Origin of the sequence: Sorangium sp. So ce295 (assembly GCF_051527405.1) — a bacterium.
Taxonomy (GTDB): Bacteria; Myxococcota_A; Polyangia; order Polyangiales; family Polyangiaceae; genus Sorangium; species Sorangium cellulosum_B.
In genome coordinates this window covers 7,850,367-7,965,709 of the sequence record NZ_CP150324.1, presented here as the reverse complement: position 1 = coordinate 7,965,709, position 115,343 = coordinate 7,850,367, and the positions used below count along the sequence as shown (strand labels likewise).

Annotated in this window: 89 protein-coding genes (1 of these 89 only partly in view); 50 read left to right on the top strand and 39 right to left on the bottom strand. The window is 71.6% G+C overall.

Annotated features, from left to right (window positions below; all coding sequences use genetic code 11):
* Positions 1-690 precede the first annotated feature (690 nt).
* Positions 691-2,229, bottom strand: a complete 1,539-nt coding sequence (gene cysS, locus WMF11_RS30115) for a cysteine--tRNA ligase (RefSeq protein WP_437973149.1) — start codon at positions 2,227-2,229, stop codon at positions 691-693.
* A 177-nt stretch (positions 2,230-2,406) separates the two neighbouring features.
* Here cysS and WMF11_RS30110 point away from each other — a divergent pair, with 177 nt between their 5' ends.
* Complete coding sequence (locus WMF11_RS30110; protein WP_437542110.1) at positions 2,407-3,477, top strand: class I SAM-dependent methyltransferase; 1,071 nt, start codon at positions 2,407-2,409, stop codon at positions 3,475-3,477.
* 45 nt (positions 3,478-3,522) lie between these two features.
* Here the strand turns inward: WMF11_RS30110 and WMF11_RS30105 are convergent, their stop codons facing one another.
* Positions 3,523-5,082: a serine/threonine-protein kinase gene (locus WMF11_RS30105; protein ID WP_437973148.1), complete on the bottom strand. Its 1,560-nt coding sequence runs from the start codon at positions 5,080-5,082 to the stop codon at positions 3,523-3,525.
* A 205-nt stretch (positions 5,083-5,287) separates the two neighbouring features.
* Between WMF11_RS30105 and WMF11_RS30100 the strand changes: the two genes are divergently transcribed.
* Positions 5,288-9,178: a serine/threonine-protein kinase gene (locus WMF11_RS30100; RefSeq protein ID WP_437973147.1), complete on the top strand. Its 3,891-nt coding sequence runs from the start codon at positions 5,288-5,290 to the stop codon at positions 9,176-9,178.
* A gap of 351 nt (positions 9,179-9,529) precedes the next feature.
* The gene (locus tag WMF11_RS30095) at positions 9,530-10,297 is read left to right on the top strand and encodes a hypothetical protein (protein WP_437973146.1); all 768 of its coding nucleotides are present in this window, start codon (positions 9,530-9,532) and stop codon (positions 10,295-10,297) included.
* 55 nt (positions 10,298-10,352) lie between these two features.
* Here WMF11_RS30095 and WMF11_RS30090 read toward each other — a convergent pair whose 3' ends face one another.
* The 5 genes from WMF11_RS30090 to WMF11_RS30070 all read right to left on the bottom strand — a co-directional run bounded on the left by WMF11_RS30090 (position 10,353) and on the right by WMF11_RS30070 (position 16,209).
* On the bottom strand, positions 10,353-12,434 hold the full coding sequence (locus WMF11_RS30090; protein WP_437973145.1) for a protein kinase domain-containing protein: 2,082 nt from the start codon (positions 12,432-12,434) through the stop codon (positions 10,353-10,355).
* A gap of 111 nt (positions 12,435-12,545) precedes the next feature.
* Entirely contained in the window at positions 12,546-13,184 is a 639-nt protein-coding gene (locus WMF11_RS30085) for a hypothetical protein (RefSeq protein WP_437542096.1), read from the bottom strand.
* Between the two features lie 26 nt (positions 13,185-13,210).
* Positions 13,211-13,732, bottom strand: a complete 522-nt coding sequence (locus WMF11_RS30080) for a hypothetical protein (RefSeq protein WP_437542095.1) — start codon at positions 13,730-13,732, stop codon at positions 13,211-13,213.
* Positions 13,733-13,815: 83 nt separating this feature from the next.
* The gene (locus tag WMF11_RS30075) at positions 13,816-14,910 is read right to left on the bottom strand and encodes a fibrinogen-like YCDxxxxGGGW domain-containing protein (RefSeq protein ID WP_437973144.1); all 1,095 of its coding nucleotides are present in this window, start codon (positions 14,908-14,910) and stop codon (positions 13,816-13,818) included.
* Between the two features lie 120 nt (positions 14,911-15,030).
* Positions 15,031-16,209, bottom strand: a complete 1,179-nt coding sequence (locus tag WMF11_RS30070) for a PAS domain-containing protein (protein WP_437902681.1) — start codon at positions 16,207-16,209, stop codon at positions 15,031-15,033.
* Between the two features lie 356 nt (positions 16,210-16,565).
* Between WMF11_RS30070 and WMF11_RS30065 the strand changes: the two genes are divergently transcribed.
* From WMF11_RS30065 to WMF11_RS30030, 8 genes are all read left to right on the top strand, one after another.
* Positions 16,566-17,465 carry a 1,4-dihydroxy-2-naphthoyl-CoA synthase gene (locus WMF11_RS30065; RefSeq protein ID WP_437542090.1) on the top strand — a complete coding sequence of 300 codons (900 nt, stop codon included), beginning with the start codon at positions 16,566-16,568 and terminating at the stop codon, positions 17,463-17,465.
* Between the two features lie 266 nt (positions 17,466-17,731).
* Complete coding sequence (locus tag WMF11_RS30060) at positions 17,732-19,618, top strand: glycoside hydrolase family 9 protein (RefSeq protein ID WP_437973143.1); 1,887 nt, start codon at positions 17,732-17,734, stop codon at positions 19,616-19,618.
* Positions 19,619-19,885: 267 nt separating this feature from the next.
* Complete coding sequence (locus WMF11_RS30055; RefSeq protein ID WP_437973142.1) at positions 19,886-21,823, top strand: DEAD/DEAH box helicase; 1,938 nt, start codon at positions 19,886-19,888, stop codon at positions 21,821-21,823.
* Between the two features lie 102 nt (positions 21,824-21,925).
* Positions 21,926-22,327: a DUF4398 domain-containing protein gene (locus tag WMF11_RS30050; protein ID WP_437902678.1), complete on the top strand. Its 402-nt coding sequence runs from the start codon at positions 21,926-21,928 to the stop codon at positions 22,325-22,327.
* Between the two features lie 17 nt (positions 22,328-22,344).
* The gene (locus WMF11_RS30045) at positions 22,345-23,316 is read left to right on the top strand and encodes an OmpA family protein (protein ID WP_437902677.1); all 972 of its coding nucleotides are present in this window, start codon (positions 22,345-22,347) and stop codon (positions 23,314-23,316) included.
* A gap of 53 nt (positions 23,317-23,369) precedes the next feature.
* Positions 23,370-24,212, top strand: a complete 843-nt coding sequence (locus WMF11_RS30040) for a CPBP family glutamic-type intramembrane protease (protein ID WP_437973141.1) — start codon at positions 23,370-23,372, stop codon at positions 24,210-24,212.
* Between the two features lie 157 nt (positions 24,213-24,369).
* Positions 24,370-25,704 carry a B12-binding domain-containing radical SAM protein gene (locus WMF11_RS30035; RefSeq protein WP_437973140.1) on the top strand — a complete coding sequence of 445 codons (1,335 nt, stop codon included), beginning with the start codon at positions 24,370-24,372 and terminating at the stop codon, positions 25,702-25,704.
* Positions 25,691-26,413 (top strand): hypothetical protein, encoded by a 723-nt coding sequence (locus tag WMF11_RS30030; protein WP_437973139.1) that lies wholly within the window; start codon positions 25,691-25,693, stop codon positions 26,411-26,413. The genes WMF11_RS30035 and WMF11_RS30030 overlap by 14 nt, the downstream gene beginning before the upstream one ends.
* 54 nt (positions 26,414-26,467) lie before the next feature.
* Here the strand turns inward: WMF11_RS30030 and WMF11_RS30025 are convergent, their stop codons facing one another.
* Positions 26,468-27,229 (bottom strand): SDR family oxidoreductase, encoded by a 762-nt coding sequence (locus tag WMF11_RS30025; protein ID WP_437973138.1) that lies wholly within the window; start codon positions 27,227-27,229, stop codon positions 26,468-26,470.
* Positions 27,230-27,498: 269 nt separating this feature from the next.
* On the opposite strand from WMF11_RS30025, the gene WMF11_RS30020 reads away from it, so the two are divergent.
* Complete coding sequence (locus WMF11_RS30020; protein ID WP_437542073.1) at positions 27,499-27,696, top strand: hypothetical protein; 198 nt, start codon at positions 27,499-27,501, stop codon at positions 27,694-27,696.
* Positions 27,697-27,759: 63 nt separating this feature from the next.
* On the opposite strand, the gene WMF11_RS30015 is transcribed toward WMF11_RS30020, so the two are convergent.
* Entirely contained in the window at positions 27,760-29,016 is a 1,257-nt protein-coding gene (locus tag WMF11_RS30015; protein ID WP_437973137.1) for an SLC13 family permease, read from the bottom strand.
* Between the two features lie 54 nt (positions 29,017-29,070).
* Between WMF11_RS30015 and WMF11_RS30010 the strand changes: the two genes are divergently transcribed.
* Together WMF11_RS30010 and holA are read left to right on the top strand one after the other, a co-directional pair.
* Positions 29,071-29,595: a hypothetical protein gene (locus WMF11_RS30010; protein WP_437973136.1), complete on the top strand. Its 525-nt coding sequence runs from the start codon at positions 29,071-29,073 to the stop codon at positions 29,593-29,595.
* A gap of 109 nt (positions 29,596-29,704) precedes the next feature.
* Positions 29,705-30,763, top strand: coding sequence for a DNA polymerase III subunit delta (gene holA / locus WMF11_RS30005; RefSeq protein ID WP_437973135.1), 1,059 nt, complete (start codon positions 29,705-29,707; stop codon positions 30,761-30,763).
* Between the two features lie 42 nt (positions 30,764-30,805).
* On the opposite strand, the gene WMF11_RS30000 is transcribed toward holA, so the two are convergent.
* Entirely contained in the window at positions 30,806-31,789 is a 984-nt protein-coding gene (locus tag WMF11_RS30000) for a hypothetical protein (RefSeq protein WP_437973134.1), read from the bottom strand.
* A 1-nt stretch (position 31,790) separates the two neighbouring features.
* Entirely contained in the window at positions 31,791-33,590 is a 1,800-nt protein-coding gene (locus WMF11_RS29995; protein ID WP_437973133.1) for a MutS-related protein, read from the bottom strand.
* A 121-nt stretch (positions 33,591-33,711) separates the two neighbouring features.
* Between WMF11_RS29995 and WMF11_RS29990 the strand changes: the two genes are divergently transcribed.
* Positions 33,712-35,103: a cytochrome P450 gene (locus WMF11_RS29990; protein WP_437973132.1), complete on the top strand. Its 1,392-nt coding sequence runs from the start codon at positions 33,712-33,714 to the stop codon at positions 35,101-35,103.
* A 268-nt stretch (positions 35,104-35,371) separates the two neighbouring features.
* Here the strand turns inward: WMF11_RS29990 and WMF11_RS29985 are convergent, their stop codons facing one another.
* Positions 35,372-35,725: a hypothetical protein gene (locus WMF11_RS29985; protein ID WP_437973131.1), complete on the bottom strand. Its 354-nt coding sequence runs from the start codon at positions 35,723-35,725 to the stop codon at positions 35,372-35,374.
* Between WMF11_RS29985 and WMF11_RS29980 the strand changes: the two genes are divergently transcribed.
* The 3 genes from WMF11_RS29980 to WMF11_RS29970 all read left to right on the top strand — a co-directional run bounded on the left by WMF11_RS29980 (position 35,724) and on the right by WMF11_RS29970 (position 39,425).
* On the top strand, positions 35,724-36,614 hold the full coding sequence (locus WMF11_RS29980) for a formylglycine-generating enzyme family protein (RefSeq protein WP_437973130.1): 891 nt from the start codon (positions 35,724-35,726) through the stop codon (positions 36,612-36,614). The two genes, WMF11_RS29985 and WMF11_RS29980, sit on opposite strands and share 2 nt — an antisense overlap.
* Before the next feature lie 97 nt (positions 36,615-36,711).
* Positions 36,712-37,788 carry a hypothetical protein gene (locus WMF11_RS29975; protein ID WP_437973129.1) on the top strand — a complete coding sequence of 359 codons (1,077 nt, stop codon included), beginning with the start codon at positions 36,712-36,714 and terminating at the stop codon, positions 37,786-37,788.
* 131 nt (positions 37,789-37,919) lie between these two features.
* Positions 37,920-39,425 (top strand): serine/threonine protein kinase, encoded by a 1,506-nt coding sequence (locus tag WMF11_RS29970; protein ID WP_437979358.1) that lies wholly within the window; start codon positions 37,920-37,922, stop codon positions 39,423-39,425.
* A 164-nt stretch (positions 39,426-39,589) separates the two neighbouring features.
* Here WMF11_RS29970 and WMF11_RS29965 read toward each other — a convergent pair whose 3' ends face one another.
* The gene (locus tag WMF11_RS29965) at positions 39,590-40,273 is read right to left on the bottom strand and encodes an HAD family hydrolase (RefSeq protein ID WP_437708210.1); all 684 of its coding nucleotides are present in this window, start codon (positions 40,271-40,273) and stop codon (positions 39,590-39,592) included.
* 956 nt (positions 40,274-41,229) lie between these two features.
* Here WMF11_RS29965 and WMF11_RS29960 point away from each other — a divergent pair.
* The 6 genes from WMF11_RS29960 to WMF11_RS29935 all read left to right on the top strand — a co-directional run bounded on the left by WMF11_RS29960 (position 41,230) and on the right by WMF11_RS29935 (position 47,161).
* Positions 41,230-42,270, top strand: a complete 1,041-nt coding sequence (locus WMF11_RS29960; protein ID WP_437973128.1) for a hypothetical protein — start codon at positions 41,230-41,232, stop codon at positions 42,268-42,270.
* Positions 42,271-42,724: 454 nt separating this feature from the next.
* A complete protein-coding gene (locus WMF11_RS29955) occupies positions 42,725-43,510 on the top strand; it encodes a hypothetical protein (protein ID WP_437902660.1) in 786 nt (261 codons plus the stop codon).
* Between the two features lie 11 nt (positions 43,511-43,521).
* Positions 43,522-44,388, top strand: coding sequence for a hypothetical protein (locus WMF11_RS29950; RefSeq protein WP_437902659.1), 867 nt, complete (start codon positions 43,522-43,524; stop codon positions 44,386-44,388).
* A gap of 55 nt (positions 44,389-44,443) precedes the next feature.
* Positions 44,444-45,238 carry a hypothetical protein gene (locus WMF11_RS29945; RefSeq protein WP_437973127.1) on the top strand — a complete coding sequence of 265 codons (795 nt, stop codon included), beginning with the start codon at positions 44,444-44,446 and terminating at the stop codon, positions 45,236-45,238.
* Positions 45,239-45,320: 82 nt separating this feature from the next.
* A complete protein-coding gene (locus WMF11_RS29940) occupies positions 45,321-46,115 on the top strand; it encodes a hypothetical protein (protein ID WP_437973126.1) in 795 nt (264 codons plus the stop codon).
* A 260-nt stretch (positions 46,116-46,375) separates the two neighbouring features.
* The gene (locus tag WMF11_RS29935; RefSeq protein ID WP_437902656.1) at positions 46,376-47,161 is read left to right on the top strand and encodes a helix-turn-helix domain-containing protein; all 786 of its coding nucleotides are present in this window, start codon (positions 46,376-46,378) and stop codon (positions 47,159-47,161) included.
* On the opposite strand, the gene WMF11_RS29930 is transcribed toward WMF11_RS29935, so the two are convergent.
* Positions 47,127-47,867 carry a methyltransferase domain-containing protein gene (locus WMF11_RS29930; protein WP_437979357.1) on the bottom strand — a complete coding sequence of 247 codons (741 nt, stop codon included), beginning with the start codon at positions 47,865-47,867 and terminating at the stop codon, positions 47,127-47,129. The two genes, WMF11_RS29935 and WMF11_RS29930, sit on opposite strands and share 35 nt — an antisense overlap.
* A 231-nt stretch (positions 47,868-48,098) precedes the next feature.
* Here WMF11_RS29930 and WMF11_RS29925 point away from each other — a divergent pair, with 231 nt between their 5' ends.
* Positions 48,099-49,409, top strand: a complete 1,311-nt coding sequence (locus tag WMF11_RS29925) for an efflux RND transporter periplasmic adaptor subunit (protein WP_437902654.1) — start codon at positions 48,099-48,101, stop codon at positions 49,407-49,409.
* Positions 49,406-52,594, top strand: a complete 3,189-nt coding sequence (locus WMF11_RS29920) for an efflux RND transporter permease subunit (protein WP_437973125.1) — start codon at positions 49,406-49,408, stop codon at positions 52,592-52,594. Before WMF11_RS29925 ends, WMF11_RS29920 begins: the two co-directional genes overlap by 4 nt.
* On the opposite strand, the gene WMF11_RS29915 is transcribed toward WMF11_RS29920, so the two are convergent.
* On the bottom strand, positions 52,571-53,938 hold the full coding sequence (locus WMF11_RS29915) for a Vgb family protein (RefSeq protein ID WP_437973124.1): 1,368 nt from the start codon (positions 53,936-53,938) through the stop codon (positions 52,571-52,573). The two genes, WMF11_RS29920 and WMF11_RS29915, sit on opposite strands and share 24 nt — an antisense overlap.
* Before the next feature lie 243 nt (positions 53,939-54,181).
* Between WMF11_RS29915 and WMF11_RS29910 the strand changes: the two genes are divergently transcribed.
* From WMF11_RS29910 to ribA, 4 genes are all read left to right on the top strand, one after another.
* The gene (locus WMF11_RS29910; protein WP_272094219.1) at positions 54,182-54,415 is read left to right on the top strand and encodes a hypothetical protein; all 234 of its coding nucleotides are present in this window, start codon (positions 54,182-54,184) and stop codon (positions 54,413-54,415) included.
* Positions 54,416-54,420: 5 nt separating this feature from the next.
* Positions 54,421-54,810, top strand: a complete 390-nt coding sequence (locus WMF11_RS29905; RefSeq protein WP_437973123.1) for a type II toxin-antitoxin system VapC family toxin — start codon at positions 54,421-54,423, stop codon at positions 54,808-54,810.
* 136 nt (positions 54,811-54,946) lie between these two features.
* Positions 54,947-56,749, top strand: coding sequence for an acyl-CoA dehydrogenase (locus WMF11_RS29900; protein WP_437973122.1), 1,803 nt, complete (start codon positions 54,947-54,949; stop codon positions 56,747-56,749).
* 363 nt (positions 56,750-57,112) lie between these two features.
* Positions 57,113-57,790 carry a GTP cyclohydrolase II gene (gene ribA / locus WMF11_RS29895; RefSeq protein ID WP_437521655.1) on the top strand — a complete coding sequence of 226 codons (678 nt, stop codon included), beginning with the start codon at positions 57,113-57,115 and terminating at the stop codon, positions 57,788-57,790.
* 15 nt (positions 57,791-57,805) lie between these two features.
* On the opposite strand, the gene WMF11_RS29890 is transcribed toward ribA, so the two are convergent.
* The 4 genes from WMF11_RS29890 to glmU all read right to left on the bottom strand — a co-directional run bounded on the left by WMF11_RS29890 (position 57,806) and on the right by glmU (position 60,930).
* Positions 57,806-58,609 (bottom strand): family 1 encapsulin nanocompartment shell protein, encoded by an 804-nt coding sequence (locus WMF11_RS29890; protein ID WP_437973121.1) that lies wholly within the window; start codon positions 58,607-58,609, stop codon positions 57,806-57,808.
* Positions 58,610-58,611: 2 nt separating this feature from the next.
* Positions 58,612-58,995 carry an encapsulin-associated ferritin-like protein gene (locus WMF11_RS29885; RefSeq protein WP_437542025.1) on the bottom strand — a complete coding sequence of 128 codons (384 nt, stop codon included), beginning with the start codon at positions 58,993-58,995 and terminating at the stop codon, positions 58,612-58,614.
* 18 nt (positions 58,996-59,013) lie between these two features.
* The gene (locus tag WMF11_RS29880; RefSeq protein WP_437791338.1) at positions 59,014-59,193 is read right to left on the bottom strand and encodes an FmdB family zinc ribbon protein; all 180 of its coding nucleotides are present in this window, start codon (positions 59,191-59,193) and stop codon (positions 59,014-59,016) included.
* A gap of 375 nt (positions 59,194-59,568) precedes the next feature.
* Positions 59,569-60,930 (bottom strand): bifunctional UDP-N-acetylglucosamine diphosphorylase/glucosamine-1-phosphate N-acetyltransferase GlmU, encoded by a 1,362-nt coding sequence (gene glmU / locus WMF11_RS29875; protein ID WP_437973120.1) that lies wholly within the window; start codon positions 60,928-60,930, stop codon positions 59,569-59,571.
* Positions 60,931-61,166: 236 nt separating this feature from the next.
* Between glmU and WMF11_RS29870 the strand changes: the two genes are divergently transcribed.
* Positions 61,167-65,021, top strand: a complete 3,855-nt coding sequence (locus WMF11_RS29870; protein WP_437973119.1) for a hypothetical protein — start codon at positions 61,167-61,169, stop codon at positions 65,019-65,021.
* Positions 65,022-65,026: 5 nt separating this feature from the next.
* Complete coding sequence (locus WMF11_RS29865) at positions 65,027-66,523, top strand: OmpP1/FadL family transporter (RefSeq protein ID WP_437973118.1); 1,497 nt, start codon at positions 65,027-65,029, stop codon at positions 66,521-66,523.
* Here WMF11_RS29865 and WMF11_RS29860 read toward each other — a convergent pair.
* From WMF11_RS29860 to WMF11_RS29850, 3 genes are all read right to left on the bottom strand, one after another.
* Positions 66,489-66,989, bottom strand: coding sequence for a host attachment protein (locus WMF11_RS29860; RefSeq protein ID WP_437542017.1), 501 nt, complete (start codon positions 66,987-66,989; stop codon positions 66,489-66,491). The genes WMF11_RS29865 and WMF11_RS29860 overlap by 35 nt on opposite strands.
* Before the next feature lie 289 nt (positions 66,990-67,278).
* Complete coding sequence (pip, locus tag WMF11_RS29855; protein WP_437902645.1) at positions 67,279-68,241, bottom strand: prolyl aminopeptidase; 963 nt, start codon at positions 68,239-68,241, stop codon at positions 67,279-67,281.
* 173 nt (positions 68,242-68,414) lie between these two features.
* Positions 68,415-70,259: an AMP-dependent synthetase/ligase gene (locus WMF11_RS29850; RefSeq protein WP_437973117.1), complete on the bottom strand. Its 1,845-nt coding sequence runs from the start codon at positions 70,257-70,259 to the stop codon at positions 68,415-68,417.
* 260 nt (positions 70,260-70,519) lie between these two features.
* Here WMF11_RS29850 and miaB point away from each other — a divergent pair, with 260 nt between their 5' ends.
* The 4 genes from miaB to WMF11_RS29830 all read left to right on the top strand — a co-directional run bounded on the left by miaB (position 70,520) and on the right by WMF11_RS29830 (position 74,324).
* Positions 70,520-72,001 carry a tRNA (N6-isopentenyl adenosine(37)-C2)-methylthiotransferase MiaB gene (gene miaB, locus WMF11_RS29845; RefSeq protein WP_437973116.1) on the top strand — a complete coding sequence of 494 codons (1,482 nt, stop codon included), beginning with the start codon at positions 70,520-70,522 and terminating at the stop codon, positions 71,999-72,001.
* A gap of 1 nt (position 72,002) precedes the next feature.
* Positions 72,003-72,587 (top strand): gamma carbonic anhydrase family protein, encoded by a 585-nt coding sequence (locus WMF11_RS29840; RefSeq protein WP_437791322.1) that lies wholly within the window; start codon positions 72,003-72,005, stop codon positions 72,585-72,587.
* On the top strand, positions 72,584-72,784 hold the full coding sequence (thiS, locus tag WMF11_RS29835; protein ID WP_437850249.1) for a sulfur carrier protein ThiS: 201 nt from the start codon (positions 72,584-72,586) through the stop codon (positions 72,782-72,784). The genes WMF11_RS29840 and thiS overlap by 4 nt, the downstream gene beginning before the upstream one ends.
* A gap of 100 nt (positions 72,785-72,884) precedes the next feature.
* The gene (locus tag WMF11_RS29830) at positions 72,885-74,324 is read left to right on the top strand and encodes a VanW family protein (protein ID WP_437973115.1); all 1,440 of its coding nucleotides are present in this window, start codon (positions 72,885-72,887) and stop codon (positions 74,322-74,324) included.
* Between the two features lie 8 nt (positions 74,325-74,332).
* Here WMF11_RS29830 and phhA read toward each other — a convergent pair whose 3' ends face one another.
* The 3 genes from phhA to WMF11_RS29815 all read right to left on the bottom strand — a co-directional run bounded on the left by phhA (position 74,333) and on the right by WMF11_RS29815 (position 77,829).
* Entirely contained in the window at positions 74,333-75,199 is an 867-nt protein-coding gene (gene phhA / locus WMF11_RS29825; protein ID WP_437542005.1) for a phenylalanine 4-monooxygenase, read from the bottom strand.
* A gap of 478 nt (positions 75,200-75,677) precedes the next feature.
* Positions 75,678-76,640: an MBL fold metallo-hydrolase gene (locus WMF11_RS29820; protein WP_437973114.1), complete on the bottom strand. Its 963-nt coding sequence runs from the start codon at positions 76,638-76,640 to the stop codon at positions 75,678-75,680.
* A 217-nt stretch (positions 76,641-76,857) separates the two neighbouring features.
* Positions 76,858-77,829 carry an aldo/keto reductase gene (locus tag WMF11_RS29815; protein WP_437708164.1) on the bottom strand — a complete coding sequence of 324 codons (972 nt, stop codon included), beginning with the start codon at positions 77,827-77,829 and terminating at the stop codon, positions 76,858-76,860.
* A gap of 267 nt (positions 77,830-78,096) precedes the next feature.
* Here WMF11_RS29815 and WMF11_RS29810 point away from each other — a divergent pair, with 267 nt between their 5' ends.
* On the top strand, positions 78,097-78,666 hold the full coding sequence (locus tag WMF11_RS29810; RefSeq protein ID WP_437902641.1) for a hypothetical protein: 570 nt from the start codon (positions 78,097-78,099) through the stop codon (positions 78,664-78,666).
* Positions 78,667-78,740: 74 nt separating this feature from the next.
* Here the strand turns inward: WMF11_RS29810 and WMF11_RS29805 are convergent, their stop codons facing one another.
* A complete protein-coding gene (locus tag WMF11_RS29805; RefSeq protein ID WP_437973113.1) occupies positions 78,741-79,721 on the bottom strand; it encodes a LysR family transcriptional regulator in 981 nt (326 codons plus the stop codon).
* Positions 79,722-79,973: 252 nt separating this feature from the next.
* On the opposite strand from WMF11_RS29805, the gene WMF11_RS29800 reads away from it, so the two are divergent.
* Positions 79,974-80,522 carry an ester cyclase gene (locus tag WMF11_RS29800; RefSeq protein WP_437902639.1) on the top strand — a complete coding sequence of 183 codons (549 nt, stop codon included), beginning with the start codon at positions 79,974-79,976 and terminating at the stop codon, positions 80,520-80,522.
* 93 nt (positions 80,523-80,615) lie between these two features.
* Here the strand turns inward: WMF11_RS29800 and WMF11_RS29795 are convergent, their stop codons facing one another.
* Positions 80,616-81,911, bottom strand: a complete 1,296-nt coding sequence (locus tag WMF11_RS29795) for a hypothetical protein (RefSeq protein WP_437973112.1) — start codon at positions 81,909-81,911, stop codon at positions 80,616-80,618.
* Between the two features lie 256 nt (positions 81,912-82,167).
* Here WMF11_RS29795 and WMF11_RS29790 point away from each other — a divergent pair, with 256 nt between their 5' ends.
* Positions 82,168-82,839, top strand: a complete 672-nt coding sequence (locus WMF11_RS29790) for a hypothetical protein (protein WP_437973111.1) — start codon at positions 82,168-82,170, stop codon at positions 82,837-82,839.
* A gap of 166 nt (positions 82,840-83,005) precedes the next feature.
* Here the strand turns inward: WMF11_RS29790 and WMF11_RS29785 are convergent, their stop codons facing one another.
* Positions 83,006-83,749, bottom strand: a complete 744-nt coding sequence (locus tag WMF11_RS29785; protein WP_437902636.1) for a formylglycine-generating enzyme family protein — start codon at positions 83,747-83,749, stop codon at positions 83,006-83,008.
* Between the two features lie 127 nt (positions 83,750-83,876).
* Between WMF11_RS29785 and WMF11_RS29780 the strand changes: the two genes are divergently transcribed.
* The 3 genes from WMF11_RS29780 to WMF11_RS29770 all read left to right on the top strand — a co-directional run bounded on the left by WMF11_RS29780 (position 83,877) and on the right by WMF11_RS29770 (position 87,419).
* The gene (locus WMF11_RS29780; protein ID WP_437973110.1) at positions 83,877-84,659 is read left to right on the top strand and encodes a hypothetical protein; all 783 of its coding nucleotides are present in this window, start codon (positions 83,877-83,879) and stop codon (positions 84,657-84,659) included.
* Between the two features lie 168 nt (positions 84,660-84,827).
* Positions 84,828-85,664 (top strand): hypothetical protein, encoded by an 837-nt coding sequence (locus tag WMF11_RS29775; protein ID WP_437973109.1) that lies wholly within the window; start codon positions 84,828-84,830, stop codon positions 85,662-85,664.
* A 660-nt stretch (positions 85,665-86,324) separates the two neighbouring features.
* Entirely contained in the window at positions 86,325-87,419 is a 1,095-nt protein-coding gene (locus WMF11_RS29770) for an NFACT RNA binding domain-containing protein (protein WP_437973108.1), read from the top strand.
* Positions 87,420-87,504: 85 nt separating this feature from the next.
* On the opposite strand, the gene WMF11_RS29765 is transcribed toward WMF11_RS29770, so the two are convergent.
* From WMF11_RS29765 to WMF11_RS29755, 3 genes are all read right to left on the bottom strand, one after another.
* Positions 87,505-87,963 carry a tellurite resistance TerB family protein gene (locus tag WMF11_RS29765; protein ID WP_437541982.1) on the bottom strand — a complete coding sequence of 153 codons (459 nt, stop codon included), beginning with the start codon at positions 87,961-87,963 and terminating at the stop codon, positions 87,505-87,507.
* A 25-nt stretch (positions 87,964-87,988) separates the two neighbouring features.
* Entirely contained in the window at positions 87,989-88,768 is a 780-nt protein-coding gene (locus WMF11_RS29760) for a sensor histidine kinase (protein WP_437902632.1), read from the bottom strand.
* Between the two features lie 477 nt (positions 88,769-89,245).
* A complete protein-coding gene (locus WMF11_RS29755) occupies positions 89,246-90,502 on the bottom strand; it encodes a lamin tail domain-containing protein (RefSeq protein ID WP_437973107.1) in 1,257 nt (418 codons plus the stop codon).
* A gap of 482 nt (positions 90,503-90,984) precedes the next feature.
* Here WMF11_RS29755 and WMF11_RS29750 point away from each other — a divergent pair, with 482 nt between their 5' ends.
* Positions 90,985-91,887 carry a hypothetical protein gene (locus WMF11_RS29750; RefSeq protein ID WP_437973106.1) on the top strand — a complete coding sequence of 301 codons (903 nt, stop codon included), beginning with the start codon at positions 90,985-90,987 and terminating at the stop codon, positions 91,885-91,887.
* A 37-nt stretch (positions 91,888-91,924) separates the two neighbouring features.
* On the opposite strand, the gene WMF11_RS29745 is transcribed toward WMF11_RS29750, so the two are convergent.
* The 3 genes from WMF11_RS29745 to WMF11_RS29735 form a co-directional block, all read right to left on the bottom strand.
* Positions 91,925-93,070 carry a translation initiation factor IF-2 gene (locus WMF11_RS29745; protein ID WP_437973105.1) on the bottom strand — a complete coding sequence of 382 codons (1,146 nt, stop codon included), beginning with the start codon at positions 93,068-93,070 and terminating at the stop codon, positions 91,925-91,927.
* A 260-nt stretch (positions 93,071-93,330) separates the two neighbouring features.
* Positions 93,331-93,834, bottom strand: coding sequence for a DUF1801 domain-containing protein (locus tag WMF11_RS29740; RefSeq protein WP_437973104.1), 504 nt, complete (start codon positions 93,832-93,834; stop codon positions 93,331-93,333).
* 221 nt (positions 93,835-94,055) lie between these two features.
* Positions 94,056-95,003 carry a cytochrome P450 gene (locus WMF11_RS29735; RefSeq protein ID WP_437973103.1) on the bottom strand — a complete coding sequence of 316 codons (948 nt, stop codon included), beginning with the start codon at positions 95,001-95,003 and terminating at the stop codon, positions 94,056-94,058.
* Between the two features lie 416 nt (positions 95,004-95,419).
* Here WMF11_RS29735 and WMF11_RS29730 point away from each other — a divergent pair, with 416 nt between their 5' ends.
* From WMF11_RS29730 to WMF11_RS29720, 3 genes are all read left to right on the top strand, one after another.
* Positions 95,420-95,794: a molecular chaperone DnaJ gene (locus tag WMF11_RS29730; RefSeq protein WP_437973102.1), complete on the top strand. Its 375-nt coding sequence runs from the start codon at positions 95,420-95,422 to the stop codon at positions 95,792-95,794.
* A 261-nt stretch (positions 95,795-96,055) separates the two neighbouring features.
* Positions 96,056-96,460 carry a hypothetical protein gene (locus tag WMF11_RS29725; RefSeq protein WP_437902624.1) on the top strand — a complete coding sequence of 135 codons (405 nt, stop codon included), beginning with the start codon at positions 96,056-96,058 and terminating at the stop codon, positions 96,458-96,460.
* A 206-nt stretch (positions 96,461-96,666) separates the two neighbouring features.
* A complete protein-coding gene (locus tag WMF11_RS29720) occupies positions 96,667-99,015 on the top strand; it encodes a hypothetical protein (RefSeq protein WP_437973101.1) in 2,349 nt (782 codons plus the stop codon).
* Between the two features lie 178 nt (positions 99,016-99,193).
* Here WMF11_RS29720 and WMF11_RS29715 read toward each other — a convergent pair whose 3' ends face one another.
* Positions 99,194-100,231, bottom strand: a complete 1,038-nt coding sequence (locus tag WMF11_RS29715) for a PA0069 family radical SAM protein (protein ID WP_437293181.1) — start codon at positions 100,229-100,231, stop codon at positions 99,194-99,196.
* Between the two features lie 238 nt (positions 100,232-100,469).
* Here WMF11_RS29715 and WMF11_RS29710 point away from each other — a divergent pair, with 238 nt between their 5' ends.
* Positions 100,470-100,892: a cupin domain-containing protein gene (locus tag WMF11_RS29710; protein WP_437973100.1), complete on the top strand. Its 423-nt coding sequence runs from the start codon at positions 100,470-100,472 to the stop codon at positions 100,890-100,892.
* Positions 100,893-100,923: 31 nt separating this feature from the next.
* Here the strand turns inward: WMF11_RS29710 and WMF11_RS29705 are convergent, their stop codons facing one another.
* The gene (locus tag WMF11_RS29705) at positions 100,924-101,370 is read right to left on the bottom strand and encodes a CoA-binding protein (RefSeq protein WP_437973099.1); all 447 of its coding nucleotides are present in this window, start codon (positions 101,368-101,370) and stop codon (positions 100,924-100,926) included.
* An 83-nt stretch (positions 101,371-101,453) separates the two neighbouring features.
* Here WMF11_RS29705 and WMF11_RS29700 point away from each other — a divergent pair, with 83 nt between their 5' ends.
* Both WMF11_RS29700 and WMF11_RS29695 read left to right on the top strand, forming a co-directional pair.
* Positions 101,454-102,644: a mechanosensitive ion channel family protein gene (locus WMF11_RS29700; protein WP_437973098.1), complete on the top strand. Its 1,191-nt coding sequence runs from the start codon at positions 101,454-101,456 to the stop codon at positions 102,642-102,644.
* A 111-nt stretch (positions 102,645-102,755) separates the two neighbouring features.
* The gene (locus WMF11_RS29695; RefSeq protein WP_437973097.1) at positions 102,756-103,718 is read left to right on the top strand and encodes an L-lactate dehydrogenase; all 963 of its coding nucleotides are present in this window, start codon (positions 102,756-102,758) and stop codon (positions 103,716-103,718) included.
* A 74-nt stretch (positions 103,719-103,792) separates the two neighbouring features.
* Here WMF11_RS29695 and WMF11_RS29690 read toward each other — a convergent pair whose 3' ends face one another.
* The 3 genes from WMF11_RS29690 to WMF11_RS29680 form a co-directional block, all read right to left on the bottom strand.
* Positions 103,793-105,319 (bottom strand): hypothetical protein, encoded by a 1,527-nt coding sequence (locus WMF11_RS29690; protein ID WP_437973096.1) that lies wholly within the window; start codon positions 105,317-105,319, stop codon positions 103,793-103,795.
* 402 nt (positions 105,320-105,721) lie between these two features.
* The gene (locus WMF11_RS29685) at positions 105,722-106,924 is read right to left on the bottom strand and encodes an FIST signal transduction protein (protein ID WP_437541949.1); all 1,203 of its coding nucleotides are present in this window, start codon (positions 106,922-106,924) and stop codon (positions 105,722-105,724) included.
* A 324-nt stretch (positions 106,925-107,248) separates the two neighbouring features.
* Positions 107,249-112,903 (bottom strand): DNA repair ATPase, encoded by a 5,655-nt coding sequence (locus WMF11_RS29680; protein WP_437973095.1) that lies wholly within the window; start codon positions 112,901-112,903, stop codon positions 107,249-107,251.
* Between the two features lie 461 nt (positions 112,904-113,364).
* On the opposite strand from WMF11_RS29680, the gene WMF11_RS29675 reads away from it, so the two are divergent.
* Positions 113,365-115,343, top strand: the 5' portion of a protein-coding gene (locus WMF11_RS29675; RefSeq protein ID WP_437973094.1) for a DUF4215 domain-containing protein. 961 nt of this gene lie beyond the right edge of the window; 1,979 of the gene's 2,940 nt are visible here — the first part of the coding sequence; the start codon lies at positions 113,365-113,367; its stop codon lies beyond the right edge, outside the window.

Sequence of the window (115,343 nt, the reverse complement as noted above, 5' to 3'; positions counted from 1 at the left end):
CGCCTTGTTGCGTCGCACCCAGCGTGCCTGGGCGTGTCGGCGGGCTCCGACACTGGCACATCTGGCACACCCATTTTGCGACCCCAGGCGGGTGCTCGAGATCAAACAAGCACGCTTCCGACGCGTCCGAAGGGTGCGCCGTGGCGAGCGGCAAAGGGGGACAACAAGGTTCCTTCTCGCTGCCGCACGCCCGTCGCACGTCGTCCCGACCGCAGCCCGGCCGTCTCGCGGTCATCCATTGCGTCGCTTCTATATGCCGCGCCGCGCCGCCTCCTCCGCGCATCGCGCAGCCGCCCCAATGCATCGCGCCGCGCCGCCGTCGCGCGATGCCGACATCTCTCTATAAGGAGGTAGCCGCGGCCTACGAAAAGGCGGGCCGTGGCCTATAAGGAGGCGGGCCGAGGACATCCCGTGTTGTGATGGCAGGAGCGCGCCGTCCTTTGGCGCCGCGGCGGTGTCCGTGACCGAATCCCGGGCTGCACCCGTCTCCAGCCCGCGCCGCTCCCAGCCCCGGCAAGTTTCCGCCGCGCGATCCTCTCCGCTCTTTCTCCGACCTCTGATACACCCGTTAGCGGAGCTCTCCCGCACAGGAGACGTGCCCAGATCGGCGTTTTCGGCGCGGAGGCGTACTCTGGTACGCCGAGCACCGAAAACGTCGAGATGGGCCCGTATACGAAGCGGGAGAGCTCCTCAGGAGGAAGACCAGCGGGGTCCGCGGGGGGTGTCTTCGAGCACGACACCTGCCTCGGTCAGCAGGTTGCGGATGGCGTCCGCCTTGGCGAAGTCCTTCGCCTTCCGGGCCTCCTGGCGCATCGCGATCAGCCGGTCGATCGCGGCGTCACCCCCGCGCCCAGCAGCGCCCTCGGCAGGGGCGAGCGCATAGTCCGGGACGAGCTCCGGATAGAGCGCCGGCTCGGCGATCTCCACCCCGAAGACCGCGAGGTGACGCACGATCGCCCGGTAGACCGCGAGCATCGAGGGGCGATCCTCACACTGCTCGATCCCCGCCGAATAGAGCGCGCTCACGTAATCGAAAAATGCAGCCACGGCGTTCGGCGTGTTCAGATCGTCGTCCATCGCCTCGATGAAGCGCGCGATGAACCGCTCGGTGAGCTCACCGAACTGGCCGTGAACGTAGTGGTGGCGCATCCTCGGGAATCGCTCTTCCTCGGGTCGCTGCGATGCGTACGCGCCCGGGGCGAGGGGAGCCTCCGTCGCGCCGCTCAGCTTCTCGGCGAGGACCGTCGCGAGCTTCTTGATGCGCGCATAGCCCTGAGCGGACTGCTGCAGGAGCTCCCAGCCGAACGGGAGCTTGCAACGGTAATGCTGCGTCACGAAGAACCACCGCGCCTCGTCGTGCCCGTGCCTCGACAGGAGCTCCTCGATGGAGATGACGTTCCCGAGGCTCTTCGACATCTTCATGTCCTTGAGATCGAGGTGCTCCGGGTGCAGCCAGTAGCGCACCCAGGGCCGCCCGCAGAGCGGCTCGCTCTGCGCGATCTCGTTCTCGTGGTGAGGGAACATGTTGTCGATGCCGCCCCCGTGGACGTCGAAATGGTCGCCCAGGAGCGCCGTGCTCATCGCCGAGCACTCGATGTGCCAGCCGGGGCGCCCGGTCGGCCACCCCTCCTCGCCGGTGCGCCAGCTCGGCTGGCCCGCGCCTGTCGGCTTCCAGAGGCTGAAGTCCGCCGGGTGCCTCTTCCGGGCGAAGTCCTCCTCGACGCGGCCGCTCGCCCCGACCTCCTGCTCGTCGACCTTGCGCCCCGAGAGCTCACCGTAGGACGCCCACGTGCCGACCTCGTAGAAGACCTCGCCGTTCACCGTGTAGGCGTGGCCCTTCTCGATCAGGCGCTTCGCCATGTCGACCTGCTCGTCGACGAAGTCGGTGGCGCGCGTGTAGACGGCGTAGTCCTTGATGTGGAGCTTGCGGCAGTCGCGCCGGAACGCCGCGATGTTCCGCTCGGCGACGTCGACGGCGCCCTCGCGCTCGCTCGCGCGCTGCATGATGCGATCGTCGATGTCCGTGTAGTTGATGATGCTCAGCACATGATAGCCGCGGTACTCGAGGTAGCGGCGGAAGACGTCCCAGAAGCAGTAGGTGCGCGCATGGCCGATGTGCATCGGGGCGTAGACCGTGAGACCGCACGTGTAGATGCGCACGACCTTCGGCCTGGCGGAGACGAAAGGCTCCTTCTTCCTCGTGAGCGTGTTATGAACCTTGAGCGGCATCGGCCACCTGCGTGAGTGTGCGAGCACCCCCCGGGACCGCGTACGCTACCCTGGCCCCGCCGCCCGGTCAACGCGGAACCTCGCCGGTTTTCCCTGTGGTTTCGCGGTGTCTTGCCTCGTCTTGCCACGTCTGCCCACGTCTTGCGCCCGTCCTCCCTCCGGTCTACGCAGCAGCGCATGCACATCACTTCAAGGACCTTGCTGTTCGTCCTCGCTGGCGCGCTCTCCGCCTGCGCGGGGAGCCCGCCGCCCGTCGAGAGCGCCCCGCCGCCACCGCCGCCGGCCCCCGCGCCGGCGCCGCCGGCCGCCGCGCCGGCCGCGCAGCCCGAGGCGGCGACGCCGCCCAAGGCGGACCCGGAAGCCGAGAAGAAGCAGGCGGAGCTCGCCAAGCTCGCCGAGGACACGAAGGCCATGGAGGCCAAAGCCGCGACGGAGGCGGCGCGGTTCGACGACGCGCTCAAGGCCGAGGTCAAGGCGCTCATCGCGGCCAATTACCCGAGCGCGGGCGCCGCGCTGCGGGCGGCGCTCAAGGGGAAGCACCGCGCCCCGGGCAACGCCGAGCGCGACGCCGCCCGGCACCCGGTCGAGAACCTGGAGTTCTTCGGCCTCAAGCAGACGAGCACGGTCATCGAGCTCGGGGCCGGCGAGGGCTGGTACACCGAGCTGCTCGCGCCGGTGCTCGCGAAGAAGGGCAAGCTCATCATCACGGCGTTCGATCCGAACGGCCCCGCGGACTCGCGCAACACGCTCTATGGCAAGCGCGTGAAGCACATGATCGAGAAGTCGCCCGAGCTGTTCGGCAAGGTCGATGTCGTCGTGATCGATCGCGACAACCCGAAGCTCGGGATCGAGGGCAAGGCCGACCTCGTCATCGCCATTCGCGAGGCGCACGGCTGGCACCGGAACGGCAAGTTCGACGCCTACGTCGCCGAGGCGTTCAAGGCGCTCAAGCCGGGCGGCGTCTTCGGCCTCGTGGCGCACCGGGCGAAGCCCGACGCCAACCCCGATGAGAGCGCGAAGCAGGGATACCTCCCGGAAGCGTGGGTGATCCAGAAGGTCGAGTCGGCGGGCTTCAAGCTCGGCGGCAAGTCCGAGGTCAACGCGAATCCGAAGGACACGAAAGACTACCCGGAAGGGGTCTGGACCTTGCCGCCGAACTTCCGGCTCGGCGACAAGGACCGCGCGCGCTACGCCGCGATCGGCGAGAGCGACCGCATGACCCTCAAGTTCGTCAAGCCCGCCCGCTGACCCATCCTGCGCCCGGCGCTCGCGGCGATCGCGAGCGCCGGGGCGCTACGCGGGCGCCGCGGCGCGGCCCGGCGGCCGCACGAACACGCGGCGCATCGGGATCGTGGCGCCGGCGGCCCCCGAGACCCGGTGGGACAAGAAGGCGACGCCGTCGAGCATCGCCGGCGACGCGTACACCCCCGGCTCCGCCGCCTCCGGGAGGCACGAGGAGAGCTCGAGGAGGTTCCCGCCCACCAGGACGCCGTCCTCGGTGAGCACCACGTCGCCGGCGTGGAGGCAGAAGCGGACGCTGATCCTGGGATCGCGCTGGCCCGGCCCGGCGAGCCGCGTGTGCAGCGCGACGGCGGCCGCGATCGCGCGGTGGCGCGCCTCCTCGGTGCCGTGCTCGCCGCGCTGAAAGGGCGCCGCGAGCAGCGCGCTGGTGCTCGTGATCGCGAGCGGCGAGAACCCCGAGGGCGCGAGCGTTGCCACGGCGTCCGGGACCACGGCCTCGAACTCGGCCAGGAAGGCGTCGGTGGGGGCCTCGAGCGCGCGGCTCTCGGCGAGGACCTCGACGAGCAGCCCGATGGCGAGGCGCCGGATGTGCCCCGCCTCCACCGCGCCGGTCCGCGCGATCCGCGCCGTCGCGGCCCGCACGTCGCCCAGGAACGCGGCGACGTCCGGGTGGCGGCCGGCGGGATCCTTGCTCATGGCCCGCACGACGATATCGTCGAACGCCGGGTCGACCGGCGCGTGCAGGCTCGGGCGGGGCGGCGCCTGGTGCAGGTGCAGGTGGCGCAGCACCGGGTACGTGGTCGCCAGGAACGGCATGGATCCCGCGATCATCGTGTAGAGCAGCGCGCCGAGCGCGTAGACGTCGGTCCGCATGTCGACAGGCCGGTTGAGGAGCTGCTCGGGCGACATGAACGCCGGAGTCCCCACGATGTGCCGTGACGACGTGAGCGAGAGATCCGTCGCGCCGAGCAGCTTCGCGATGCCGAAGTCGAGCAGCACCACCCTGAGCTCCCCGCCCTGCTCGCACAGGATCACGTTGGAAGGCTTCACGTCGCGGTGGATGATCCCGAGCGCGTGGACCGCGGCGAGCGCGCCGCAGAGCGGATCGAGGATCGCGAGCGCCTCGTCCGCCGGGAGCCGGCCGCGCGCGAACAGGTGCTGCTCGAGGCTCTTGCCCTGAAGGAGCTCCATCGCGTAGTAGGGCCGCCCGTCGTCGAGCCGCCCCACGTCGAGGATCTCCACGACGTTCGGGTGCCGGATCCGCCCGATCGCGTCCACCTCCCGCTGGAAGCGGAGCACCACGTCGGCGCGCGAGATCAGGTCGGCGTGCATGATCTTGACCGCCGCCGGCGCCTTGCTCGTCGCGTGCACCGCGCGGTGCACGACGCCGAACCCACCCTCGGCGATGACGCCGTCGAGGAGGTACTCGCCTGCCCGCAGCGCCGCGGCCCGCGGGGCGCCAGGACCCGCGCCCTCGCGATCGCGCGTGTCGGGCGTGTGTTGTTTCCATGTCCGCGACGTGACGAGCTGCGGCTCGCCCGCCGCGGGGGCGTCGGCCGGCGGCGCGGGCGCGGCAGGGAAAGGCTCATCGTTCTGGCCAGGGTTCTTCATGGGATATGCGACAGCCGCTTACTTCCTCAATGACAACTGCTGAGCCCGCGCAGTACAGTACGCGTAAGCCGGTATCGAATGCGACCCCGGCTGCCGGCAAGCAACCCGAATCATGCACCGTTGCTCTGTATGTCACGGGCGGCTCGCCGCTGGCGCTCCGTGTGTCAGAGATGGCTTTATCCCGCCGCCTGGTGAGCCTGACACCGTGGAGCGCGCGGCGCCCGTGATCGAGGGCTTCTCGCCGCTCGGTCCGCTCGGACATGGCGGCTTCTCCGACGTCTGGGGCGCGCAACAGGACTGCGATGGAGCGCCTGTCGCCATCAAGGTAGGGAGGCACGCGGCGTGGAACCTGCGCGAGCGGTTCCGGCGGGAGGCCGCGCTGCTCGAGCGCGTCGGCGTGCCGCACGCTCCGCGGCTCGTCGCCTGCGGCGAGCTCCCCGGGGGGCGGCCCTATCTCGTGATGGAGAGGCTCTTCGGCCAGACCCTCGCCGAGGAGCTGGCCGCGCTGCGCGCGCCGCTCGATCCGGAGCTCGCCGCCGGGCGCGCGGACGCGATCCTCGCCGTGATCGATGCGGCGCACGCGCGCGGCGTCATCCATCGCGATGTCAAGCCGGAGAACCTCTTCCTCCTCGGCTCGAGCGGGCGCGCGGTGCTGCTCGATTTCGGTCTGGCGCGGCTCGCCGAAGGCGGCGAGCCGCCGGCGGCGTCCGCCGGCGTGACGCGCGCCGGCGACATCGTGGGGACGCCGGAGTACATGGCTCCGGAGCAGCTCCGGGGCGACGCCGCGCGGATCGACGCGCGCGCGGACATCTATGCGTTCGGCGTGATCCTGTTCGAGCTGCTCACCCTGCGCCCGCCGTTCGTCGGCGGCGAGACGGCCGTCGAGCACGGCCACCTGGCGCTGCGCCCCCCGCGCCCGAGCGATTTCGCGGACGTCCCCGAGGGGCTGGAGGCGCTGACGCTCGCCTGCCTCGCCAAGGACCCGAGCCGCCGCCCGGACAGCGCCGCCGCGCTCCGGCTGACCCTGCACGCCTTGCGCGTGCGGCCTCGAGCCGACTCGATCCCGCCTCCCTCCGCGCCGCGATCGCAGCGGCAGGACGACGGCGCCGCGGCGGCCGTCGCCGAGGGGCGGCAGCCGGTCGCGCTGCTCTTCGCGGAGGGCGGCGCCGGGCCGGTGATCGCGGCGATCGGCGGCCGCCGGGGGTTCGTCGCGCGGCAGCGGGGGCAGCGCTGCCTCGCCGTGTTCTCTGCGAGAGACGTCGACGATCCGGCCCGCGCAGCGCTGGCCGCGGCGCGCGATCTCGCGCTGAGCGGCGGCGTGCGCGTGGCGCTGCACCTCGCCAGCGTGCGCCTGCGCAGGATCGCTGGCGGGTTGCACGCCGCCTACGGGGCGCCGATCGAGCGCCCCGAGGCGTGGTTGCCGGCCGAGCCCTGGGGCGGGCTCGCGATGACCGAGGAGTTCGAGCGCGCGTTGCCCGACGACGAGCTCGCCCCCACGCCGCCGGGCGACCCGGAGAGCCTGCGCGAGCCGGCGCTGCTCGGCCGCGACGACGTGCTCTCGGCGCTCGCTGCCAGCGCGACCGACGCCTTCGACGGGACGTGTCCGGGCCTGTTCACGCTCATCGGCGACGCCGGTCTGGGCAAGACGCGCCTCGCGGCCGAGGCGGCCAGCATCGCGGGCGTGCCGGTCCCGGACGTGCGCGTGGTGGCCGCGCGCGCGCTCCACCCCATCCACGGCGGCGCCGCGCAGGCCGTGCGCGCGCTCCTCTGCGTCGCGCTCGACGCGCCGAGGGAGAGCCCCGGAGACCCGCGGCAGTTCTGCGTGGAGCGGCTCGGCGAGACGCTCGGCGGCGCGACGTGGGAGGCCGTCGCCGCGGCGCTCGGCTGGCCCGGGCCCCGCGGGGGGCGCCTGTCCGGGGAGGCCCGCAACGGCCTGATGCTGGCGCTCGCCGAGGCGCTCCGCCGCGGGGCGCGCCGCGGCCCCCTCGCCGTGATCCTCGACGACGCCGACCAGGCGGACGACGTGCTGCTCGACGCGCTCGAGTACGCAACGCTCGACGGCGAGGGCACCCCCCTCTGGGTGGTCGTGACCGCGCGCCCCCGCTTCGAGCAGGCCCGTCCCAGCTGGGGTCAGCGCAACCAGCGCCACACCCGCGTGACGCTCGCGCCCCTCGCGGAGGAGGCGGCGATGGATCTCGCCTCGCGCCTGCTCTTGCCGGCCGAGTACCCGCCGGCGGAGATCCTCCGCCGGCTGGCCGACTGGGCGGGCGGCAACCCGGATTGCCTGCGGCAGATCGTCCGGTCGCTCAAGCGGGCGGGCGTCGTGCGCCGGCGCGCCGGCGGCGGCTCGTACGTGGCGACCGCGGAGGTCGAGGCGCTGCCGCCCGCGCCGGCGTGGCAATGGCTCGCGGCGCAGAGGCTCGACGATCTGCCGCCGGAGCTCGCGACCTGCGCCCGGGTCTGCTCGGCGCTCGGCATGTCGTTCGATCGCGCCGAGCTCGAGGCGGTGCTGGACGGCCTGGATCGCGCGGGCGGCGCCGGAGCGATGGTCGACGCGGGCTTCGGGCTCGCGGCCCTGGTCGAGCGGCGGATCCTGCTGCGCGACGGAGAGGGCCCCGGCGGCGGCGGCGTGGACGACCGGCACGCGTTCCAGAACGCGGTCCTCCAGGAGGCGGTCTACGAGATGCTCGACCCGGCGCACCGCGCCGCGATCCACCGGAGCGCCCTCGCGTACTGGCGAGCGCAGGTGGCGGCCGGCTCGACCGGGGGCCTCCGCGCGCTCGCGCGCCACGCGGCCGTGTGCGGCGAGCGCGCCGAGGCGGCCGACGCCTACCTCGCGCTCGGCGATCTCGCGTCCGCGCGGCACGACGCCGTCGAGGCGGACCGGCGCTACGACGCCGCGCTCCAGATCGCCGAGCAGGGCGACGCGCCCCGGCGCGCGCGCGCGCTCGCGGGCCGCGGCAGGAGCCGGTACCGGATGTGCCGCGTCCGGGAGGCGCGCAGCGATTTCGGCGAGGCGCTCGCGCTGGCCGAGGCGCTCGGCGACGCGCGGGCGAGGGCGGGCCTCCTGCTCGAGGACGCGACCGTGCTCGACTGGGCCTTCGAGTTCGAGGCCTCGGCGCGCCGCGTGGAGGAGGCGCGGCCGCTGGTCGACACGCACGCGCGCGCGCAGGGCTCTCCCGAGCTCGCGCTGCGCCTCCGGGTCGCCGAGGCGCGCACCTCGTGGCGGCGGGGGAGGACCGAGGAGGCCATCGCGGAGCTCACCGCGTGCGCCGATCGCGCCGCGGCGTCGGGAGACTACGACGCGCGCGTCCCTGCCCTGATCATGCTGTCGTTCCAGCTCGCGAGCGCGGGTCGCCGCGACGAGGCCGAGCGCGCCTTCGAGGATCTGATCGCCCTGGTCACGGCGGCCGGCGATCGGTTTCACCTCTGCGGGGCGTACATCAACCGCATCGCGCTGTGGGCCTGGCGGTGGTCGCTGCCGGGCGCGGTCGGCGACCTGCGTCGCGCCGTCGATCTCGCGCGCGAGATCGGCAATCCGTGGCTGGAGAAGATGGCGTCGTACAACGTCGCCGTGCTGCTCCACTGGAGCGACAGGCAGCGCGAGGCGCTCGCGCTCCTGCGGCGCGCCCGGTGGCTGGAAGAGCAGGCCTCCGAGCGCCCGATGCCCCAGACGGCGATGCTGCTCGCGCAGATCCACCTCGCGCTCGACGAGTACGAGCAGGCCAGCCAGCTCGTCCAGTGGATCCAGCGATCCTGCGCCCTCGAGCCGGGCGACCTCACGGAGTTCAGCTTGCTCGAGCTCGTGCTCTCCGAGGTCGGGCTCCGGCCGGCGCCTCCGTCGTCTCTCGCGTGGGGCGAAGCGATCCGACTGGTGAAAGAACAGTCGATCGCCGAGCAGACGCTGATGTTCCTTTACTGGCGTGCTCGCATGGCGCTCCGTCGCGGACACGTGCGTGAGGCGGAGGAGGCGCTCGCGAGCGCGCGGGAGCACCGCGGGGAGAGCCCCCTCTGGCTATCCCGCTTCGCCGAGCTGGAGCGCAACCTGGAGGAGACATCGCGGACGCCGGACGTTCGTCCAGCCGTATCGCAGTGACTTGATCCTGACTCGATAAGGCCCGTTCCGTTCGATATTCCGGCAAGTCCGTATACGGGCAACAAACCTCCATGTGCTAGTTTTCGGTATTGCGCGTCTTTCTGGAAAATGAAAGACTGCTAATTTAAGGAAGAGCTAGAACGCTGGTCGGTGTCGGAGGCCGGCCCCGTGCGTGACAGCGCGCCTTTCTCGGAGGAGAGCTGAATGTCATCGATCCGTTTCATTGCGGCTGGTCTGCTTGGCGCCGGTGTGTTCACGGCGGGATGCGCCGCCCCGTCGGACACCGATCCCGACGCTCCATCGGACACCGACTCCGTCGAAACGGCGGAGCTGCCAATACGGCGCACTGCGGTGCCCATCGGGTGCAACGGCCTGCTCCCCAGCGACTTCTGGGCGCCGGCGAACCGCACGGCGTTCCGCGCGCTCGGCCAGCGCGCGCTCGCCGGCGCCAACAACGTCGTGGCCCCGACGGCGCTGCTCGGCACCTCCGGCGGAACGAGCGTGCTCGACTACACCGTGCGCTGCGCGCTGTCCTCTGATCAGGTCGTCTACGGTCCGGACGGCCGTGAGTTCCACGGCTCCTTCGGGTTCGCGCCGGAATGGACCGAGCGTGCTCTGACCCCCTCGGAGCAGCGCTGGGTCTCGGCGTGCATCTTCCAGCACCTGAACGGCACCGGCGAGCATGTGGATATCTTGCTGCAGGGCAACCATCCGGCCCTCGATGGCCCCTTGAACGAGGAGCCCTACACGGAGTTCGTCGTCCGCGACGCCACGATGTACGGGAACGCGTTCCTCTCCGGGACCATCGCCGGGTATGCCTGCATCGATCCCGATCTCACGGGGGAGCTCTCGGCGCTCTCGCTGAGCTGCCCGCTCGATCTCGGCCTCCTCTCGCTGGAGCGGCTCTGCGGCCACGTGCCGACGTGCGGTATCGCCTTCCTGGGGCTCTGCGACCTGACCTGCCTGGAGGACGTCTCCGGCAACCAGACGTGCCACACGCTGCCGCTGCTCGGGCCGCCCCTGGGCTCGCTGCTCGGTCCGAGCTACTCGGAGACGATCCGGAGCGAGGTGCGCGACAGCGATCTCCTGCCGCTCTACAACGGCTGCGGCCTGCTCTGAGGCGCGCCCGCGCGGCGGGGAGCCCGGCCGAGAGGAGGCGCGCCGCGCGCGCCGGTCACGTCCCGAGGCGCGTCTTCAGCTGCTGAATCGCGTCGGCGATCGCCTTGTCGTCGCGGAAGCAGCACGGATCGGTCCGCCTGCACCGCGCGCCGTGCAGCACCTGGAGCTCGAAGAGCATGCGCTCGTCCCCCTCGGCCGCGGCGCGGCCGAAGAGCGCCCGCTTGCCGCCGCAGCTGGCCTTGCGGAACGCGAAGAGGACGCGGAGCGCGGGGGTCGCGCGCGCCATCACGTCGGGCCGGGCCAGGATCTCGCTGGCGCGCCGGGCCGCCTTGGTGCCGCCGCGCGCGCGCACCAGGTCGAGCAGCACGTCCAGGCCGCCGCTGCCGAGCCGGTTCGTGAGCAGGTCGAAGACCTCGTCCGCCGCCGGGTTGTCTTCCTCGAACCCGATGCCCGCCACGGTGGAGAGCACCTCTTCGCGCAGGCCCCTGCTCAGGGCGAGCTCCGGATCGGCCTCGGCGAGGGCCAGCAGCGACCGCGCCCCGAGCACCCAGTTCCTGGTCGCCACCGCCCGGCTGAGCTGCGAGCGCGGGCTCGGGGCGCCGCGGGCGTCGTCCTCGGGCGCCGCGCTCGCCGACGCGGGAGGGGGCGGCGCTGCCGGCGCCGGGGGCTCGACGGAGGCGACCGCGGGCGCCTCCGTGGTCGCCGCGGGCCGCCGGACGACGAGCCAGAGCGCGACGCCGATCGCGAGCGCCGCCAGGGCCGAGAGCGCCGCCGCGACGGGCACCCAGCGCGCCGAGGCCGTGGGCCCGCGGTGCGCGCGCGCGAGCAAGGTCGCCCGGGGCCCCGGCCAGGCCGACGGCGCCTGCTCCCTGGGCGCTGCCTTCGCGGCCTGCTCGGCGGCCCCGCCCGCCGTGACCTGGCCCGCCGTGACCTGGCCCGCCGCGGCCCCGCCCGCCGCGGAGCTCGCGCCAGGCGCGAAGCTCATGCCTGCTCCCGCCACGGCGGCCCCGCTCGCCGCGCTGTTCCCGCCCGGCGGGGCCTGCCCAGCCGCGGCGAGCCCGCCCCCTGCCGGCGGCGGCGCCGCCGAACGAGCGAGCGCCGCGAGCCCCTCGTCGAGCGCCGCGATCGCGTCGGCCGCCGTCTGGAAGCGGAACGACGGATCGTGCTCCATGAGCCGCATCACGGCCTGCTGGACCTCGTACGGCACCTCGAGATCCGGAGCGCGCACGTGGAGGGCAGGCGGCCCTCCCGGCCCCTGCTGCTTGAGCCGCTCCACCACGTTCTTCGTGTCGAAGGGGTGCTGTCCGGTGAGCATCTCGTAGAGCACGAGCCCGAGCGCGTACAGATCCGCGCGCGCGTCCACCGCGTCCATCCCGCGCAGCGCCTCCGGCGCGAGGTACGCGAGCGTGCCGAAGACCTCGCCGGCGCTGGTCAGGGCGGGGCTCGGCGTCGCCGTCTTGCGGCTCTGGCTGGACAGGAGATCGACGTTCACCTTCGCGAGCCCGAAATCGATGAGCCTGACCTGATCGTGCGCGTCGAGCAGGACGTTCTGGGGCTTCACATCGCGGTGGACGATGCCCTTCTCGTGCGCCGCCGCGAGCGCCGACGCGATCTGACGCGCGATGCGGAGCGCCCGCGCGGGCGGGAGCCGTCCCCCCGAGATCGCCTCCTTGAGCGGCGTGCCCTCGACGTACTCGAGGACGAGGAAGAACGACGCGTCGTCCAGCTGACCGAAATCGATGGCGGCGACGACGTTCGGGTGCCGGATGTGCGCTCCCGCGACGGCCTCGCGCTCGAACCGCGCCACGAGCTCCGGCATCCGCCGGGCGAGGGGCCGGAGCAGCTTGATCGCGACCTGCTTGCGGAGGTGCACCTGCTCGCCGCGGTAGACGGCGCCCATCCCGCCCTCCCCGATGAGCTCGTGGACGCGGTAGCGCCCCGAGATCAGGCTCCCGATCAGCGGGTCGCCGCCCGAGCTCCCGGCAGCCGCCGCCTCGATCGCCTCGATGTCCTCGGTGAGCGCCGAGCTCGAGAGCTCCTCCATGGGCTGCGCGGCCGGCGCGCCGAGCCTCGGGACCGTGAGGTCCTCGACCAAGGCCGAGCCGAGCGTCTCTTCGGATCGCGGCGTCTCCGGCATGCGGCGCAGGATATCAGGTCGGCCGGCGTCGCGGGGAAGCGGTGAGGAGGCGCTCTACGCGCGGGAGGGGCGCGGGGGCGCGCGACGCGGGCGTCCGCGAGCGCGCGAAATTCACAGGAGGAACGAGACGCCCACCGAGAACGCCGGGTATCCGAGCCGCATCGTGAGCGTCACGTTCTCCGTGAAGTGGAAGCGCCCGCCGACGAACAGGGCCGGTGAGACCCCGAAGACCCCGTTGCGGCCCACGTCGCCGAGATACAGCGACAGCCCCGGCTCGCCGAAGACCGACCACTTCCGGTGAAGCCAGAAGTTCCACTGCATCACGACCGAGCCGAACACGTAGTCCGAGGGCCCCCCGTACCGGTCGACCTCGGTGCAGACACGCGTGCCCGCGGGCCCGTTCTCGAAGCGGGTGCACTCGCCGCGGTAGTCCCCGTCCCCTCCGTAGTGGATGCCGTCAAGGCCAAAGCCGATCCCGACCGAGTCGTTGATCCGCTTGATGAAGCCGTCGGGCGCGATGTCGATGGTGACGCGCATCCCGGCGCCAAGGCCGTTCCCGGCGCCGGGGCCGCCGAGCGGCTCGAACGGCGTGAGGAGGAGGTGCGGCTCCAGCTCGACCTTGTAGTCGGGGCGATCGCCGGGGCGCTTGATCGTCATCTGCGCCTCGCCGACCTCGGTCCACCCGATCGTCAGCGCCGCGAACGAGAGCGCGGCGGCCATGAGGCGCGGCGCGCGAAGCTGCGATGTCATCGCTCTCTGCATCGGTCTCGGTCTCCTCAGCATCCGCCGCACGAGCGCGAGCCGTTCGGGCACATGACCGCAGCCTCGCCGCCGGGGCAGGTGACGCGGCACTCGCCGCCCACGTTGTCGCAGAACACCTCGCATGAGCCCCGGCACTCGACCTCGCAGGTCGCCACGTTCCGGCAGGTCACGACGCTGCCCGAGCCGACGCTGACGCCGCACCGGCTCGTGTCGTGGCACTCGTACCGGCAGTCGCGATCGCAGATGGCCCCGCACGCCGTCGTGTTATGGCACCGCAGATCGCAGTCGTCTCCGCAGGAAGCCGAGCACTCGTCGACGTCGAAGCACTCGAACGAGCACCCGTGCTCGCAGACGGCGCCGCAGCGATTCATCTGGAAGCAGCGCTGGTCGCAATCGTCACCGTCGCAGCCGAGGTAACACTCGTCACCCTGGGAGCACTCGCACGCGTCGCCCTCCACGCAGCCGCCGTTGTTCCAGCAGCTCGCCAGGCAGAGGCTCGCGAAGAGCGTCAAAAAAGTCAGTGCATAGAAGCGCATGGCCGGGGCAGCATACCCGAGCCTCTCGGAAATTGTCACCAAATCCGCGAAGGTACGCGCGGTGCTACGCCTGAGGGCCCGGCTCACCACCGTGTCCAGCGAGAGATTCGCCGCACCCGGGTATACCGCGTATTGTCGTTCGCGAGCCGGGCCTGATCCGCGATGTGCGTGCCGAGGTGGGGACCCCAGCCGCCGTCGTCGAACGGCGCGTCCCCGTCCGCGCCGAGGTTGTATTCCCAGCACTGCGCGTAGTGCTGCGTGACGTTCAGGGCTGCGATGGCGCAGTTGTTATCGGGGGCAGTGTCACCGTCGTGATCGCCCGACGACCACCCCGAGAGGAAATGGGAGAAGAAGACGTCGGCGTCCCCGGAGACGTGCAGGGGGCGGAGGAGCTTCATGGTCGTCGTGTCGATGCCCTCGGCGGTCGCCCGCATGACCTCCGCGACGGTGCCCTTGATATCCGCGATCTCGTCGCGGTACTCCCGGCCGACGAGGTAGAGGGAGCCCCTGTAGAAGTTCCGCTCGAGCGCCGGCTCGCCCTTGGTCCCGAGCCGCTCGGCGTACGGGATGTCCCAGAACGACAGCGTCGTTCCCTCCGCCGAACCGACGCTGTTGTAGACGAGCGCCCACCCTCCTCCGTCCGTCTCCAGATCGCACACCACGGGGAACTCGGGATCTCCGCCGGCTCCGTCCAGATCGAGGGTGTACACGCCGCTCGGCAGGCCGCGGGGGACGTCCGCGCACCGGCGGTAGGCGCACCCCTTGTTGCTCGCGCCGTCGCAGTCCTCGTCCTCGGCGGTGTCGCAGCGCTCGGCGGCGGGCAGCACCTCTCCGGCGCACGGGCCGAACCCGTTCCCTTCCTCGTCGCAGATCTTCACGCCGGCGCGGCAGGCTCCGCGGTTCAACGTGGCGGGCAGACCACCGTAACAGGCCTCCTGGCGACCGGGCTCGCACCCGCTCCCGCCGCTCGACGCAGAGCCGCCGCCGACGCTCGAGGCAGAGCCGCCCTCGCCGGCGCTCCCGGCCGAGCCGCCGGCGCTCGACGCCGAGGCGCTCCCGCCGCCTCCGGCGTCGTCGTCTCCGAACCTCCGCACCCTGGTCGAGCAGGCCGACACGGCGGTGAGCAGCGCGATGGCCGCGCAGCAGGCTCCTGCGACCGAACCTTGGCCGAGCGACATGCGACCTCCGGGGACACGAACACACGCCACGCGGCCTTATACACCAGGCCCCCCGGCGCGCGCATCCGCCCCGCGCGCTCGGCCGCTCCGCCGCTGCGCGCCGGCACGTTTCCGACGCTTTTATTGGGCGAGTGCCCGTGGCGCGCCCTGGTCGCTTTGCAGCGCAAAGGCGATGGCGCTCTGGAGCGTGCTCTTGGTCAGGAGGCCCGCCAGATCGAGCGAGAGCCCGACGAGCGTCTGCGCCACCGCTGGCCGGATGCCGGTCAGGATCGTCCGTGCGCCGAGCAGCTGCAGCGCCTTCGCGGTGTCGACGAGGCCGGCGGCGACCCGCGTGTCGATCTCCTTGAGCCCTGTCACGTCGAGGATGACCGCCTGAGCCTGGGTGGACTGGACTCCAGCGAGCGCGGCCGACATCACCTGATCGATCCGCTCCGAGTCCATCTGGCCCACGAGGGGCATGACCATGATGCGATCGGTGATCGGGATGAGCGGCGTCGACATCGCCTGCATCGTGTCGCGGAGCCGCGCGAGCGTCCGCTCCAGCTTGTCGAGCAGGTCCCTGTACGGCGTGACGTCGTGGGCGGTGCCATAGACGAGGCGGCGCGACGGCTCCTCCGCCGCGTCCAGGTGAGCGGTCCACGCGAGCCACCTGTACGAGCCGTCCTTGCACGCGTACCGGTTGTCGAACTTGATGGTCGTGTGGCCCTGGAAGAGCGCGGCGGCCTCGGCGAGCGTGGCCTCGCGGTCGTCGGGGTGGACGAACTCGATGAACGGCTTCGCGATCATCTCCGAGGGGGACCAGCCGAGGGTGCGCTCCCAGGCCGGGTTGGCGTGGCGGAAGTACCCCTCTGCGTCCAGGGTCACGAGCAGGCCCACGGACACCCGGAACAGCTTCTCGTAGACCGTGGTCAGCTCCGCCGCCTGCGTGAGCTGCGCGGTCCGCTCCCGGTCGCTCGTCAGGTCGAGCGCCGTGGCGACCATGAGCCGTTCCGAGGGCGCTTCGTCCATGTCCACCCGGGCGGTCCAGCCGAGCCACCGGTACGAGCCGTCCTTGCACACATAACGGTTGTCGAACCGGCCGTTCGCGCGACCCTGGAAGAGGGCGGTGGCCTCGGCGAGCGTGGCCTCGCGGTCGTCGGGGTGGACGAGCTCGATGTAGGGCCTGGCCCTGAGCTCGTCGAGGGACCAGCCGAGGGCATGCTCCCAGGAAGAGCTCAGATCACGGAAGTAGCCACGCGCGTCCGCGGTGGCGAGGAGTCCTGACGAGATCTGGAAAAGTCGTTCATAGCTCAAGCCCATGTCGTCCCCCTCGCGGGCAGGCAGAGCGCGCCCGCCTTCGAGGCCGCCCGCCATCAGCGATTCTCCTGTCCGAACGCCGGCGAGCGCCTCGCGCGCCGCCTGGCCAGAGCGCGCGCGCGCAATCCCCAGGCGGCGCGACGTCGACCTCCCCGCGCGTCGAAGCCTGCTTGTCCACGAGATCGGCTTATGTGTCAAGGGTATCGGGAGGCTGGGTAGCGGGCGTGCTGGGCCGGCTGCGCCAGAGGGACGCCCGGGGCCGGCGAACACGCGCGCGCCCGGAGGTCGCCACTGTCATGTCGCCGAGGTTGCCAGCCCACGATGAGGCGAGTACGGTCCGCGCCCCAAAGGAGTGGGCCATGACCGTCTCTGCGATTTTCAACCCGGCGCGCTGGCGTGAGGTCGATGGGTTCTCGTTCGAGGATCTCACCTATCACCGCGCCGTGGACCAGGGCACCGTCCGCATCGCGTTCAACCGCCCCGAGGTCCGCAACGCGTTTCGTCCCCGCACCGTCGATGAGCTGTACACCGCGCTCGAGGACGCGCGCACGACCTCGGACGTGGGTTGTGTGCTGATCACCGGCAACGGGCCTTCGCCGAAGGACGGCGGCTGGGCGTTCTGCTCGGGCGGCGATCAGCGCATCCGCGGGAAGGACGGGTACAAATACGAGGGGGAGAGCGCGGGGCAGGCCGACCCGGCGCGGCTCGGCCGGCTCCACATCCTGGAGGTGCAGCGGCTCATCCGGTTCATGCCCAAGGTCGTCATCGCGGTGGTGCCCGGCTGGGCGGCGGGCGGCGGCCACAGCCTCCACGTGGTGTGCGACATGACGCTGGCGAGCCGCGAGCACGCGATGTTCAAGCAGACGGACCCGGACGTCGCGAGCTTCGACAGCGGGTATGGCTCGGCGCTGCTCGCGCGGCAGGTCGGGCAGAAGAAGGCGCGGGAGATCTTCTTCCTCGGGCTCGATTACACGGCGGAGCAGGCGGCGGCGATGGGGATGGTCAACGCCGTCGTCCCTCACGCGGATCTCGAGGAGGAGGCGCTGCGGTGGGGCGCCATCATCAACTCGAAGAGCCCGACCGCGATGCGGATGCTGAAGTACGGCTTCAACCTGCCTGACGAGGGGCTCGTCGGACAGCAGCTCTTCGCCGGCGAGGCGACGCGGCTCGCCTACGGCACCGAGGAGGCGAAGGAGGGTCGAGACGCCTTCCTGGAGAAGCGCCGCCCGGACTTCACCCGTTATCCCTGGCACTACTGACGACCACGCGTCGCCCGCTCCCACGCCCGGAGCCCACAATCGCGCTTGACACCGACATCGACTTCATCGATGGTGACGGCGCTGTAAGATTCCGTGTGCGCCGTCTGGCCGCGCGGCTTCAACTTTACCTGGAGATACGCATCATGCTTTGTCTTTTGGCTGCAAAGTCGGCTCGTCGGGAGCGTTCCTGGCTGTGTTTGGGTGGGTCTCTTCTTCTGGCGCTCGCGGGCGGCCTCACGGTTGTTGGCTGCGGCGACGATAGCCCCTTGGACGGCGCGGGCGGCGCGGGGGCTTCCGGCGGCGCGGGTGGCGCTGGCGGCGCGGGGGCTTCTGGCGGCGCCGGCGGCACGGGGGGCACGGGGGGCACGGGGGGCACGGGGGGCACGGGGGGCGAGGCGCCGATCGAGACGGTGCCGCCGTCGGGCACCGAGCTGATCCGCGTGAACCAGGTCGGGTACCTGCCGGCCGCCGCCAAGGTCGCCACGGTCGTCGCCGAGGCCGACAAGCCGCATGCGTGGGAGCTCGTGGACGCCGGCGGCACGGTGGTCGCCAGCGGGGCGACCCGCGTCGTGGGCGATGACGCGAGCTCCGGCGAGCACGTGCACACCATCGACTTCAGCGGCTTCACCACCCCCGGCGAGGGGTACACCCTCCGTGTCGGGGAGGTGTCGAGCCACCCGTTCGACGTGGGCTCGACCATCTACTCTCAGATGAAGTACGACGCGCTCGCGTACTTCTATCACAACCGCTCCGGCATCGAGATCCTGGAGCAGTACGTTGGCCCGGACCACGCGCGCCCGGCGGGGCACCTGCCGGACGAGGCCCCTTGCGGCGCGGATATCGGCTGCACGTACACGCTCGATGTCACCGGCGGGTGGTACGACGCCGGCGATCACGGCAAGTACGTTGTCAACGGCGGTATCTCCGCCTGGACGTTGCTGAACCAGTACGAGCGCTTCGTCGCGCTCGGGTCCACGGCGGACGACTTCGGCGACGGCAAGCTGAAGATCCCCGAGAACGCGAACCAGATCCCCGACCTCCTCGACGAGGCCCGGTGGGAGATCGAGTTCATGCTCGCGATGCAGGTGCCGGAGGGCCAGGCGAGCGCGGGCATGGTGCACCACAAGATCCACGACCTGGAGTGGACCGGCCTGCCGCTGCCGCCGCACGAGGATCCGCAGCCGCGCTTCCTGCGCCCGGTCAGCACGGCGGCGACGCTCAACCTGGCCGCCACCGCGGCCCAGGCCGCGCGCATCTGGCGCGAGCTCGATCCCACGTTCTCGGCCCAGTGCCTCGAGGCCGCGACGCGGGCGTGGACCGCGGCGAAGGCGAACCCGAAGGTGGTGCCGGACGAGAGCGGCGTCGTGGGCGGCGGCGGCTACGGGGACGCCGAGCTGAGCGACGAGTTCTACTGGGCGGCCGCCGAGCTCTTCCTCACCACGGAGGGCGCCAGGTATCAGGCTGAGCTCGCGGCGTCGCCCTACAACGAGGAGCTCGGCGGCGTGGACGGCACGTTCAGCGCCATGACGTGGGGGCAGGTCGACGGGCTGGGCGCCATCTCGCTCGCCGTTGTCGAGGCCCAGCACGCCGCGGCGGAGCGTGAGGCGGCCCGGACGAAGCTCGTCGCCATCGCCGACAAGTACCTCGAGGTCATCGGGGCGGAGGGCTACCGGGTGCCCTTCAAGGCGAACGCGAAAGGGTATCCCTGGGGCTCCAACTCGTTCGTGCTCAACAACATGCTGGTCCTGGCGCTCGCCCACGACTTCACCGGCGAGCAAAAGTACTTCGACGGCGTGGCGTCGGGCGCGGATTACCTCCTCGGGCGCAACCCGATGGACAAGTCCTATGTCTCCGGTTACGGCGAGAACCCGCTCGAGAACCCGCATCATCGCTTCTGGGCGCACCAGGTGGACGCGTCGTTCCCGTCCGCCCCGCCCGGCGCGGTCTCCGGTGGGCCGAACTCCGGGCTGGAGGATGAGGTGGCGCAAGCGGCGCTCGACGAGACGGCCGAGCGCGCGAAGTGCGCCCCGCAGAAGTGCTACCTCGACGACATCGGGGCGTGGTCGGTCAACGAGATCACCATCAACTGGAACAGCCCGTTCGCGTGGACGGTGGCCTGGCTCGACGAGAAGGCCAAGGCGAGCGCCCAGTGATCCGGAGCGCGGCGGGTGAGGCACGCTGACTGAAACTCGGGGCTTCTGAGCCGCCAAGGACGCCAAGGATGCCAAGAAAATCTCAATAATATTGGCGTCTTCTGGCGCTCTCTGGCGTCTTCTGGCGCCCTGGCGGTTCCATCATCCCGGCAGGGCGGGGGAGCTCCCCCGCCCCCGGAGCGCAGCGCAGCCGCGCCGCGCTGCGCCACGCTCGGTACGCGATTGGCCGCGACAACCGTCCAGGTTCTGCTAGGTTGCGCGGCTTTCATGAATCCAGCCTCATCGCTCGACGCCTTGCCCGCGCCGCTCGCGGGCGCCCTCGCCCGCCGCGGCTTCACCTCACTCACCCCCGTCCAACAGGCTGTCCTCGCCCCTGAGCTCGCCGGGCGGGACCTTCGTGTCTCGTCGCAGACCGGCTCCGGAAAGACCGTGGCCATCGGCCTCGCGCTCGCCCCCCGCCTCGAGCGCGCCCTCGCCGACCGCGCCGCCGCGGCCGCGCCCGACGGCGCGCCGCGCACCGTCGCGGCTCCGGCCGCGGTGATCATCGCGCCGACGCGCGAGCTCGCCGCGCAGATCGCCGGCGAGCTCAGCTGGCTGCTCGCGCCCCTCGGCGCGCGCGTCGCGTGCGTCACCGGCGGCACCAGCTTCGGCGCCGAGGCGCGCTCGCTGCGGCGCGACCCCCTTGTCATCGCCGGGACGCCCGGCCGCCTGCTCGATCACCTGGAGCGCGGGACCCTCGACCCCCGCGGCGTCCTCTCCCTCGTGCTCGACGAGGCGGACCAGATGCTCGACCTCGGCTTCCGCGACGACCTCGAGGCGATCGTCGGCAAGATGCCCGAGGATCGCCAGACCCACCTCGTGTCGGCCACCTTCTCCCGCGAGGTCCGCGCGCTCGCCGATCGCTTCCAGCGGGACGCGGTGAGCGTCGAGGGCACGCGCCCCGGCGCCGCGAACGGCGACATCGCCCACGTCGCCCACCTCGTGCTGCCGGCGGAGCGCGACGCGGCGGTCGTGAACCTGCTGCTCCTCGCGCCCGGCGAGCGCACGCTCGTCTTCGTGCGCACCCGCGAGGGCGCCGCCGAGCTCGCCGACAAGCTCACCGCGCTTGGCTTGCCCGCGCGCGCCCTGAGCGGCGACCTCGAGCAGCGCGAGCGGACCCGCACGCTCGACGCGTTTCGCTCGGGCGCCGTCACGACCCTCGTCGCGACCGACGTGGCCGCGCGCGGCATCGACGTCCCCGAGGTCGGGCGCGTCATCCACGCCGATCCCCCGGGCGATCCCGAGATCTTCACGCACCGGAGCGGCCGCACCGGCCGGGCGGGCCGCAAGGGGACGAGCGTGCTGCTCGTCGCGCCGTTCGCGCGAGAGCACGCGCTGAGGCTGCTCCGGCGCGCGCGCGTCGAGGCCACGTTCCGGCCGGCGCCGTCGCCGGACGACGTGCTCCGCGCCGCCGACGAGCGGCTCGCCGCCGAGCTCGCCCCGGCGCGCCGGGAGGGCGCGGCCTCGGTCGACGCGGTCGCGGTCGACGCGGCCTCGGTCGACGCGGCTGCGGGCGACGCGGTCGACGCGGCCGCGGTCGACGCGAACGTGCGCGCCCCGCGCGAGGCGTCCGGCCCCGCGCCCGAGGCGCGGCACAGGGAGCTCGCCGCCCGCCTGCTCGCGGACATGGACGCGACCGAGCTCGTCGCGGCCCTCCTCGCGCGGGCGAAGCACACCGGCCCCTGCGCTCCGCAGCCCGTCACCGCCGTCGCGCCGCCCCGCTCCGAGCCGCATCCGTCGCGCGCCAGGCCGCCGGCGCCGCCCTGGTCCGGGGCGCCGTCGCGCGCCCGGCCGCCGGCGCCGCCCTGGTCCGGGGCGCCGTCGCGCGCCCGGCCTTCCGCGCCGCCCTGGTCCGAGGCGCCGTCGCGCGCTCGCCCCGCCGCTCGTCAAGGCAACGGGGAGCAGCCCCCGCGCCTCCCCTTCGTGCCCTTCCAGGTCAACTGGGGGGAGCGCCACGGCGCCGACCCCCGGCGCCTGCTCGCGCTCGTGTGCCGCCGCGGCGGCGTGTCGAGCCAGCAGATCGGCGCGATCCGCATCGGCTCCACCGCGTCCGTCGTCGAGGTGGCCTCCCCGGCCGCGCCCGAGTTCGCGCGCGCGGTCAACCAGCCCGACGCGCGTGACGCGCGGATCCGCATCGTCCGCGCGAGCTCGATGCGCGTCGAGTAGCGCCTGTCCCGGCGCGGCGGACCGAGGCAGACGGCCGAGATCGCTCGCAATGACAGGGGTTTCCTGATTTCTCGGAGACCTCGGGTGTTGTACAACGGCCGGGTGAACCGAAGCCCGATCAACAAGCCACCCCTACGCCGCCTCGCGAGCCCGGCCGCGGTGCTCGCTGCAGTGCTCGGTCTTGCGCTCGCCGCGTGCGGCGGCACCGTGCCTCCGCCGAACGACCAGCTCGCCTCGTCCCAGGCCGCCATCCGCGCGGCCGACGAGATGGGCGCCGGGTCCGACCCGCAGGCCACCCTCCACCTGAAGCTCGCGCGCGAGCAGCTCGAGAAGGCCAAGCAGCAGATGCAGGCCGAGGACAACGAGTCCGCCACGCGCCTCCTCCAGCGCGCCGAGGCCGACGCCGAGCTCGCGCTGGCGCTCGCGAAGGCGCGCTCCACGCAGGCCGAGGCGCAGGAGGCGCTGAAGCAGGTCGAGAAAATGAAGCAGACGGGGGTCAAGTGAAGCGAGAGGTGATGCTGATGGCTTCCCTGGTGAAGAACCCGTCCTGGCCTGCCCGGTCTCTCGCCCTGTGCGCCGCGCTCTACGCGGCGTCGGGGTGCGGCGCGGCGGTCCCGCCGAAGGAGCTCGTCGACGCCCGCGCGAGCTACAGGCGCGCCGCGGAAGGCGCCGCCTCGCGCCTCGCGCCCGCCCAGCTCGACACGGCGAAGCAGGCGCTCTCCCGCGCCGAGGGGGCGTTCGGCGAGGAGCCCGAGGCCCCGCAGACGCGCGATCTCGCGTACATCGCCGACCGCAAGGCCCAGGAGGCCGAGGCGGCGGCGGCGATGCTGCAGGCGCAGCGCGACAAGGCCGCGGCCGAGGACGCCTTCAAGGACCTCTCGCAGCAGCAGCTCGCCAGCGCGAGGGAGGCGCTGCACAGCGGCCAGCAGCAGATCGAGCGCGAGCGGCACGCGCGCGCCCAGGCCGAGACCGCGCAGCAGCAGGCCGAGAGCGCGCGGCTGCAGGCCGAGAGCGCGCGCACCGCGGCCGAGAAGGCCCGCCAGGAGGCCGAGGCGGCGCGGCGGGAGGCCGAGCGCGTCGCGAACGCGGCGCTCGCGAGCCTCAAGGAGATCGCCGCGGTGAAGGAGGAGAAGCGCGGCGTGGTCATCACGCTCTCCGGCGCGGTGCTCTTCGCCTCGGGCAAGTCCGAGCTCCTGCCGATCGCCAAGGAGAAGCTCAGCCAGGTCGCGGCCACGCTGAAGGACCAGGGGTCGCCGCCCATCAGGATCGAGGGGCATACCGACTCGACCGGCTCCGCCCAGGCGAACCGCAAGCTCTCGCTGGAGCGCGCCGACTCCGTGAAGGCCCACCTCATCACGGCGGGGCTGCCCGGGGACAAGATCGCGACCGTCGGCCACGGGCCGGACCGCCCCGTGGCGGAGAACACGAGCACCGAGGGCCGGGCCAACAACCGGCGCGTCGAGATCATCGTCAATCCCACCACCCAGCAGTAGAAGCGCCCTGCCCCACGTTGTGTCGGGGGCGCCGGCGGTGATAAGCACGGCGCGTGATCGGACGCTTTTTCCGCCGGATCTGGCAGGAGTACGTCATCGACCTGCGCGATCGGCTCGACGCCGAGGCGGCGCAGCACCGGGCCACCACGCCCGCGGGGGAGGTCACCCGCCGGATGGTGTGCGTGTTCCTCACCGTCATCGGCGTGCTCATCTTCGTCCGGTTCGCGGGCAACGAGAACGACACGCGCTGGATGGTCGATGGCCTGCGCGCCGTGGGCCTCGACGGCGCCGCGGCGAGGCTCCACGACGCGCTGAACACGTCGCCGGATCGCCGCTTTCACCAGCGGATCGTCTGGGCGCTCGGCCGCCTCGTCGGTTATCTGATACCGACCCTCGTCGTCGCGAAGCTCGTGCTGCGGGCGCCGATCCGGAGCTTCGGCCTGCGCGTCCGCGGGACGGCGCGGCACCTGCCGGTCTATGGCTTCCTCTTCGCCGTCATGGCGCCGTTCCTCTTCGCCGCGTCGCTCTCGCCGGCCTTCCAGGCGAAGTATCCCTATTACAAGCTCGCGCCGGGCGAGGGCCCGTGGCCCTGGCTCTGGGCGTGGGAGGCGCTCTATGCAGCGCAATTCGTCGCGCTCGAGTTCTTCTACCGCGGCTTCTTCCTCCACGGGATCCGCCGCGCGCTCGGCTACTCGTCGATCTTCGCCATGATGGTGCCTTACGCGATGATCCATTTCGGCAAGCCGCTGCCCGAGGCGCTCGGCTCGGTGCTCGCCGGGTTCATCCTCGGCACGGTGAGCCTGAAGAGCGACTCCATCTGGGGCGGCTGCGCCATCCACATCGTGGTCGCGACGTCGATGGACCTGCTCTCCCTGTGGCATCAAGGGCGCCTGTGACGACGCGCGGCCGCCGCCTCGCCGCGTAGCGCAGGCGTCTCGCGGCTGGCTGCGCTGCGTGCTCCTCGCACGAACTTCATTTTCCGCCGGGAAGGACCGCGATATGCCTCCTGGGACGGCGATGGGGCGAAGGTCGCGACGCGCGCTTCTTCTCGCGATGAGCGGCGTCCGGGTCAAGGACGAGGAGCTCGCGCGCCTGGGGCTGACGCTGCCGGGCTTCGTCGAGCGCAGCGAGGTCATCGCGTCGCTGCCGAGCCTGGGGCTGCTCACGATCGCCGCGCACACGCCCGAGGGCTGGGAGGTGGAGTACCGCGAGCTCGACGCCATCGCCGACGCGGACGTCGCGCGCATCGTGGACGGCCGGTACGATGTCGTCGCCATCTCGTCGCTCGCGGCGCGCGCGCTCGACGCCTACGCGCTCGCCGACCGGCTGCGCGCCGAGGGCGTCACCGTGGTCCTCGGCGGCCTGCACGCCTCGGCGCTCCCCGACGAGGCGGCGCAGCACGCCGATTCGGTCGTCCAGGGCGAGGGGGAGCTGCTCTGGCCGGCGCTGCTCCACGAGCTCGACGAGGGCCGGCTGCGCCCGCTGTACAGCGCCCGGAGCGGCGCGTGGCCCGCGTTTCCGATCGAGGGCGCCCGGGTGCCGCGTTATGATCTGCTCGACGTCGCCCGGTACAATCGGTTCACGCTCCAGACCACGCGCGGCTGCCCGCTCGCCTGCACTTTCTGCGCCGCCTCGCGGCTCATCAGCCCCTACAAGCGCAAGCCCATCCCGCTCATCCGCCGCGAGCTCGACGCCATCATCGAGGTGTGGCCGCAGCCGTTCCTTGAGCTCGCCGACGACAACACGTTCGTGCAGAAGCCCTGGGCGCGGGAGCTCGCGCGGCTCTTCGTCGAGCTCAACGCGCGGCGAGCGCGCCCGATCGCGTGGTTCACCGAGACGGACATCTCGGTCGCCGACGATCCGGAGCTCCTCGATCTGCTCGCCGAGTCCAACTGCGCCGAGCTGCTCATCGGCCTCGAGTCGGTCAATCCGACCGCGCTCCGGGCCGCGGAGCCGCGGGGGTTCAAGGCCGCGGAGCGGGCCCGCTACGTCGAGTCGGTCGGCCGCATCCAGGAGCGTGGGATCCCGGTGAATGGCTGCTTCGTGCTCGGCTTCGACGAGGACGATGAGGGCGTCTTCGAGCGCACGCTCGCGTTCGCCCGGGAGTGCGATCTCGCCGAGGTGCAGATCACGGTGCTCACGCCGTTCCCGGGCACCGCGCTCCACCGCGCGCTCGAGGCGCAGGGGCGGCTGCTCCGCCCCGTGTTCTGGGACGCGTGTACGCTGTTCGACGTGACCTTCAGACCAGCGCGCATGAGCGTGGAGGCGCTTGAGCGAGGGTTCCGCTGGCTGATGAGCGAGCTTTACAGTCCAGGGGAGACCGCGCGCCGGCGCAGCCGGTTTCGCCGCGCCACACGCGCCCGCAGGGGACGGCATGCGCGATCCTGATCGACCGTCGTTCGCCCGCGCCGCGGGGCGGCTGCTCACCTTCCGGCTCTCGCCCGACGACCTCGCGCGCCTCGACGGGCGGCACCTCGCGCTCGGCCTGGCCTGCACCTGGCTCGTCGGCGTCGGGCGGTTCTGGGACGATCCGGTCGCCAGCGCCTGGCGCAAGACGGGCCTTGGCTCGGTCGTCTATGCCATCGTCCTGAGCGCGTTTCTCTGGGTCGTCGTGGCGCCGCTCCGGCGCCCGGGTGAGCTGCGGCTCTCGTACGTGAAGCTCCTGACCGTCATCACGATGACGGCGCCCCCGGCGGCGCTCTATGCGATCCCGGTCGAGCGCTTCACCTCGATGCCCGTGGCCATCCAGATCAACCTCGGGTTTCTCTCGGTCGTCGCTGGCTGGCGCGTCGCGCTGCTCGTTCACACTCTCCGGCGCGGCGTGGGGTTGCGCTGGCCCGCGGTGATCACCGCGACGCTCCTGCCCCTCGCGCTGATCGTGACAGGACTCACGTATTTCAACCTGGCCACCGGCGTGATCGAGATCATGGGAGGGCTGCGCGATCGCGCCAAGAGCCCGGACGACGGCGTCAACGGCGTGCTCCTGGCGCTCGCGCTGCTCTCGCACCTCGCGGTGAGCCCGCTCCTTGTCGTCTACGGGGTGCTCGTCGTGAAGGCGCGGTGGTGGCGCGGCGGAGCGGGCCGCCGGAATCGCTGACCCGATCCACGAGACAGGGGACGCGCGGGTCCTGCTCTCCCTCCCTGGGGGCGATCAGGCCAGGGTCCTGCCGCCGTTCACGGACAGCTTCTGGCCCGTGATGAACTCGGCGGCGTCGGACGCGAGGAAGGCGACGGCCTCGGCGATGTCGTCCGGCGTGCCCATGCGCCGGAGCGGGTTGCTCGCCCGGTAGGCCTCGATGGCCTCGGCGCTCGCGCCCTCCTGGATGTGGCGCTCGACGACGACCCAGCCGGGGGACACCTGGTTGACGGTGATCCCGTGCGGGCCGAGCTCCATCGCCCACGAGCGCGTGAGGCCGAGCTGCGCGCCCTTCGCCGAGACGTAGCTGGAGAACTCGGGGACGCCCTGCTCGAAGACCTCGGACCCGACGTTGATGATCCGCCCCGACCGGCGCTCCTTCATCCCAGGGACCACCGCCTTCGCGAGGAGGACCGGGCTCTTCACGAAGAACTCGAGCTGGTCGAGGCAGTGCTTCCAGGTCAGGTCCTCCAGCTTGACGAACGGCTGCGGGCCCGTCGCGTTGAGCACGAGCACCTCGATGGGGCCGAGGCGGGCCTGCACCTCGCCCACGAGGCGGGCGACCTCCTGCTCGTCGCGCACGTCGGCCCGGAACGCCTCGGCCTCGCCGCCGCCCTGGCGGATGTCCTCGACCACGCGCGCCGCCTGCTCGCCGCTGCCGAAGTAGTTGACCGCCACCCGCGCGCCCGAGGCCGCGAGCTTGCGGGCGATGGCCGCCCCGAGGCCGCGGGAAGCGCCGGTGACCAGGGCGACTCGTTTGGATAGTTGGTGCGCCATTCAGGCTTCTCCGGGAGATGGATGACCGCGGTTCGCTCGCCGCCGCGAAGGAGATCGGCCGCACAGGCGTGCCTCCAGGGGCCTCCCTGCCGCGCGGCAGAGGGTCGACAGCGGGTCGAGATAGGCCACCCCCAGCTGTAAACGAGCAGGATCCAGCAATACAAGATTTTTCCGCGCTGGAACTTGAACATGGGTCTTTCCAGCAGCACAGTTGAAGTTTTTCAATTCAATCCGCTGCTGGGCCCACCGGGGATGGTACGCTGGGCCACATGAACAAGCGTGCGATCCGGCAAGCCTTGCGGCTCCTGGTGATGCTCGCCATGGGGCCTGTGTTCTGTGCGGCCGTCGGGATCACGGTGATCCACGCGTGGCTGGACGTGCGGCGCAGGCCGCCGGGGCGGCGTCCTTTCGCGCGCGGCGGGGTGCGGCATCGCCGCCTGCGCCTGCGCGAGCAGGCGCCGCTGTGATCGGCGCGGCACCTGCTCTGCGTGGCGGCGCGGCGCGGCGGGGTCGCGCCGTGGCCGCGCGGCTCAGCGTACGAGGAGGAGCCAGGCCAGCGCCGCGGCGGTCGAGGCGAGCGTCACCGGGACGCCCACCTTGGCGTAAGCGCGGAAGCCGATCTCGCGCTCGGCGCCCACCGTCTCGACCACGATGATGTTGGCCACCGAGCCCAGCAGCGTGAGGTTGCCCGCGAGCGTGGACACCAGCGCCGTCGTGATCCACGCGAGGTGCGGATCGGGCTGGCTGCGGATGTACGAGTCCGCCAGGAGGATGAAGGGGACGTTCGAGACGATCTGGCACCCGACGAGCATCGCGATGCTCAGCCCGAGCAGGCCCATCGTCGGCCCGGCGGGGAGGAAGGGGCTGGCCGCGCGCAGCGCCTGCTCGGGCATGCCGGTCTTCTGGAGCCCCGCCACGACGATGAAGAGGGCCCCGAAGAAGACGAGCACGGTCCACGACACCCGCTCGAACAGGCCGTTCGCGTCGCGCCGGTGGAGCAGGATGACCGCGGTCGCGCCGCCGATCGCCGTCCACGCGAGGTTCGCGCCGAGCACGAACATCACGGACACGACCGCGATGCAGGCGAGCGGCGCCAGGGCGCTCGGCCGGGCGCCTCCCGCCGGCGCGGGCGCGGGCTCGGGCGCGGGCGCGGGCGCGGGCGTCCGCACCGAGATGCGGCGCCGGAGCAGCAGGTGCAGCGTCACGGCCGTGACGGCGAGCCCGATCAGCGCGGCGGGGCCCGCCTCCAGCAGGTACGTGCGGTACGAGATGCCGGAGAGGTGGCCCACGAGCATGTTCTGCGGGTTGCCGGCGAGCGTGAGCGCGCTGCCGGCGTTGGCGCCCATCGCGAGCGCGAGGAGGTACGGCGCCCGCTCGAGCCCCGCGCGCCGGGCGGTCCGGTCGACGAGCGGCGCCAGCATCACGCAGACCGAGTCGTTCAGCAGCACCGCGGAGGCGAGCCCGGAGCCCACCGTGACGAGGTAGAGCAGGCGGACCGGCGACAGGTCCCGCTGCGCGACCCACGCGGCGGCGCGCTCGAACACCCCCCCGGCGTCGAGCGACGCCGAGAGCAGCATCATGCCGAGCAGGAGGCCGATGGTGTTCGGCTCGATCGCCGCGAACGCCTCGTGCGGATCCAGGCCGGCGCCCGGCTGGATCGCGCTCAGGAAGACCATGGCGCACGCGCCCGCGAGCGCGCCGGCCGGGCGTCCGATGGGCAGGATCGACAGGCGCCGCGCCGCGATGAGCATGTACGTGAAGGCGAATACGAGCAGGACGGACCACACGGCGCGGATCTAGAGTGGTCGGGGGGGATCCTGTCAAACTGGGAATGCCAAGGCATGGGCAGGCAGCTCTCGACCCCCACCGCGATCCTCCTCGGCAGCGCCATGATCGCCGCCGCCGTCTACCTCGGCCTCCGCCATGGCCCGGCCGGCGTCCCCGCGGACCCGCGCCCCGCCGAGGGAGCGCCCTCGCCGTCTGCCGATGGGGCGTCTGCCGCGGGGCCGGCGGCTCGGGCGCCTGGAGCGGGCGCACCGGCGCGCCCGGTCCAGGCGCCCGCGCCGAGCGTGGCGCGCGACGAGGTCGCGACGCAGGCCGCGCGGGCGCTCGAGGCGCACCGGCCGGCCCTGATCGAGCGCTGCTACAAGCCGGCGATCGCGGCGCAGCCGGCGCCGCGCGGGGTGAAGTACGTCTTCAATCTCACGTTCGACGCGCAGGGCCGGCAGCTCGCCCGCGGCATCATCGAGGACCGCGAGGCGTCACGCCCCGAGGTCACCGCCTGCCTGGTCGACGCGCTGCCGCCGGTCGCCGTCGCGCCGCCAGGGGCGAACGTGCGCGTCGATGTCCCGTTCTCGCTGCCGTGATCGAGGGGAGGTCCGGGGGCGCGGGCCCGCAGGCGCCGGGGGCGAGCGCGGCGCCCTTGACGCACCTGCCTGAACGCCCGATGCCGGAGCGGTGACGCCCGACCAAGCCTTGAAGGAAGCGACAACCGGCGCCCTCCGCCCGGTCTACCTCGTGCTGGGGGAGGAGCGCTGGCTGGTCGATCGCGTGGTGAGCGCGATCCGGGAAGCGGCGGCCAAGGGGGGCGTCGCCGGCTTCAACGAGGACAAGTTCACCGCGGGCGACGCGCCTGTCGAGTCGATCCTCGGCGCCGCCCGCATGCTGCCGATGATGGGCCCGCGCCGCTTCGTGCTCGTCCGCGGCGTCGATCGCTGGGAGAAGAAGGACGACGGCGACGACGGCGAGGGGGACGACGACCGCGGCGCGAGCGGCGCGAGCGGTAAACGGGGCGTGTCGAAGCAGCTCAGCCCGCTCGACGCGCTCGCGGAGTACGCCAAGGCGCCGTCGCCGAGCGCGGTCCTCGTGCTCGTCGCGACGAAGCTCCATGGCCAGCGCCGCCTCGTCACCGCCGCCAAGAAGGGCGATTTCCTTGTCGCGTGCGAGCCCCTGAACCGCCGCGCCTTGCCCGGCTTCATCGCGACCATCGCCCGCGAGAAGGGCAACCCGATCGCGCCCGACGTGGCCGATCAGCTCGCCGAGCTCGCCGGGCCCGAGCTCGGCTACGTGGTCGACGCGCTCGAGCGCCTCTCGCTGTACGTCGGGCCCAAGCAGCCGATCACCGAGGACGCGATCGCCCAGATCGTCATCCGCATCCGGCAGAGCACCGTCTGGGAGCTGATCGACGCGCTCGGGAAGCGGCGCCTCGACCGCGCGCTCGCGGCGCTCGCCGACGCCTACGATCCGCGAGACGGCGGGCTGCGGCTGCTCGGGGCGGTTTCCTGGTCGGTGCGGCAGATGGTGAAGTTCGAGTCGGCGCTCGCCGGGGGCGCGAGCCAGTCCGAGGCCGCTCAGCGCGCGGGCGTGGCCCCCTTCAAGGCGAACGACGTGGCGCAGTCGGTCCGCCAGCTCCCGAAGGGCGCGCTCGCCGGCTGGATGCGCGTGCTCGCGGAGACGGATCTCGCGCTGAAGAGCAGCCGCCGCCCAGCGCAGGCCGTGCTGGAGACGATGCTGATGGAGATGTGCGCGCGCTGAGCGGAGCTCGGTGACCGTCCCGCACTCCCGGGATTGAAGCCTTCACTCCTCGACGCTGCGCCGCACCGCGAAGGCGAGGCCACAGCCCTCGATCTGCTCGCGATGGAGGACGCCCGTCGGCGAGAGCCCTTGCTGGTCGACCCGCCGGCCTACGCGCAAGAGGACCTTCTTCGCCGCGAGATCCACGAGCGAGACGCGCGCCGAGCTCGCGGACGTCGTGCTCTCGACCGGGCTCTCGGCCACGATGATCAGCACCTCCGCGCCGGCCGCCTTCTTCGCCAGCTCGATCGGGGAGTGATCCAGCTCCTTGCGGTGCCTCTTCACCGCCGCGACGTCGCGGGCCGCGCGCACCGAGCCCTCGAACACGGGGCCGAGCACCGCGAGGCCGAGCCGCGCCTCGGCGAGCCGGCGGACGTTCGCTGTCTCCTCGTCGACCCTGGTCCCGCCGAAATATACGCCTCGCACCTTCGTGAGCAGATCGCGCTCCTCGGACGTGGGCGGAGGCGTGAGGAGGCACAGGAGGAACGCATCCTTGTCGGATCCGCGCGCGGCGTCGTCGATCCTGCGAGCGTCGCGCAGCTCGGCGCGAGGAGCGCGCACGTACACCGCGGGCCGGCGGAGCAGGGCGTCGAGGGCCCCTGGGGCGCGGAGCGAAGGGTCCACGACGTCGGCGGGGTCCCCGTCGCCCGCGGCCTCGCCGATCCAGCGATCCGTCGCCTCGACGAAGCCCTCGTAGTCTGCCGGGAACTCCGCGCGGCGCTCGTCGAGCACGGTCAGAAGGGCGCGCCGTTCGGCCTCGATGGCGCGGCGATCCTGGACGTACATCGCGATCGCGAGGAGCACGACGGCCGCCGCCGTCAGCAGCGTGAGCAGCCGCGCGCGCCCGAGCCGCTTGTCGCTCGCGAACGTCCCCTTGATCCCGGCTCGAGCCGCGTGATGGCGCGCCCGCGTCCGGTGGTTGGCGGCCCGCTCCACGCGCGCGCGGAGGGCGGGGTTCATCCGCTCCGTCGTGAGGAACGTCGCCATGTCAGCTCTCCCGACCCACGACGGAGGGACCCGCGAACGCGGAGTCCCGACCCATGACGACGGACAGCGCTCGGGACGCGAGCTGGTTGCGATCGATGTTGCGATCGATGAGGCCCTCGAGCTCGCCGCGGGTCACGCCGAGCCGGGCCGCGGCCTGGGCCGCGAGCGAGGTCGCGGCCACGCCGTCGACGAACTGGTACGTGGGCTTCTGCGCCGCGTCGAGCTCGACCTGGACGAACCGGAGGTTCCTTATCGCCTTCTCCCGCTCGAGCCGCGCCGCGAACGTCAGGAAATGCGTGGTGATGAACGCCTGCGGGCGGAGCTTCTCGAGCAGCGTGACGACGAGCTCGAAGATCTCCTCTCCCTCGGACGGGTTCGTCCCCGAGCAGAGCTCGTCGAGGATCACCATCGCTCCCGGGCCGAGCTCCTCGAAGAGCGCCCGGATCCGGAGGAGCTCCATGCCGAGCCGCCCCTCGCTCTGGTCGAACTTCGTCTCCTGGATGAGCGACACCACGAGCCCCGGGACGCGGGCGACGCTCGCCCTGCGCGCCGGCACGAACATGCCCGCCTGCGCGAGGAGCTGCGTCAGCGCCACCGACTGGAGAAGGCGCGTCTTTCCGCCCGAGTTCGGCCCCGTGACCAGGAGCGTCGTGTCGGCCCGATCGGTCACGACGTCGCACGGCACCGCCTTCCCTCCGCCGGCGACGAGGAGCGGATTGAAGAGGCCGAGGAGCACGCGCTCGCCCTCCGCGGCGGACCGGAGCTCCGGCAGGCAGACCTCGAGCCCCGCCGCCTCGGCGAGATCCCGGAAGCCGAGCGCTCCCAGGTAGACCTCCATCTCTCCGACGAGCGGGACCAGCTTGACGACCTGATCCTCGACGCCCTCGAACACCGCGTCGACGAGCCTCGCCATGACCTCTCCGTCGCCGAAGCTGTACCCGCGGAAGAACATCTCGAGCTTCGCGAGCCAGCGCCGCACCGGCGACAGCACGAACGGGTTCTCCTGCCGCTCCCGGACGGTCACGACGTCGAAGCCTCGGATGCGGCCGTCTGCGCCGACGCGGATGTCCAGGCGGAGCGTCGCGAGGTGCTCGTCGTAATCGAGGAGATCGGCCATCGATCGATATCCCTCGGTCGCCTGCACCGCCTGGCCGAAATCGCGCAGCCGGGAGAGGCCCGATCGCGCGCCCTCGAACGACGCGCTCATCAGGTCGAAGACCTCTTTGACGATCGCGAGCACGTCGAGCTGCCGCCGCGTCGGATCGAACTTCTTCCCTGCCACCGCGCCCTCGAGCGCGCCCCGCATCCGGCACGAGGCCGTGTAGAGCCTCTCGAGCTGCCCGCGAAACGTGGGTGAGCCCGAGAGCTCGTGGAGGATCCCCCTCCGGAGCTCGGTCACGCGCGCGTCGCTCGGGGGCCGAGAGAGGACGCGGAGGATGAACCCCCGGTTGACGACGGCCTCGTGCCCCCCGACGCGGACGCGGAAGCACCGGGCCACGAGCTCCTCCAGGAACAGGTCGGGCGCGAAGCTCTTCGGATCCCACGTGGAGGGCGCGATGGGCGCCCGATCGAGCGCCTGGCTGAAGAGCCCACCGGAGACGCCGCTCGTGAACGCGAACGAGAGCGACTGTCGCAGCTCGTCGAGATCGGTCCGCGCGGGCGGGTCCACGAAGAGAAGGCTGGGGATCCTGTCCGTGGACGGGAGGGCGGGTGTGTGGGGCGCGTCGGGCGCGTAGGGCCTACCGGGCTCGGGCGGGCGGGCAATGCTCTCGGTGGGGACCTGCGCGCGGATCGGGTGCATGAGCAAACGACCCGCGCCCGCGGGAAAAGTTCCCCGTCTCCCGCGAAAACCCGCACCTCCCCCCGTGCCGCCGTGGGACCGCCTTCGCGACCGCGCTGATGTACCCTCGGGCGAGCCGCCCATGACGACCGCAGCCCCGTCGCCGCCTGCTCGCCCTGCTTCCGAGATCCCTGTTGCTCCCTCGATCCCGCTGCTCGGCAGTTTGCCGTGGATGGCGGTCGACGCCGCGGGCTTCCTGGAGCGCGTCGCCATCGAGAAGGGGCCGATCGCCCGGATCCCGTTCGGGGCCGCGGGCATGGTGATGCTCACCCACCCGGACGACGCCCGCTACGTGCTCCACGAAGCGGCCAGGAAGTACTTGCGTGGCGAGAAGTCGAGGGAGACCGTACAGCCCGTCTTCGGCAACGGACTGGCGATCAGCGATCCGCCGTTCTGGCTACGGCAGCGGCGCATCATGCAGCCGAGCTTCTCCCGCGCGCGGATCGCCAGGATGACGGCGGCGATGAACGCGGTGGCCGAGCGCCACCTCGCGCGCCTCACCGATGGCCAGGAGCTCCACGCCCACGATCTCATGCTCGGCATCACGCGCGACGTCATCGTGGAGACGATGTTCTCGCAGCAGCTCCCGTCGGACATCGCCACGCTCGACAGCGCGCTCGCGGAGATCGACCGCTACATCAAGATCCGGATGCTGCTCCCCTTCAGGGTGCCGCTGTCCTGGCCGCTGCCCTTCAACGTGCGCATCCGGGAGGCGACAGCGGCGTTCGACCGGGTGGTGTACGGGATCATCGACCGGCGCGAGCAGGGCGGAGAGCGGCCTGGGGACCTGCTCGACGCGCTCCTCGACGCGCGCGACGAGGAGACCGGCGAGCGCATGTCGCGGAAGGAGCTGCGCGACGAGGTGCTGCACATCTTCTTCGCCGGGCACGAGACCACGGCGAACACGCTGACGTGGGCGACGGTCCTGTTCACCTTGCACCCGCACGAATGGGAGCGGGTGCGCGGCGAGGTGGACAGCGTGCTCGGAGGTCGCGCGCCCGAGGCGGAGGACGTGCCCAGGCTGACGCAAACGGCCATGGTCCTGCGCGAGACGCTGCGGCTCTACCCGCCGGCCTGGATGATCGTCCGCGAGGCGGTCGAGGACGACGAGATCCGCGGTTATGCCATCCCGCGCGGCACATCGGTCCTCATCTCCCCCTTCGCGATGCACCGCCACCCGTCGTTCTGGCCCGAGCCGCGCCGCTTCGATCCGGAACGCTTCGCGGGCGACCCGGCGACGACGGGCGCCGGCAAGAACTGGGCATACATGCCTTTCGGGGGCGGGCCGCACGTATGCATTGGCAACCACTTCGGGCTGACGGAGATGGCGATCGTGCTGGCGCGGCTCGCGCAGCGGGGGAGGCTCGTCGCGCTGCGGCCAACGGAAGCGCGACCGCGCGGCACGACCGCGCTCGGGCCGTCGGGCCGGGTGCCGGCGCGCTTCGAGGCGCGGAGCCCCACGGGCGCGCGCTGACCGGCTCACCTCGTCTTCACACGCTCTTCACACGCACGGACGCAGGCGCGCAGCGCAGAGATCGCGGGGCACGTCGCGCCGGCGCGTCCCGAGGGCGCCTTCCGGACAGGACACAACACCTCGTGACGCCAGCGGCGAGCACCCGAGTGGACAGCACCCGTGGAGCGGCTGTAAGAATCGAGATGCTCGGAAGACGCGCGGGATGGTGGTGGGGAGCATCGGTCTTTGTCGGGAGCGGATGCGGCACGCTCGTCGGGCTTGACGACGATTATATCCCAGACGACCGCAGCGCCGCGGCGACCGGGAGCACGGGTGGCGCAGGTGCCGGCGACAGCACGGCCACGCAAAGCAGCGACGACACAGGCACGAACGGCGCCGCGAGCACGGGCGGCGGCGCGACCTCGACCAACGCCGCGGGCGGCGGCGCCCCGGGCGGCGATCCCCCCTCGACGAGCTCGACCGCCGCCACGTCGACCAGCTCGGCCTCCGCCGCCACGTCGACCAGCTCCACCACCGCTGGCGGTGGAGGGTGCTCGACGGGCGAGCGTCGCTGCGACGACAGGACGCCGCAGCGGTGCAATGGAGGCGAGTGGGAGAGCTCGGCGCCATGCGCAGGCTCCATGCCCTTGTGTGCCGTCGGGACATGCACCGACCGCCTGAGCTGCGGCGGGCTGCCCGAGACCTGCGGACCGGAAGGCAACGAGCGCTGCTGCGCGACGATGGCGGTCCCGGGAGGGACCTTCGATCGTGGCAACGACACCGCGTTTCCGGCGACGGTGAGCGGCTTCGAGCTGGACCGGTTCGAGGTGACCGTGGGGCGATTCCGGAGGTTCGTCGACGCCTATCCGGAGAGCCGACCGACGGCGGGCGCGGGCGCGCACCCGCAGATCCCGGGGAGCGGGTGGAATTCTGCCTGGGACGAGGCCAACCTGCCGCCGGACCCGGCGCTGTTCAGGTCGTCGATCCGATGCAACTCCAGCTACAGCACGTGGACCGATACGCCCGACGACAACGAGCAGCTGCCGATGAACTGCATCACCTGGTATGTGGCCTTCGCCTTCTGCGCGTGGGACGGGGGCAGGCTGCCGACCGAAGCGGAGTGGAACTACGCGGCAGCCGGCGGGAGCGAGCAGCGCGTCTTTCCATGGTCCACCCCGCCGTCCTCGACGACGCTCGATGTGGATCACGCCGCGCACGATTGCCTGCCCGGGGGGCCCACGCTGTGCATGTACGCCCATATGAAGCCGGTCGGGTCGAAATCGCCCCTGGGTGACGGGAGGTGGGGACACGCGGATCTGGCAGGCAACATGTCGGAATGGACGCTGGACTCGTATTTGAGTTATCCTGCTCCATGCGCCGATTGCGCTCAGCTGACGGCCCATGGGGAGCGGATCATCCGGGGCGGAGGCTGGAACGACGGGTCGTCCAGGCTGAGCACGCCATCCCGCGGTCATTACCCTGCGAACGACAACGGCCGCGCGATCGGCATCCGCTGCGTGAGGGCGCCGTAGGCGCCAGTCGCCCGGGCCTCCGGTGATCTGCGCGCGCGCCTGCCGGACGGTCGGCCATTCGCTCCGAGGTCCCTTCTCCTGCCTGGTGAGACAGAACATGACGCTTTGGTTCCGCCGGTCCACGCAAGTCCTCATGGCCCTCGGCTCGCTCTCGCTCGCCGCGCCCGCTGGAGCGCAGGACGCCGCGGCCGCAGAGGAGCTCTTCAATCGAGGGCTCGCCGACATGGGGGCAGGGAAATACGAGGCCGGCTGCACGGCGCTCGCCGAGAGCGAGCAGCTCGATCCCCAGCCGGGCACGCTGTTCACGCTCGCCATGTGCGAGTCGCGGTGGGGCCGCGTCGCGACGGCGGTGACGCAGCTCGGGAATTACCTTGCCTGGGTGGAGCGGATGTCGCCGGCGCAAAGGGCCCGTCAAGGACATCGACCGAAGGTGGCGAGAGACGAGCGCGAGCGGCTCGCGTCGCGCGTGCCGAGGCTCTCGCTCGCCCTGCCCGAAGGAGCGCCGCCAGGCACTGTCGTGCTGCGCGACGGCAGCCCGCTCGGGCCGGCCTCGCTGGGCGTCGCGCTGCCGGTGGATCCGGGGGAACATCGCATGTCGACCCGGGCGCCCGGAGGGCCCGTGTGGGAACAACGCGTCACGATCGCCGAGGGCGAGACGAAGACGCTGACGCTGGAGATCAAGCTCGCGCCGGCGCCCGACGCCCCCGCGCAGCCGCCGGCGCTGGCGACGTCCCCGGCCACGACCCGGAACCAGGCGCCGACCGCGCAGACCGCCCCGGCGGCGGCGACAGCCGCGAAGGGCTGGCGGACGGCGACTTACGTGACAGGCGGGCTTGGCGTGGCAGGGCTCGTGGCCGGCGGGGTGATGGGCGCGCTCGTGATCGGCAAGAGGTCGGTCGTCAGCGAGCACTGCGGCAGCGCTATCCAGGCCAGCAATCCGAAGAGCTGCGACGCGACAGGGCTCGACGCCGCGCAGAGCGGGAACACGATGGCTCTGGTGAGCACCGTCAGCTTCGGTGTGGGGCTCACGGCGCTCGGCGCGGCGGCGGTGCTCGGCTTGACAGCCCCCGGCCGGGCCGCGCCCGCGAGCCCCTCTGGCACGATGTCGATCCGCGGAACCGTGCTTCAGGTGGGGCCGTCGGGAACGGTCCTCGGCGCGCAAGGGCGTTTTTGACGCGCTCCGGATCGTCGCGATCCGTCGTGCTCCGTCGTGGTCTGTCGTAAACACGTGTCTCGACGAACCTTTTCACCGAGGCGCCTTGACCGGGAGAGCACCCTAAACGACGCTTGGCGATCGTGTCGACCATGCTGGCCGAGGGGATCGTCTTCGCCCGCCGCTACCGCGTCGTGCGCCTCATCGCCACCGGCGCGATGGGGGCCATCCACGAGGTGACGCACATCGCGACCGAGCGCCGGCGGGCGCTGAAGGTCATGCACGCGCACCTCTTCCAGAGCGAGGAGATGCGCGAGCGCTTCAAGCTCGAGGCGTGCATCACGGCGACGATCGAGTGCGAGCACATCGTCGACGTCTTCGACGCGGGCGTCGACGAGGCGACGGGCATGCCCTTCCTGGTCATGGAGCTGCTCCGCGGCGAGGAGCTCGGCGAGCGCCTCAAGCGCACGAGCCGCCTCCCGCCGGCCGACGTCGTGACCTACCTCCACCAGGCTGCGCTGGCCCTCGACCGGACCCACGCGGCGAACGTCGTGCACCGCGACCTCAAGCCCGCGAACCTCTTCCTGTCGCAGCGCGAGGACGGCTCGATCCGCGTGAAGGTCCTCGACTTCGGCGTCGCGAAGCTCGTCGCCGAGGGCGCCACCGCGGCCGGCGCCACGCGCAGCCTCGGCACGCCGCTCTACATGGCTCCCGAGCAGTTCCAGGTCGGCAAGAGGCTCACCAGCGCGGCCGACATCCATGCGCTGGGCATGATGGCGTACACGCTGCTGGTGGGATTCCCGTACTGGGATCCCGAGGCGAACGAGGCCAGCGACGTGTTCGCGTTCGCGATGCTGGCGGTCCGCGGCCCGCAGGAGCCGCCGGTGCAGCGCGCGCGCTCGCTGGGGGTGACGTTGCCGCCCGGCTTCGACGCGTGGTTCGCGCGGGCCACGGCGCTCGAGCCCGCGGCGCGTTTCCGCCGGGCCACGGACGCGGTGAGCGCGCTCGGCGAGGTGTTCGGCGTGCCGCTGTGCGGCGCCCGCGTGGCGGCTGGCGCGAGCTCGCCTCCCTCGTCGCGCGCGGGCCAGGGCTCGCCTCCCTCGCCCGAGGCGCCGTCAGCCATCCCGGGAACGGGGGCCGCACCCGGGATGACCGAGGCCCCGGAGCACGGCGCTGACCCGGATCGCGGGCGATTCGCCGCGACATCGACCGGAGCTGCCGTCACCTCGCTGCCGCCGAAGGCGCGCCGCAAGCCGCTCGCCGCCGGGATTGCGCTGGGGGTCGGGACGCTCGCAGGCGCGGCGCTCTGGCTCTCGCAGCCCGCGTCGAACGCGGACGGGCCAGCCGCGGCGGGCATCGCCGCCGCGATCTCGACGGCCTCCGAGCCGAGCACAGCAGCCGCCGCGCCGCTCGCGACAGCGCACGAGGCGCGCGCGGCGATCCCTGAACCGAGCTCGCCGCCGCCCACGCTGGCTCCGGCGCCGCCGCCGGCGGTGACGCCATCCGCCGATGCGCCCGGCGAGGCCGCTCCCGTCTCGAGCGCATCGGCGCCGGCGTCGCCGGGCAAGCCGCCGACGAACGCGTCCAAGTCGGTCCCTGGGAGCAGGGAGTCTGGCCCGCGCCCGTCGACGCCGGAGGACCTGTTCAGCCGCTACTGAGCCTCGCGCTCGCCGCGCTATGCGTCAGAGAACCTGTCGCCTTCTCTGATCCTCTTCCGGAGGATCAGAGCACCGCTGGCGTGATCTCGCAGAGATACGCTGTCGCATCGGCGCCGCAGCGGTCAGGCGGCCGCTCGTCTCGCTTCGTCGAGAGAGCTCGGATCTCAACCGAGCAGCGCCTCGAGCGCGCCCCTCGCCCGGAGGTCGGTGAAGCTGTGGGTCGGGGCGCATGCGGCGAGCTCTGCGAGGGCGTAGGTGCCGGTGGCGACGGCGATCGACTCGGCGCCTATCGCGCGGGCCGCCGCGATGTCCTTCGGGGTGTCGCCGATGACGACGACCCGGCACGCCTCGAGCGGCGCCTCGAGCATCGCCGCCCCGCGCGCCGCGCCGATGCGCAGGAGCTCGTCGCGGCGCTCGTGATCGCAGCCGAAGCCGCCGAACGCGAACCGCTCGTAGATGCCGACCCGCGTGAGCTTCGCCTGCGCCCCGGCGCGCACGTTCCCCGTGCCGAGGCCGATGGCGCACTTCGCACGCCGGGCGGCGGCGTCGAGCGCCTCGATGACGCCGGCGTGGACCCGGGTGTCGCCGGCGAGCGACATCTCCTGCGCGAGGATCTCGACGTAGATCGCGAGGAGCGCGTCGATGGCGTCCTCCGTGGCCTCGCGCCCGACCGTCTCGAGCCCTGTCCGGATGATGGCCCGGTCGGTCATGCCGGCGAACGAGAACGCCTCGCACGCGTCGCGCCGGTCGGCGTACCGGGCGAACGCGTGCTCCATGGCGCGCCGGCCTGCGCCGCCGGTGGAGAGCAGGGTGCCGTCGATGTCCCAGAGGAGCACGGTGGGGCGCATGTCCCCATGGTATAGACCGGCGCCGCCCCAGGGCGAGCGCGGAAGGGCGGCGGGCGCGACGGCCTCGACGCGGCCTCGCCAGGCAGCTGGGCCGGGGGGCGCCGGCGTCATCGTGCGTCGAGCTTGAAGCCAGCGATCCGGCGCGGGTCGACCTTGGGGCCAGCGATCCAGCGCTCGTCCAGCGCCACGGCGCCGGAACCTGGCGGCGTCGGCCGGAGACCGGGCGTCCAGCCAGCGGCGCGCCGGTCCGCCCGATCGCGGTGCGGCTGTGGCGCCGGCGCGGGGCTTCCGGCCGCTGGTTGAAGGCTCGCTGCGTCGCCCGTCCCGCGCCAGCTCAACCAGGTTGGGAATTTCTGGAGCGTCGACTCACCCAGGTTGGGGCGTCTGGCGTCGTCCGAGGTTGGGGCGCCGTCTGCTCACCCAGGTTGAGGCACCAGCTCAGGTTGGCACCGTCTGCTCACCCAGGTTGAGGAGCAGCGTCGCGTCGGCTGACCCAGGTCGAGATTTTTTGGAGCGTTGGCTCATCAGGAATGAGAAAATTCTCTCGCTGTATGCAATGTGCTCGACCTGGTGTCTATCCTACATAGTGAGTGGTTCGAGCGCAGCTTCGTCGTGATCTCAGGCGTCAGCTGACCCGGGTTGAAAACAGAGTCAGAATTTTCGCGCAAAAGCTCACATGACGTGAGAATTTTTGTCATCTAAACGCAATGCTCGTCGTTGGTCCTGGCGCCTTCTTGTCGTGTCGTTCGTCCTCACATCTTCTGTTGGAGCCGAGCGTTTCGAGCGCAACCGCGCGGTGATCTCTGGTAGGATAGGCGCTGGAAATCGAGAGAGCGCGTTGCCCGAGCTCCCGTGTCAGGCCCTCGACCCTGAGCCCGAGCGCACCGCGCGTGCGACGTCCTCGCGAGCTGCGCAGGGCGCCTTCGCCGCGCGGAGGGCTCCCGGAAGACAACACCATGCGACGCCCGCCGCTCAGCCCGATCACCGCGGTCCTGCTGCTGCTCACTTGCTCAGCACCGGCGGCGGCAGCGCCGCTCCCGCGGCGACCGCCGCCGACCGGGCCCGAGCGAGAGATGCTCGACGAGGCGAAGCGGCTCCTGGATGAGGGGCGGCTCGCGGACGCGCGCGACATCCACCTGACGCTGTGGGGGCTCACGAAGAGCGCCTCCGACGCGTTCCGCGTGGGGATGCTGTCGTTCAGGCTGCACGACTTCGAGAGGGCGGCGGAGTTCCTCTCCATCTACTTCGACATGGTCGGCACCCCCGACGCCCCGAAGATCTGGGTGCCACCGGGCTTCAAGGAGAGCTACGAGCTGGCACGGGCCGACTTCGCGGAAGCGCGGCGGCATGTCGGCGTGCTCGATGTGCGCGCGAGCGAGCCCGGCGCCGCCGTGCTCGTGGACGGGCGGCAGGTCGGCCTGTCCCCGCTCCCGCGCCCCGTGTACGTCGCTCCCGGTCAGCACCGTGTCAGCGGACATCTCGCCGGGGAGCTGCGCGAGGTCGTGGCCGCGGTCGACGCGGGCGGTGAGAGGACCGTCTGGCTGACGTTCCCGCGCGCCCGAGCCGAAGCGCCAGCGCGTTTCCCGGCGAGCAAGGTCGCCTCGCCGCTCGTCGCGGCGCCCCCTTCTTCCACGCCCAACCCCGCGCTGCGGTGGTGGACCGTGGGCGCGTTCGCGGCCACGTCGGCCGTCCTCGCCACCGTCGGGGCCCTCTCGGTCCTGGAGGCCAACGACGCTGCCGAGGAGCGGGACGCCGCCATGGGCCGAGCGCAGTGGGAGGTCTTCCATTGCCGGCCGGGGCTCCCTGCCTGCGACGCGTATGCCGACGCCGATGGGCGCACGAAGACGTTCACGGCCCTGTCCGTGGGCGCCTTCGTCGGTGCGGGTCTTTCGGCCGGCGGCGCCGTGGCCGCCGGGTTCCTGCTCGCGCCAGAGGCAAAGGTCCGCGTTGGGGTCGTAGGGACCGCCCCAGGTGTGGGGCTCTCGTTCGCGTGGTAGCGCCCGAGCTCCGCAGAGACGTGCTCCCGGGCAGAGAGCCGACTTCATCTTTCTGAATGGTAGTTCATCTTTGGTGGAGAATTTGCGGACGTCGATCGCAATGCGAACAACGCGCGTCGTTCGACGCGTGGCGGGGATCTCCGCGATCCTCCGGACGAGGAGGCCTGATATCATGGCTCCAATGTGGCAGCGCGGGCTGCGCGCTTCCGGCGCTGTGTTCCTGGGGGGCTTGCTCTGGGCTGCCTGCAGCGGTGACCCCTATGTCGATGTGGAACAGGAGCCTCTGTGCGATTCAACCGCAGACTGCCAGCCCAAGCTGAACGGAACGCAGTGCATCGATGGGCGCTGCCGGTGTCCGGATCCGGGGGAGGCGCGCTGCTGCGAGCCCGGCGCCAGGGAGGAAGAGGGCGATTCCTGCAAGCGGGAGTGTCGGCCCATCAGCGAGTGTAACGCCATGCTGTGCAAGACAGCCGAGGATTGCCCGAAGCCTGCTGACCCCCGCTGCGGCGAGGCCGTGTGCGAAGCGGAGGTCTGCAGGCTGGCCCTGCGAGAGCGATTCCCGAACCAGCGGGCTGGCGATTGCGTGACCCTGCGCTGCGACGAGGCTGGTCGGGTGGTCGCCGTGGCCGACGACGGCGACGTCTTCAACGACGGCAACGAGTGCACGATCGACGCATGCGTGCAAGGGGTCAGCGTGCACCGCCCGAGGGCAGCGGGGGACGCCGAAGAGGGCTCCGGGTACTGCGATGGCGAAGGGCATCTGGTCGGATGCCTTCGCGACGAGGATTGTGGGAGCCCATCGTACGCCTGCTCGCCATCGGGCACGTGCGTCCTCGAGTGGTGCGACAACGGCATCTTTGATGATGCCTCGGGCGAGACGGCGCGGGACTGCGGCGGCCGGTGCCAGCCGTGCAGGGCAGGACAGCCGTGCACGGCCGACAGCGACTGCATCGAGGGCGCGTGCGGCTCGGGCATGCTGTGCGAGGAGACGAGCTGCCGTGATGGCATCCTGAACGGCGCCGAGACGGACGTCGATTGCGGCGCGCCGTCGTGTCCCGCGTGCGCTGCCAGCCGCCGCTGCGACGCTCACGAGTCCTGCCAGAGCGGTGTGTGCGCCGACGGCAGGTGCCGGCGCCCGACGTGCGAGGATGGACTGATGAACGGCAACGAACAAGGCATCGACTGCGGCGAGAGCTGCCCCACTGCCTGCCCGCTGTTCATCTCAGGCGAAGAGACATGAAGAAAGGCAACATGACCACGAGCAGGCACCTTCTTGCTGCCGGCGTGATGTTCTCCGTGGCCCCGATGTGGATCGCGTGCTCGGAGGGGGCCCCTGCGCCTCCGCCGGAGCGCCCCGAGTGCGTGGCCGAGTACGATTGCGACCACCCGCCGGACCCCGCCTGTGGCACGGTGAAGTGCGTCGATGGCAAGTGCCAGCGAGAGGTGGGGGAGTACCGCGGCCAGTACCCGGGCGACTGCATGACGATCGCGTGCGACAGGAACGGGCAGAAGGTCGTCTTGCCGGCGCCGGACGACGTGCCGGACGACGGCAACCCTTGCACGGATGACTTCTGCGACGGCGCGCATCAGCTGAACGAATGGACCCGGCGAGGTCCGGCCCCGGACGGCTCGGGGCTGTGCGACGGCCAGCAAAACTTGGTCGAGTGCCTGTCGGACGCAGACTGCGGGGATCCGACCATGTACTGCTCCCCGCGCAGCAAGTGCATCCCGCTCGTCTGCGACAATGGCGAGCTCGACGTAGACACCGGCGAGTCCTATGTGGACTGCGGTGGCCGCTGCGATCCGTGTCGCCCGACGTACCCGTGTGCCACGGGGGAGGATTGCAATACCGGCGTGTGTGGCTTCGATGACCGGTGCAGCTTTGCCACGTGCAGCGATGGCATCCAGAACGAGCATGAGGTCGACATCGACTGCGGATCCAACTGCCGTACCTGCGCCGCAGGAGACAAGTGCATCGACGGCCCGGATTGCCTGACGAAGGTGTGCTTCAAGGGCAGGTGCCAGCCGCCGACGTGTGATGACGATCGCCAGAATGGCCTGGAAATAGGTGTAGATTGCGGTGGTGACTGCCCTCCTTGCCCGGAGGGGCTCCCCTGAGCGGAAGGGGCATCGTCGCTGTCTCTTTCAAAAAGCACGGGAGCGGGCGGAGATCATGAGCAATATCGCGAGGCCGGTCGTGATCGCGGCGCTGGGCCTTTCGGGAGTGGCGTGCGCGCCGGACGAGTACCGGCCGCTCGCGGAGAACGACGCCGTTCGCATCGACGTCTACGGGTTCGAGCCGCCCCTCGTCCGCGATGGCGTCACGTACCGGGGCGTGGTGGAGGGCTACGTCTGGAAGACGGACAATCCCAATGCGTTCGGTGTCCGGAAGCACGACGACGGCGAATATCTCCCCGACAGGTTCGTCGTGAACAACGGCATCGAGGAGACCACGCTCCGTTGCGTCCTCTACGAGGACAGCTATCCGGAGGACGACCTCATCGCGACCTCCTGTAGCGGTCAGTTCGTCCAGGCCGAGCCCGGTCGTGCGATCCGCGCCACCTTCAACGAGTTCGACGGCTGGGAGGTCGTGATGCCCGAGCTCTCGAAGCTCACGTCTCCCGAGCAGGACAGCGAGTTCAGCCTCAGCGCCGGCGAGGATCTGGCGCTCTCGTGGGAGCCGCTGGGCACGGACGACCGGATGGGATGGTCTCTCGGACCCGCCAGCTTCGACGACCCAGGGCCGTGTGTGAATGACGTGGCGTGGTACCGTTCGGACGGGGCCATGGACGACACCGGGGCGTTCGTCGTTCCCAGGGATTCGTATCCCACGGGACTTCCCCCCGACGGGTGTCAGGCTCTCCTTCGGTTCGACCGCGGCCGCCGCGGGACCATCGATCCCGGCGTCCAGAGAGGCTCGATCTTCGCGCGCCAGTCTTATGAGGTACGGATCACGCTGAAACCGTAGGTTCTTTCACAGAGAAGGCGCACAGAGTGCCCTCGCGCGGCGCAGCCGTCTCTTGCAATGACATAGGAGCGTGGAGGAGTTCATGAGAGGCATTGCGTGGCTGGCTTTGATCGCCTTCCTGGGTCTCTCCGGGGCAGCGTGTGGCCCGGACGAGTACCGGCCCCTGGCGGAGGACGAGGCGGTCGTCGTCCGGGTCTACGGATACAACGTGCCGATCGTCCGTGATGGAGTCGAGTACCTCGGCGAAGCGGAGGCCTTCGTCCGGAAGGTGGACGTCAGCAGCGCGTTCGGCGTCCGAGACCCTGGCGACGGGGAGTACCTCCCTGACAGGTTCGTCGTGAGCAACGGCGCGGAGGAGGCGGAGCTGGCCTGCATCTGGTGGCATGACAGCAATCCGGACGACGATCTCATCGCCGCCAAGTGCCGCGGTTATCTCAAGCACGCCGAGCCGGGCAGCGCGATCCGCGCGCGGTTCAACGATCTCCACGGCTGGGAGATCGTGATGCCCGAGCTCTCGGAGCTCACGTCTCCCGAGCCGGAGAGCGTGTTCAGCCTCGGCTCCGGCGAGGCTCTCGTGCTCTCGTGGGAGCCGCTGGGCAAGGACGACATGATGAGGTGGTCCATCGGGCCTGTCAGCTTCGATGAGCCGGGTCCCTGTCTGGACGACGTATCCTGGGACGACTCGTCGGGGGAGGTGGATGACACCGGCTCGTTCATCGTTCCCGAAGGCTCGTACCCCACGGGGCTTCCCGCCGAGGGCTGTCAGGCCTTCGTGCGCTTGAGCCGCGGTCGGGACGGGACCATCGATCCTGCCGACCCGGCGGGCGTGATGTTCGGCATGCAGACTTACAAGATGCGGATGACGCTGACGCCGTAGCTCCGTCCGGCAGGCGCGCGCAGGTCGGGCCCGACAGAACGTCGCTGGCCTTTCGCTGGCGCAGCGCAGGGAAAAGCTCCTTACAATCCAGCAGCCTGCTCGACGGAGAGCGCCGGCGCTCGCCTCCTGCTGCCGCCGATGTCATCATGGCGCTCATGCCCGCCGCGCCGGCGATCCAGCGAGAAGACCTTGTTGGCGGGGGCCGAGCGATCTTTTGCTGCCGGCAACCCTCACCGGTGCAGCCGGTCATGCGGGCGTCCATGACCCACGCCTTCGCCGCGCTGGCGTTCTACACGAGCGGCTCTTCTCGGATCGAGCAGCGCGGTCGATGGAAGATCGAAGCTGGAGACGTCCTCCTCGTGCCTGCCGGACAACCGCACCGCTCGATCGAGAAGGCCGCCCCGGAGTGGATCGGCGTTGGCTTCTGTGTCCCCTGCTTGGCCGCCGAGGAGGCGGGCAGCTTGCTCGAGCCGTTCGAGCGCGTGCGCGCCGGCGCATCCCCCGTCGTTCGGGTGCCCGCGGATCGTCACGCGCACATCGACATGCTCCTCCGCGAGCTGACGCGCGCGACGGGATCGTGGGATGGCAGCGCTCCTGACGTCGTCCAGCGGAGCCTCCTTGTGCTCATCCTCAACGAGGTTCAGCAGGCCGCGCGCTCGCAACACCCTGCCTCAGCATCGCCGGGAGTCGTCGTCGATGCCCTTCGCTTCATCGAGCGAAACTGCCTCCGGCCGCTCTCGCTGAAGGACGTCGCGCGATCGGTGGGGCGGAGCCCGGCGTACGTGACGACGGCGCTCTCTCGGGCGACGGGCCGGAGCGCTGTCGAGTGGATCGTCGCCGGGAGAATGGCGGAGGCTCGCCGCATCCTCCTCCACTCCGACGAGAGGGTCGAGATCGTCGCCGAGCGCGTCGGCTACGCGGACGCGACGCACTTCATCCGCATGTTCCGTAGAGAGCACGGGGCGACGCCGGCGGCCTGGCGCGCCGAAGCGCAGAGCAAGGGACGCTCGCTCACCCAGGAGACGGTGTCCGGCCGCACACGCTGAAGACGAGGTCGCCGACGAAGGTGGTATTGGCCTTCGTCCGTTCGGCGGCGAGACGTTCTTCCAGGGTGTCCACGTCGACCTCGGCCTCCGACGCCACGCCTTGCTGCACGATCCGCGGGAGCATCGCGCGAACGATCAACGCGAGCTGATGCTGGATCTTCGCCGTCTGCACGATGGCCTCGGCCCTCACGAGCTGCACGGTCAGGCCCGCTTCTTCAAAGACGCTCGGCATCTGGAATCCCATGTGGAGGCTCGCGCCCTCACGCTCGACGGTACGCCAGATCCACTGGTGCACCTGGCGGTGCAGATCCATGGGCATCAGGCTGCCCTGGCCCATCGTCGGGTCGTTCTCCTGGAGCAGGATCAGGCCGCCTGCGCGCACGGCACCGGCCATGGCACGGACCGCAGCGACAGGATCCGGCTGGTACATGAGCACCCTCCTGCCGACGGCGGCATCGAAGCGCTCGGCGGTGGGGGAGAGCGCGCCGAGGTCCCGCTCTTCGAAGGTGACTCGGCGGAGTCCCAGCTCGGCGGCTCGCCGGCGAGCGACCGCGATGGGCGCGGGATCGCGGTCTACCCCGAGCACACAACCTTCTTCGCCGACGATGCGGGCGACCATGAAGCTCACGTCGCCTCGGCCGCACCCCACGTCGAGGACGCGCATGCCGGGAGCGATGCCGGCATCGCGCAGAAATCGTTCGGTCATGTCGTTGACCAGGTCTTTCATCGTCGTCTCCGCCAGTTCGTGTCAGCTCGCCCGTCGTTGCTGGTTTCACGCCGGGCTCGTGGGTCAGCATCCCTGCTGTCTGCAGGACTGTACGGACCGTCTGTCCTGCGCGGCAGTGCGTGGCTTTGTGCTGGATCGGCGGGGTTTGTGATCGGTCACCCCGCTCGGCCCCGCGCACAGCGGCTCAAGTTGCGCTACTCCTCCACCTAGATGGTGCTCCAACCGATTCGCGTGGCCGCGCTCGCCCTGGTGGCGGGGCTTGTCTTCCTCGGATCTCCGGCGTGCAAGAAGGGCGGGGAGGCCTCGCCCGAGCAAGGGCGCAAGCCCGCGAAGCAGGGGCTCAGCTTCCCGGTCGAGGTCGTGCCCGTCGCGGCGGAGCGGGTCGAGTACGCCGTGCCGGCCGTCGGAGCGGTCGAGGCGTTCGAGCAGGTGCAGCTCACCGCGCGCGTCGCCGGCGTCGTCGAGGCGGTGCGGTTCATGGAGGGCGCCGAGGTCAAGGCAGGGCAGGTGCTCGTCGAGATCGACCCGGCCCGGTACAACCTCGCCGTCCGCGCGGCGCGCGCGACGCTCGATCGGATGACCGCCACCCAGGCCGAGGCCGCCGCGGGGCTCGAGCGGCGCGAGGCGGAGGGCGCCGACGGCGTCTTCAGCAAGGAAGACGTCGCGTCCTGGCGCTCGAGGGCGGCGACGACCGCCGCGCAGGTCGCCGAGGCGAAGGTCGCCGTCGACCAGGCGCTCCTGAACCTGCGCGACGCCTACGTGCGCGCCCCCATCCAGGGGAAGATCCAGACGCGCACCGTGCAGACCGGCCAGCACGTGCCTGTCGGCACCGTGCTCGCGACGCTCCTGCGCCGCGACCCGCTCCTGCTCCGCTTCCAGATCCCCGCCGCCGACGCCCCGCGGGTCAGGCCCGACATGGAGGCGCGCTTCACCGTGAAGGGCGACGCGCGGACGTACAGCGCCAGGCTGACGCACGTCGCCGACGCGGCGGATCCGGCGACGCGCATGGTCGCCGTGACCGGCGAGGTGCAGGGCGAGGGCAAGGAGCTGCTCCGCCCGGGGACCTTCGCCGAGGTGACCGTGCCCGTGGGCGCGAGCGGCGACGCTCCCGTGATCCCACTCACGTCCGTGCGACCGAGCGAGCGGGGGTTCCTCGCGTACGTGGTCGACGGCACCACCGCGCGCGAGCGCGTGCTCTCGCTGGGGCTGCGCACGCCCGACGGGCGCGTCGAGGTCAAGTCGGGCCTCTCCGTGGGAGAGCTCCTCGTGACGCGCGGCGCGGAGGCGTTGCGCGAGGGGGCGCAGGTCCGCATCGCGGCGCCCGGCAGCGTGCCGGGAGGCCAGGCCGCGGGGCACCGCCCCGAGGGAGGCGCAGACGCCAGCGCGTCCGCGGCCGGCGCGTCGCCGCCCGCCTCGTCCGGCGCGTCACCCCCCGCCGCCTCGTCCGGCGCGTCGCCGCCCGCCTCGTCCGGCGCGTCGCCGCTGACCGCTCCCGCCAGCTCGTCACGGAGCGTGCCGTGAGCCTCACCGAAGCCTGCCTCAGGAAGCCGGTCTTCGCCTGGATGCTGATGGCCGCGACCATCGTCTTCGGCCTCGTCGCCGTGTCGCGCATCGGCATCAGCCAGTTCCCCGACGTCGACTTCCCCACCATCACCATCTCCGCCACGCTGGAGGGCGCCGCCCCCGAGATCATGGAGCACGACGTGGTCGAGCCGCTCGAGGAGGCGGCCGTCCAGGTCGAGGGGATCCGATCGATCACGTCGACGTCGCGCCAGGGGAGCGCCTCGGTCACCATCGAGCTCGACCTGTCGCGCGACGTCGACGTCGCGCTCCAGGACGTTCAGACGAAGATCTCCCAGGCGCAGCGGCGGCTGCCGCTCGACCTCGACCCGCCCGTCGTCTCCAAGACGAACCCGGAGGACCAGCCGATCATGTGGGTCGGGCTCTCCGGCCCCTTCTCTCCCCAGCTCGTCGCCGACATCGCGCGTTACCGGCTGAAGGAGAAGCTCCAGACGGTGCCCGGCGTCGGCGAGCTCACGCTCGGCGGCTACCTCGAGCGCAACGTCCGCATCTGGATCGACGCCGATCGACTCGCGGCGAACGGGCTCACCGTCGCCGACGTCACCGAGGCCCTGCGCCGCCAGCACATCGAGCTCCCCGCCGGCCGCATCGAGACCGAAGGGCGGGAGCTCAACGTGCGGGTGATGGGGGAGGCGCTCGATCTCGCGACCTTCAAGCGGATCGTCCTCCGCCAGGGCAACGCCGGCGCGGCCGCCCAGCCGGGCGCTGCCGCCCAGGCGGCGGGGCCGCCGTCGTCGGCGCGCGCCACGGTGTACCTGGAGGACGTCGCGCTCGTCGAGGACGGCTTCGAGGACGTCCGCCGGCTGGCCCGGGTGAACGGGGAGCCGGCCCAGGGCCTCGGCGTGAGGAAGCAGCGCGGCTCGAACGCGGTCGAGGTCGCCCGGGGGGTCCGGGCCGCGCTTGCCGAGGTCCAGAAGTCCCTGCCCGAGGGGATGGAGGTCGGCGTGAACTTCGACTCGACGAAGTTCATCGAGGAGTCGGTCCACGAGATCGAGCTCGAGCTCGGCATGGCCATCGCGCTCACGGCCCTCGTCTGCTGGATGTTCCTCGGCTCGCTCTCGAGCACGCTCAACGTCGTCCTGGCCATCCCGATGTCGCTGCTCGGCACGGTCGCCGCGATCTACTTCCTCGGCTTCACGCTGAACACCTTCACGCTGCTCGGGCTCTCGCTCGCCGTCGGCATCGTCGTCGACGACGCGATCATGGTGCTCGAGAACATCCACCGGCACGCCGAAGGGGGGAAGGACCGCGTCCGCGCCGCCCGTGAGGGCACGGCCGAGATCACCTTCGCGGCGCTCGCCGCGACGCTCGCCGTCGTCGCGATCTTCCTCCCGATCATCTTCATGGAGGGGGTGGTCGGCCGGTTCTTCCTCCAGTTCGGCGTGACCCTCTGCATCGCCGTGCTCCTCTCGTACCTGGAGGCGATCACCCTCGCGCCCGCCCGCTGCGCGCAGATCCTCGACGTCTCCCGCGAGAACAGGGGCCGCCTCGGGCGGCTCGTCGATCGCGGCTTCGAGGCGCTCTCCCGCGGCTATGGCTGGCTGCTCGCCCGGGCGCTCCGGTTCCCGGTCGCGGTCGTCCTGCTCGGCGCGATCCTCTTCGCCGGCGCGATCGTCGCCATGCAGCGCCTCCCGACGGAGTTCGTCCCGTCGCAGGACCAGGGGCGGCTCCTTGTCCGCCTGCAGACGGCGGTCGGCTCGGACATCGAGGAGACCGACCGGCTCTTCCGCCGCGCCGAGGCGGCCGTGGGCGCGAACCCGGCGGTGGAACGGGTCTTCGCCGTCGTCGGCGGCTTCGGCGGCGGGGGCGGCGTGAACACGGGCGTGCTGTTCGTCACGATGAAGCCGCCGGACGAGCGGGCGCTCTCGCAGGCCGATCTCCAGGGCGCGCTCCGCAAGGAGCTGAACGGCTACCCCGGCCTGCGCGCCGTGGTCCAGGACCTCTCGCAGTCGGGCTTCACGGCCCAGCGCGGGTTCCCTGTCGAGTTCTCGATCCGCGGCCCCGACTGGGACGAGCTCACGAAGCACAGCGAGCGCATCCGGGCCGAGCTCGCGCAGAGCGGCGTCGTCGTGGATCTCGACTCCGACTACCAGCTCGGCATGCCCGAGCTCCGCATCGTGCCCGACCGGGCGCGTGCCGCGGATCTCGGCGTGAGCGTCGAGGCCATCGCGACGACGCTGAACACGCTGATCGGCGGCGGGCGCGTCGCCAAGTACAACGACAACGGGCGCCGCATCGACGTCCGCGCGCGCCTGCTCGCGGAGCAGCGGAGCCGGCCCGAGGATCTCGCGCGCATCCAGGTGAGGAGCGCGTCGGGCGCGCTGGTCCCGCTGACGTCGGTCGTCACCTACGAGGAGCGCCCCGCGCTCCAGGCGATCACGCGCCGCGACCGCGAGCGCGCGATCTCGGTCTTCGGCAACGTCGCGCCGGGGCGCTCGCAGGGCGAGGCGGTGGCCCGCGTCGAGGAGCTCGGCCGGGACCTGCCGGCTGGCTACCGCCTGGTGCTGGGCGGCGCGAGCGTGACGTTCCGCGAGTCGATGGGCGGGCTCCTCTTCGCGCTGGTGCTCGGGATCCTCGTCGCCTACATGGTGCTCGCGTCCCAGTTCAACTCGTTCCTGCACCCGGTCACGGTGCTGACGATCCTGCCGCTGTCGATCGCGGGCGCTGCGTTCGCGCTGCTCCTGACAGGGCACACGCTCAACATCTTCAGCATGATCGGGATCCTGCTGCTCATGGGGATCGTGAAGAAGAACTCGATCATCCTCGTGGATCACGCGATCGAGGTGAGGCGCGAGGGCGGGCACGGCGAGGGGGCAGGGGAGGGGATGGACGCCCGCGCGGCGATGCTCCGCGCCGGCCCGGTGCGGCTGCGCCCCATCCTGATGACCTCGATCGCGACGCTGATGGCCGCTGTCCCGTCGGCGCTGGCGCTCGGCCCCGGCGCCGAGATCCGGGCTCCGATGGCCGCTGCGGTGATCGGCGGCCTCGTCGTCTCGACGGCGCTCAGCCTCCTCGTCGTGCCGGCGTTCTACGTGGTCGCGGACGACCTGCGGGCGCGCCTTGCGCGGCTCCGGCGGCCGGGCTCCACGGCCGCCACGGGCTCACTTGGGGCCGTGGATCGGTGACCAGTCGGGGGGCGGGTTGAAGGCGAGGTCGATGAGTGATCCGAACGCCTCGCTCGTCAGGACGGTGGCTCCCGCTTCCACGTCTCCGCCCGCGGCGAGCTCCGCCTTGGCGATCGCCGCCGCCGAACCGACCTTGGAGGGCAGCCACAGGTTCCCCTGCTGATCGAACGCGATGCTCTCCGGGAGCGCCAGCACCCCCACTTCGAGCTGAACCTCGGGGGTGAGCTCCGCGGATGCTTCGAGATCGCGGGGCTCGAACTTCGCGATGGTGTTCGAGCCCCAGTAACCCACCCAGAGCGCGCCCTGCTCGTCGAACGCGAGCCCCGTCGGGTGGCCGAGCGGCCCGATCACCGGCTCAGGGGTGAGCGCCTTCAGCACCACGTCGGCGGGATCCCCGTCGTCCGCGGCGAGCCGCTCAGCCCCGTACATCAGCACCGCGTCCTGCTCGGCGCTCGCCACCCACAGGTTGCCCGATCCGTCGAACGCGAGCGCTTGAACGTTCTCGAGCTCGTCTCCGGTGATGGTCACGGACGGCTCCACCACGCCTAAGCCTTCGAGATCGGCCGCGTCGATCCTCAGCAAATGGTCGCGGATCCCGACCCAGAGGTTGCCGGCGGCGTCGAACGCCAGACCGCCCGCGGCGCAGGGGGTGACGCCCGCGCACGCCTCGGACACGTCGAGCACGCGGTCAGGGGCGGCCTCGCTGCTCTCGCCCAGCGTGTCGACGAGCCGCACGGTGATCTGGCCCGCGTTGGCCGAGACCCACAGGTTGCCGGCCCCGTCGAACGCGATCGCGCCCTGGTTGATGATCTCCGCGCTCCCCTGGAACGCGACGCTCGGCGTGACCTCGCCCGACTCGAGCAGCGCCTCGCCGTCGAGCGCGCCGACCAGCTGGTCGCCGTTCTGCGCGGTGAACCAGAGCTGGTGGCTCCCGGGCGTGAGCTCGTAGTTGAAGGTGACCTCGGTGGTCGCGCCGTCGGCGACGCAGGCGCTCTGCTCCGGGTCCTCGGGCCGATAGACGAAGCCGACGCGTTCGCCGTCCGGGTAGTCGGCCACGCTGCTTGCCCGCAGCGTGTACTCGCCCGCCGGCGTGTCGAGGGACGCGCTCGCGACCACGCGCTCGTCCGGCACTCCCGGCGAGGTCACGGCGACGTCTCCGGCGTCGTTCGGGCTCACGATCTCGACGTCGAGCGTGCCCTCGCCTCCGGCTTCGCAAGCCGCGCCACCACCTGCACCGCCGCCACCGCCATCACCCCCCGAACCCGCCTCCGACGGGTTGTCGTCGTTGCCCCCACAGCCCACGTAAACCAGCGCCGCGAGCAGAACCCAGGAAAGTCGTTTCATGGGTCACGAGTCTAGGAACCCCTGGCAAGCACGGCAAAGAGCGTGTGGCCCCCGAACGCTCGCGCGCCGGGGCGCTCGCAGGGCGAGGTGATGGCCCGCGTCGACGAACTCGGCCTGGACCCGCCGGCCGGCTACCGCCTGGTGCTTGGCAGCGCGAGCGTGGCGCTCCGCGAGTCGATGGGCGGCTTCCTCTTCAGACGCGGTGCGGCCGCAGAGCCGAGATGGTAGGCTCTGGACGTCGCCATGCGCGCGCATAAGCTGAACATCATCATCCCGGCCGGTCACGAGATCGCCATCCGCCTCCCCGACGATTTCCCGCCCGGCCCCGCGGAAGTCATCGTGCTCGCGACACGAGCGCCGAGCGAGCCTCCCGGCGTCATCACGAGGATCCTGGAACCTCATCCCGTGCTGGGAAAGATCGTCTTCCACGAGGATCCGTCGCTCCCGCTCGATCCCGAAGATTGGCCCGAGAGCTGACGATCGTGCGTGTACTTCTCGATACCTGCGCGTTGCTCTGGTTGGTTGGCGCTCCTGCGCGACTGTCGACGAGCGCTCGTACCGTCCTCGCGGACGCTGGGACCGAGCTCTTCGTGTCGGCGATTTCGGCGTTCGAGATCGCGGTCAAGCAAAGGAAGGGGAAGCTCGCGCTCCCGCTGCCTGCGCGCGACTGGCTTCGCGATGCACTTCAGGCATATGCGATCCGCGAGCTGCCGGTCACGTCGGAGATCGCGGCGTTGGCGCCCGAAGTTGCGGTATCGCATGCGGATCCGTGCGACCGGATCATCATCGCCACCGCGCAGGTGCACAATATCCCAGTGATGACTTCGGACCATCTGATCGCAGAGTGCGCGGAGATTAACGTCCTCTGGTGATCGACCGAGGGGCCTCTTCACCAAATGAGGCGCAAAGGCACGTCGCGCTCGTCGTACACCGTCGTCCGGCCGAGACGAGCCCTCGACATCCTCCTTCAATCGGCGCCTAGCGTGCGCCACGTCCGGCGAGAGACACATGACCCCTCCCCAGAACCCCCTCCTCCACGACCGCGACGTCGAGTTCCTCCTCTACGAGGTGCTCGACGCGCCGCGCCTCTGCGAGCTCCCCTATTTCGCCGATCACGCGCGCGACACGTTCGATCTCTACCTCCAGAGCTGCCGGCGCTTCGCGCGGGAGGTCCTGTTCCCGACCTACAGGCCGGTCGACGAGGCGCCGCCGCGCTTCGAGGGAGGCGCCATCACGGTGCACCCCGCCATCCAGCGGGTCTTCCGGCCGATGGTCGAGCTCGGGGTGCTCACCGCGACGCGGCCGGCCGCGGTGGGGGGCCAGCAGCTTCCGCTCGTCGTCGCCACGCTCGCGGGGGCCTATCTGCAGGCGGCGAACCTGAGCGCGTGCGGCTACCTCAGCCTGACGGCCGGCGCGGCGCACCTCATCGAGACGTTCGGCGACGACGCCCTGCGGTCCGCCTTCATGACCCGGATGTACGCCGGCGAGTGGACCGGGACGATGGCGCTCACCGAGCCCCAGGCCGGCTCGAGCCTCGCCGACGTGCAGGCGAGCGCGGTGAAGACCGACGCGGGCCACTACCTCGTCCGCGGGTCGAAGATGTTCATCTCGGGCGGCGACCACGACCTCACCGAGAACATCGTCCACCTCACGCTCGCGCGCATCGAGGGCGCGCCTCGGGGCATCAAGGGCGTGAGCCTGTTCGCCGTGCCCAAGCGGCGGATCGAGGGCGGGCAGCTCGTCCCGAACGACGTCGAGGTCGCCGGCATGATCCACAAGCTCGGCTGGCGCGGGCTCCCCAGCCTGTCGCTCAGCTTCGGCGAGAAGGGGGACTGCCACGGCTACCTCGTGGGCAGCCCCCACCAGGGCGTCGCCTGCATGTTCCAGATGATGAACGAGGCCCGCATCCTGGTCGGCGCGAACGCCGTGGCGACCGCCTCCGCGGCCTACCACGAGGCGCTCGGCTACGCGCTCGTCCGGCCGCAGGGCCGGCCGCTCGGCGCGAGGGACGCGGGGGCGCCGCAGGTGCCGATCATCGAGCACGCCGACGTGCGCCGGATGCTGCTCCGGCAGAAGGCCATCGTCGAGGGCGGCCTCGCGCTCGTGTCCACGACCGCGCTGTACGCCGATTTCGCGGCGCACGCCGCGGACGCGGCGGAGCGGGAGCGCGCCCAGCGGCTCCTCGACCTGCTCACCCCCATCGCCAAGACCTTCCCCGCCGAGAAGGGCTTCGAGTCGAACGCCCTCGCGCTCCAGGTCCACGGCGGCTACGGCTATTCGAGCGAGTACCTCCCGGAGGCCTGGCTCCGGGATCAGAAGCTCAACGCGATCCACGAGGGCACGACCGGGATCCAGGGCCTGGACCTGCTTGGCCGCAAGGTCGTGGCCGGGAACGGCGCCGCGCTCATCGCGCTCGGCGGCGAGATCCAGCAGACGATCGTCCGGGCGCAGCGGGCCGGCGTCGAGCCCGCGTGGGGCGAGCGCTTCGGCGCGGCGCTCTCGCTGCTCGGCGAGGTGACGGTGCAGCTCGCCGAGGTGGGGATACGCGGCGACACCGAACGGATGCTGCGGCACAGCGCCGATTACATGGAGCTCGTCTCCGTGGTCGTGGTGGCCTGGCAATGGCTCGCGATGGCCGCGGCCGCCCGCGAAGGGCTCGCCAGGGGCGCCGCTCCGGCCGACTTCTACGAGGGCAAGCTCTGCGCGGCGCAGTACTGGCTCTCGACGGAGCTGCCCCGCGTCGAGGCGCTCGCCGCGCTCTGCCGCTCCGGCGAGGACTCGTACGCCAGGATGCAACCCGGGTGGTTCTGAGGCGGGCGCGCGGCCCCCGGCCTCCTCGGTCCCCAGGGTGGTTCCGAAGCGGCAGCGGTCCCCCGGCTCCCTCGCCGCTCCGACGGTCCGACGGCGTCTCGTTGGTAAGCTCGCTCACGGCCGGCGGTGCCGGCGGGGATCGCGCCGGGACGAAGCCGATCTGCTGCTTCTCGCAGCTGATCGGCTGCTCCAGGTATGTCCTTGGAGCAACATCTTGGAGAGCTTACCTTGTTCCTGCCGGGTGCTTACGCTACCTGATTGACGCCACCTTCAGGGGTGGCCGGACAAGGGCAGGGCAGCGGGCTACCCAGGCGCGCTCCTTGCTTGACAGGCGACCCAGGATTCCTCCACCAGGAGAGCGAGATGCACGTCCCGACGACGGCGATCCGGCCTCAGCTCGATATTCGTGCCCAGGCGCCCGTGCCCACGAAGCACGGCGTCTTTCAGATGTTGGTGTTCCACTTCGGTGGGACGACGAGCCCCGAGCAGGGGCTCTCTCCCGATCACGTCGCGCTCGTCATGGGCGACGTGCGCGGCCGGTCGGACGTGACCCTCCGCGTCCACTCCGAGTGCCTCACGAGCGAGGTGTTCGGCTCTCTCAAGTGCGATTGCCGCGAGCAGCTCGAGGCGGCCCAGGCCGAGATCGGGCGCCGCGGGCTCGGCGTGGTGCTCTACCTCCGGCAGGAGGGGCGCGGCATCGGGCTCGCCAACAAGATCCGGGCGTACCAGCTCCAGGCGTTCGGCCACGACACGGTCGACGCGAACCGCATCCTCGGCCTGCCGGACGACGCCCGTGGCTACGAGCCCGCGGCCGCGATGATCGAGCACCTCGGCATCGAGTCGATCCGGCTCCTCACGAACAACCCCGACAAGGTCGACGCGCTCCGCGCGCTCGGCGTCCGGATCGCCTCGCGCTCGGCGGCCATCGTCCCGGCCAACCCGTTCTCCGCGCCCTACCTCGAGGCGAAGCGCCTCCGGATGGGCCACGCCATCCCGTCGCTGCGGGACGGCGAGGGCGCCGCGGTCGGCGACGCCGAGTAGCCGCGGGGCCTGATTTCAGCCCCGCCGCAGCGCCACGGCCGCGGCGCGCTCGAGCACGCGGAACGTGAAGCTCTCGGTGAGGAAGAGCTCGACGACCTGTCTGTCGTGCCCCTCGTAGCCGATGGACAGGTCTTCCCCCACGGTCAGCTCGAAGTCGCCGCCTCGCGTGCTCAGGAGCACGCCGCCTTCGAGCGCGGGCGCCCACACGATCGGCCCGTCGATGAGCTGGCGCTCGATGTGCTTGAGGAGCGGGTACCCGTCCTCCGCGGCCGCGGCCAGCTCGTCGTACGCCTTCGGGCCCAGCGCGAGCGCATAAGGACCGTCGACGCCCGCGGCGCGGAGCACCTCTCTCGCCTCCACCACGGCGCGCGGCCACGCCTCCGGCGCGGGGATCCCCACGGGCTTGTGCGGCGTGACCTCCAGGATCCCTTCGATCCCGGCGGCCGCGAGACCGTTGAAGATGGCGCCGTCCTCGAAGCGCGCGGCGTGCTCGGCGGCGCGCACGACGTCCTCGATGTTGGGCTCCTGCGCGCCGCGCCCGACGGCGTCGAGCTCGGCGAGCTCGAGGCGGATGGGCGCGCGGAACTCGACGAGCGGCCGCACGAGGCGGACGCCCGCGCTCACCGAGGACGCCTCCTGCCGCTCGATCGCGCGCAGTCGGCCCGTGTTGACGGCGGCGACCTCCCAGCCGAACGGACCGCGGAAGTCGACGAGCTTGCGGCCGGCGAGGTGCAGCTTGAGCACGCGCGTCGCCTCGTGATCGATGAGGTCCCACGCGGCGGGGAGGATGGGAGCCAGCTCGCGCTTGAGAAGATCCATGATCATGCTCCCTTCAGGCTCCCGATGCCGAGCGCGCCCCTCGGCGCCATGGCGCCGGTCCTCGCCGCGGCGCCGAGCTTCGCCGCCTCCTCGGCCGCTTCCACCTCGGTGATCGGCCCCTGGCTGTTGAGATAGATGTCGATCTTCTCCTGGAAGACGCGGTCATTCCGGCGGAGCCACTCGAGGTTCATCATCGCGTGCTCCACCTCCTCCTCGAGGTGGTGGAGGAGCACGGCACGGAGCTCCGCGTCCGAGCACGCCTCGGCGCGCTGCTGGTACCAGTCGATCGCCTCGAGCTCCTCGATCAACGAGACGATCGCGCGGTGCCGTTCCTTGGTCGCCTCCGACAGGAGCTCCGGCAGCTCGTGGTAGTTCTCGCTCGACACGGCGCTTTGTCCTTCTGCCTAGGCGCTCTTTCGCGCCGTTTGCACCTGGAACGCCACGATCTCCGGCTCGACGTTCGAGCGGCCGCAGGCCGTGCACTGGGCCGTGCGCTCCCGCTTCAGGCGCTCGAACTCGGAGAGCGACGCGACCACCTCGAACTCGGCGCCGCAGTCGTTGCACTTGAACTCGTACGTGGGCATGGGGGCTCCTGTCCTGCAAATGTGAACTGAATCACATACACGGGCACAGGCGAGATCCGTGCCCTCCCAGGATTCGAGCCGACCCAGGTTGCAGCCGGACGAGCACGGGGGCCTTCGGCGTCGCGCGAAAACGACCTGCGCGGTCGTCGCCGGAGGCCGAGCTACAGCCGCGGCCGGGAGCTCGGGCCGGATCGCCGATGCGCTCTCGGCGTGGCTCCGGCGCTGGGAGGTGTGATCCCGACGGGTCGGCCGGTCGCCTCGCTACCGGCCCTCACCGTGCGTGAACAGCACGGGCCGCGTCGACCTCGCCCGCTTCGGGTCGGTCATCTGCGCTTCTCGGCGACGCCATCCACATGCGATAGGGCGATTCCGGGCCTACTTCTTCGCCGCGTCCTTCAGCCGCGCCTTGAGCCGCGTCGCGTAGCCCTCCTTGTTCTCCTGCTTCACCCGGCCGATCGCCAGCGCCTCGTCCGGCACGTCGCGGGTCACGGTCGTGCCCGTCGCCACGTAGGCGCCCGCGCCGATCTTCACCGGGGCGACGATCTGCGAGTCGCTGCCGATGAAGGCGCCGGCGCCGATCTCGGTCCGGTGCTTCCGGAAGCCGTCGTAGTTGCAGAAGATCGTCCCGGCGCCGACGTTCGCGCCCTCGCCGATGTCGCCGTCGCCGAGGTAGGCGAGGTGGTTCGCCTTCGCGCCCTTCCGGACCACGGTCTTCTTGGTCTCGACGAAGTTGCCGATGTGCGCGTCGGCCTCGATCTGGCTCTCCGGGCGGAGGTGCGAGAACGGCCCGATCTGCGCGCCGGCGCCGATCGACGACTGCGAGGCGACCGTGTACGGCTTCACCGAGGCGCCCGCCTCGACGACAACGTCCGTGAGCACCGAGCCCACGTCGATCCGCGCCCCCGCGCCGACGCGCGTCCGGCCCCGCAGGACCACGGCGTGCTCGATCACGGCGTCCGGCTCGACGGCCACGCCCGCGTCGATGCGGGCGCTCGTGCGGATCGTGACGCCGCTCTTGCGCAGCCGGTCGGCGATGCGGCCGTAGAGCACCTCCTCGGCGGCGGCGAGCTGCGCGCGGTCGTTGATGCCCACGAGCGAGCCGACGTCCCTGGCCACGACCGCCGCGGCGCCGCCGGCCTTCGCCGCCTGCGCGACGATGTCGGTCAGGTAGAGCTCGCCCTGCGCGTTGTCCGTCGTCAGCCCGGCCAGCGCGCGCCCGAGGAACCCGCTGCGGGCGAGGTAGACGCCGGGGTTCACCTCGGTGATCGCGCGCTCCTCGGCCGTCGCGTCCTTGTGCTCGCGGATGCCGATCACCCGGCCCGAGGCGTCGCGAAGGATCCTGCCGTACCCCGTCGGATCGGAGACCTCCGCGGTGAGCATCGCGATCGGCGCGTCGCCCGCGCGGTCGAGCGCCCCGCGGAGCTGCGTGAGCTGCTCCGGATCGAGCAGCGGCGTGTCGCCGCACAGGATCAGGACCGCCTCGGAGGTCGCGTCGATGTGCAGCATGGCGCAGCGCACCGCGTCGCCCGTGCCGCGCTGCTGGGCCTGGAGCGCGGTGCGGACCTTCTTCCCCTGGGCGCCGAACGCCTTGTCCAGGGCCGCAGAGACCTCCTCGCGGCCGTGGCCGACGACGACCACGACGTCCGAGGCGCCGGCGGCCAGCGCCGCGTCGACGACGTAATGGAGCATCGGCCGGCCGCAGAGCTCGTGGAGCACCTTCGGTCGGGCGCTCTTCATCCGAGTCCCTTGTCCAGCAGCGAGAACGACAGCGGTGAGCGGGGTGGGTTGGGTCGCCATCGCTCCGCAGCGTATACCCACGAGCCCGCCGCCGTCCCCGTCGCAGCGCAGTGACGCTGGAGAACTGGAGAACGCGCGCTCCGACGCCACCCACCTGACACCCGCAGGGGCGCCAAGCCCCTACGCACCTGGGGTGGAATCGTCTACCCTGGAGGCAACTGGGGGAGGTTGTCGTCATGCGCAGGCGCGCGCTGGGTTCCTCGGCCGCTGTCGTACTCCGGCTCGTCGCGCTCATCGCGGCCGGCGGGGCGATCGCTTCGTGTCACGAGCCGCTCGACACGACGCGGGTGGCGCCTCCCAGGGTCACGGAGGGCGGCGGGCTGGGCGACGACGTCTTCGGCATGCTCTGCGACCGCGTGGGCGCGTCGAGCCTCCACGAGGACCCCACGGGCGCCTCGTACCAGCGCGTCTGTCACTACGACCGCGAGGGCCGGTACGAGGACGAGGTCGACGTCTCGCTGCTCCCGCCGGTCTCGGGCGAGCGGGCGGAGCAGGCCCGCAGGCTGGGCGTGGCCAAGGTGGAGGCCATGGCGCGGTGGCGCAACGCCCTCGTGGACGCCGTCAACGCCGCGGTGCCGGACATCGAGATCGACAACGTCGCGTCCGGCGAGGGGGGCGGCAAGATCCGGCTGCACGATGCCGTCCTGAGCCTCTCGCAGACAATCGCGCCGCTCTACGAGACGAACCCGTTCGACGCGGCGGGGCCGGCGGTCCTGCCCGCGTCGACCCGGGGGATCGCCCGGCTCCTGGACGCGCTCATCCACGGCGGCGAGGAGAGCGCGCGGCCCGAGGAGGGCGACCAGAAGAGGCAGCGGGAGCGGGCGCCGATCGCCTGCGACCGTGCAGAGGGGCAGGGAACGCCGGTCTGCGCCCTCGCGAGCATCTGGGGGCGCCAGGGCTATCGCTCGGCGGAGGTGGGGCTCGGCATGGTGGGCGCGGCGCTCGCGTACCCCGGGCTGCGCCCGATGACCGTGGCGGCGCTCGACGTGCTCGGCCCCGGCGGCCCGGGGGCGCCCGCGCTCCAGGCGCTGCTCGCGGCCGGCGAGCAGGAGCTGGCCGCGCTGTCGCTGCCGGAGCGAGCGCCGCTCGCGGTCGACGCCGCCACCGCGCAGCCGAGCCGCCCGCGCACGACCCTGGAGCTCGCGCAGGCGGCGCTGCTCGCGGAGCACCCCGAGCTCGCCGCGCCGCCGTCGATCTTCATCGCCCGCCGCGATGGGCGCGGGTGGGTCCTCCCCCAGGGCGACGGGGTCCCCGCGCCGTTCGCCGACGCGGACGGCGACGGCCTCGCCGACGTCGACGCGTCCGGCAGGTTCGTGGACCGGACCGGCGCGCCGCTCGCGATCGAACCGCCGTTCGCCATCCCCGGCGTCACCGAGCCGCCGCGGGACCCGTTCGGGGGCCTCTCGCCGGAGCTCTACGCCTACGTCGACACCTCCCGCACCGTCCTCGGCGCGGCGCTGCGGTCGATCGTGCCGCTCGTCGACGGGACCCGGTACGCGGGCAAGGGCGATCCGGAGCCGTGGAAGACCGAGCACGAAGGGCTCATGTACGCGCTCTCCGGCGCGTACCTGCTCTTCGGCGACCGCGAGGAGGCCCGCTACGACGTCCGCCGCGGCAGGGCCGTGCCGGCGGACGAGCGGTGCGACGGCTGCCTCTCGTACCGCCGCTTCCGCGGCGAGGACTCGCCGCTCGCCGACCTCGCGCACGCGGTCGGCCAGGTGCTCGCCGACAAGGACTCGGACGTCCTCCTGCTCACGCTCATCGATCTGCTCGAGAACCGCGAGGCGGAGCTCGCCCGCATGACCGCCGCGGCGCTGCGCATCCGGGACGTCGCCCGCGAGCACGACCGGCTGGCCGCCCAGGGCAAGGAGGCGCCGGCGCAGATCGACGACGAGGCGCCGCTCTGGGACGAGCTCGCGGTGGTGCTCGGCGAGGCCGTGGAGCAGCCGGGGCTCGTGGCGCGCTTGATCGAGGCGATCGCGGGCGGCGCGCTCCTCACCCCGCACGGCGGCGCGCGGCACGCGGGCGACGCGCTCGCGGCGATGCTCACGACCCGCGACCGGTACGCGTACAACCCGGCGGACCTGAACGGCCCGGCCATCAACCTCACGGTCGGGGCGCCGTCGACGGCGGCCCCGAAGACGCCGATCGACCCGAAGAAGCCGAGGGGCGGCGACAACCGCTCGGGCATGGAGCGGCTGATGCAGCTCATGCACGACACCGCCGGCGTCAGGCAGTGCAACAAGGAGGGCGCCGTGGTGAGCGCCTTCGAGGTCACGGTGCCTTTCGTCGACTTCGCCGAGTGCGAGCTGTTCCAGATCGACGACCTGGCGGCCTTCTACCTCGACTCGCTCCTCCCCGACGGAGACCCGAAGCGGGCCGAGCTCGAGGTGAAGCCCTCGGCCCTGGCGCTGCTCGTGACCGACTCGGTGCTCGTGGACTCCAGCGGCATCCGCGGCCTGACGAGCCACCCCACGCCGGCCGCGCTCAGCCGGCTCATCTACTTCGGGGCGGACTCGGACAGGTTCCCGGGGCTGCCGGACCTGGATCCCTTCCGGACCGGCGCGAACGTGGCGACGAACCTGTTCATCTCGGGGACGCTCGAGCCGGCCGGCACGATCCATTGCCCCAGGAACGCGCTCGGCGTGAACGAGTGCAGCTCCCCGGAGAACCTGATCCGGGTGCGCCACCCGGGGACGACCTACCTCCTGGAGCAGCTCGGGCTCGCCGCGTACCTGGGCCCCATCGTGAAGGCGTTCGCCGACGTCGACCACGGCACCACCGGCGAGGCGATCCTGACCGATCTCTTCAGCACGGCGTACCGCCACTGGCCGGGCAAGGAGCACGGGCCGGAGTGCATCAAGGCCGGCTCGCCCGGGACCAACACCGCGTACTGCTCGGAGGCAGGGGTCAACAGCTTCGAGCCGCTCCTGGCCGACGCGCTCCGGGCCGAGGACGTCCTGGCGTCGTCGGTGGCGTTCGCCCGGATGGCGCGCGACACGTCCGTGACCGTGCGGCGCGGCCCCGCGGCAGATCGGCCGCTGACGAAGGCCCAGGTCATCGAGAAGCTCGCGCGCATCCTCTTCAGCACCCGCTACGCGGCCGGCGCGGGCATGATCGACCGCTGGGGGAAGAAGAAGGCCACGTGGGCGGATGGCCAGGTCCAGGACCAGCTCACCGTGTTCACCCTCCTCGCCGGCGCTCTGAACGGCGTCGACGCGCGCTTCGCGCAGCGCGATGCGCCCGACGCCGCAGAGCGAGAGGGCCAGTGGAAGCGCGGCGTGGACGAGCTCGTCGATGCGCTGCTCGCGGTCGACGGGTCGGGGCCCGAGGCCCGGTTCAAGAACCGCGCGCTCCCGAGGATGGGCGCGCTCGTCCTGCGCGTCCTCCGCGAGCAGCTGAACGCCCGCTGCCCCGATCGCGAGACGACGGGGCGGTGCGCCTGGGCGCAGAAAGAGCTCGGCGCCACGGTGAGCGACCTCCTGAGCCACCCGCTGTTCGCCGCCGCCGTCGACGTGATGGAGGCAGTCCGCGCCCACGAGCCGGCGCGGCGGGAGATCGAGCGGTTCCTCACCTACCTGCTCGACGCGGACGCGGCCGGCGCCCCGTTCCAGGTGCTGCCGACGACGCTCGCCGACGGCCTCCAGCTCCTCGCCGACGACGACGCCTTGCGCCGGATCCTGAAGGCCGCGTCGACCGCGCTGACCCCGGCGGGGGCCGCCGGTGGGCCGGGCGCGGCCGACGCGGGGCTCGAGGCGCTGAAGGCGCTCAACGACGATCGCTACGACAGGTATCACGCGATGGAGCACGTGCTCCCGGCGCTCGTGACCCCGATGGCGGACGGCCGAGCGCCGCTCGACGTGTTCCTCGACGCGTTCGCGGACGTGAACCGCATCGAGGCCGGGAGCGGCGCGCCGCTGACGGCGGAGGACTACCGGCAGCTGTTTGTCTCGGCCAGGGACTTCCTGACGGACGAGACCCGCGGGCTCGAGCAGATCTACGCCATCGTCAAGAACCGGCCGCACGAGTGATCCACGTGCAAACGCCCACGATCCGCGCCGTGCTCTCCGTGGCGTCCGCCGCGGGGGCGCTCCTCCTGTCCGCGGGCGACGCCGGCGCCGCCGGGCTGTACTTCACCGACCGCGGCGTCCGCCCGTCGTCCCGGGGCGGGGCGTACATCGCCGGCGGCGACGATCTCGGGGCGATCGCCTACAACCCCGCGGGCGTCTACGAGGCCGGCACCCAGGTCCTGTTCGACGTCGGGCTCTTCGAGTGGCGCAGCCGGCACACGCGCCAGGCGATCGTACGGCAGGTCGACCCGAACACCGGCGAGCCGACGGGCGCGAGCTTCGTGCAGACGATGGAGCCGGTGACCGGCAGCGCGCCGGTGCTGCCGATCCCCACGCTGGCGGCGTCGTTCAAGGTCGACCCGCGATGGGTCGTCTGGGGCGGGATGTGGGCGCCGTACGCGGCCCTCTCCAGCTATCCGGAGCAGGTGAACGGCATGCCGGCGCCCCAGCGCTACGCGCTGCTCACGCTCGAGGGCTCCGCGCTCGCCCTCGTGGGGGTCGGGGCGGCGTACGCGCCGTCGCCCGAATGGCGCTTCGGCGCCGGGGTCAGCGCGCTGGTCGGCGCGTTCAACAGCCGGATGGTGGTCTCCGGGTGCCTCCCGGAGCGGATGTTCTGCGCGCCCGAAGATCCGGAGTGGGACATCCATTCCGAGCTCAGCGTCGCGCCCATCGTGGCGCCCACGGGCCAGCTCGGGGCGCTCTTCGTCCCGACGCCGCGCTGGCGCGTCGGCCTGGCCTTCCAGCTGCCCATCTGGGTGCGCGCTCCGGCCAAGTTCAGGGCGCGGCTCCCCGCGGCGCCCGTCTTCGAGCGCGCCGTCCAGGAGGGCGAGGGCGCCGACGTCGCGTTCGACCTGCCGTGGATCCTCCGCGCCGGGGTGGAGGCGCGGGTCGCGGACGACCTGCGCGTGGAGCTCGGGCTCGGGGTCGAGGGCTGGAGCATGCACGACGACATCCTCGTCGAGCCCGACGGCGTGGTGCTCCGGAACGTCGCCGGCTTCCCGGAGGAGTTCCGCGTGCCAGCCGTCTCGTTCCCGCGGCGCTTCCAGAGCTCGCTCTCGGCGAGGCTCGGGGGCGAGTATTCCTTCGATCTCGCGGGCGCGCGGTGGGATCTGCGCGCCGGCGTGAGCCTCGAGCAGAGCGCCGTCCCGCCCGCGTACCTGTCGGTCCTGACGATCGACGCGACGAAGCTGACGACGGCGGCCGGCCTCGGCGTCCACCTCGGCCGGTGGCGCCTCGACGCGAGCTATGCGCACGCGTTCGCCGCCGACGTGAGGGTCGATCCGAGGGAAGCGCGGCTCCCGCAGGTGAGCCCGGTGCGGGCCAATCCGCCGGAGGACCCGAACACCATCAACGGCGGCGCCTACAGCGCCCGGGCGAACGTCGTCGGGCTCGGCGTCGCCTACACGTTCGAGGCAGCCGGGAGCGGCGTTATCCGGCCCGCAGCTCGCGCAGCCGCTCGGTGAGCCGGGGGCCGTCCAGCCAGCTCAGGTCCTTGTCCACGCTCGTCTCGATGTGGTTACTGACCTGCTTGCTCACCGCCCCGCGGAGCAGGCCGAGGAAGTGCGGCGGCGCGATGAGCACCAGCGTCTCGTAGGCGTGCTCGTTCAGCCCCTTCTCCAGCACCTCCGCGAGCTCCTGGGCGAACTTCTGCTTCTCGACCTCCTTGGGATCGGTGTCGGGGGCGGCGCCGGGACGGCCGAGGTACTGACCCCCCGGGCCGCCGACAGGGCTGCTGTTCCCGCCGGAGGTGCCATTCGGCTTGCGGCCGTGCGCGTCGGCCATCAGATCCCGCACGCGCGCCCGGCTCTCGTCATGGTTGTAGGACTCGAGCAGGGTGAAGCCCTTGCCAGCAGGCTCTTCACGATAGAGCTGGGCACGGCTTGCGTCGGAGACCAGGATCCACGTCTTCCGTGCTGCCTTCTTTGCCATAAGCCTCCACGGGGGAATCAACCCTTCCCTTGGTTTACGTTAAAGACCGACCCCACGCGGCGCAAGCGGCCGGAGGGCCGAGTCCGGCGTAATTCGGCCGGATCGCGCCCCGAGAGGCAGGCTCCAGCAGACTCGACAGCCTGCGCGCGGCCTGAATTGATGGATAGCGCGAGGGGGCGAGCGGCGCTCGGGAGGTGGTTGACCGCGAAATACAGTGTCTGGTGTACCGGACGTATCCACCGAGCTCGGCCGCGCCGCGGCGGCCGCGGCCGCGCTCGGTGACCGCCCGTCAGCGGAACCGGTCGGTCGCCTCGACCAGCTCGTGCAGGATGCCCGGCTCCATCGCCGAGTGCCCTGCGTCCGCCACGATGCGCAGATCGGACTCGGGGAACGCGCGGTGGAGCGCCCATGCGCTCTCCGGCGGACAGACCACATCGTAGCGGCCCTGCACGATGACGGTCGGGATATGGCGGATCCGGTGCACGTCGTCGAGCAGCTGCGTCTCCGTCGTGAAGAACCCCTTGTTCATGAAATAGTGGCACTCGATCCGGGCGAACGCGAGGGCGAACTCATCACCTGACGTCTTCGCGACGAGCTCATGGTTCGTGAACAGGCAGCTCGTCCGCCCCTCCCAGACGCTCCACGCGCGCGCCGCCCGCTGCTGCAACCCGGGGTCCGGGCTCGTGAGGCGCTGGTGGTACGCCGTGAGCAGGTCGCCCCGCTCGGGCTCGGGGATGAACGTGAGGTACTCCTCCCACGCGTCGGGGAAGATGGCGCTCGCGCCCCGCTGATAGAACCAGTCGAGCTCCTGCTTCCGCAGGAGGAAGATGCCGCGCAGCACGAGCTCCGTCACGCGCTCCGGGTGCCGCTCGGCGTAGGCCAGCGACAGCGTGCTCCCCCACGAGCCGCCGAACACCTGCCAGCGCTCGATCCCGAGGTGCTCGCGGAGCTTCTCCATGTCCTCGACGAGGTGCCAGGTGGTGTTCTCCTCCAGGCACGCGTACGGCGTGCTCCTGCCGCAGCCCCGCTGGTCGAAGAGCACGATCCGGTAGGCGGCCGGGTCGAAGAAGCGCCGCTGCTTCGGCTCCGTGCCGCCCCCGGGGCCGCCGTGCACGAAGACCACCGGCTTGCCGCGCGGATTGCCCGACTCCTCGAAATAGATCTCGTGAAGATCGGAGACGCGCAGCCTCCCGGCGCGGTAGGGCTCGATCTCGGGATACAGCGTTCGCCTCTGGGTGCCTGTTGTCGTCATGCCGCTCCCGTTCGTCGGTCGACGTCGCACGTCGCACGTCGCGCGTCGCGCGTCGCGCGCCGGCGCGCCCAGGGTACGCGAACGCGCGCCGGGAGGGGAGAGGGCGTGGACGGGGGAGGGCAGGTGGCGGTGGGGGCGCGGCGAGGGACCGCCGGCAGGGAGGCGCGGGAGGCTCAGCCGGGCTGCGCGGCGTCGCGCGCCGCGGTCTTCTCCGCGCCGCCCGCGCCGCCGTAGAGCGCCTCGAGCGCGGGCCCGTACTTCTGGAGCGCCACGCGCCGCTTCAGCTTCAGGGTCGGCGTGAGCATCCCGTTCTCCGCCGTGAAATCCTCGGCCGCGAGGGCGATCTGCTTGATCTTCTCGAAGGACTTGAAATCAGACGCGTACCTGTCGACCTCCGCCTGGACGTGCGCGACCACCTGCGGGTGCTTCAGCATCGCCTCCGTCGACTCGAACGAGAGCCCCTCGGCCCGCGCCCATTCCGTGAGCGCCGTCATCTCGGGCGCGATCACCGCCACGTTGAAGGGGCGGTTGTCGCCGTAGATCATCGCGCCGTTGATCAGCGGAGACAGCTTGATCTTCTCCTCGAGCGGGGCCGGCGCGACGTACTTGCCGTTCTCCAGCTTGTACTGCTCCTTGATGCGGCCCGTGACGAAGAGGTAGCCGTCGTCGTCGAGGTAGCCCAGATCGCCTGTGCGGAAGCCGCCGTCCTCCGTGAAGACGGCCTTGTTCTCCTCGTCGCGCTTGTAATAGCCCACCATGACGTTCGGGCCGTAGACGACGATCTCTCCCTGCTTCGGGTCGTGGGTCTCCGACCTGTCGATGACGATCTTCACGCCCGGGATCGCCTTGCCCACGCTGCCGAGGCGGCGGGCTCCCGGGTAGTTCACGGTGGCGACGGGCGATGTCTCCGTGAGGCCGTAGCCCTCGTAGACGGTGATGCCGAGCGCGTCGACGAACTCGGCCACCTGATAGGCGAGCGCCGCCCCGCCGCTGATGGCGTACTTCAGCTTGCCGCCGACACTGGCGCGTATCTTCGAGAAGATGACGCGATCGGCCGCGACGAGCGCGAGCCGCTCGACGAGGCCGAGGGGCTCGCCCTTCTGCTTCTTCGTCGCGGCGCGCAGCCCGGCGCGGAACAGGGCCTGGATGACGGCGGGCTTCCCCGCCATCTTCTTCTGCACGCCCTCGTAGATGCGGTTGAAGATCCGCGGGACGCTCATCAGCACGGTGGGGCGCACCTCGCCGAGGTTCGCGAGGATCTTGTCGACCGACTCGCTCAGCGCCATCGACGCGCCCACCGTGATCATCACGTGGAGCTCGCCGGTGTGGCCGAACGAGTGCGCCCACGGGAGGAACGACAGGCTCCGATCGCCGCCGCCGAAGGGGATGAGATCCAGCACCGCGCAGACGTTGGAGGCGATGTTGCCGTGCGACAGGATCACCCCCTTGGGGTTGCCGGTCGTGCCCGACGTGTAGATGAGGCACGCCGTGTCCTTCGATGTCGGCAGGATGGACGGGGCCTGGCTCCGCTCGCCCGCGGCGAGGAGCTCCTTGTACGAGCTGGTCTTCGCGCCGGGGACGCCGTCTCTCGCCCCGTCGGGGTCGAACAGACAGACAACGTGCTTCAGCGAGGGCGCCTTCTCGGGGAGATCCTTGCATTTGCCGTAGATCTGCGGCGTGGCGACGATCGCGGCCACGGCCTCGCAATCGTTGATGATGAACGCCCACTCGCTCGGGAGCTGCGCCTCGTACATCGGCACGACGGCGACTCCCATGCTGAAGCAGGCGTACGCCGAGACCGCCCACTCGACGCGGTTGTTGGAGATGAGGGCCACCCGATCCCCCCGCTGGACGCCGAGCGACGCCAGCCCACCGCGGAACCTGGCGACGAGCTGCCCGAACTCCGCATACGTGATCCAGTCCCAGCGGCCATCGGTCTTCGTGCCGAACAGCGGCCTGTGGCCATGAAGCTTCAGCGCGCGATCGAGCAGGTCTACCAGGTTCTCCAGTTTTGCCATCGGTCTCCTCCCGATCCGATTGTTAACATGGTACTGCGCCGCGTCAGTGTCCTTTTGGCGGCACGTGGCGCCGGCTGTTGTCGCGCCGACGCTGGAGCGGCCCCGCGCGCGTCGCTCGGCGCGGGGGCGGGGGGCCCGCGCGGGGTTGACGATGGGGGGGAGCGGGGGCGCTCGCGCGCCGTCGGCGGCGTCGGCGGCGGGGCTCCTGGCGCGCGAGGTGGCGGCCTCGGGCCCCTTCTGTTAGAGCGTTCATCGCTTCGATGCCCCGGTATTCCATCACGACGTTCGGCTGCCAGATGAACGTGCACGACTCCGAGCGGATGCACGACGTGCTCCGCTGCGCCGGCTACACGGAGGCCGGCAGCGCCGACGAGGCGGACGTGCTGGTGCTCAACACGTGCAGCGTGCGCGAGAAGGCCGAGCAGAAGCTGCGGAGCGAGGTGGGTCGGCTCGCGCGCTGGAAGCGGGAGCGCGCGGACCGGGTGCTCGTCGTGGCGGGCTGCGTGGCGCAGCAGGAGGGGGAGCGCCTCCTCAAGCAGATGCGCGCGATCGACGTCGTGGTGGGGCCCGACAACATCCCGGAGCTGCCCGGCCTGCTCGGCGACCTCGCGATCGGCGGGCTGCCGATCGCGCGCACGGTGTTCGACCTCGACGCGCCCCGGTTCCTCGTCGCGTCGCCGCCCTCGTCCTCGCCGCGCGCCGCGCCGACGGCGTTCGTGACCGTCATGAAGGGCTGCGACGAGCGCTGCTCGTTCTGCATCGTCCCCCACACCCGCGGGCCGGAGCGGTACCGGCCGAGCGACGAGATCGTCGCCGAGATCGCGGCGCTCGTGGCCGCGGGGACGCGCGAGGTCACGCTGCTCGGCCAGACGGTGAACAGCTACCGCGACCCGCTCGGCGCGCTGCCGCGGGCCCCGGGCGCGAGCGCGGACGACCCGGACGAGAGCGAGTTCGCGGCGCTGCTCCGGCGCGTCGCGGCCGACGTCCCCGGCCTCGCGCGCCTGCGCTACACGAGCCCGCACCCGCGGCACCTGACGCCCTCGCTCGTCCTCGCCCACGCCGAGCTCGCCGTGCTGCCGCGCCACGTGCACATGCCGGTGCAGTCGGGCAGCGATCGGGTCCTCCGGCGGATGATCCGCCGCTACACGCGCGCCGAGTACGTCGCGCGCACGCGGGCGCTCGTGGAGGCGGTCCCGGGGCTGACGCTCTCGACCGACATCATCGTCGGCTTCCCGGGCGAGACGGAGGACGACTTCGCGGCGACGCTGTCGCTCGTGCGCGAGGTGGGGTTCAAGGGGCTGTTCGGCTTCAAGTACTCGCGCCGGCCGCACACGCCCGCGCTGAAGCTGCCGGACGACGTGCCCGAGGGCGTGAAGGGCGTGCGGCTCGCGCGCCTGTTCGAGGAGAGCGAGGCGCTGCTCGCCGCCCACCTGTCGGCCCTCGTGGGGACGACGCAGGAGGTGCTCGTCGAGGGGCGCGACAAGGAGCGGGGCCACGGCGGAGCCGGCGGCGCGCTCTGGTCCGGCCGGACGGGGCGCCACGAGATCGCGCACATCGACGGCGCCGGGGAGCTCGATCTGCTCGGCGAGGTCGTCGACGTCTCGATCACGCGGGCGAACAAGCACTCGCTGCAGGCCGAGCTCACCGAGGCGGCGCGCGCCGCGGCCCGGCCGCGGCAGCGGGGCCTGGAGGCGCGGCCCGGCCGGCGCTCGCTGCCGGTGGTCGCCGCCGAGGGCGGCTGAGGTGGCGCTCGTCCTGGACCTCGGCGGGGTGTCCCCGCGGCTCGGACGCGACGTGTTCCTCGCGCCGAACGCGACGGTGATCGGCGACGTCGAGCTCGGCGACGAGGCGAGCGTGTGGTTCGGCGCGGTGCTGCGCGGGGACATCGGCGCGATCCGCGTCGGCCCGCGGACCAACGTGCAGGATCTCGCGTGTCTGCACCTGACGGGCGGCGTCTCGCAGACGATCGTCGGCGCCGACGTGACCATCGGGCACAGCGCGATCCTGCACGGCTGCCTCGTCGGGGACGGGTGCCTGATCGGGATGGGCAGCATCGTGCTCGACAACGTCGAGATCGGCGAGCGCTCGGTGATCGCGGCGGGCGCGGTGGTGCCGCCGGGGCGGGTGATCCCGCCGCGCTCGATGGTGCGCGGCAACCCGGCCCGGGTGGTGGGCGAGGTGCGGCCGGATCAGGCCGAGCTCGGGAAGCTGGGCGCCGCGGGCTACGTGGAGAACGCGCGGCGCTTCCGGGCGGCGCTCGCCGGGGAGGCCGTCGAGCCGCCGGAGGTCGCGGCGCGCTTGGTGATGCGAGAGGTGAGGAAGCCATGAACATCACGGTGAACGGGGAAGCGCGCGACGTGCCGGCGGCGCTCACGGTGCGGAGGCTCGTCGAGCTGCTCGGGCTGACCGAGGGGCCGGTGGCGGTGGAGCGCAACGGCGAGGTGGTGCCGCGCGCCGAGCACACGGCCGCCGAGCTCGCCGAGGGGGACGTGATCGAGATCGTCCATTTCGTCGGCGGCGGCTGAGGCCGCCTCGGCGCCCCTGGCGTCCTGACGGTTTTTTCTCTTCTCAACGGTCTGACGATCTTCCAGATCGTCCGCGATCCGGCTAGCATGGCGAGCTGCCGTGGATACGAGGGCCCTCGTTCTGGTCTTGGCGCTCGGCGGGTCGGCCGGCGTGGGCGCCGCCGTGGGGGTGCGCCATGTGTTGCCGGCCTCTCCGGTGGTCCGCGGCCTCTCGGTCGGCGAGCGCTTCCTGCCGGACGGCGCCGCGCCGGCGGCCTGGCTCGCGGCGCGGCGCGACGCGCTTCGCGAGCGCGTGGTCCGGCTGCGCCACGACGACGTGGAGCTCACCGCCACGCTCGGCGAGGTGGGCGTCGAGGTCGACGTCGACGAGACGCTCGCGGCGGCGCGGCGCGTCGGCCACGAGGGGCCCTGGGCGCGGCGGCTCCGGGAGGCCCGAGGGGCGCGGCGCGGCGAGATCGACGTGCCGCTCGCCTGGGCCGTCGATGAGCCGCGGGCGCGGGCGTTCCTCGAGCGGCTCGCTCCGCAGATCTACCGGGCGCCCGTGGACGCGCGGCTCGACCTCGCGAACCGGCGCAAGATCCCGGAGCAGGCCGGCCGGGCGCTCGACGTCGAGGCGTCCATCGCGGCGCTGCGGGCCGGGGAGCACGGCGACGAGGAGCTCGTCGAGCTCGCCGTCCGGCAGATCTTGCCGCAGGTCGTCGTCGCCGACCTGGTGAGCGTCGACGTCACCAGGGTCGTCGCGGCCTACGAGACGAAGTTCAAGCAGCACGGCAAGGAGGCGGGGCGCGCCCGCAACATCAGGAACGCGGCGTCCAAGATCGACGGCACCATCCTGGCCCCGGGCGACACCTTCTCGTTCAACGCCCATGTCGGCCCCCGGACGGCCAAGAACGGGTTCACGATCGCCCCGGAGATCCTGGGGGATGAGACCGTCCCCGGCTACGGCGGGGGGACGTGTCAGGTCTCGAGCACGCTCTACGCCGCGTCGCTCTTCGGCGCGCTCGACACGCCGGACCGCCAGAGCCACTCCCGCCCGAGCGCCTACATCCCCATGGGGCTCGACGCGATGGTGACCTACCCGGAGTCGGACCTGAAGATCAAGAACACGCTCCCGTTCCCGATCATGATCCACGCGTATCTCCCCGAGCCGACGGTGCTCCGCGTCGAGATCCTGGGCGGAGACCCCGTGGCGGAGGTCCAACACCACGTCTCGGCCGAGCACACCGACGATTTCATCCGGCGCATCTACGTGAAGTCCGAGCTCGCCGAGGGCAAGGTGAAGCGCCACCAGAAGGGCTCGTGCGGATACGACGTGAGGTCCTTTGTCACCGTCCGTTACAAGGACGGCAGGGCCTCGGAGCGCAGCTATTCGAGCGAGTACAGGCCCGCGCCAGAGGTCTTCTGGGTCGCGCCCGACTACGACCCGCAGGCGCTGCCGGCGCTCTCCGAGCACGCGAAGGCGGTGGAAGAGCTCCGCGAGGGGGAGTCCCCCGCCGAGGCGCCCGCTGCGGCGGGGCAGGGCGGCGCCTACTCGATGTAGGGGATGCCTTATCCCGCCACCCCCTTCGCGAGCGCGTAGGCCTGCGTGCCGCGTGTGTAGATCCGATCCTCCGGCAGCACGTCGGCCGGCGCGATGTCCGTCAGCTGGGCGACCTGTTCGTAGAGGGGCGCGAAGTCGGTCTCGAGCGTCTGGCGGAGAAGATCCTCGAAGCTGTCGATCACGAAATAGCTCTGCTGGTAATCGTCGATTCGATAGCGGGTGCGCATCAGCCGCAGCAGATCGAAGCCGACCCGATTGGGCGAGGGATCGTCGAGCGCAAAGATCGATTCGCCGTGCGAGGAGACGATCCCTGCGCCATAGATGCGCAGGCCCTCTGCGCTCTGTATCAGCCCGAACTCGACCGTGTACCAGTAAAGGCGCGCCAGCCGCTGGATCGCGCCGAGCCCGTTCGCCCGCTGGCCGCCCTGGCCATAGGCCTGCATGTAATCGGCGAAGACGGGGTTCGCCAGCAGGGGGACGTGGCCGAACACGTCGTGGAAGACGTCCGGCTCCTGCAGATAGTCGAGCTGCTCGGGCGTGCGGATGAAGTTGCCGGCGACGAAGCGGCGGTTCGCCAGATGTTCGAAGAACACATCGTCGGGGATCAGGCCCGGCACCGCCACCACCTGCCAGCCGGTCGCATTCATCAGGCGATCGGAGAGCGCGTCGAAGTTCGGGATTCCGCTGTCGCCCAGACGCAACACATCGAGCCCGGCCAGGAACTCGGGCGCGGCGCGGGCCGGGAGTAGCTTGGCCTGCCGATCGAACAGCCGGTCCCACAGCGCGTGCTCGGCCGCGCTGTAGCGCTCCCAACGCTGGGGAATCGTCCAATCCGCTGCCGCGCCTTCGGGCGGGGTGCCGTGTGCATAGCTCATGGTGGGGGAGAATGATGTCCAGACGCTCCGGGGAGAAGGCATCATAGGAACATGGCGTCCGCAAGGGCAATCCTGCTGGTTCCCGCGCCTGCCGACCGTGGCCGCGCGACCGGACACGTCGGAGGAGCTCCGCCGTCGCCTGGTGAGGGTGGCCACCGTGCTCGCGCGCCTCCAGGCGCTTCGCCGCGCTCCGGCAGGAGCGCGACGGGACGCCATGCGAGATACAGCACGCGGCGCGCCGAACGCCGGCAGGATGGCAAGGACATTGGCTGTCCGTGCGCCCCAGGCGTCGCTTGACCAGGGATCGTCCTCAGGGGAAACTCTGTGTCCATGACGGCGGGCGGCGCCCCTCTGTGCGCGGCCGAGGCGCCGAGGATCGCCTGCTGCCAGGGATGACGACGGGCGTTGTCTTGGCTTAGCTTAACTTCGCTGCTCGCGACGACAGACGTATGATGACCGTCATCTTCTTCTGGCTCGCTCAACGTGGCCGACGCGCGAGCTCGGCCATGAGGCCGAAGAGCTCGACCGGGCCCGGCGAGGGGAGCTTCCCGCCGCTGAACTCGCGGTAGAGCGTGTGCACATTGACCACGATCCGCTCGGCGTCGCTCCAGCTCGCGTAGTCGGCGAGCGCGATGTCGCGGGCGGCGTCCGCCGGGGGCATGCCGGCGTCGTAGCGGCGCCGGGCCTCGTCGCGGATGTACACGAGGTAGTCGCGGACCGCGCGCACACCGGCGCGATCCGTGATGGGGCCGTGTCCCGGCACGATGACGTCGACGTCGGCCGCGAGGAGGATGTCGCAGGCCTTGAGCCAGTTGCCGACGGGCCCTGCCCACATGATCGGCGTCGCGTCGATGAAGAGGACGTCTCCCGTGTAGATCACCCGGTCCGCCGGCACATGCACGAGCAGATCGCCCTTCGTGTGCGAGGGGCCCACCTCGATGAGGTGGACCTCCTTGCCCCCGACCGCGACGGTCAGCTCTCCGTCGAACACCCGGGTCGGCGGCGTGGGGGCGATCCCGTCGAAGTCGAAGGCGCCGAAGCAGTGGACGAGGTACTCGCCCAGCGCGCCCGCGGCGCCGCTGCGCGCCTGTCGCATCAGCATCGCCAGCATCGGCGCGGGGACCTCGTCCATCTCGGCGGCGCCGGCGCGCGTGGCGATGATGGTCGCGCCCTCGACGAGCGCGTTGCCGTAGCAATGGTCGCCGTTCGCGTGGGTGTTCACGACGGTGCCTATCCGCGCCGCGGCGGGGGCCGCCGCGCGCATGGCGTCGAGCATCTCGCGCGTGCGCTTCAGGTCGAAGAGCGTGTCGACGAGCAGGGCCTCGCCGTCCGAGGTGACGAGCCCCGCGTTGCTGAGCCCCCAGGTGCCGGCCGGCTGGAGATAGGCAAAGCAGCCGTTGCCGATGTCCTCCAGCCCTTGCTCATACCGCCATCGGCCCATGTCGATCCCCTTGTGCCCGAGCGTCTCTTGACGCGTCTCGGGACCTCGGAGCGTAGGCCACCCGCTCGACGCCATGGAATCGAAATCGCTCCGTCCCGCGGCGCGATTCCTGAGGAAGGCCAGGCGTGGCGCCCGGGTGGAGGCGAGCCGGCTGGATGGCGCCGGCGGCGAGCGCCGCGCGCTGCGGCGCCGGCGGCGGGCGCCGCGCAGGGCGGCACTACCAGGCGTAGGCTTCCGGCGCCTCGCCGCCGGGGCCGGGGAACATCGCGTCGAGCCGCCCGAGGTGCTCCGGCGTCAGCGTGATCTCGAGGGCGCGCAGGCTCCCGTCGAGTTGCTCGGCGGTGCGCGGGCCGAGGATGGGTGACGTGACGACGGGGTTCCGGAGCAGCCAGGCCACGGCCACGTCGGCGGGCCGCTCTCCGATCTCGGCGCAGAACGCCTCGTACGCCTCCAGCTTGGCGCGGTTCTTGTCGATGCGCGCCTGCGCATCGGCGGAGGAGCGCCGGCCCTCGCGCGCCTTCTGGAGGGCGCCGCCGAGCAGCCCGCCGGCGAGCGGGCTCCAGGGCAGGACGGCGAGGCCGAGCGCGCGGCACGCGGGCAGGACCTCCAGCTCGACGGTGCGCGCGTTGAGGTTGTACAGGCTCTGCTCCGAGACGAGCCCGAGAAAGTGCCGCTGCGCGGCGAGGCCGTTCGCGTGCGCGATCTGCCATCCAGCGAAGTTGCTGCTGCCGACATAGAGGACCTTCCCCTCGCGGACGAGCTGCTCCATCGCCTGCCAGATCTCGTCCCAGGGCGTCTCGCGGTCGATGTGGTGCATCTGGTAGAGGTCGATATGGTCTGTCTGCAGGCGGCGCAGGCTCGCCTCGCAGGCGCGCCGGATGTGATAGGCCGAGAGCCTCCTGTCGTTGGGCCCTTCGCCCATGAGGCCGTAGACCTTCGTGGCGAGCACGATGCGGTCCCGGCGCCCGTCGCCCTGGGCGAGCCAGCGCCCGACGATCTGCTCGGTGATCCCCTCTCCGCGCTTCCGCCCGTAGACGTTGGCTGTGTCGAAGAAGTTGATCCCGTGTCCGAGCGCTCGGTCCATGATGGCGAAGCTGTCGGGCTCGCTGGTCTCCGGGCCGAAGTTCATCGTGCCGAGGCAGAGGGGGCTGACCTTCAGGCCAGTGCGTCCGAGATTGCGGTAGTCCATGGCGCCGGAGGGTAGCAACGCGCTCCGCGGGCCGTCCACGCCCCAGGGCGGAACGCGTCGTAGGGATTCGCCGGAGTCGCGCCGTCATGAGCCGGCCCGGCGGGCGGCGGGCGGCGGTGACGAGCGCGCGACAGGCGCCGCGCGCCGCGCGCCGCGCCGAAGACCTCGTCGCGGGGTGGCGGCGGCGCGGATCCAGCGCGGAGGGCCGCTTCCTTGATGCGCAACGGTGCTTCACTTATGCTCGCTCGCCGGGGCGAGGAGACGACCATGTGGCAGCAGGAAGACACGGAGATCGCGCACGCCGAGAGCGTCCACGACGAGGCGCGGGGCATGCGCGGCGTCCGGTTCGTCATCGATATCGGGAACATCGACCCGTTCGACGCCGCCGCCATGTGGTGGGATCAGCAGGGCTGCGCGCGGGAGCTCTTCCCCGGGACCGGGTGCGAGATGCAGTCGGGATCGTTCCATGAGCCGCGCTTCGTCGTCCGGATGAGCGTGCCTCTCCCGGGCGTCGGGCACTTCACGCAGACGTTGCGCTTCTCCGCGGAGCGCGCCTCGCCCGAGGTCTTCGTCATCGTCGTCGATGCGTTCGAGGAGAACGTGCTGTGGACGCGGGGGCTCGGGACTTACCGCTTCTCGCCGGGCTCGGGGGGCACGACGCTGATCGAGGTGACGAGCCTGTACGCGCCCAAGGTGCCGATCATCGTCCTGAATCAGGCGTCGCTGGCGGCGGCCCGCGCGCACCAGCGGCGCTACCTCTCGGGCCGGCGCCCGACGGACGAGGAGAGAGCGCAGTTCCTGTCGGCGATCGGCGCTGGCCCGCAGGCCGACGCCTGAAGCGCGCCGCGCGTCTCGGCAGCGGCCGGCAGCGGCCGGCAGCGGCCCCTCCTTGCCCGCCGCGGGGGTGCTCCTCAGGCGCGGTGCTTGCCACGCGCCGATGGCGGCGGTGAAGGCGATGACGGCGGCTCCGATTGCGGCGTCGAGGCGGCCAGCACCGCGGCCTCGTGCGCGGCGAAGCGCTGCTGGAGGAAGTCGACGAACAGCCGCGCCCTCGCGGGCAGGAAGCGCCGGCTCGGGTAGATGACGTTCACGGCCGAGCCCGGCGCGGGCAGGTCGGTGAGCAGCGGGACGAGGCGCCCGGCGTCGATGTCGGCGGCGACGTCCCAGATCGACTTGAAGGCGAGGCCATGCCCGGCCACGGCCCAGTCGCGCACCAGGTCGCCGCTGTCGGCCACGAGCCGCCCTGAGGGCCGGACGGTGTGGAGCCCTTGCTCGGTGCGGAAGGTCCACGAGAGGGCGCGCATGCCCGGGCGCTGCAGCACGATGCACTCGTGGCCGGCCAGGTCTGCGATCGTGCGCGGCCGCCCGCGCCGCGACAGGTAGGCCGGCGCGCCGCAGACCACGCGCCGGCTCCGGGCCAGCCGGCGCGAGACGAGGCGGGAGTCGGCCAGCGCGCCGATGCGCACGGCCACGTCGACGCCGGCCTCGAACAGGTCCACCACGCGGTCCGACAGGCTGACGCGCACGCTGAGCCGCGGGTGCGCCGCCGCGAAGTCGGCCGCGGCCGGCCCCACCCACTGGCGGCCGAGATCCACGGGCGCCGACACGCGGAGGACGCCGCGCGCCTCGGCCTTTCCGGCGGTCACCGCGAGCTCGGCCTCGCTCACGTCGGCGAGGATGGACATGCAGCGCTCGTGGTAGGTCGCGCCCTCGCTGGTCAGCGTGAGCCGCCGCGAGCTGCGCTGGAGGAGGCGCACGCCGAGCGCCGCCTCCAGCCGCGTCATGCGCTTGCTCGCCACCGCCGGCGAGAAGCCGAGCTCGCGCCCCGCCGCCGACAGGCTGCCGCCCGCGACCGCGCACACGAACAGCTGCATGTCCTCGAGCTCGACCATCGCGCGCGCCCTCGGCGAACCCCGGGAGGGTAGGCGCGCCGGCGAACATCTTCAACTTTATCGAAAAGCTGGTTCGGCCAATGCGCTCGTTCTCCTTCGTGGAGGAAAGGATCAAGGTGTCCGTGTCGCCGCGCCGGTGCGGGCCCAGGGCCCGCCGCGCTCGACGCTGCGCCCCGCCGTGCCGGCGGCGCCTCCGGTCGGCGCGTGCGCGCTGACCGGCTGCCCGAGATCGCCGTTCGAAGGAGACACGTCATGAGAAAGCCCTTGTTGATCAGCGCCCTCTCCCTCTCGCTCTTCGCCGCCGCGAGCGCCTGCCATCTGCAGGGCGCCGGCGCGGAGGACCTGCCCTCGCCGCGGTCGATGGTCGTCGACGCGAGCCTGCCCAGGGCGCAGGCGGACGCGGAGATCCTCGCGGCGCGCCGCTTTTACGCGTTCTGGGGCACCGGCGAACCGCGCTACCTCGACGCGGCGATCGCGCCGACGTTCACCGATCGCACCTTGCCCGAGGGGCGCCCGCAGGGCCCCGAGGGCCCGGCGTTCGCGTCGAAGAGCTTCCGCGCCGCGGTGCCGGACCTGAGCTGCGAGGTGGAGCAGCTGATCGTCGCCGGCGATCGCGTGGTGGCGCACCTGCGCTTTCGAGGCCACTTCACCGGCGCCTTCGGCGACAGGAAGGGCGCCGGGCAGGCCGTGGACTTCATCGCCACGGACATCCTGCGCGTGCAGGACGGTCGCATCACCGACAACTGGCACATCGAGGACAACCTGACGCTGTTCCAGCAGCTGGGCGTCGTGGCGCAGTGACCGCCGACGGGGGCGGAGCGGGCCGGGGGAATCTCGTCACCTCGTGGCACGACCATCGTTGCGGCTTCGCCGGGAGCGCGATCGGCGCGCGGCTCACTTGGCCAGCTTGATCACCGATGCTGGCCGCTCGTCGGTGGCCCAGGTCGTCCAGTAGAGAGCGCCGCAGTCCTGGACGAGATCTCGGATGTCCGCGCTGTCGGCGAGCGGCTCCGGCGCGCCGCCCGAGGCGCGCACCCGCTGGAGCTGCCCCTCGCGGCTGTACCAGTAAACAAAGGTGGAGTCTGCCAGCAGGCGCGTGGGGAAGTCCGTCGCCACGAGCGCACCTGCGTCGGTACCGTCCTTGTTCGCGGCGTAGATGGCGTAACCGCTGATCCAGAAGATCCGCTCTCCGACCGCGATGTCTCCGGGGAGATCGCCGTCGTGGATGGGGATCGACGCGACGATCTCGGTCTGGCCGGGCTCCCCGAGCGCCATCCGCCGAACGGTGCTGTGCGTCCCGCCGGGCTCAAGCTCGGTCCAGTAGAGATGGGTGGCGTCGAGCGCGAGGCCTCCGACGTACGTGTCCCGGTCGAAGACGGAGAGGCCTGTCTGATCGGTCGCGTCGACCCGCGCCGCCCAGATGCGCTTCGGGACATCGCGCGCGTCGGGATCCTGCTCCGGGTCCTCGATCAGGCCGGTGATCCAGTAGACCCAGCCGCCGCCGGCCACGGGCCGCCGGTAGCCCGCCGCTCCCTGGGCGCCGGCGACCGTCGAGACGGTGACGTTCCCCGTGAGCGGCATCCGGTACACGTCCGGCTCGGTCTCATCGGTGATGAGCAGCGAGCTCTCCGAGCGCGCGAGCAGGGTCGCGAGCGAGTCGAGGACCATCAGCGGCTCGGTCGAGCCGGAAGCCGCCTTCTCGGTCGCGAAGATCGTGCTGCCGTAGCCGCTCGCCCAGAGCACGCGCCCATCGTCCCCGTCCCCATCCACAACGAGGCCGATCGCCTCGTGCTCCTCATCGTTGGCCGTGGCGAGGACGACCGGCAGACACCTGCCCTCCTCGCAGGCGCCGCCGAGGCAGCTCCTGCCGGGCACACAGCAGTTCTCCGGATCGGAGAGGTAATCGTTGTCGCCGTCGGCGGCCTGGCACGCGCCCGGCGCGCGCCCTGTGAACGGCTCGATCGGGCACTCCGCGGAGGGTCCGCCGGCCGCGCCGCTCCCGCCCCCGCCGGCCCCCGAGCCTGCGCTTGCGGTGGCCCCTGCGCCCCCTGAGCTGCCCGAGCTCCCCGCGCCGCCTGCCGCGGGATCTCCGCTGGCTTCTCCGTCGGGGATCCCCCAGACCGCGTTGCAGCCGAGCGCCGTGCTCAGGGCGGCGCACGCCGCCAGGCCGGTCCAATGGGTTTGTCGCATCGCGGTACTCTAGCGCCGCGTGCTTTCGGTGGAGAAGCCGGACGCGCGCGCGATGTCGGTTTCTGATCGACACGCGTCGACTCCCGTCGGCGGGCAGACGCTCAATGCGACAGCCCCGCTGCCACGGTTGGAATTTGGTGACCACCTCGTCCACCATCGCGCGATTGCGTCGCGTGCGGCCGCATGCTTTCTAGTCTCTTCGTGAATCGCTCGCGCGGCGAGCGCCGCGTGACCAACACCATCCTGAAGAGGTACCTTGCTTTATCACAACAACTCGCTTCGATGGGTTCTTTGCCTGGCTCTCGGGCTCTCGGCGGCGGCTTGCTCCGATGACGATTCCTCGGGCACCGGCGGCGGTGCCGCCTCCAGCACGACCGGCAGCGGCGGCGGCTCCAGCCAGGGCGGCGGCGGCGCTGGCGAGGGCGGCAGTGCGGCCGGCGCGGGGGGAGAGGGCGTCGGCGGTGCGCCGGCTGGCACCGGGGGCGAGGGTGGCGGCGGCGGCGCGGCCGGCGCCGGGGGAGAGGGCGGCGGCGGCGCGGCCGGCACCGGGGGCGAGGGCGGGGGCGCGCCTCCGAGCGATCCCGCCTGCAGCGCGGACACCGCGGCGTTCGCCGACGTGGAGCCCATCCTGACGAGGAGCTGCGCGAACCAGTACTGCCACGGCAGCGCCGGCGCGCCGTCCGGCGGGCTCGACCTCCGCGCGAGCGCGGCCGCCGGCAAGCTCGTCGAGCAGGACAGCGCGTCCTGCTCCCGCGAGCAGGCGCTCGTCGTGCCGTTCAAGCCGAGCAGCAGCTATCTCATGAACAAGCTGAAGGATGTCGACCTGTGCGACCCTGACGAGAGCAGGATGCCGCCCGGCGGGCCGCTGCCCGAGGCCGATATCAAGAAGATCAACGACTGGATCTGCGCCGGCGCTCCCGCCCGCTGAGCGCTGCCTCGTCAAGATCGTCGATGCGACCGCGCTTGCCGGCGCATGCCGATCACTGGCAAACCGGGCACTGCGATGAGGTGAGTTGCTCGGCGGTGGTGGTATCTCCGCTCTGTGCCCTCGGGCAACCGATTCTCTCGCCGATTCGCCCTCGGCGGACCCTGTGTTACGGGCCTGGCCGCGGATCCTTGCAGCAGCGAAACCCGATCTCGTAAAACCGGAACATCGGTCCATGCGAGTCGTTGGTCCCCCGGCACCCCGCCCACGGCTTGGACCAGTAGCCGCCCTTCAGCGACGAGCGGTGTGGCCACTCGGGGCGCGAGGTCGACACCCACTCTTCGACGTTGCCGACCAGGTCGACCACGCCGTACGGGCTCACGCACGCTGGGTACGAGCCCGACGGCTCCCCCTGCCAGAGCCGCTGCGTCTCGGCGGCCCGCACCGCCGGGTCGTCGGACGCCAGCCGCCGCTCGCTGATCCCTCGGTACGGCTTGCTGACGTTGCAGGCGGCCGGATCGTGCGCGTGACCGTAGGGGAAGGGGAGCGCGGACGGCCCCTCGCAGGCGAGCTCCCACTCGAACTCGGTGCAGAGGCGCTTGCCGACGGCGGCGCACTCCCGCTCGGCCTCGATGAAGCGGAGCATCACGACCGGCAGCGCGCCGGCCCGGTTCGGCCACTCGTGGCGGTCCATGCACGTGCGCACCGGCGTGAAGCGCGGCTCGGCGGCGAACAAGCCGGGGAAGAAGCCGAAGCAGTGGCCGCCGCGGTAGCTCGTGCAGATCCGCTGCACGCTCTCGGCGTGGGTGCCCTCGACGAGCACCATGTCGGACGGGCAGGACGCCGCGGGGCCGGGCCGGGGCGGCGCGTCGGCCTGGGCGAGCAGCGGGGCGAGCAGGAGGTCGAGGAGCACGCGGCGGGTCTCTATCGCAAAGCCGCGCGGCGGACGAGAGGCCGCGCGGCGGCTCGCCTCGATTCGCGCCCGTCGCGCCCGTGCCGCGCTCGCGCTCGGGCGCCCACCTGGGGTACTCTCGCGGTCTATGCGAATGGCGCTGCTCAGGATGCGCGCCGCTGCGCTCGCCGCCCTGGCGTGGGGAAGCGCTTGCGGTGGCAACGTGGTGGTCGACGGGATGCCGGACGGGTCAGGAGGCGCCGGGGCGACGAGCTCCAGCGCGGTCAGCACGGGCGCGTTCGGCTCCAGCGCGGTCAGCGTGGGCGTGGGCGGTTCCAGCGCGATCAGCACGGGCGTGGGCGGTTCCACCTCGGTGACCGTCGGCGGGGGCGGCTTCACCGCGGTCAGCAGCAGCGCGACCTGGATGGCCACGTCGGGGACAGCGAGCGCCTCCACCGGGGCGGGCGGCGGCGAGGCCTGGTCGATGTGCATGAGGTTCTGCGAGATCTATACGGATGCCTGCGAGCAGGTGGAGCCGGGGCAGTGCGAGGGGTTCTGCAAGGGGTATGTGAACGAGGCGCCCCAGTGCAACGAGCGGCTCGCGATGTTCTTCGAGTGCGCGGCGAACGCCAGCGTCGACTGCGACTTCGTTCCGCAACGGTGCCAGCCGTTCCTGACCGAGTACGACGCGTGCCGGGACAGCGGCGGCTGCACGCCGCTCGAGTGCTTCGCCGATCGCAACCGGACCTGCTCCTGCAAGGGCTCGTGCCCGAACGCGGGGTTCGCGGTCGAGTGCCGCCCCGACATGCGCAACGGGATCCTCTGCTCCTGCTTCGTCAACGGCGAGGAGGTGGCCACGTGCCAGGATGTCGGCCCGGCGTGCGACCTCGCCCACGGCTGTTGCGAGCCGATCTTCGACGGGCTTCGCTGAGGGGCGCCCGCGGCGTTCGCCATGGAGGGCGAGCCGGGGAGCGCGGCGCAGGGCGGAGCGATCGTCGAGACGATGGCGCGCTGCGCGGGGGCGCGGATCGACGCTGCGCTCGCGCCCGGGCGCGCTCCTGGGGTACTCTTGCGGTCCATGCGAATGACGATGCTCAGGATGCGTACCGCTGCGCTCGCCGCCCTGGCGTGGGGGAGCGCGTGCGGTGGCAACGTCGTCGTCGATGGGATGCCCGACGGGTCAGGAGGCGCCGGGGTGACGAGCTCCAGCGCGATCGGCACGGGCGCGGTCGGCTCCAGCGCGATCAGCACGGGTGCAGTCGCCGCAAGCGCGGTCAGCGTCGGCGTCGGCGGCACCAGCGTGGGCGGCTCCGGCGTGGGCGGTTCCACCGGGGTGACCGTCGGCGGGGGCGGCTCCAGCGCGGTCGGCGCCGGCGTGGGTGGCACCGGCGGGAACGGCTCCAGCGCGGTCAGCTCCAGCGCGACCTGGATGGCCACGTCGGGGACCGCGAGCGCCTCCACCGGGGCGGGCGGCGGCGAGGCCTGGTCGGCGTGCGTGCGCTTCTGCGAGCGCTACGAGGAGGCGTGCGGGGTGTTGGCGCCGGGCGGCTGCGGGACGATGTGTGACTACGACCTGGCCCAGGCGCCCCAGTGCAACGATCTGCTCATCCCGTACTTCGACTGCCTGACGAACGGCAGGTCCGACTGCGATCTCGTCGGGCCCCGGTGCCAGCGGTCCCTGGACGAGTACGACAGGTGCGCGAACGGCGGCGGCTGCCCGCGGATCGAGTGCGCAGGCGATCCCGGCGGGGCCTGCAGTTGCAAGGGCGCGTGCCGGGGCGTGGTCGTCGCGGCCGAGTGCCGCACCCAGAGCTCGGGCAGGACGCTCTGCTCCTGCTTCGTCAACGGTGAAGAGGTAGCCTCGTGCGAGGACCGCGGCGGGACGTGCGAGCTCGGGCGTCGTTGCTGCGGGCCGTACTTCGAAGCGTTGCGCTGAGGGGCACGAGCGGGGTTCGCCATGGAGGACCACACGGGGGGCGCGGCGCAGGGTGGGGCGCTCGCCGAGGCGCTCGCGCGCTGCGTGGGGGCGCGGATCGACGCGGCGCACGCGAACCCGGCGACGGGGCTCGTCGCGCTCGCCGTCTACGACGGGACGCGGCGCGCGCTCGGCGCCGGCATCGGGCCGCGCGTTTCAGGGGTAGGGATCCTGCCGAGGCTGCCCCGGCTCCGCGCCGGCACGTCGCACCCGCTCGTCGCCGCCATGAGGGCGCACCTGGTCGGCCGCCGCGTGCTGGCGATCGAGGTGCGGGGCGACGGCATCGTGATCGTCGCGGGGGATGATGATGCGGTCATGGTGGAAAATGACCGAGAGGGTGCAGAGAACGCACCCAGGTTGGGGTTGGCCGCACCCGAACCCGGGTTGAGGCCGGCGGCAGTTCCCCAACCCGGGTTGAGGCCGGCGGCAGTTCCCGAACCCGGGTTGGGGGCGGCGGCACCGAGGTTGGGGTTGGCCGAACCCGGGTTGAGGCCGGCGGCAGTTCCCGAACCCGGGTTGGGGCCGGCGGCGCCCCCACCCAGGTTGGGGTTGGCCGAACCCGGGTTGGGGCCGGCGGCTGCACCCGAACCCGGGTTGGGGCCGGCGGCGCCTCCACCCAGGTTGGGGTCGTCCCCGGGGGCGCGGCTGGAGCTCACGCCGGGACGCCGCGGCGAGGCGCGGCTGCTCGACGCCGCCGGCCACCTGATCCTCCGCTGGCCGCCTCAGGGGGGCGCCCCGCAGGCGGCGGTCGCTTACCCGGCGGATCCGCTGGCCGCCGGCGCGGCGCTCGTCGAGGCGAGCGACGACGCCGCCGCCGGGCAGGAGAAGGCGGCGCTCGCGCGCGCCGTGAAGGCGCGGCGCGCGGCGCTCGAGCGCAGGGCCGAGGCGGTGCGCGGCGATCTCGGGCGGCTGGGCAGCGTCGCGCGCCTGCAGAAGACGGGGCAGCTCCTGCTCGCGCAGGGCGCCCGTGTGCCGCGGGGCGCCGCGAAGGCGCTCCTCGACGACTGGGAGACCGGCGGCACGATCGAGGTCGCGCTCGACCCGTCGCGCCCCGCCAAGGCGCAGGCCGAGGCCTTCTTCGCCAGGGCGCGGCGCTACCAGCGCGGCGAGGCGGTGATGCGCGCGCGCCTCGCCGAGACCGAGCGCGCCCTCTCGGCGATCGCCGCGCTCGCGGCGGACATCGCCGCAGCGGAGGCGCGGCCCGAGTCGCTCGATCCGCTCGCGCAGCGCGCCCGCTCCCTAGGCGTCTCGCGCGCGGAGCTCGCCGGCGAGCCCGGGACGTCCGGCGCCCGCGCCCTCCGGGCCGGGCGGCCCGCGCCGCGGCGGCCGTTCCACGCCTACCGCAGCGCGTCCGGCGCGGCGATCCTCGTCGGCCGAAGCGCCGAGGACAACGACGCCCTCACGACGAAGCACGCGCGGCCGCACGACCTCTGGCTTCATGCGAAGGGCGTCACGGGCTCGCACGTCGTCGTGCCGCTCGCGAAGGGGGCGAGCTGCCCCGCGGACGTGCTGGTGGACGCCGCGACCCTGGCGGCGCACTTCAGCGACGCGCGCGGCGAGGCGGTGTGCGAGGTGAGCTACGTCCAGCGCCGCTACGTGCGCAAGCCGCGCGGCGCGGCCCCGGGCGCGGTGGTCTTCGACCGGGAGAAGGTCATCGCCGTCCGCATCGAGGGCGATCGCCTCTCGCGGCTGCTCGCGACCAAGGAAGAGGGCTGACGCCGCGCACGGCCGGCGGCGGCCACGCCCGGAGGCGCACGTCTTCGCCCGCCGCCGGAGCCCGCGCCGCCGGTGGAGGCCGCCGTCAGGTCGCGAACGCCGCCCGGACCTGCTCGTTCAGCTGATCGAGCCGGCGCCCGGGGAGCTCGGCCGCGCGGGCGAGCGACTCGATGACCGCGCGCTCCGCGTCGGAGATCCCCTCGCTCGCGTGGGCGACCGCCAGCGCGATGATGATGCCCTCCTCCACCGCGTCGCAGTCCATGAGGATCTCCGCCAGCAGGCGCACCCGCGGCTCGACGCCCGCCGCGGCGATCACCTTCAGGCTCGCCTCGATGAGGTAGCGGACGAGCTCGGCGTTGAGCTGGGCGCCGAGCATCGGCTCGATGAGCTGGCGCAGGGCGTCGATCTCCTCGGCGTCGACGGTGCCGTCGGCGTTCGCCACGAGCGCGCCGAGGTCGACGATCGGGGTCGGGTTGTACTCGTTGAGATCGAAGCGGGCGCGGAGCAATCCGGCCGCCTGCTGGACCAGCTCGGGAGGCTTCATGTCTCCACCGCCCCGGCGATTCGCCTCATGACTCACCACCTTTCGGGCCGCGGCGCCGCACCGTCTCGGATTCGCTGAGGCCGAGGCAGAGCTGCGCCCGGAGCGCGCGCAGGCGCGCGAGCACCTCGGCCGAGGCCGACTCCGCCTCGGCCCGCTCGATGGTCGCGTCGAGCGTCGCGAGCCTGCCTGTCTGGAGCGCCTTGAGCGAGTAGGTCATCTGCACGAACGTGTCGAACAGGTCCCCGAGCTCATCGCCCTTTCGCAGCCCCTCTCCGATGGTGAGCCGCGTCGTGCCGACCTGGCGGCAGAGGCGCTTCAGCTGGTGGACCGGCCCCACGATGCGCTGGGTGATGAAGACCCCGAGCACGCCGAGGACGGCGAGGAGGAACGCGCCGCCGCCGACGAGGATGCCGAGGAGACGACCTTGCAGCGCCTCGACGTCGGCGCGCCGCCTGGCGACCTCTGCCAGGTTGCGCTCGTACTCGCGGTTCGTCTTCTCGAGCTCCTCGTCGAGGGTGCTGCCGAGGTCGGCGCCGTCGCCGCCCAGGGCGGCGGTGCTCATCTTGAGGATCTTGGCGCTGTTCGCCGCCTCTTTGAGCGCGAGCTCCGCCTGGGTCGCCGCGTAACGCGCCTGTTCGTTCGCGACGCTCGCGGTCTGCCAGATGACGAGTCCGAGCGCCACCATGACGGCGAGCACCACCGAGACCAGGAGCCCGGTGTATTTGAGCTGGAATCGCGGGTTCAGGAGCAGCTTGCGGCGGGATGCCGGGCGGGTCGTGGCGCGATCCTGGGCAGGTGAGGTCATGAGGGCTCGTCAGCGGGCGCGCGGCATCGCCGCGTGTCCAGGATAGACCAGGAGCGGGCCGCGCCGGTGCGACCCCCCACGAAAACGCACTGCGGTCTCCGTGGTACAGCATTCCGTGCGCCGGTCGCAAGGCCCAATCCGCGGGCGGGGCTCCGGCGCGGTTCGCGGCTCGTGAGGGCCATGAGGCCGCGGCGCTGGTGCCCGGGGCCGGCGCGGCACCGCCGCAGCGGCGCGGCGTGATGGCGGCGCACCCGGTCGGGGCATCGTGTGCGCTCCTGTCGGGCCCAGTCGGGGCACAGGAGGTCGTCTGAGCCGCGCGAGGCGTCGTTCGGCCTTGCCCAGCTCAGGGAGAGCAGCGGCACGGGCGCCCCGATGACTCCCGATCTCCTCGTCATGAGCGATGAGCTCGACAGCGGCTCAGGGGGCGTTCTTTCCGGCGCCCGAGGCGCTGCCGCGCTACCCCACGGCCTTCCGTCGCTACAGGCAACCGCAAGCGATCGCGCCTTCGCGCAGGGAAAAGCCGTCGTCGTCGGCGTCGTCGGTCCAGAAGAACGGCTTGACGCCGCCGCTGCACTCCGCGTCCGGCGCGAGCGCGATGCCTTCGTTGTTGGAGTCCGGCAGCCCGCTGGGGGGCCTGAAACGCCGCTCCAGCACGAAGCGCCCGAGCGCGTCGTCGATACCGAACACGGCGGATTGGTTGTCGCACGTGTCATCGCAGTGAGCCCACAAGCTCCCTGTGTCACGGTCGAGCTCGAGCCCCATCACCCCCTCGAGCGGCGTCGAGATGCTGGCCACCAAGGTGGCCGCGCCGCTCCCGTGATTCAGCGCGAGAGCGTACAGCTTGCCGGTCTCTTCCACGCCCACCAGAAACAGGCCGCCGCCGTGCTCGCCGTAGTCGCTCGGGGCGTAAGCTCGGGACTTGCTCTCGTCGAAGAAGTGGTGCGCCGTGAGCAAGCCGTCAGCCGCCCAGGTGACCGCTTCCAGGCCCGCGTTCGCGTCGACCTCGGGCAAGAGCGCGGTGAGGTTCCACTCGTGAGTCGCGGTCAACGTCGCTCCGGCGGCCGTCACGTCGTATCGCAACACGGACAGCCGGCTCACGGACGGATCGTCCGTGTCGCGCTCGGCGCACACGTAGACGCCCGCGGCGCTCGTGGCGGCGAGCGTCACTCCCTCCGCGTCGGGCGTGCCCTTGCCGTTCGGGTAACGTAGCCGTTTGCCGGAGGCCCAGCCATTGGACGTGTCCGGCGCATAGCTCGCTCCGCTCTTCAGCAACCGAAACAGCCTGGCGGAGAGGTTGTCGGTCGCCCACAGCACGCCGGGCGCCTCGTAGGTCAGCCCGCTCAGATCGCTCTCGAACGCGTCCTCGCTGTCGAGCGTGTGGACCTCGGCCTTGCCAGGCCACGGCGACAGCTGCGTCGAGCCCGCCGGGCACGCCTCGGCACCGCCCGCCCCCGGGCCGGCCTCGCCGGCGCCGGCGCTGCCGGCGGCTCCGCCAGCGTTCGGGCTGCCGGCCACGCCGGTCGAGCCCGCGACAGCCGCAGCGCCGCCGCTCCCTCCCGCGCCGCCTGCTTGTGCTGCGCTCCCGCTCGAGCCTCCTGCCGCGGACGAGGCCCCGGTCGCCGACGTACCGCCTGCTCCGCCCGACGGCGCTGGCAGAGGCGACTCGCTCGACCCGCTGCTGCACGCGGCAACCCATGCCATCGCGACGACAGTCGCGTAAGACCGACGGTTCATCGTCCTCTTACCCTCGGCCTTGAACTCTCGCCAACCGGTCGCCGGCACCAAGCAACGATAGCACTCGAGCGCGCCACGTCACAACGGCTGATGTTCGAGATCCTCCGCGCGAGCGTCAGCGTGTGTAATATTGCACAGTCGAGTGAGCTCGTTCGATCTGCTGGGTTTTATGGGCGGCTCAGGGGATCGTCCTTTGTGGGTCATGTCGACTGCTGGTCGTTAACGGGAAATTCTTGGTAGGTCGGAACGGCTTTGCGCGGGCGATCCTCTCCAGGACCCTGACGGCATCGTCGGTCGCAAGCGAATGGCATGGAGCCCATGGTTCACGAATTTCGAGCTCCCGATGCCGCGCCGACCACGGCTCCGGCCGTGGGCCTACCCTTGCCGAGTGGTGTGCCGGCGGTGCGTCACGTTGTGACGGCGCGTTCACTGCGGGCTGCGGCCGGCGGCATTTCTGCGGCTGCGCAGGACGAGCACGCCCTTTGCTAGGCCGGGTCGGCATGGCATCCTTGAAACTGGTGTGGTTCGGGGCGGCATTGCTCTGGGGGTGTGGCAACAGCCAGCATGGGGCGCACGAGCAGGTGGGGAGCGCGGGCGGCGTAGCGGGCCTGGGCGGGGAAGGGGGAGAGGCGGGCGGCCGGCAAGTCGTGCTCGCGCCGGCGGATGCTGTGCTCCCGGTCTGCGACGCTCCGCTGCTGGAGGTGTCAGGAGCCGACGATGGCACCGAGAATTGGCAGAAGGACCGGCTGCTCTGGCCCACCTCGTGGCAGACGTTTCGCGGCGAAGCCCTGCGCGGTCCCATCGACTTCCTCACCGGAATCTGGTTGAAGGGCTCCGGCAGCGAGCCCTTCGAAGATCGGGAGGTGCGCCCGCTGAGCAATGCCCTCATCGCGAGCCGGGGTCGGCTGCTCTGCGCAGCCGGCGAGGCGCGTGCCGTGAGAAACGGAAGTTATGCCGCCGTCGAGCTTGGCGGTTTGGGCGCGCTCACCTGCAGCGGCGAGGTCGTATCGGGCGAGCTCCGCTACTGCCACGATTGCCGTCAGGGCAGTTACGCCATCACCGGCACCCTCGAAGGCGAGTCCGTCGTCGAGGTGACCGGCGGTCGCTCTCGAGTCGGCGACACGCTCTACCTGCACGTCGGCTGGAGCGTCCTCATCGCCAAGCTCGCCCAGCAGAACACCACCAAAACCCTCGTCGCCGGCGCTTACCTCAGCCGCGACGGCGATCTCTACTGCTTCGACTCCGCGAGCGGCGACGCCCACGACATCGCCACCGCCGACATCACCTTCACCGGCTTCCGCCGCGCCGACCCCTGCCGCGCCGGCGACCCCGGCACCTTCGCCCGCGCCTGCGTCCCCCAGTTCGAAGCCGGAAGCGACTGGTAGCGCTCAGACGGCTGTGCAATGCCAGGACGACGAGGGATCAGCGCAGCGGGGCCATGTCCTGCGTCAGAGTGTCGATGCAGGACTCCCAGGTGGAGGGCTCGAGGAGCTGCGCGAGCTCGTCGGATGAGCCGCCGAGCGCCGCTTCTTCACCCGTGCCCATCGCATCCATGAGCCGCCGCAACCTGGTGCTGTCGCCGCGAACGAAGCAGCGGACCATGCTGGCCGCTTGCACATAGAACATCAGGGCATCGTCCGTGCGGAGCGTGTAGGGGACGGCCTGCTCCATCACCTGCAGGGGCATCGGAGCGTCACTCACCTGCTCGAGCCTGGCCGGGTCGAGCCACCATGTCTCTCGCGCGATAACCATGGCAATGCCCTCTTGCGCCCAGGCCGGCCCCAGCATGCCGTGGCTCATCAGCACGTGATGCGTGTACTCGTGCACGACGCTGGTCCGAGTGTCCGCCCTCGTCGTGACCACGTGCAGCGCGCCGTCGTAAAAGGCCACCACGCCGCGGTTGGTGCAGGCAGCAGCCGTGAGCAGGTCCGTGTCGAGGTACGCGAAGACGTCAGGGCGCTCGGCTTTGAGCTCCAGCTGGTAGAACACCTCCCGTTCCGCGTGCTCGAGGTGATCGAGGAGGGGCAGGTGTGCGTCGTCCGGCAGCCTGGGGTCGACGTACAGGCGCCCGGCACCTCCCCACGTCTCGTGGCGGAAGCGGGAGATCAACGTCTCTTGCGCGCCGGCTGCCTCGCTGGGGTCCGTGCACAGCCCGGGCTGCAACCTCCGCCGGAAGGCGGACGACTCCCGCCGGTGCGCGGGGCGCTGCGCGGCGACTGGCTTCGTGGGGGCATCGTGGATCGGACGCTCGATCGGCTCCTCATCGAGGCGGGGAGGCGGGGGCTCCTGGGCGGCTTGGTCTTCCGGACCGCGCGCCGGCGCCTGCAGCGATGTCGGCTCGGTGGGAGGCCTGTCGGGCGCTGACCGGCTCGGGACGGAGCTGGCGTGGCGCTGGGGCGCGCGAGGAGAGGGGGGCTCGGGCGCGGAGGCGCCAGATCGGACCGCCGGCGGACTGGGCCGCTGCGGGGTGGGGGTGCTCACGATACCCGAGCGCCGCGCCATCCACGCGATCACCGCGATGACCATGACCAGTCCGAGGCCGATCGCGAGCCGGCGAGCACGTGTCATGGTGCGGTGATAGCAATCATTGCGCCGTGTAGATTCATGTGATTCGAGGTACTGCACGCGGTTCGTGCCGCGTTATGGTGGACAGATCGTCAAACGCAAGCAGCATTATCGACGATATGTCACGACCCACCCAGGTTTTCGCACCGCTGCTGGGTCAGTAGCGGCGGCCGAGGCCGCTCGTCGGTCATCCAGGGTGCTCGCGCGCTGCGCCGCTGCGGACAGACTCGCTCGGCCCCGCTCGCCCGCCACCGGTGCAGGGGTCAGAGCCATCGGAGCCACGCGCGCAGCACGGACTCCAGCGCCGCCCGCTTCGCCTGGACGTCCTCTCCGTCGGTGAACGTCACGAGGCAGCGATCCTTGGCAAGCCACTCCAGGAGGCCAGCCGGGTCCGCGATCTCGAGCCCCTTCGCCGCTGTGTCCTTCACCTTGGCTCCGAGGTGAAGGATGAGCCGGACGCGGTCCTTTGCGCGCAAGTTGAACGTGGCGAAATGCTCGGTTGTCCGGAAGCTCGGCGCGTTCCACTTGATCTCCTCGCGGATCGCCGGGCTGACGCCGAGGATGATCTGCCGCAGGGCCACGATCGCCTCCTTCCGCGGATGTTCCAGCTCGCGCAGGAACGCGACGACGGCCGGGCTCTCCTGCGCGCCGGCGGGCGTGGCGGGCGCCGCGGGCGCTCCGGCGGCCTCCCGAGGCTCGCGCCTCTCGGGCGACCCCTTCTGCGCCTTCGCGCGCGGCTTGCTCGGCTTCTCGGTTGTGCGCTTCATGATGTGTTGTACGCCTGACTCGATGGCCCGAGCTCCAGCGCCCTTTCAGGGGATCTCGCGTGACCCGACCGTCGGGATCGGACGCGCTCAGGGTTAGAAAAGACGAACCGACGCGAGGATGTCAAGGTGGTGAGGTCGGCCTCGGAGAGGGGGAGCGGCGTGGCCGCGCGGAGACGGCCTCACTTCGCGCCGGAGAAGACCTCGTACGTCTGCGGGAGGAATCAACGGACGATCACGCGCACCGGAGCGCCGGGCATGCCCTGCAGCCCCACCCGCACCGGCTTCTTGGACACGAGCTCGAAGCTGTAGCGCCGCAGCAGCGTGCCCAGGATCAGCTTCATCTCGTACAGCGCGAAGGCGGCCCCGATGCAGCGCCGATTCCCGCCGCCGAACGGCAGGAATTCGAAGGGGGAATAGGTTCGCTCCAGGAATCGCTCGGGACGAAACACCGCCTGCAGCTGCTCGAAGATCTCCTGGTCGCTCAGCGCCGTCCCGTCTTCCTGGCGGGCTTCCAGGAGCAGACTCAGGATATCGGTGCGCTCAGCGGGGTCGGCGCGGCGGCGGGCGAGCTCCGGATCGAGGAAGCTGCGCAGGCTCCGGAACGCGTGCTGCCTGCGCGCCCACGGGCCGAAGCCCCGGAACTCCCGGCGCAGCCACGGAATCATGAGGGTGACGGTCAGGCCGAGGGAGAAGCTCTTGCGCAGATCCTCGAGCAGCTTCTCGAGGCGCGCCGCTTCCGCCGGCGCAGTGACCCCGAACACGAGGTGGATGATCGTCTGCAGCGAGATCGTCTGCATGAGGTCCTGCGCCACCAGCTCCAGACCCGGCTTGAGGTCCCGGGCGTGCTGCAGGGTCAGGTCGCAGATCTGCTTCCCATACAGGCGCATGCGCTGCCCGTGAAACGGCGGCATGAGCAGCCTGCGCATGGCCGTGTGCCGCGCGCCCGAGAGCGCGAACAGCGACGACTCTCCCATCGCCGCGGTGAAGCTCTTGCTCAGCATCTGGTCCAAGGCCTCCGGCGGCACCGCGAACACGGCGCGCAGACCCTCCACGCTGCCGGTGGCCAGCACCGGTTTGCCGTCCATCTTCGGGAGCGACATCGGATCGCCGTAGCGCTCCCGCATGCGCAGCGTGTAGCCGATCGGGTCGAGGAGCCCCTGCACGTTCATCAGGATGCTGTTGGTGGGGCCTCTGGGCAGGTGGTCATGGGGCGCGTTCCTTCGATTGTACTGCCAGCTCAGGCTCTCTCAACTGGTATGGTTGTGTGGGGATAGGACATCCAAACGGCTTCGCAGCTGTCAAGTCTTTTGTGCCCCGTCCCCTGCGCGTCGACGTGATCGGCGCGCCACGCAGGCGCAGGTGGCCGAGCGGCTACGTTCCATAGAAGCCGGCGCAAAGCCATTCCGACATGTCAGGAATTTCCCGGCCCTCTGCGGCAACGACCGGCGGTTGACATGACGCACAGAAAGTACGATCCGCTGATCTGCAGGATCGCCCCAGGCGAAGCTTCCACGAGCCACGATCGGCTGTATGCTCTCGGGCATGAAGGACCCGAAGCACCTGCCCCGAACCGAGGGCCAGGCTCATGGCTGGTGAATCCTGCGGCATCTGCGGCGGCGACGGCCGCATCGCCAACTCGTTCTCCGGCACGACCGCCACCTGTCCGGGCTGCCACGGCACCGGCCGGCGCTCGGACGACACCGGCTTCCGCGACGTCACCAAGACAAAGCCCTCCCACTTCCGTCAGCCGAACAAGCCGGCGGCCGTCGAGAAGCAGCAGGGACCTGCGTCGCTGGAAGGCATCCAGCTCGCCAGGGAGGTGAACGCGGCTGCACATCTCTCCAGCGGGACGAAGGCCAAGCTCACGCTCGAGATCGTGGAGCATGAGGCCACCCACGGAAAGTGCACCCAGACCTTCATCAAGAAGGTCCGCAAGCAGCTCCGTCCGCCCGGATCGTGACCGCCTGAACGTCGACTCGCCCTCTCGCTCGATGTACTCGCCGCTGCCGCGCGCCACGTTGAGTCCGAGCCGCTGACAGTGGACCTCGAAGAGCCGCTGGATCGCCGCCCAGCGCGGGCCCGCGCCCTGGAAGCGCGCCCCGAAGGCGGCCTCGTTCATCTTGCCGCCGCGCATCTCCTGGATGCCGCGGTCTTGCGGTCCGAGGTTGCCCTTGCCCTCGTCTTTCCGCTCGTGATGTCCTGCCCTTGCGCAGGAGGCGGCATGATCATCCGCAGGGAGCAGATGCAGCTGTTCAATGCCCATCATCACCGGACGCTGTGCGAATCTCTGCGGGCGTTCCTCCGGGCCGAGCTCGGGAGCAGCACCCGGGGGCTGGACGATGAGGCGCTCCTCGTCCACTGCAGCGAATCGGTCGACATCTGTGCGGAGCTGGGGCTCGCGGACCGCCGATCCATGACCTGGCTTGCCGCCACACGGCTCGTGGTCGGCCCTCGCTTCCACGAGCACGCGGTGCTGAGGCGCTTGCTCGCGGACCGGAGCCTGCCGCCCGAGAAGCGGATCGAGAACCTGCTCGCGGAGGCCACCCCGCTCGACTGGCACGAGGCTGCCATGCTCGGCGCAGGCGCCGCGCGCCCGGGCTCGCTGGACGTCCGGAGGCTCGGATGAGGTGCGACTTTCCCCACTGCAAAAAGGACGCGACCCCCAGTGCGTGCTCCGCGTGCAAAGGCAGGTTCTGTCTCCTCCATGGCCACCACCACGTCTGCGGAAAAACGTGCTCGCAGCTGGGGCACGAGGACCCTCCCCCGTCGACCAGCGGAAGGGGTCGCGCCGGCGCGGCACGCCCGGTTCAGGTGATCACGTGCAGCGTCTGCATGGGCCACTTCTGTGAGGTGTGCGACAATGGACACAAGAGCGCGCATCCTCCGTGCAATGCTTGCGACAGCCGCGGCTCCGCCTGCGCGTCGTGCGGCGTCGCGCACTGCAGCTTTCACATGGGGACCCACCGCGACATCTGCGGTGGCGCGTGCAAGGCCTGCCTCAAGGTGGCCACGTCGAAGTGCCAGCGCTGCGGGCTCGTCCTGTGCGACGACCACGCGCACGGCCTGTCCTTCTCCCACTGTGAGTCGGCCGGCTGTCCGCTCCGCTCGGATCCCACCTGTGCGCTGTGTGGAAAGTCGTTCTGCGCGGCTCACCAGAACCGCCACCCTCACGCGCCGCAGGATGTGGGCGAGTGCTTCTGCGCGGCGCCGACGGCCCTCGCGTGCTCGCGCTGCCAGAGGGCGCTGTGCCCGGCGCACATGCGGGCGCACGCCTGTGGCACCGGCATGTGCTCGCGCCCGATGTGCGGCGCAGCGGCGGTCCTCAAGTGTGCGTGCGAAAGGCTCGTCTGCCTCGACCACACCGCCGATGACGCGCACCCCCACGGACGGTGCCCCCACCGGACCCAGGTGGGCGGGGACCCGTGCTCGAACCGGGCGGAGGCGCAGTGTCCGCTGTGCAAGAAGTGGTTCTGCCACAAGTCCAGGACGCTCGTCGGCCAGATCACGCACCTGTCCGGTCACGGCTGCGGGCTGAGCGAGATCCAGCGCGGCCACGCGCTCGGATGGCTCCCCGGGTGGACGTTCAACAACGCCAGCGCGCCGCTCTGGATGCCGCCGCTGGTGGACGAAGGCGAGGACGGGCCGAGGCTGCCGGCGGAGTACCTCGGGGAGATGATGCGCGTCACGACGCGCCACGCGGGCCCGGCGATCCTCGATGTCTTCGTGAGTCTCACCCAGACCGAGGCGTATCGGTCTCATGCGTGGACCGAGCCGCTCGGTCTCCTCCTCGCGATGAAACAGGCCAAGCACTGGGCCCCGCTTTACCGGGCCTTCCTGGCGTCGCCCCCAGCGAAGAGCTGCTGCTGCCAGATCTTGAACGGGCAGATCCTCGCCGCCAAGGACACGCTCCACGTCCGCAAGATGGACGTCTTCCCGCTCGACATGGTCGAGGAAGCGCACACGAAGCCCTGGGAGGCTCGGCTCGCGAAGAAGTTCATCAAGCCGGTCCGCGGCATGAAGCTGATCCTGGACCCCGATGACGTTCATGTGATCGACATCTCCCAGGTCGGGGTGCTGGGGGCGACGGAGGAGCTGATCGAGGTCCGCAAGTACGTGAACCTGATCGGCGACGGTAAGGCGGTGAACCACGCGACCATGTTGAACTGGCCGACCTGTTCGGTCCTGGCCATCAACCAGAAGGATCGCTTCGGCGCGGGGACGACGCGCATGGTGACGCCCTGCATCGGCCAGAGCGCGGCGGACTTCCGGGTGCGCGTGCTCGACCTGTCGTACTCCGAGATCCAGAGGGGGATCGAGGTCGTCATGGCGGCCGGCGTCGATCAGAGGGACATCGCCCGCGCGCTCATCGGCCTGGTGAAGGGCGGCACGCTGCCCCGCACGGCGGTGATGGCCCACGAGATCGCGCTGCAGGACGTGAAGGCGCGGTTCCTGTACGGGGTGCGGTACAACGTCGGCCTGCGCAAGCTGGAGTTCGACAAGCAGTGGTGGCTGTCGCGACGGGCCACGAAGATCAATGCCCACCTCACCGTGTCCGAGCTCCTCTGCTCGACGGCGACGATCCTCTTCATCGCCGAGCCGCGCCACGCCCGCGCGATGATCCCCGTGACGCTGCTCCAGCTCGAGGAGGTCGCCGACGGGGAGATGGACCTCGCCGATCTCTTCGGCGATCTCGGCGGCGCCATCCAGTACGGGCGCCTGCTCGCGGGCGCGAACTACATCGGGCCCGCGCTGAGGAACAACCCCGTGAGCGGTGACTGGCTGAAGGCGACCGGGGTGTGGGACGTCGTCAAGCGACTGGTCCCGGAGGGCCAGTCGGTGCACGGCACCCCCATCCAGAGCTGCCAGGCCAAGGACCTGCGGATGGTCCTGGGCGACAGCCCCGCCTACGTGAGCGTCGCGCCCACGCCCCCATGCCACAGCGCGACGCAGGCGATTCAGAGCCCGGACGCGGCTCGTTCCCCCGAATACCAGGTCCTGATGAAGGAGCTGTTCACGGTGTTCCTGCGGATGCTGACGAACTGCAAGAACCTCGGTGAGATCTCCCCGCACGCCATCCCGCGCCTCCAGCTCCACGCCGTGGCGCAGGGCCAGGACGGCGACGACGAGGACGATCCGCTGGTGACCGAGGAGATGTACGGCATCGAGGATCTGCTCAAGTAGGCCGCGGGCCAGGAGGGCGACGGCGAGGAGCAGCGGCAGAGGCGTTCGCGCCCCTCGTCATCGGTTGCTTCGATGTGAACCCCGGCAGAGCGCCAACACGAACCAGCACAGCCAGCGCCGCGCTCCCCGGGACTTCTGGATTGTCGTGGCCCTCGCACCCCGGCATCGAACGCCACGCTCAGAGGTCGAACAACGTCCCCTGCCGGCTCGGCCGCCTGAACGTCGACTCGCCCTCTCGCTCGATGTACTCGCCGCTGCCGCGCGCCACGTTGAGCCCGAGCCGCTGGCAGTGGACCTCGAAGAGCCGCTGGATGGCCGCCCAGCGCGGGCCCGCGCCCTGGAAGCGCGCCCCGAAGGCGGCCTCGTTCATCTTGCCGCCGCGCATCTCCTGGATGCCGCGGCGGACCTTGGCGGCGCGGTCCGGGAAGGCCTCCTCGAGGCGCTCGTCGAAGACCGGGAGCACCTCGCGCGGCAGGCGCAGCGGCATCATGAACGCGCTCTCCGCGCCGGCGGCCCGGGCGCGCTCCAGGAGCTCCGGGACATCGCTGTCGTTCAGGCCGGGGATCATCGGCGACAGCGAGATCCCCGTCGGCACCCCCGCGTCGGAGAGCGCCCGCATCGCCTCGAAGCGCAGCGACGAGCGGCTCGCATACGGCTCCATCTTGCGCGCCACCGCGTCGTCGGCGAACGGGATGCTGAAGTGGACCCGAGCGCGGGCCCGGCGCGAAAGCTCGCCGAGCAACGCGGCGTCCCGCCGCACGAGCGCGCCCTTCGTGATGAGCCCGACCGGGTTCCTGAACGCGAGGCACACCTCGAGGCAGCGGCGGGTGAGCTCATAGCTCGCCTCGAGCGGCTGGTAGCAATCGACGTTGCCCGAGAACACGATCGTGTCTCCCTGCCAGCTCGGCTTGTTGAGCTCCTTCTCGAGCAGCTCGGGCGCATTCGACTTGACCACGATCTTGCGGTCGAAATCCGTCCCGGCGCCCCACCCGAGGTACTGGTGCGACGGCCGGGCATAGCAGTAGGCGCACGCGTGAAGGCAGCCCCGGTACGGATTGACGCTGTACCGGAATGGCAGATCGGGGCTGTCGTTCGCGGTCACGATGGAGCGGGCCTGCTCCTCGAAGATCTGCAGCGTCGCCGGGGGCGCCTCTTCGAGGTACTCGACCTGCGTCGACGACCACGGGTTCGGAGGGTTGTTCACAGGGCGCGGCATGGTGCGGAGTGCTCCGGGCGAAGAGGCGAGCGCTGCGAGCGCTGCGAGCGCTGCGAGCGCAGTCTAGCGCGTCCCGGTCAGGATGGGAGCGTTTGTTCAGTAGAGCCCGGCGGGCTCCGTCGGGGCGCCTGGGACGCATCGGACGTGCCGGCGGGAGGCCACGGCGGGAAGAGCGGATTGACGCGGTGGGGGAGCCCTGCTGGCATGGACGCCCTCAGTCGAGACGGGGGAGGGAAAGATGGCCGAGCCGAGACAGCCTGGGTTCGATCTCCGCAGCACCTACCTGCACCTCGCGGACGCGGGGGATGCGCTGCAGATCGATGTGAAGCCGACGTTCTGGCAAGAGCTCATGTCCGACGAGCCGGCGGGCGCCGAGATCCGGCGGGTCAAGCGCGTGGATGGCTGGCTCGTGACGCGGTTTCACATGGCCGAGGACACGCGCCGGTGGGAGATGCACCCGGCCGGGGACGAGATCCTGTACCTCCTCTCGGGCGCGATCGACGTGGTGCTGCAGGACGAGGGCGGCGAGCGGGTCGTCGCGCTGCGCGCTGGGACGGCGTGCACGGTGCCGCAAGGGGTGTGGCACCGGATGATCGTCCACGAGCCGGGGGATTTCTTGGCGATCACGTTCGGCAAGGGGACGCAGCACCGAGCGGTGTAGTCGCCTCACGGCGAGCCCGCCGTCCGACGCCTCAGCCCCGCCCTGCGTGGCGGCGGTGCTCCACCATCAGGCAGCGGTCCTGCACGACCAGGATGCCTGCCTCGACAAGCCGCTCGGCCACCTGGTCGTTCCGGATGCCGCTCTGCAGCCAGACGGCGCGCGGACGGGCGGCGAGCAGGTCGTCGAGGTGCCCGGCGACGTCCTGGCCCCGCCGGAAGACATCGACGATGTCGATGGGGCCCGGGGCGTCGGCCACCCGGCGATAGACCTGCTGGCCGAGGATGGTCTTCACGTCAGGGTAGTAGACAGGGACCGGGATCACCTCCACACCCGCGCCCTGCAGATAGCTGGCCACGTAGAACGCTGGCTGATCCGACTGCGCCTCGGTCTTGATGCCGAGCACGGCGACCCGCCGCGCCGAGCGCACCAGCTCCGCGACCCGGGCCTCGTCGTCGCTTATATCGCGAATGTCGTCCATGGAGGGAGTCTACGCCCCCGGGCACCGCTCGGCGACGGATCCCCGCGCTCGGGTCGCGGCGGAGTTGTGGCAGACTCGGCCGCGTGAACCTCGACCGGCTCCCCGCGCTCTGGGCCGACCTCATCCGCTCTCCCGCCTCGATGCCCGTCGCGCTGGCGATCTCGGCCTCCGTCCTCGCGCTCGGCTTCTTCGTCTACCGCCTAGTCTTCGCCTCGCTCGCGCGCCTCGCCGGCGCCACGCAGACGTCGCTGGACGACCTGCTGGTCCGCCGCATGCGGCTGCCGGCGCGCATGCTCGTCGCGCTGCTCGCGCTGCACGCGTTCATCTCCCTCCGCGGGGGAGAGCTGCCCACGCTCCACAAGGCCGTGCTCCTCCTGGAGCTCACCCTCGCCGCGTACCTCGCCATCGAGATCGCCGAGACCCTGGTCATCGACTACTGGCTCGCCGAGCGCCGGAAGGTGCTGCTCCCGGCGCTGGTGCGGCACCTCCTGCTCACGATCCTCTACCTGGTCGCCGGCCTCTCGATCGTCGGCGCGGTGACCGGGGTCGACCTCGTGCCGCTGCTCGCGACCTCGACCGTCATCACGGTGGTCCTCGGCCTGGCGCTGCAGGACACCCTGGGCAACCTGTTCGCCGGGCTCGCCCTGCACTCCGAGCGCTCGTTCGGCGTCGGGGACTGGATCCTCGTCGACGGGGTCGAGGGGCAGGTGATCTACGTGGGATGGCGCTCCACGCGCCTCCGGACGTTCTCCGGAGACGTGGTGATCCTGCCGAACTCGATCATCGCCAAGGCGCGCGTCCAGAACTTCTGCGCGCCGGACCGGAACTGCGCGCGCAACGTCGAGATGCTCGTCGCGCTCGCCGCCCCGCCCGAGGCCGTGGAGCGCGCCGCCCAGCGCGCCTGCCGCGAGGTGCCCGAGGTGCTGCGTGAGCCCGCGCCCAGGCTCTGGCTCGCCGCCGTCACGCCGCTCTTTCAGCGCTACGTCATCAAGTTCTGGATCGCCGACTTCGAGCGCCACGATCTGCTGGAGTCCGAGGTCATGAAGGCGTTCTTCCGCGCGTGCCGCGACGAGGGCGTGGCGCTCAGCCCCGCCGCGGCGCAGCCGGCCCTCGCCATCGAGATACGGCCCCCAGCGGGCGCCCAAGGGCCCGCCGAGGGCGCCGCAGGGCCCGCCGGCGCCGCGATGCCCGCCGCCGATCCGAGGGCGGCGCCGGCGGTCGTGGCGGCGATCGCCGTGGCGCCGGCCGCCCCGCCGCTGGACGGTCACCGCTGAGCCCGCGCGGGCTCAGGTCGTGGCGCCGGCGGGCGATCACCGCCGAGCCCGCGCGGGCTCAGCGGCCCGATTTGCCTTGGTGCAGCCGCCCCGCCGCGGTACCCCGGCCGTATGCCTGATCACCAGTCCGTCTCTCCCAGCAAGGTTGCGATCGTGGGTGCGGGCAGCGTCGGCGCGACGATCGCCTATGCGTGCCTGCTCCGCGGCGTGGCGAAGCAGATCGCCCTGTTCGACACGAACCGGGCCAAGGTCGGCGCCGAGGTGCTCGACCTCAACCATGGGCTTCAGTTCGTCCCGGCGGCCACGCTCGATGGCAGCGATGACGTCGAGGTCTGCCGCGGGGCGGACGTGGTCGTGATCACCGCCGGCGCGAAGCAGAAGCCCGGGCAGAGCCGGATGGACCTCGCCACCGCGAACGTCGCGATATGCCGCGAGCTCCTGCCGAGGCTCCAGGCCGTCGCGCCGGGCGCGCTCTACCTGCTCGTCACCAACCCGGTCGACGTGATCACGTATGTCACGCTCAAGCTGACTGGCCTCCCGCCCGCCCGGGTGATCGGCAGCGGCACGGTGCTCGACAGCAGCCGGTTCAGGTTCCTCATCGCGAGGCGGCTCGACGTGGCCGTGCAGAACGTCCACGCGTACATCGCGGGAGAGCACGGGGACAGCGAGGTGCCGCTGTGGAGCAGCGCGAGCGTGGCGAACATCCCGCTGGACGCGTGGTCCGTTCCCGGCCACGGCGCGCTCGGCGCGAGCGACCGGGCGGAGATCTTCTCCAACGTGAAGAACGCCGCCGCCCACGTGATCTCCGGCAAGGGCGCGACGAACTACGCTATCGGCCTCGCGACCGCCAAGATCCTGGAAGCCCTGCTCCGCGACGAGAACCGCGTGCTGCCCGTCAGCAGCCTGCTGAGCGGCTATCGCGGGATCGACGATGTCTGCCTGAGCGTGCCGTGCATCGTGAACCGGTCCGGCGTCGAGTCACAGCTGCCCATCCCGATGAGCCCCGAGGAGGAGGCCGGCGTCCGGGCCAGCGCGGACACGATCCGCAAGGCGATCCGATCGCTCGGATTCTGAGGCGATTTCGTGCGGCCGTTGCCCATTTTCAAATAGGCCTTCCTCGAGGTGTGCTGCGTGGCGGCGGCCGCGGCTCACGGCGCGCAGCGCGTCCCCGTGTTGAAGCTCCAGCATGCGGCGCTGACGCCGGCGCGGCCTGCGCTGGAGGAAGACTCGAGTCCTCCCAGACCGCCTTCACCCGGCTCTCCAGGGATGAACTCCTTCAACGACGGCATGGCAGCCGGGGCGGCGTCGTAGGCGATGCCGATCGCATGTCCGCCGCGCCCGCCGCCTCCGGGGCCGCCATCGCCACCACGACCGCCCATCCCCCCAGCCCCGTTATCGGGCGCATTCGCATCGTTCCGTGTCGTGCCGCCCGGTGCGCCTCGCCCCCCTTCTCCGCCGCTCTGTCCTGCGGCGCCGATTCCTCCTTTGCCGCCATGACCCACCGTGACGGTCACGTCGGCCAGAGCCAGCGTCGTCCCGATGCTCACGATCCCGATGCTGGACCCGCCGGCTCTCCCGCCGGCGCCGCCCTTGCCGCCGCATCCCCCTGCGCCTCCACCCCCACCGCCCGGGGCGGCGCCGTCTGCCGGACGTCCGTCGATGAAGGTACAAACGACGCCCAGCACGCGTGCGCCAGCTCCCCCTCCGCCTCCCTGGCCCGGCTTGCCGGGCTGGCCGGAGGCGCCGTCGCCGCCCGTGATGCCGGCGAGGGTCAGCCTCCCGTCATGGCCGCCTTCGCCAGGCGTCCCGCTGGCGCCAGCGGCACCGGCGATGCCAGCCTGGCGGGTTCCCGAGGCGTCGACCGTGCCTCCAAACCCGTCCGGGGGCGTGCTCGCGAGCGGCTTGCCGCCCTCACCGGGTTGCGCGGGCGTGGAGGGCAGACTCACGGCAAGGGGCGACGTCTCCCCGATCCCGCCCGCGCCACCATCGGTGACCACGTCACCGCATGTCATCCGTCCGGACTCACCACCGCGCGCGGGAACGACGCAGGCATTCGTCGGCGCGTGCTCGCCCTCTGCTGGAGCATCTCCCCCAGCGTCTGCCGCGGTCGCCTCCGGCTCACCGTCGGCGCCGGGCATGCCATCGCCGGCCCGCACATCGAGGTGGCTCAGCTCGGCCGCGATGTCCGCCACGGCGACCGCGATGGACGACCCGCCAGGCTCCGTCGCGCTCGCCGCGGAGATCACGAATCCGTGCACCTTCGCCCCGTCCGCGTCGCCCGTCAGGGTCAGCGCGACCTGTCCCGCCGGCCCCGCGATCGTGCTCTTCGCCTCCGGGCTCTGCTTCCACTCTCCATCGCACGTGAAGTCCCCGCGCACCTCGATCCCCGCGGGAAGCGTCACGGCCTCGGCGAAAGGATGGCCGGCGCATGCGCACACCGTCCCGCCTTTCGCGTTGTCGATCGCCTCTTGCAGGCGCGCGTAGGGAGCGTCGCGCGTCCCGGCGCCCCCAGGCGCAGCGCTCGCGCTCGCGAACACGTCGCACCCGACGACCGGGGTCGGTCCTTCAGGCTCCTCGTACATTCGTGCCCGCTGGCACGCGGTCGCGCCCAATGCCGCGGCGAGAACGGCGGCGCACCGGAATCGATGAGTCTTCTCCAGCGGATTGCATCGCATGAAGTCACTCCTCCGTGTCACTGGTCGAGCACCTTGACGACCCACCCGTCCTCGTCATCCTCGACATGCGCCCCTCTCGCGGCGGAGCCAGCGCGCCGCGAACGGACCGCATCGGGTAGGCCGCGCCGGACGCAGCTCGACGTCCAGAGGTGTTGCTCCCCTGCAGGTGTCTCGCGATCGATGGTAGTCCGGTGCCACGCTCGCCGCGTTGCAAACATGGCGCGTGCCACGAACGGCCGTGCAACGACATCGCACCTTCGTGAACGTCGAGGGCGTCTATCGTCCGTCTGCCGGCCAGACCCGGCTCATGCCTCTCCTCGGGCCGGTCAGCTCAGCAAAGCCCCCACACGCCGCGCAACGGTCCGCCCCGCGTCTTCGTCAGCCCAGGCAGCTCAGCAAAGCTCACCCGCCAGCCGTCGCCTGGTCCGACTCCCCCCACGCCACCATGACCGCGCTCGTGTTGTAGAACCCCTCGACGCTCCCCCCGAACTTCGCGATCTGCCCGTAGCAGGCCATCCCGAACATCGGGTTCGACGCCGCGTTCGGCGAGAGGAACGCCCGCACTTCCTCCCGGTACCGCTCGCCCAGCATCCGGAACCGCGCCGCGCAGTCGAACACCAGCGAACCGGCCACCCCGGGCAGCGGCCCCAGCACCTTCGTCGACAGGCTCTTCGCCGCCTGGAGCACCGTGTCGGTCGCCGCGTTCACGACGCGCACCACCTGCCCGCGCGCCAGCCCGCCGGTCAGCACCACCGCGCCGTCCCCGCGGATCGCGATCGGCGACCTGATCTTCAGCGCCTCGCCGAACGGCGTCTTCGCCCCGAGCGCGTGCTTCGCCATCGTCTGGAGCAGCCCCTCGCCGCTCGAACGGAAGCCGAGCCGCGAGAGCTCCTCCTCGTACACCCGCGCCGCCGGCTGACCGTCCAGCGTCCTGAGCACGTTCCGCTCGATGTCCGTGATCGTGAAATCCCGCCCGCCCTCGGCGGCGCGGAACCCGTGCACCACGTCGATGTTCACCCGCTGCCGGTGCGTCAGCCGCACGAGGACCGCCGCGTCCGTCAGCACCTTGCGGCCGAGGAACACCCGCGCCCCCTCGAACGTCCACCCGTCGCCCGCCGTCCCGCCGAAGACGCGCGTGTGCGGCGGCACGCCCTGCCGGAGCGCGGCCACCAGATCGTCGCCGTCGCACGCGAACGCGTCCGCCAGCACCAGGATCGAGCTCGTCGCCCCGCTCCGCCCGCTGCCGCTCGAGACGGCCTCGTCCATGTCGCTCAGCGCCGCCCTGATGCTCTTGCCGTGATCCGAGCGCAGCTCGCGCGCCGCGGTGCACGCCACCTCGACGTTCGCTCCCCCGAGGAAGGCGCACGTCACCCCGCTCCTGCTGAAGCCGCGCTCCGTGAACGACACCCCGCCGGTGGTGGCTCCGACCACCGGAACGCCCGTCGCGTCCTCGACCGCGGCGAGGTACTCCTCGTGCTTCGTCCCGCTCGGCATGGCCACGATCGCGAGCCGCGCCGGCTCCTTCCACTCCGCGACCGTCCGCTCGATCTTCCGGCCGAGCAGCCACGCGTTCCCGTCAAAGGGTCCGAGGGTCATCATCTTCATGCGCTGAAGCTCCTGAGTGCCCGGCGCCGGAGCGCGGGCTTCGGATCCAGGCCATCGCCGACGAACCGCGTCATGACGGTGATATCACGCACGAGGGAGGCCGCTCCACTCCTCATGGAGGGGCGCGCGATAGAGGGGTGCGCGCGGCCGCTCGCTCGGGCGACGCACAGCGCGCAGCATCGGCTCAGCTCGGATGCTGTGCTCGGGCCGCATACCTCCGCGCCGCAGCACCGCGCCCTGCTCTGCCCGGGGCGCGCGAGCGCGGCGTTGGCGTGGCGTCGGCGTCACCGGGCGAGCACGTGAGCGCCCGCTCTGCGAGCGCGCTCACATGCCGAGCAGCATCGGCTCCCGCTGCCGCACGAACCCCTCGACGAGCTCCCGCTGCTCGCCCGAGAGCCGCACGAAGCGCGCCCCGAACCCAGGCGGGCCCTCCTCCTCTGCCTCGCGCGTCCATTCGACCACCCCCACCGCGTCGATCTCGCCGCCCTCCGCGAACGGGATCTTGAGCGCCACCGTCGTCCCGCGCGCCGGCGGCGGCCGGAAGGTCGGCACGAAGATGCCGCCGTGGTCGACGACGTCGGCCGCGGGCGCCGTCCGGTAGAAGTTCGCCGGCGACGCCGCCCCGACCCGCGCCTCGAAGCGCGGCGGCGGCGGCTGGCTCTGCGGGCGCGCCGCAGCGCGGACCTTCTCCTCGAGCGACCGGAGCCCCTGCGCGAGCTCCGAGACCTGCGCCTCGATCGCACGGATGCCGAACGCGCTCTGCGTCGTCGCCTTCGCGAGCGGCGCCACGATCCGCTCCACCAGAGACAGGTGGTGCCCCACGAACTCCGACACCGAGCGATCCGTCTCGACCTTCACGTCGACCCGGGGCTGCGCCACCCCCTTGAGCGCCGCGGAGAGCCGCTCCATCTCGGGCGCGAGCCACTGCTTCATCTCCCGCGCCCGCGCGTCCCCCGCCTGCGCCACCGCGGCCGCCTTCCCGATCGCCCCGCGGATGCCCTCCAGCTGCTCGCCCAGCATCGACAGCGTGCCGGTGACGCGCACGACCGGGTCGTCCTCCTTGCCGCCCATGCGCTTGATGCGCACGAAGCCCTTCTTGATCTCGTCCCACCGCGCCGACTGCTCCGGCGTCATCCGGCCGCGCAGCTCGGCGAGCTTGAGGAGGTTCTGCTCGGCGCCCGTCGTCAGCGTCTGCGACTCGCTCACGTAGTGATCGTCGATGAGCCGGTCGACCTCCTCGGGCGTGTGCGCCGCCACGACCTTCTCGGCCAGCTTGTTCATGTTCCGGTAGCTGCCCTGCAGCTTGAACGGCGGCTCCGTCCGGAAGGCGTCGTCCTGCGACGCGCTCCGGATGTACTCGAGGTTCACGGACAGGAGCACCTTCTGCACCCGGAAGAGCCGCTCGAACACGGCGACCATCTCCGAGACCTCCGCGGCGGAGTAGGCGTGCTCGAGCTCCGTCGCGGCGATGGCCTCGCCCTGCGCCATCCGGATGAGCTTGTGTGTGTCGCCCGGCGCGCGCCCGGAGAGCGGCGCGAGCGTCGGGTTCGACGTGAGCGCGTTCTCCAGGTAGCTCAGCGCGAACAGCGCTTCTTTCCCGTCGAGGACGTCGCCGAGGTTGTACGTGTCGGCCCGGTTCGACAGCATGTCGGGGATCTGGAAGCGCGCGCCCGACTCCGTGTACGGGTTGCCCGCCATCACCACGCAGAACTTCTTGCCGCGCAGGTCGTACGTCCTCGTCCGGCCCCGCCAGACGCCCTCGATCCGGCGCTGCCCGTCGCAGAGCGAGATGAACTTCTGGAGCAGCTCCGTGTTCGTGTGCTGGATGTCGTCCAGGTACAGCATCACGTTGTTGCCCATCTCGAACGCCAGGTTGATCTTCTCGACCTCCTGGCGCGCCGTCGCGTTCGGGGCCTCGGCCGGGTCGAGCGACGTCACCTCGTGGCCGAGCGACGGCCCGTTCACCTTCATGAACACGAGGCCGAGCTTGCTCGCGACGTACTCCATCAGCGTCGTCTTGCCGTAGCCCGGCGGCGAGATGAGCAGCAGCATGCCCATCAGGTCGGTGCGCTTCACGTCGCCCGCGGCGCCGAGCTGCTTCGCCAGGTTGGCGCCGACGAGGGGCAGGTACACCTCGTCGATGAGCCGGTTGCGCACGAACGACGTGAGCACCCGCGGCGCGAACTCCTCGAGGCGCAGCCGCTTCCGCTCCCGCTCCGCGATCTCGCTCCGCACCTTCCTGTACGCGCGGTAGCGCGGCGCCCTCTCGTGCAGGAAGTCCTCGATCCTGCTCAGGAATTCGTCGAGCCGGAGCGCGATCGCGCGCTCCTTGATGCGCGGGTGCTGCCCGAGCAGCCCCTCGACGCGGGCCTCGGTGACGGCCCCGCTCGGCTCCCGCTCGATGTGCCGCTCCGTCACGACGACGACCGCGGCCTCGAGGGCGAGGTGACTTAACGAGCCCGGGGGTTTGGGGGCAGAGCCCGGCTTGCCGGGCGAGCCCCCATCGTTGGCGACCGCGGCGAAACCTTTCAGCCACGCGAGCGCGAGCTCCAGCCGCTCGGCCGGGTGCTTCTCGAGCTGCCGCAGGTCCTCCTCGAACGCCGCGCGGCCCCCCGTGAGGTCGAGGCGCGCGAGCAGCGCGTCGCGCAGCTCGAGCGCCGCGTCGCTCGTCACGAACCGGGGGCGCTCCGCCGCCAGCTCCTCGACGAGGTACCGCGCCGCCACGCGCACGTCCGCCGCGCTCGCCTCGAGCCTGTGCGCCGCCGCCGCCGCGGCCACGCCCTGCGCGAGCTCGGCCGCGAGCGCCGCCCGCGCCTCGCTCTCGCCGAGCTGCGCCGCGAGCCGGCCGAGGCTCCGCGACCGCCGGTGCGCGAGGTCCCGGGCGCGCGCGTCGAGCCCCGCCCACGTCAGGCAGGCGAGGGCCCGCGGCGCGCTCCCGAAGCGCAGGAGCCCCGCCGTGGACCGCAGCGCGAGCAGCTTCTCCAGGATCAGCGCCGCGTCCGCGTCGTGGACGCCGCGCTCGTAGCCCTCGTCGTGCCGGCCCTCCGCGTACGCCCGCACCGCGCCGAGCAGCCCGCCCGGGCCGAGCGACGCCTCGCGCAGCCGCTCGATCGACAGCCCGCCCCGCCCCGCCTCCGCGTCCGCGAGCATCGAGCCCGCGAGGAGCTCGCCCCTGTAGACCTCGGGGGTCTCGCTCGCGAGCTCCTGGCCCCAGAGATCCCGCGCGCTCTCGAGCGCCGGGTCCTCGATCGGCTCGAAGAAGTCGGTCCCGGTGAGGTGCAGCGCGAGCCCGTCGCCGCGCGGGACCAGCGTGAGCTCCAGGGACTGCGTGCTCACGTTGAAGCGGTGGCGGCCCAGCTTGATGACGTCGCCGCCGCCCTCGAACAGGTCCTCGCGGTCGCGCAGCGCCCGGAGCGCGTCCTGCCGCGCCGACTTGAGCCGCGCCTCGACCTCGTCCCCCTTCACGCTGTCGCCGAGCGCGTGGAGATCGGCCGCGAGATCGCGGAGCTTCGCGACCATGGCGTCGGACGCGAAGTACGTGTTCAGCTCGTCCACGCCCGCGAAGGTGCGCGCCCGCCGCGCCACCCCCTGGACGATCCGGTCCGCCGCGGCGACGAGGTTCGAGACGCGCCGCTGCCGCTCGTCGAGCAGCGCCTGTCTGCGCGCCGCGATCGCGTCGTTCACCTCCTCGCGCTTGGCCGCGAGCTCGCCCAGGAACTCGTCGAACTCGCCGAACTTCCCCTCGAGCTCCTCGAGCTGGACGAGCAGCTTCGACAGCTCGGCGTCGCAGCGCTCGGGCGTGTCGCACACAGCGATCGCGCTCGAGACGCTCTGGCCGAACACCTTGAACTGCGCGCCGAACTCGGCGCGCCCCTCGGCGCCCCGCAGGTCCTTGCCGCGGGCGCTCAGCGTCGCCCGCGCGCGGTTCAGCTGCGCGTAGACCTCGCTGATCCCCTCCAGGATCCGGGTCCGCGCCGTGGGGTCGTCGACCTTGAGGCTCGCCACGATCTCGGCGAGGACCGAGAGGCCCTCGTTCACGGCGTCGAGATCCGCGGCGAACGGCGCGAGCTCGGGCGACTTCGCGACGGCCTCGATCTTCGCGATGAGGCCCGCGAGCCGATCGGCCAGCGGGCGGAACGCCTGCTCGCCCAGCAGGAACGTCACGCACGCCTGGCTCACCTCGTCGGCGCGCGCGACGATCTCGGCCTCGAGCGCGTCGACGCGGCCGAGGTCCATGTACTTGAGCTCGCGGAGCGTGATGAGGTGTCCCCGCTGCCGCCGCAGCGCGGTCAGGGCCTTCAGGAACGCGTCGACGCTCGCCGCGTCCTCGGGCCGCACCCCGGAGAGCAGCTGCCGCTGCGCCGCCTCGGCCTCGGCGAGCGCGGCCGCGGCGCGCGCCTTGATGCCCTCGACCTTCTCGAACTCGTCGACGATGCTCTCGGAGACGCTCCGGAGCTCGTTCACGACGGACAGGAGATCGCCCGCCTCGGCGTGGCCGAGCCAGTAGTAGGCGTCGGCCATCCGCTCGGCGGTCCGGATGAGATCCTCGTACGTCTGCCGGGTCGGCGACCCGTCCAGCGCCGCGCGCCGCATGCTGAGCGCGTCGGAGATCCCCCGGACGAGGTCGGCGTTGCCCACCTTCGCGAGGTACGAGCCGTCGGTCGGCGCCGACGCCGCGAACTCCGCGGTCATGAACGGCGTCTGCCAGATCTGCATCGGGTGGACGCGGGTCGCCTCGTCGCTCGACGCCCGGAAGATCACCATCTTGCCGTCGTCGAAGAGGCTGTACCCGTGGCACTGGATCGGCGTCGCGATCTCCTTGCGGATCAGGTTGTACGGGAAGAGCACGTACCGCCCGTCCACGACCTGGTGGAAGACGTAGAGCACGTCTTCCCCGTTCGGAGAGCGGATGACCCGCTCGAAGACGAGGCTCTCGGTGCTGCCCTCGAAGCGCTTCGTCTCGCCGGTGATGAGGTAGTAGCCGTTCGGGAAGACGATGCCCTGGTCCTCGGGGAGGCTCAGGCAGGCGAGGCCGATCGCGTCGATGCGCGTGACCTTCCGGGTGCGGCCGTTGTAGACGAGGTAGCGGTACGAGGGCTCCCGGAACGGCTTGATCTTGAGCAGGATGAGCGGCCCGAGCCGGGCGTACTGGATGTCGGCGTCGTCGAGCGCCTGGCCCGCGTCGTCGACAGGCTCGCGGTAGATGCCGAGCCCCGTCGTCGTGTTGTTCTCGACCTTGACCGTGAGATCGCCGCCGACCGTCTCGACGAAGATCTCGCCGAGGATCGCGACGTGCGGGTGCTTGCCCTGCACGTGGTCGTCGCGGGTGGCCTGGGTCCAGGCGAAGTCGTGGGCGCGCGGCCGGACGTTGTCCTCGTCGCCGCGCGCGTCGAGGTACCGGATGCGCCCGGTCGCGTCGATGCTCCACCGGAACACCTTGGTGTCCCGCTCGGTCGCGCCGACCTGGAAGATGGCGAGCAGCCGCGTGTCGCCGCTGCGGCGCAGCTGGAGCAGCCGGGGCTCCTTGACGTAGCGGTGGAGGTCCTTGAACTCCTTGACGAAGCCGGGGTCGCCGAGGAACGCGTCGCCCTCGTCGAGCGGCACGTGGGTCAGGTCGAACGCGCCGCCGTCCTTCGCGAAGCGGTGGAGGCTGAAGACGTCGCCGACGTTGACCTCCTTCAGCCCCATGAACACGAGGTAGCCGACGAGCAGCTTGCCCCGGATGCTCACGATGTCGCGCGGCACGCAGTTGTTCTCGGTCCTGACGCGGGCGTTCTCGAGGAGCGCGAGGTCCGTGCCGCCGAACACCTCTTTTCTCCGCGCGTTGAGCGCCTCGGCGCGGCGGGCGAGCTCCTCGGCGCGCTCGACGAGCCGCCGCCGGATGACCTCGTAATTGCCCCCATCCAGCGCCTCCGCCGCCTGCGGCGGGGACGCCCCCGCCGCTCGGGCCGCGCCGTCCAAGGCCCCTGTCGACACCATGCATGCTCCGTGTGGTCAGCCGAAGAAAGGCCCGCCCCCGCGTCGAATCCGCGCGGGCCTCGGCCTGCCCGCGGCCAGGTTACAGCCGTTCGCCGCGTCCGGGGGGCGAGATGGCGACCGCGCGGCGAAGCGGCGCGGGGCGCACTTGTCAGGGCCGGGATGTCAAGCCCGATCGCCGCCGCCTCCTTCGCGCGCCGCCGCGCCGCCGCGCCGCCGCGCCGCCCACAAAATTCGTCGCGCCTCGACGCGCGGCGCGTCGGGAACCCGCTATGCCGTGAAATCCGCTTGATCCACGGGGGGGGTTGCGTTGCGATGGAGCGGGAACGAGGGCGACCCACATGTCGATGCGAGCGCGCGCCTGTGGGACACGCGCTCACCCCGTCTCCAGCGGTGCACCTCGTCGCTCGAGGTGCCTCGCGGCGTGGCTTGGACAGCGTGACGACCTTCTGAAGCAAGTTGGGATGGTGGCGTCGATGGGCTTGGGAAAGAGACTTACTTCCGTGCTCCTCGTCATGCTCGCCGGTCCGCTCGTCGCCTGCGGCGGCGATGATGGCGGCGGCGGCGAGGGCGGCGCGGGCAGCGGCGTGGGCGGCGAGGGCGGGGCGGGCGGCGGGGCTGCTGGCACCGGCGGTGAGGACAGCAGCGGAAGCTTCGGCGGGTTCATGACGGTCGGATCGGGCGGGAGCGGGGGCGCCGGGGGCGATCCCTGCGAATCGCCGGATCCTCCGCCGGAGTGCGACGCGGTCGAGCCGGCGTGCGGCGACGGCGAGATCAACCAGGGGAGCGAGGCGTGCGACGACGGGAACAGCCTCCCCGGAGACTGCTGCTCTGGCGCCTGCAAGGTGGAGCCGTACTGCGTCTGCGAGCCCGGGGAGCTCTGTCACACGACGATCGCGTGCGGCAACGGGGCGGTGGAGCCCGGCGAGAGCTGCGAGGACGGCAACACCGCCTCGGGCGACGGCTGCGACGATCGCTGCCAGAGGGAGCCGGGCGACTGGGTCTGCCGGACGCCGGGGGAGCCGTGTTACCGGCTCCACTCGTGCGGCGACGCGCGCGTCTCGGGCGGGGAGACCTGCGACGACGGGAACGCGGTGTCCGGAGACGGCTGCTCCGAGGTCTGCGCGCTGGAGGACCCTGGCAGCGTCACGTGCCCTGTCCCCGGGCAGCCTTGCAAGCCGGTGGAGCGCTGCGGCGACGGCCGCCTGCGGCCGACCGAGCGGTGCGACGACGGCAACACCGAGCCGGGCGACGGCTGCTCGCCGAGCTGCCTTGTCGAGGCCGGCTGGAAGTGCCCGGACGGCGTGCACTGCACGTTCACGGTCGTGTGCGGCGACGGCCAGATCGGCGTGGGCGAGGCGTGCGACGACCGCAACACGGTCTCGGGCGACGGCTGCTCATCGACCTGCGGCCTCGAGGCCGGGTTCGACTGCGCGCGCGCGGGGAGCCGCTGCACGGCGGTCTGCGGCGACGGGCGCGTCGTCGGGGGCGAGGACTGCGACGACGGCGATACGAGGAATGGCGACGGGTGCGACGCCACCTGCAAGTGGGAGCCTGGCCTCGTGTGCCAGCCGGCGACCGGCGGCTACACCTGCCGCGCTACCGTCTGCAACGACGGGAAGAGGGAGGGCTCGGAGCCGTGTGACGACGGCAATGCCAACCTCGGCGACGGCTGCACGCCGTTCTGCCAGGTCGAGCCGGATTGCGGCGACAGCGGGTGCTCGTCGGCCTGCGGCGACGGGCTGCGCCTCGGCGACGAGGCGTGCGACGACGGCAACACGAGGAGCGGCGACGGCTGCTCGAGCGGGTGCATGGTCGAGCCGGGGTACAGCTGCCGGAACGACTCGACCCTTGGCGACGAGCTCCGCGTGCCGATCGTGTACCGCGACTTCAAGCACGACGCGCCGAACTTCGAGCCTGACTCCAACCCGCCGGACGCCATCGTCACGGGCATCGTGCAGGCCCTCCTGGGCGCCGACAACAAGCCCCAGTTCGCCGCGGCGCGGCCCAACGCCTTCCTCACGAACGCCACCGATTTCAACCGCTGGTACAACAACTCGTCCCTCTCGAAGACGGTCGTGGACTGGCTCCCGCTCGCGCGGGTCGGGACGTCGGACGTGTTCCTCTTCGAGGATCACCTGTTCTTCCCGCTCGACGGCAAGGGCTGGCAGGCCACGTCGGTGCCGGCGGCGGAGCGCGAGGCGAGCCGCGAGGCCCGCGATCCGTTCAACGACTGGGCCACGGCGGGCAACCACAACTTCTACTTCACGAGCGAGGTCCGCACCTGGTTCGAGTACCACGGCGGGGAGCGGCTCGATTTCTACGGGGACGACGACGTCTGGGTGTTCATCAACAACCGGCTCCGCATCGACCTCGGCGGCATCCACACCCCGATGGGGACCGGCGAGGTCGCCGGCGTCGAGGACGATCGCGGGACGGTGCT

Excerpts from the sequence above, each read along its gene's own strand:
- WMF11_RS30070 (WP_437902681.1), bottom strand. The coding sequence starts at position 16,209 with ATGGGCTTGAGCTATGAACGACTTTTCCAGATCTCGTCAGGACTCCTC.
- WMF11_RS29980 (WP_437973130.1), top strand. The coding sequence starts at position 35,724 with ATGCCCTTGTGTGCCGTCGGGACATGCACCGACCGCCTGAGCTGCGGC.
- WMF11_RS29745 (WP_437973105.1), bottom strand. The coding sequence starts at position 93,070 with ATGACACGTGCTCGCCGGCTCGCGATCGGCCTCGGACTGGTCATGGTC.
- WMF11_RS30030 (WP_437973139.1), top strand. The coding sequence starts at position 25,691 with ATGCGCGATCCTGATCGACCGTCGTTCGCCCGCGCCGCGGGGCGGCTG.
- WMF11_RS29965 (WP_437708210.1), bottom strand. The coding sequence starts at position 40,273 with ATGCGCCCCACCGTGCTCCTCTGGGACATCGACGGCACCCTGCTCTCC.
- WMF11_RS29740 (WP_437973104.1), bottom strand. The coding sequence starts at position 93,834 with ATGAAGCGCACAACCGAGAAGCCGAGCAAGCCGCGCGCGAAGGCGCAG.
- WMF11_RS29735 (WP_437973103.1), bottom strand. The coding sequence starts at position 95,003 with ATGAACGTGCAGGGGCTCCTCGACCCGATCGGCTACACGCTGCGCATG.
- WMF11_RS29805 (WP_437973113.1), bottom strand. The coding sequence starts at position 79,721 with ATGGTCGAGCTCGAGGACATGCAGCTGTTCGTGTGCGCGGTCGCGGGC.
- WMF11_RS30085 (WP_437542096.1), bottom strand. The coding sequence starts at position 13,184 with ATGACATCGCAGCTTCGCGCGCCGCGCCTCATGGCCGCCGCGCTCTCG.
- WMF11_RS30105 (WP_437973148.1), bottom strand. The coding sequence starts at position 5,082 with ATGAAGAACCCTGGCCAGAACGATGAGCCTTTCCCTGCCGCGCCCGCG.
- miaB (WP_437973116.1), top strand. The coding sequence starts at position 70,520 with ATGCCCCGGTATTCCATCACGACGTTCGGCTGCCAGATGAACGTGCAC.
- WMF11_RS29795 (WP_437973112.1), bottom strand. The coding sequence starts at position 81,911 with ATGCGACAAACCCATTGGACCGGCCTGGCGGCGTGCGCCGCCCTGAGC.
- WMF11_RS29725 (WP_437902624.1), top strand. The coding sequence starts at position 96,056 with ATGATCATCCGCAGGGAGCAGATGCAGCTGTTCAATGCCCATCATCAC.
- glmU (WP_437973120.1), bottom strand. The coding sequence starts at position 60,930 with ATGAAGAGCGCCCGACCGAAGGTGCTCCACGAGCTCTGCGGCCGGCCG.
- WMF11_RS29730 (WP_437973102.1), top strand. The coding sequence starts at position 95,420 with ATGGCTGGTGAATCCTGCGGCATCTGCGGCGGCGACGGCCGCATCGCC.
- WMF11_RS29820 (WP_437973114.1), bottom strand. The coding sequence starts at position 76,640 with ATGGGCCGATGGCGGTATGAGCAAGGGCTGGAGGACATCGGCAACGGC.
- WMF11_RS29975 (WP_437973129.1), top strand. The coding sequence starts at position 36,712 with ATGACGCTTTGGTTCCGCCGGTCCACGCAAGTCCTCATGGCCCTCGGC.
- WMF11_RS29880 (WP_437791338.1), bottom strand. The coding sequence starts at position 59,193 with ATGCCCACGTACGAGTTCAAGTGCAACGACTGCGGCGCCGAGTTCGAG.
- WMF11_RS29680 (WP_437973095.1), bottom strand. The coding sequence starts at position 112,903 with ATGGTGTCGACAGGGGCCTTGGACGGCGCGGCCCGAGCGGCGGGGGCG.
- WMF11_RS29780 (WP_437973110.1), top strand. The coding sequence starts at position 83,877 with ATGCGAATGGCGCTGCTCAGGATGCGCGCCGCTGCGCTCGCCGCCCTG.
- WMF11_RS29685 (WP_437541949.1), bottom strand. The coding sequence starts at position 106,924 with ATGAAGATGATGACCCTCGGACCCTTTGACGGGAACGCGTGGCTGCTC.
- WMF11_RS29800 (WP_437902639.1), top strand. The coding sequence starts at position 79,974 with ATGAGAAAGCCCTTGTTGATCAGCGCCCTCTCCCTCTCGCTCTTCGCC.
- WMF11_RS30000 (WP_437973134.1), bottom strand. The coding sequence starts at position 31,789 with ATGGCGACGTTCCTCACGACGGAGCGGATGAACCCCGCCCTCCGCGCG.
- WMF11_RS30045 (WP_437902677.1), top strand. The coding sequence starts at position 22,345 with ATGGCTTCCCTGGTGAAGAACCCGTCCTGGCCTGCCCGGTCTCTCGCC.
- WMF11_RS29990 (WP_437973132.1), top strand. The coding sequence starts at position 33,712 with ATGACGACCGCAGCCCCGTCGCCGCCTGCTCGCCCTGCTTCCGAGATC.
- WMF11_RS29690 (WP_437973096.1), bottom strand. The coding sequence starts at position 105,319 with ATGCGATGCAATCCGCTGGAGAAGACTCATCGATTCCGGTGCGCCGCC.
- WMF11_RS29925 (WP_437902654.1), top strand. The coding sequence starts at position 48,099 with ATGGTGCTCCAACCGATTCGCGTGGCCGCGCTCGCCCTGGTGGCGGGG.
- WMF11_RS29815 (WP_437708164.1), bottom strand. The coding sequence starts at position 77,829 with ATGGACTACCGCAATCTCGGACGCACTGGCCTGAAGGTCAGCCCCCTC.
- WMF11_RS29950 (WP_437902659.1), top strand. The coding sequence starts at position 43,522 with ATGACCACGAGCAGGCACCTTCTTGCTGCCGGCGTGATGTTCTCCGTG.
- cysS (WP_437973149.1), bottom strand. The coding sequence starts at position 2,229 with ATGCCGCTCAAGGTTCATAACACGCTCACGAGGAAGAAGGAGCCTTTC.
- WMF11_RS30035 (WP_437973140.1), top strand. The coding sequence starts at position 24,370 with ATGAGCGGCGTCCGGGTCAAGGACGAGGAGCTCGCGCGCCTGGGGCTG.
- WMF11_RS29765 (WP_437541982.1), bottom strand. The coding sequence starts at position 87,963 with ATGAAGCCTCCCGAGCTGGTCCAGCAGGCGGCCGGATTGCTCCGCGCC.
- WMF11_RS29710 (WP_437973100.1), top strand. The coding sequence starts at position 100,470 with ATGGCCGAGCCGAGACAGCCTGGGTTCGATCTCCGCAGCACCTACCTG.
- WMF11_RS30090 (WP_437973145.1), bottom strand. The coding sequence starts at position 12,434 with ATGCCGGAGACGCCGCGATCCGAAGAGACGCTCGGCTCGGCCTTGGTC.
- WMF11_RS29960 (WP_437973128.1), top strand. The coding sequence starts at position 41,230 with ATGCGACGCCCGCCGCTCAGCCCGATCACCGCGGTCCTGCTGCTGCTC.
- WMF11_RS30075 (WP_437973144.1), bottom strand. The coding sequence starts at position 14,910 with ATGTCGCTCGGCCAAGGTTCGGTCGCAGGAGCCTGCTGCGCGGCCATC.
- WMF11_RS29850 (WP_437973117.1), bottom strand. The coding sequence starts at position 70,259 with ATGGCAAAACTGGAGAACCTGGTAGACCTGCTCGATCGCGCGCTGAAG.
- phhA (WP_437542005.1), bottom strand. The coding sequence starts at position 75,199 with ATGAGCTATGCACACGGCACCCCGCCCGAAGGCGCGGCAGCGGATTGG.
- WMF11_RS29860 (WP_437542017.1), bottom strand. The coding sequence starts at position 66,989 with ATGGCAAAGAAGGCAGCACGGAAGACGTGGATCCTGGTCTCCGACGCA.
- WMF11_RS29720 (WP_437973101.1), top strand. The coding sequence starts at position 96,667 with ATGGGCCACTTCTGTGAGGTGTGCGACAATGGACACAAGAGCGCGCAT.
- WMF11_RS29915 (WP_437973124.1), bottom strand. The coding sequence starts at position 53,938 with ATGAAACGACTTTCCTGGGTTCTGCTCGCGGCGCTGGTTTACGTGGGC.
- WMF11_RS29910 (WP_272094219.1), top strand. The coding sequence starts at position 54,182 with ATGCGCGCGCATAAGCTGAACATCATCATCCCGGCCGGTCACGAGATC.
- WMF11_RS29995 (WP_437973133.1), bottom strand. The coding sequence starts at position 33,590 with ATGCACCCGATCCGCGCGCAGGTCCCCACCGAGAGCATTGCCCGCCCG.
- WMF11_RS30110 (WP_437542110.1), top strand. The coding sequence starts at position 2,407 with ATGCACATCACTTCAAGGACCTTGCTGTTCGTCCTCGCTGGCGCGCTC.
- WMF11_RS29930 (WP_437979357.1), bottom strand. The coding sequence starts at position 47,867 with ATGACCGAACGATTTCTGCGCGATGCCGGCATCGCTCCCGGCATGCGC.
- WMF11_RS30020 (WP_437542073.1), top strand. The coding sequence starts at position 27,499 with ATGAACAAGCGTGCGATCCGGCAAGCCTTGCGGCTCCTGGTGATGCTC.
- WMF11_RS29705 (WP_437973099.1), bottom strand. The coding sequence starts at position 101,370 with ATGGACGACATTCGCGATATAAGCGACGACGAGGCCCGGGTCGCGGAG.
- WMF11_RS29870 (WP_437973119.1), top strand. The coding sequence starts at position 61,167 with ATGCGCAGGCGCGCGCTGGGTTCCTCGGCCGCTGTCGTACTCCGGCTC.
- thiS (WP_437850249.1), top strand. The coding sequence starts at position 72,584 with ATGAACATCACGGTGAACGGGGAAGCGCGCGACGTGCCGGCGGCGCTC.
- WMF11_RS29760 (WP_437902632.1), bottom strand. The coding sequence starts at position 88,768 with ATGACCTCACCTGCCCAGGATCGCGCCACGACCCGCCCGGCATCCCGC.
- WMF11_RS30080 (WP_437542095.1), bottom strand. The coding sequence starts at position 13,732 with ATGCGCTTCTATGCACTGACTTTTTTGACGCTCTTCGCGAGCCTCTGC.
- WMF11_RS29755 (WP_437973107.1), bottom strand. The coding sequence starts at position 90,502 with ATGAACCGTCGGTCTTACGCGACTGTCGTCGCGATGGCATGGGTTGCC.
- WMF11_RS29890 (WP_437973121.1), bottom strand. The coding sequence starts at position 58,609 with ATGGATCTTCTCAAGCGCGAGCTGGCTCCCATCCTCCCCGCCGCGTGG.
- WMF11_RS29945 (WP_437973127.1), top strand. The coding sequence starts at position 44,444 with ATGAGCAATATCGCGAGGCCGGTCGTGATCGCGGCGCTGGGCCTTTCG.
- WMF11_RS29775 (WP_437973109.1), top strand. The coding sequence starts at position 84,828 with ATGCGTACCGCTGCGCTCGCCGCCCTGGCGTGGGGGAGCGCGTGCGGT.
- WMF11_RS29955 (WP_437902660.1), top strand. The coding sequence starts at position 42,725 with ATGCTGTGCAAGACAGCCGAGGATTGCCCGAAGCCTGCTGACCCCCGC.
- WMF11_RS30065 (WP_437542090.1), top strand. The coding sequence starts at position 16,566 with ATGACCGTCTCTGCGATTTTCAACCCGGCGCGCTGGCGTGAGGTCGAT.
- WMF11_RS29970 (WP_437979358.1), top strand. The coding sequence starts at position 37,920 with ATGCTGGCCGAGGGGATCGTCTTCGCCCGCCGCTACCGCGTCGTGCGC.
- pip (WP_437902645.1), bottom strand. The coding sequence starts at position 68,241 with ATGACGACAACAGGCACCCAGAGGCGAACGCTGTATCCCGAGATCGAG.
- WMF11_RS29935 (WP_437902656.1), top strand. The coding sequence starts at position 46,376 with ATGACCCACGCCTTCGCCGCGCTGGCGTTCTACACGAGCGGCTCTTCT.
- WMF11_RS30025 (WP_437973138.1), bottom strand. The coding sequence starts at position 27,229 with ATGGCGCACCAACTATCCAAACGAGTCGCCCTGGTCACCGGCGCTTCC.
- WMF11_RS30055 (WP_437973142.1), top strand. The coding sequence starts at position 19,886 with ATGAATCCAGCCTCATCGCTCGACGCCTTGCCCGCGCCGCTCGCGGGC.
- WMF11_RS29695 (WP_437973097.1), top strand. The coding sequence starts at position 102,756 with ATGCCTGATCACCAGTCCGTCTCTCCCAGCAAGGTTGCGATCGTGGGT.
- WMF11_RS29940 (WP_437973126.1), top strand. The coding sequence starts at position 45,321 with ATGAGAGGCATTGCGTGGCTGGCTTTGATCGCCTTCCTGGGTCTCTCC.
- WMF11_RS29810 (WP_437902641.1), top strand. The coding sequence starts at position 78,097 with ATGTGGCAGCAGGAAGACACGGAGATCGCGCACGCCGAGAGCGTCCAC.
- WMF11_RS29715 (WP_437293181.1), bottom strand. The coding sequence starts at position 100,231 with ATGCCGCGCCCTGTGAACAACCCTCCGAACCCGTGGTCGTCGACGCAG.
- WMF11_RS29900 (WP_437973122.1), top strand. The coding sequence starts at position 54,947 with ATGACCCCTCCCCAGAACCCCCTCCTCCACGACCGCGACGTCGAGTTC.
- ribA (WP_437521655.1), top strand. The coding sequence starts at position 57,113 with ATGCACGTCCCGACGACGGCGATCCGGCCTCAGCTCGATATTCGTGCC.
- WMF11_RS29985 (WP_437973131.1), bottom strand. The coding sequence starts at position 35,725 with ATGGAGCCTGCGCATGGCGCCGAGCTCTCCCACTCGCCTCCATTGCAC.
- WMF11_RS30010 (WP_437973136.1), top strand. The coding sequence starts at position 29,071 with ATGGGCAGGCAGCTCTCGACCCCCACCGCGATCCTCCTCGGCAGCGCC.